This window comes from Mesorhizobium sp. WSM4884, from assembly GCF_029625675.1.
Taxonomy (GTDB): Bacteria; Pseudomonadota; Alphaproteobacteria; order Rhizobiales; family Rhizobiaceae; genus Mesorhizobium.
On the sequence record NZ_JARTVO010000014.1, the window covers coordinates 55,408 to 162,890 of the forward strand.

Here is a 107,483-nt window from a genome sequence, read left to right on the forward strand (position 1 = left end):
GCATGTCCCCGAGAATCGGCCCATTTTCGAAGCTATGCGCTCCAAATCAAGCTCTGCAGCCCTTACGCGCGCCAAAATCGACGCTCTGCCGCGATGCTCGCCTGCCTTCGCTTACTGGATAGTGTCGACGGCGCTGGTCGACGTGCCGAAATCGCCGAGCGTGCGGAAAGACAGGTTGAAGCCGATATTCTGCGACACTTCCTTGGTGACCGAATCGCGTGTTTGCGAGAACGTCATCACATAGGTGAAGCAGGAATCGTTGTAGGCGAAGCCGACGCCGTCCTTGACCAGAACACTCTGCTCGAGATCGTAGGTGCCTGTGCCGAAGACCCGCCAGTTCTCGGCCAGATGCGTCGAGGCGCCGAGCGTGACTTCGTGCCGGTCTGTGGTGAAGCCGTAGAGCGGCTGCTTCTCGATGAAGGCATATTTGGCGCTCAGCGAAACCGGCAGCCCGGAATAGGCGGCTTTCACTTCGGCGCGCCTGACCTCGAAACTCTGCTCGTCGAAACGGCCGCTGAGCGAGCCTGAGAATCCGCTCGGGCTGTTGAAGCCGACAAGGCCGACATAGTCGGAGGACCGTTTGTCTAGGCCAGAATCGGCCCCGACATTGACAAGATCGGGTGCGGCGAATGAGTTCTCGCCTGCGAGCTGGTAGGACTGGCCGAAAATGGCGTTGGTGCCCCAGCCATTTTCATAGGCGCCCGAATAGCGGAAGCCGACATTGGCTCGCGTGCCGCCCTCAATGCGGTCGTAACCTGAGAACTTGTCGCGCTCGAACAGCGTCGTGGCGTCGAAGACGAAGCTCTGTGCGTCCTCGTTTGGAACGGCGAGGCCACCGACATATTGCTCGTTCGGGCGCACGAAGACCTGCGCCGTCGGCTCGAGGACGTGGCTGGAGTTCGGCATCGAGAACAGGAGCGGCCAGCGCGCCTCCAGGCCGAGCGTAGCCATGTAGCGTGCGAGCGAAGAGCGCATGTCGACGTCCTCGCCGAGATTCGACGCCATCTGGTTGACTACTTGCAGCGATTCGGATGTGGCCGACACATAGCCGGCGTCGCCACGGAAGGCTAGCAACGGCGTCAACTGCAAACCACCATCGGTGGTGAAGGTCCGCTTCCATTCGGCTTCGGCCGTCAGCCGGCTGGACTGGCCTTCGAGGCCGCGCACATTGTTGAAGGAAGTGTCGACCTTGGGATCCGCCAGCACTGCGTCCAGCCGGTCGCGGCTGATGACGCGCGCATTGACGTTGAGCGACAACTGGCCGCCTGCCACCGACATGTCGGGGATATAAGCATAGTCAAACGACGGCAGCACCCAGGGCTGCTTGGCGGCGCGCGCCGTCGGATCGATGGACAGCGTGTCTTCCTGCACTTGGAAGCGCATGGCCCTGACGTCGAAATAATTGCGGTCGCTCAGGCCCGTCAGATAGATCGACGACTGGTGGACGAGATCGTTGTAGCCGTCGATGTTGTAGGTGCGTGAAAAATTCTTGTCGGTCTGGAGCAGCACGTCCCAGCCGAAGTTCCAGCGCTCGTTGATGGCGAACTGGCCCTTGGTGCCCATCATGCCGCGGAACTTGTTGGGATCGCCAGTCGGGCCGGAATTGACGTTATGGCCGTTGTCGAAGGGGTTCGTGTCGATAAATGCGTCCGGATCCTGCTGATTGATGCCGGCGATCTTCAGGCTGTATTGGCCATCGTTGAAGCGCTGGCGCCATTCGGCCTCGCCGAGGAAGCCCTGCTTTGTGTAGCCGGTTCCGGTAACGGTAAGGTCGTAGGTCGGCGAGAGCGCGAAATAATAGGGGACTTTGACGCCGACGCCGAGGTCTGTGTTATAGACGATGCCCGGGATCAGGAAGCCGCTCTTGCGCTTGACCGTCGGGTCGGCGATCTCGAAGGCCGGCAGATAGGCGAGCGGATAGCCGAAGAACTCGAAATTCGCGTTCTCGAAGCGAACCGTCTTCTTCTCGCCGTTCCAGATGATCTTTCTCGCCTTGACGCGCCATGTCGGCGCCGAATCGGGCTTGTCCTCGCAGGGCTCGCAGGCGGTGTAGATGCCGTTGTGGAACGTCGTCAGCACGCCGCCCATGCGCTCGCCGCTCTCGGCGGCGAAATAAGCCTTCTCGACCGTCTCGACGCGCAGCGCGTTGACGAAGCCGTCGGCGAAATCGTCGGTGATGTCGATATGGTCGGAATTGATCTTGGTGCCGTCGCTGTTGATCAGCTCGACGGCGCCGCTGGCGACGAGGCGCTTGGTATCGCGGTTGTACACCACGCGCTGGGCGACGAGCTTGTTGCCGCCATAGTCGATCTGCACGCCGCCGACGGCGGTCACCGTGTGCTTGTCGTTGTCATAGACGAGCGTATCGGCGGCCAGCAGCATCTGCGTGCCGGTGGGAACAGGCTTTGCCGTGATAGTCTGCGCCAGCACCGGTACCGACGGTACCACGCAAGCGAACAGACATGCCAAGGCGGTCGCCCCATAAAGGCGTGCCAAACCGGCCTGCCTACTATGGCTGCGCAAACCAGCCTCCCTCACTAGCCGTCTTCCTTGTATAGCAGAAAAGTCACCCCGAAGAACATAGCCACGACAACCGGAACCCATGCAGCCACCATTGTAGGCACGAATCCGGCGACCCCGAATGCCTTGACCAGTACCGAAACGACATAAAGCAGAAAGCCGGCCAGGACGCCACCCAGAATCATCGTCGCCGACTGCCCCATTCGCGCAAATCGCATTGAAACTGTTGCCGCAATCAGCGTCATGGCGACGAGGAGGAACGGCAGCGCCACCAGCGAATCAAACTGCATGGCGAAGGCATTTGCCTTGAGGCCGAAGGAGCGGGCAACCTCGATCTTGGCCGGCAGCTCGTAGAACGGGATGGTTTCCGGGCGCGCCAGCCGCTCCTGCACGAATTCCGGCTTGAGGTTGGTGGGGACGCGGTCGGAAGCCTCGGGACGGATGTTGCCGTCCTTGAACAGCTTGACGTCCTGCAGTTCCCAGTAGCCGTCGCGCAAGAAGGCGTGCGCGGCATCCTTGCGCTCGACGATGTTGCCCTTCTGGTCGAGGACGAAGAACACCGCGTCAGCCATCTCCAGCCCCTGGTTGAGGATGGCGCGAGCGCCGATGATGGTGTCGCCGGAGCTGGTCTTTTGCCTCAGCCACGGCGTCGTATCCTCCGGGACGGCGTTCGACTTGCCGGCCCTGAGCTGGTTTTCCATCTGCTCGGACCAGGAAAACCCGTGCGCGGCGATCGGATTGAGCACGCCGACGGAAATCACGCCGAACATCAGCGCGCCGATGCAGCACGGGAACAGGAACTGCCAGGCCGAAACGCCTGCCGAGCGTGCGATGACCAGCTCGTAGCGGCGGTTGAGCGACACCAGCGTCGCCATCGCCGAGAACAACCCGACGAACGGCACCGTCTGCAGCATGATCATCGGCATCCTCAGCGCCGAAATGGCGAAGGCGGTGCCGTAGGTGAAGCCCGGCAGCCCGGTCGTGCGGCCCGAAAGCTCGGTGAAGTCGATCAGGAACACCAGCGCCAGCAGGCCGAGAAAGAACCAGATGGTGATCGTCACATAGCGAAAGAAGAAATAGCGGCCCAGCGTCCAGCCCATCGTCAGGCCCCCTGGCCGGAGGTGCCGCGGCGGGCGAGCCACAGCTTGAGCGCGGTCCAGCCCTCGCTCACCCGGCCGGCGAGATTCGTCATCCAGTCGGCCCAGGCGGTGGGCAGTTCCATACTGCGCGAGGAGACGATGAACCAGACGGAAATCGCCGACGCCGCGATCGGCACGCCATAGACCAGATAGGCGTAGTACCAGACCTTATCGGCCTTGCCCGCGGCGAAGAAACCGAGCCAGCGCACGAAAAGGGCGACGGCGATCGCCGTGATCAGCGGATGGATGCGCGCCTCGCGATGCGAGCGCGCGTCGCCCGCGACGGCAAGCGCGATCAGCGCGAACACCAGCGAATAGGACCATTCGGAGAAACGCTGGTTAACCTCGGCCGTGTAGCTGCCGGGCTGGCGCTGATACATCCTGTCGTTGGGATCCGGGTTGAGCAGGTATGGCGTCGTTCGGTCCTTGGGCAGCAGCGTGATCTCGTTCGCGGCCGACATGAAGGCCGACAGGTCGAAGGCGTAGGAGGTGAAGCGGATGACGGAGAGGTCGCCGGTCACCGATTTGCGGTTGATGACGCCGTCATTCATCATCAGCACCTTCTCGTCGCCCTTTTCGACGATGCTGCCGGTCTTGGCGTAATAGGTGAGGTTGGCGCCTTCCTCGCGCGAATCGGCGACGAAGATGCCGCCGAGCTTGTTGTCGGGCAGCCGTTCGCCGATCTGCAGGAACAGGCCTTCGTCGATCTTTCGGAAAGTGCCTTCCTGGATGATCAGCGACAGAAGGTCGGCGCGCGAGGCCGCCACCAGCTGCCGGTTCTTCTGCCTGGCATAGGGATCGACGCCATTGTCGACGGCGAAGGAAAAGACACTGGCCGCCAGCGCGAGCAAAAGGATCGGTCGCGCGATCGTCCAGCGCGAGGCGCCCGCGGCATTGATCACCGCCAGTTCCGAATCCGTGTTCATGGCGCTCAGCGTCTGTGCCACCGCGACCACCAGCGCGAACGGCACCACGATCGGAACGATCGAGGGGATGATCAGGGCCGCGACTTCGAAGAAGGTCAGCGCCGACTGGCCGCTGTCGGTGACGAGGTCGATCTTGGCGAGCACCTGCGTCGTCCACACGATCGCCAGCGTCCAGACCAGCGCCGCCAGGAACATCGCGGCGGTGCGACGCATGATGTAGCGTTCAACGACCTTCATGAAGGCTTTTCTCGATTGTGCCGAACGGCATCATGCCCGCCGACAAGGTAGTCATCCGCCGGCGCCTGTACAACCGGGTCCACAAGCGGCTCATCTGGTTCGTCGCCCCCATGCCACGCGGCCCGGCGCGGCGGAGTCTCCGCGTCAATCGATAAGAAATGCAAAACATTGATGGTTAACAATAGGTTGCGGCAGAAAGCTTAGGTCGTGCCGCGACGAATCCTTCGTTGATTTCGGCGCCGATATAGACAGCGATTTCGGCCAAAGTCTTGCCAAATGCCCGAAAACGACCAAATGTCGCGCACGCTTGAAAGCCGGTTCGCGGCGCCTCACCCCGAAAGCAGGACCTGATGACTTCGAGACCTTCGATTGCCTTCGCCAAATTCGCCGCGCCCAAAAAAGGCAGCGTCTTCGTGCTAGCGGCCGACGGCGGCGGCCTTGGCGATGCCGCGAAGGCCTGCGACCCGGCCGGCGCATTGGCGCGCGCGTTTCCGGTCGCCGATTTCTCCGGCAAGTTCGCCAGTTCGGCCGAGGTGCTGGCGCCCGAAGGGACGTCGGTCGACCGGCTGGTGGCGATCGGCGCCGGCAAGGTTGCGAACCTCGATGACTATGCCTGGCTGAAGCTCGGCGGCGCCGTTGCCGCCGCGCTGCGCAAGGCTGCGGAAGTCGCCGTCATTCTCGACTTGCCCGAGCTTCAGCCGGAGGGCAGGCAGGCGGCGAACCTTGCCGCCGGCATTCTTCTGCGCAGCTACGGCTTCGACAAATACAAGACCCGCAAGGATAAGGACGAGGGCCAATCTGACGCCAAAGGGGCCGAACCAAAGGGAGGGGGGGCCAAGAAGGCTGAAGCGGCGAAGCCCGCCAAGATAACCATCCACTGCGCCGACCCGTCGGCCGCTAAAAAAGCTTTCGCCGAGGAAGAGGCGGTGATCGACGGCGTGCTTCTCGCGCGGGATCTTGTGAATGAACCCGCTAATGCGCTTGGCCCGGTGGAGTTCGCGGCTCGCACGAAGGAACTGGAAGCGCTTGGCGTCGAGGTCGAGATCCTCACCGAGAAGGAGATGAAGAAGCTCGGCATGGGTTCGCTGCTCGGCGTCGCGCAAGGCTCGCCGCGCGGCGCCCGCATGGCCGTCATGCAATGGAAGGGCGGCAAGGCCAAGGACGCGCCGGTCGCCTTCATCGGCAAGGGGGTCACCTTCGACACCGGCGGCAACTCGATGAAGCCGGCCTCCGGCATGGAGGACATGAAGGGCGACATGGGAGGTGCGGCCGCCGTGACCGGGCTGATCCGTGCGCTGGCCGCACGCAAGGCCAAGGCCAACATCGTCGGCGTCATCGGTCTGGTCGAGAACGCGGTCGACGGCAATGCCCAGCGTCCGGGCGACATCGTCACCTCGATGTCGGGCCAGACAATCGAGGTGCTCAACACCGACGCCGAAGGCCGCCTGGTGCTCGCCGATGTGCTCTGGTACGCCAACGACCGCTTCAAGCCGAAATTCATGGTCAACCTGGCGACGCTGACCGGCGCCATCATGGTCGCGCTCGGTCAGCATTATGCCGGCCTGTTCTCCAACAATGACGAGTTGGCGGGCCGCCTGACCGACGCTGGCCAGGCGACGCAGGAGCGGCTGTGGCGCATGCCGCTCGGCGCCGAGTACGACAAGCTGATCGATTCCAAGAACGCCGACATGAAGAACATCGGCGGCCGCTACGGCGGCGCCATCATCGCCGCGCAGTTCCTGCAGCGTTTCGTCAAGGACACGCCCTGGGCCCATCTCGACATCGCCGGTACGGCGATGGGCGCGCCGGCGAACGAGATCAACCAGTCCTGGGGCTCGGGCTTCGGTGTGCGGCTGCTCGACAGGCTGGTGCGCGACCACTATGAAGGATAGGCTTTCGAGGTGGCCGACATCCTCTTCTACCATCTGACGGAATCGACGCTCGAGGAGGCGCTGCCTGGCCTGCTCGAGCGCAGCGTCGAGCGCGGCTGGCGCGCCGTCGTGCAGACCGGAACCGAGGAGCGGCGCGACGCGCTCGACCAGCATCTGTGGACTTGTCGCGACGATTCCTTCTTGGCGCATGCCACCGACCGCGAGGCATACCCGGCCGAGCAGCCGATCCTGCTGACCACGGGGGACGGCAACCCGAACGCCGCCCAGATCCGCTTCCTCGTCGATGGCGCGACCCCGCCGGACCTCTCCGGCTACGAGCGGGCGGTCTTCCTGTTCGACGGCCACGACGCGGTACAGCTCGAAGGCGCGCGCGGCCACTGGAAGACGATGAAGGAAGCCGGTCACGCCGTCACTTACTGGCAGCAGACGCCTGACCGGCGCTGGGAGCGCAAGGCTTAAGGAACGCTGCTCCGATTCTGTAGGGTTTGGTCGCGTCCTGCTCCTGCAAATAAAGCCACAGCGCCTCGGCCACCGGCCCGTGCGGCCGGTCGCGGCGCCGCACTGCGGCAACGGTTTCGGTGCGGCCGGGGATATGCCTGCCGGCGATGGAGATCAGCCTCCCGTCTCGAAGCTCGTCCTCGATCAGCCATTCGGGCAAATGGCCCCAGGCAAGACCGTGAAGGATCAGCTCCTTCTTCATCATATGGTCCGGCGTCGAGCAGGAATGCGCGCCGTCGATGACGAAGAAATTCTCTGGCGAGGCGCGCCGCGCGGTATCGCGTATCACGCATTGGGTGAAGGGCCGCATCGCTTCCGGGGTGATGTCATGCTCTCTGTCGAAGGGCAGGAAGCCCGGTGCCGCCACCGGCACGAAGTTCACCCGGCAAAGATCGATCCGCTCGAGCTGCGGATCGGACGGATTGGCGCGATGGAAGACGAGATCGGCCTCGGCGTCCGTCAGTCGTTCGATCGGCCCGCTGATCGCCTCATACTCTAGATGCAGGCGCGTGCGGGTCCGCTCGGCGAAGAAGTGGCTGAGCAGGCCGAGTATTCTGGGCCTCGGGCAGACGTCGCCCATCACCACGCGCAGGACGGTTTCCTCGCCGCTCGCCAACTGGCCGGCATAGCTCTGGAGATGTTCGAGCTCGCGCAGCGCCAGCCGGGCGCGGGCATGGAACTGCCGGCCTGCATCCGTCAGGCTCACCCGATAGCCGCTGCGGTCGAGCAGGGTGAGGCCGAGCTGCTCTTCCAGTCGTGCGACCGCGGCGAAGACGGAAGGATGCGTCCGACTCAGGACAAGCGCGGCGGCCTGAAAACTGCCCTCGCTCGCCACGGCGTCGAAGCACCTCAGATCGTGGAGCTTCAAATCGTGCATGTCGTAGCATCCTACAGAGATTGTCGAATCATAGTAATTTTCTTCGATAGTAACCAGACCTAACGTCCTCATCGAAACGACGCGGGACGACCTCCCGCCTGATCAAGATGAGGACGAAATGACCGAAACGCTTCATTTCACGGCGGGCGACGGCACCCGCATCGCCTACAGGTTCGACGGGCCGGAAAACCGGCCGGTGCTTGTGCTGTCGAATTCCATCGCCACGACCTTCCACATGTGGGACGGCCAGGTTGCTGAACTCGCCAAATCCTTCCGGGTCTTGCGCTACGATTTTCGCGGCCATGGCGGTTCCGATGCGCCGGCCGGCGCCTATTCGCTCGACCGGCTGGGCCGCGACGTGCTCGAACTGCTCGATTCCCTCGGGTTCCCCCGCGTGCATTTCCTCGGCCTATCGCTCGGCGGCTTCGTCGGCCAGTGGCTGGGCATCCACGCGCCGGAGCGGATCGAGCGCTTGGTTCTCTCCAACACCTCGCCGCATCTGGGACCCGCGGCCTATTTCGACGAGCAGATACGCAACGTGCTTGCGGCAAGCGACCTGTCGGCGACCGCCGACATGTTCATGCGCAACTGGTTCCCGCCCTCGATGCTCGCCGGCGAGAACGAGACGGTCGAGGAATTCCAGGCCGCGATCCTGGCAATGTCGCCGCAAGGACTTGCCGGATGCTTCGCCGCTGTGCGCGACGCCGACCTGCGCCGCCCGATTTCACTGATCACCGCGCCGACGCTGGTGATCGGCGGTGTTGACGACAAGGTGACGCTCGCCAGCCACAGCGAGGCGATCGCGGCGACGGTTCCCGGCGCCGAGCTTGTACTGCTCCCGGGCGTTCATCTGCTGAACGTCGAACGCCCCACCGAATTCATGGAGGCGATAACGCGCTTCCTCGCCGTGGAGCACGGCAGCTCCGCAGCTCGAGCCTTACGGGCGGCCGGTTGATTACCACTGATGAACGCGAGTGGCATTTCCGGACGCCGGCCATGCGTCCGGAATGCAGGTCGTCGGCTTGTCAGCCGCGAGCCAGCGCGGCCAACTGCTCCAGGGTGATTTTATGGACAAGCGGATCGGCGTGCCTGTGCAGCAGCAGCCAGTCGGGTCCCTCGCGGCGATACACCAGCGTGACCCGGAGCGGCCATTCCTGATCCGGCAGGCCGCCGACCTTACCATGCCCCCATTCGATCACGGCCAGAACGACCATATCGCCCGATACATAGGACTGCACCAGCTCCATCTTGACCTCGCCGTCTTGGAAGTAGCTGGCAATTTGCGCGAGATGCTCGCTGCTGGTGTCGAACCCCCTTGTGAACGGGCCTCCGAACGGCTGCATCAGGGTAAAGTCGGGCGCAATCTTGATGAGCTCGAGGTAGGCTTTCATATCCCCTCTAACGAAGGCCGAACTGGCAGCCTCGGCCCTTACCAGAAGCTCGGCCAGCGTGGCGTCGTCCATGGCGGCTTGGGGCGCAGCATCGCTTATGGGCGCCTGGATCGCCAACGGCAGGGTGAGCGGCATCGCCATCGCCAACCGCCTCGAAACGGCTTTGCTCCGGGATTTTCGGTCGAGCGGCGCGGCGACCTTGCCGGCTTTTTTCGTGGATTTGAACATCGCGTTTCTCCTCATTGGGTCGGACGGATCCGGTTATCGCCCGTTCCGATCGGCAGAGGGATCTCACTTCAATCGACATGAATCTAGTGATATGATTTCAGTAATATGCTGCACGAAATTGATCTATCTAGGGTCGATCTCAACCTGCTGGTCCTGTTCGAGACCGTGATCGAAGAGCGTCATGTCGGCCGCTCGGCGATGCGGCTGAATCTGTCGCCATCGGCGGTCAGTCATGGTCTCGGCCGCCTACGCGGCCTGCTCGGCGATCCGCTGTTTCTGAGGACGCCGAGGGGCGTTGTGCCGACCGACCGTGCGCTGGAACTCGCCACGCCGGTGGCCGAGATCCTGGCTCAGGTGAGAGGCGTCATTGCCAGCGTCGAGCCCTTCGATCCCGCCCGCTCCAGGCGCCGCTTTGCGATCGGCGCGCCTGACGAGGCCTCGTCCGTCTTCCTGCCGCCGCTGCTCAAAGCGTTGCGGCGAAGCGCGCCGGGCATCGACATCAGCGTTCGCCAGTTGCTGCCGAGGCAAGGCGAGCCGTCGCCGGCTCTTGCCTGGAGCGATGTCATCGCCGATCTCGAGGCAAGGGCGATGGATGTCGCGGTGCTTCCGGTGGGGGACATGCCGGAGCGCTTCCTTGTGCGCACCCTCTATGAAGAGGACTTCGTCATCGCCATGCGCACTGGGCATCCGTTCGCTGGCGATTCCGGTATCGGGGCCTATTGTGCCATGCGGCACCTCGTCGTGTCGCAGGCGGGCGACACGACAGGATTCGTCGACACCGCGCTGGCCGAGCATCGCCTGTCGCGGCGCATCGCACTCACCGTCCCCAATTTCATGTTCGCGCTCGCCGTGCTCGCCGAGACCGATCTGATCTCGGCATTGCCGCGCCGGTTCGTCGCCATGCATGCGCCGCGATTCGACGTGGTCGCCGTCGAGGCGCCCATGGAACTGCCGCGTTTCCGGATCAGCGCCATAGTGCCGAAGGTCGCCATGATGGACGCAGGCATTGCCTGGCTCATCGGCCAGCTGGAGCAGGCGGGGCAAGCAGTCTAATACTTTTGATCCTGCCGGCTGCCGGCTCGAAAAAAGCCTTCATCGCGCCCGATCCGCCTATAGAATAGGCTGACGTAAGTTCACGCCGCGGGGGGAGGATGCGGATCAGGATCGTCGGAACCGGCAGCGCGGTGCCGGCAGAATACATCAGCACGCGCGCGCTGGAGGAGAGGCTGGGCCTCCGCCGGGGCACGCTCGAGGCCGCCACCGGTGTCGTTCAACGCTATGTCTGCGCGGCCGAATCGCAGGTTGATCTTGCTTGCGCCGCCGCGCGTCTTGCGCTCGACGACGCTGGGCTCGGTCCAAGCGATGTCGATCTGATCATTGGCGGCTGCGGCGTGCCCTACCAGCCGCTGCCGGCGACGGCGCCTTTGGTCATGCAGCGCCTCGGCCTTGCCGACGGCTCGGCCGCCGCCTTCGATGTCAACAGCACCTGCCTTGGCTTCCTCACCGGTTTCGAGACGGCCGGCCGGATGATCGAAGCCGGCCAATGCGAGACGGCGCTGGTGTTTTCCTCGGAGGTCGCCTCGCGTGCTTTGCCTTGGCGGGACGCGCCGGAGGTCGCGGCACTCTTCGGCGACGGCGCGGCGGCGGCCGTGCTGCGCAGGGCCGAGCCCGGCGAGGGCAGGCTGGCGGCCAGCCTGATGCGCACCTATCCGTCCGCCTGGGAGGCCTGCGGTATCGGTTCCGGCGGCACGCGCTTCGATTTCCGCAAGCAGCCGGAGGAATTCGCCCGCCACAGCCTGTTCCATATGGATGGCAAGGAGCTGTTCCGCCTGACGTCCCGCCATTTCAACGGTTTCGTCTCGGCACTGCTTGAGCGTGCCGGCTGGCGGCATGACGACGTCGATCTCGTCGTGCCGCATCAGGCGAGCCCGTTCGCGCTCGCGCATATGGCGCGCCAGACAGGCTTCGCGCCGGAAAAGCTCGTCGACATCGCGGCTCGCTTCGGCAACCAGATCGCCGCCTCCATCCCCTTCGCGCTCGATGTCGCGCGCCGCGAGGGCCGTGCGGCGCCGGGCACGAAGCTGCTCTTCCTCGGCACGTCGGCCGGCGTGTCGTTCGGCGGCATGGCGCTGGAAGCCTGACCATGGTCGTCCTCGTCACCGGCGCCAGCGGTTTCTTGGGCTCTCATGTGCTCCGGCGGCTGGCAGCATCCGGTACGCTGGCGCTCGGGCTCGGCCGCGATGCGGAACGCTGCGCCGCGCTCGAAGCCGCCGGCCATCGCATCATCCGCCACGATCTCGCACGGCCGCTCGACGGCGTGTTCGATCCGAGGCTTAGCAAGGTCGAACGGATCATCCATTGCGCCGCGCTCTCGGCGCCCTTCGGCCGGTTGCAGGATTTCGTGGCGGCGAACGTTACGGCGACGCGGAACCTCCTCGACTTCGCGACGCGGCAAGGCGTCAGCCGTTTCGTGCACATTTCCAGCCCGTCCGTCTGCTTTGCCTTTCGCGACCAGCTCGATCTTGTTGAGGACGCGGCTTTGCCGGAGCCCGTCAACCACTACGCACGCACCAAGCGCGAGGCGGAGAAGCTCGTGCTTGCCGCGCCGGCCATCCATCCGGTGGTGCTGCGGCCGCGCGGCATCTATGGCGCCGGCGACCGCGCGCTGCTGCCGCGTCTCACCAAGGCGGCGAAGCGCCGGCCGCTGCCGCTGTTTCGCGGCGGCCGGGCCGCGATCGATCTCACCCATGTCGACGATGTCGTCGATGCGGTCATGGCGGCGCTCTCGGCCCCTGGGGAGGCCGAGAGCCAGATATTCCACATCTCCGGCGGCGAGGTGCTGCCGGTGCGCTGCATCGCCGACGAGGCCTGCGCCCGCGCCGGCATTGGGGCGCGCTGGCGGCCGATGCCGCTGCTGCCGGCCATGTTGGCGGCCGGCGTGATGGAAGCGGTGGCGCCTCGGCTGCCCGGCTGGCCCGAGCCGCCGGTCACCCGCTACGGACTCGGCCTCTTCGCTTATGCCCAGAGCCTCGACCTCTCCAAGGCGAAGCGCGTGCTCGGTTGGGCGCCAAAGGTTTCCTTCGAGCAAGGGCTCGATCGCACCTTCGCCGGCAGGGCCACGCTATGAAGATCGTCTTCGCCAACAGTGCCTGGGTCAGCGCCGCCGAGCAGCTGATCCTGCGCGGTGGGTCGTGGCGGAGCGTGCGGCTGCGCGTCCGCTACGGGCTGATCTTTCATCCCGTCGCCGGTCCGGCGCTGGTCGACACGGGCTACACGCCGGAGGCGCTCACCGGCGGGCGGCGCGGCCGGATGCTGCGGCTCTACGGCGCGCTGCTGAAGCCTCAGCTCAATCCCGCCGAACAGGTCTTGCCGGTGCTGCAGCAATTCGGCTTGTCGCCCGGTGACATCCGCACCGTCATCGTCAGCCATTTCCATGCCGATCACATTTCCGGCCTGTCGCTGTTTCCCAAGGCGCGCTTCATCGCCAGCGGCGCGGCCTGGGCGCGGGTCAAGGCACGCACGTCGCGAGAGAACTTGCGCCACGGTGTCTTCACCGAGCTCTTTCCGCCGGATTTCGAAACGCGGTTGGACGGCCTGTCCTCCAAGCCGGGCGTCTACGCGCGCGACGGCTTCCCCGGCGGCACGGACCTTTTCGGCGACGGCAGCGTGATCGCGGTCGATCTTCCTGGACATGCCGATGGCCAGTTCGGCCTGCTGTTTGCCGGCCTCGAGCGGCCGCTGCTCTATGCCGTCGACGTGCAATGGCTGCTCGCCGCCTTGACGGAAAACCGCACGCCCGGCTTCCCGGCAACGCTGATTGCCGAGGATGCCGCGGCGATCGAGCCGACCAGCGCCATGCTCTGCCGCTTCCTCGCCACTGGCGGCGAGGTGATGCTCTGCCATGACCCTGCGCCGACATCCTACGATCTCTCATTGAGCGATCCGGAGGCGGCATGAACGCTCTCGCGGAAGCGGTCGGTTCCTTTGCACTGACGTGCCGGGTCTCGCGCAAGAGCCGCGCCGACTTCGAACGCTGGCAGGCGGCGGCTTTGCGCCGCTTCCTCGACCGCGACCTGCCGCGCGCGCCATTTTACGGCAAGGCGCCGGCCCGTCTCGCCGATCTGCCGGTCACCGACAAGGCGCTGCTGATGGTGCGCTTCGACGAATTCAACATCCATGGCCTTGCCGCCGCCGAGGCCTGGGCGGCGCTGGCGCGCGACGGCCGCGCCGGTTCGCTTACGGTCGGCGCCAGCACAGGCACGTCTGGCAATCGCGGCCTGTTCGTGATCTCCGAGGCGGAAAAATACCGCTGGCTGGGCACGATCCTCGCCAAGACGGCACCCGATCTTCTCTGGCGCGGCATGCGCGTCGCTGTGATCCTGCCGCAGAACAACGGGCTCTATGACAGCGCCCGCAAGTCGCGGCTGATCAAGCTCGCCTTCTTCGACTTGACGCTCGGGCCGGAGCACTGGCGTGCGGCGCTGGAAACCTTCGATCCGACAGTGATCATCGCGCCGCCGAAGATCTTGCGGCACCTCGCGATCGAAGGCTTCCGGCTCCAGCCGAAGCGTATCTTCTCCGCCGCCGAGACGCTCGATCCGGTCGACCGTCCTGTCATAGAAGCTTTCTTCCGGTTGCCGCTCGACCAGATCTACATGGCGACCGAAGGTCTGTTCGCCGTGACCTGCCGGCAGGGCGGCCTGCACCTTGCCGAGGACTCCGTCTTCTTCGAATTCGAGCCGGCAGGCGAGGGGCTGGTGACGCCGCTGGTCACGGCTTTCCGCCGCCGCATGCAGATCATGGCGCGCTACCGCATGAACGACCTGCTGCGGCTTTCCGGTCAGCCTTGCCGCTGCGGCTCACCGCTGCGTTGCGTGGACGAGATCGTCGGCCGCATGGACGATGTCTTCCGCCTGCCCTCGAATGGCGGTCCGATCCTGATCACGCCGGACGTGCTGCGCAACGCCGTGCTCAAAGCCGACCGCCGCATCGACGATTTTCGGCTCGTCCAGATTGCGCCGGACTGGATCGAGCTCAGGCTTCCGCCGGCACTCGCCGACGAGGCGGCAGCCGCCGCTCATCAGGCGGTGCGCGTGCTGCTGGAAGCGCGAAAGGCCGATGCGACGGTCGATCTCGTCCGCACTTCGTTGTCGCTGGAAACAAGCCGAAAGCTGCGTCGCGTCGAATGCCGGCTGGAGCGCGCGTCATGAGCCGGACGGCCGTCGCGGAAAAGCCGGTCCAGCAGGCTGACCGGGTCGAAAACAATCCGGCCAAGGTCGAAGCTTTCGTGCACTTGTTCGACGAGATACCGGTCGGCGACCTCGTCGCCAACCTGACGACCAGGGTCGAGACCTTCGAGGTCGCGGGCCGGACGTTCCCGCTGACGCTCAACGATGCCAGTGAAGCGCCGAACTGCTATATCTGCTGTCCGTCCAGCGCCTATATCGACTACGCGATAGACGAGACACGCAACTTCGCCACCCACCCGCTGCTGCGCCGCGCGCTCGCGGCCCTGATCGGCGCCTGCGCGCCGCTGGTCAGGGCAAGCGGCCTCGACCATCAGGTGCAGGCCAACAACTGGCTCTATTCCACCAATCCGGTGCCGCTGCTTGATCGGCAAACGGTTGCCGCACTCAGATCGGCGCTGGTCGCGCGTTTCCCGGACCGCGCCATCGTCATCCGATCGCTGAACGAGATCGCCGATACGGCGAGCATCGCCGTCCTGAAGGCGGAGGGCTTTCGCATGCTGGCGGCGCGGCAGATCTACATCTTCGCCGATCGCGGCGCCGCGCCCGCCATGACGAAGAACCTGAAACGCGACCGCAAGCAGCTCGGTACCACGCCCTTCGAGCGGATCGGCGATGCCGATTTCACCGAGGCCGACTATGCGCGCGCCGAGCAGCTCTACAACATGCTCTATCTGGAAAAATACACGCCGCTCAATCCGCACTACACGGCCCGCTACATCGCCGAGATGCATCGGCGCGGCATCATCAGCCTTGCCGGCCTGCGCCGCCCGGGCGGCGAACTGGTCGCGGTCACCGGTCTGTTCGAAAATGGCGGCACTCTCACCCAGCCCATCGTCGGCTACGACACCGGCCTGCCGCTCGGCGAGGGGCTTTATCGCATGGTGATGGCGATGGGCCAGGACCATGCCAGCGCGCGCGACCTGTTCTTCAACATGAGCGCCGGCGCCGCAAGCTTCAAGCGCCTGCGCGGCGCCATTGCCGCGATCGAGTACAACGCGGTCTACGCCGCGCACCTTCCGTTTCGCAAGCGTGTCGCGATCCGCATCATGGAAGCGGTGCTGGCGGGAATTGGCATTCCCCTGCTGAGGAGGTTCGAGCTGTGAGCGAGCGCCGGGATCATGCGAAGGATCACTGGCAGGCGGTGGCGCTGTCGGCCGACATCGGCAAGCGGCCGAAGCGCATCCTGCTCGATGGCGCGCCGCTGGTGCTATTCCGCTCGGCGCGAGGCGTTGCAGCACTTTTCGACCGCTGCCCGCATCGGCTGGTCGAGCTGTCGGCCGGCAAGGTGGTCGGCGGCGAGATCGAATGCCCCTACCATGGCTGGCGCTATGACGGCGAAGGCCGCTGCACCGCCATTCCCGGCCATGTCGGCACCATGCCGCATTACCGGGTGCGCCGCTACGCAGCGATCGAGCGCGACGCTGTCGTCTTTGTCTCGTCCGGCGTGCCGCGGGGCGAACCCTACCTCCATTGCATGCAGGGCAAGGGCGTCAACGTGCGGCGGGTGCGATCATCGACGCAGTCGACCGTCATCGATGTCGCCGAAAACATCCTCGACGCCACTCACACCCATTTCACCCACAAGCGCCTGCTGCGCGGCCTGACCTCGAAGCGCCATCTGGTGCGGGTCGAGGTGACGGGCGGCGAGGGCTGGGTCGAGGCCTGCTACACCGGCGAGGATCGTCAGCAGGGACTGATCAGCCGGCTGCTGGAAGGCGAGCGGGTGAAAACCATCGGCCGCTTCCGCCATCCCGGCATCGCCGAGCTCGAATATTGGGGCAGGGACGGGCTGGTGCTCGCCACGACCTTCCATCTGCGCCAGGCCGACGAGCGTACCGTCGAGGGCGTCGGCTGGCTGATCGGCCGGCGCCAGGGTCTGCTCGGCGAGCTGAAGGCACTCGCCTTCAAGCCGCTCTTCACCATCGCGCTGCATCAGGACCGTCGCGTGCTGAAATCGGCAAGCGACAACGCCCGCTTCGCGCCGCAGGCGCTACCGGTGATCGGCCCGCTCGATTTCCTGCGCCGCGACATTGCGGCGATCATGGGACGGAAAATGCCGCCTGCGGCGAGTGAGCCGAGGGTGCATCAGATCGAGTTGTGAATTATAGTTTACACAGCTTGATTTGCTCAGATCTGTGAATTATAGGTTACGTATGATCGAGGTCCGGCAGACCGACGAATTCAGGAAATGGCTGCGGAACCTCACGGATATCCGCGCTGCCAGAAAGATCGCTCAGCGACTCATCCGCGTTGAGGCGGGCCTATTGGGAGACGCCAAGTTTCTTTGAAGGCATCGGTGAACTTCGGATCGACTATGGCCCAGGCTACCGGGTCTACTTCGTCCGGCGCGGCAACACGGTCATCATCCTGCTTTGCGGAGGCGACAAATCCTCTCAGGACAGGGACATCAAAAAAGCCAAGCAGATGGCAAGCGAGGTTTGACATGGCTCTCAAAACCACACCATTCGATGCCGCTGAATATTTCGACGACGCGGAGTCCCAGGCTGAACTTCTCGTTGATGCGTTCGAGACCGGCGACGCAACCTATATCGCGCACGCGCTCGGCATCATCGCGCGTGCTCGCGGCATGACAGCCGTAGCGAAGGAAGCCGGCGTTACTCGCGAGGCGCTTTACAAGGCGCTGAGCGAAAAGGGCGATCCGCGCCTCAGCACGCTGCTGGGAGTCACCAAAGCGCTGGGTCTGCAACTTTATGCAAAACCAACCAGTCCCAATTCGCTCGGGGCATGACGGATTGAGGAGACCTTGGGTCAGTCAAGCTAACCCGGCCCATTCCACTCGACGTCCCGCGTCGAAGCCGCTTGCAGGCTGATCCATTGGCGCCAGGCCACGCCGGCGATCTCGGCCAGCGCCAGCCACTGCGCCTTCACAGGCGCGGAGTCGCCGGGCCAGTCGAGCAGTTCCTGGCCTTCGCACATGGCCTTCCGAAAGCCGCCGAGGCCGCCTGAACGCAAAGCGGCTCGGAGTCCATAAACCCACATCGCAAGCCGCACCGTTTGCGGCGCGATGACGTCGGGGATCACTTCCGGCCCGTCTTCCAGCATCGCGTCGGCAAAGCGCGCCGGATCGCGAAAAAAATGCAGGCCGCTGACGGCGCGCGGATTGCATTCCAGCGGTAACACCCTTCCGTTCGCCTCGCGTATCAGGTCGAAGGAAATCTGCCCGGTCCATGACGTGCCGGCGATGACGCGCTCGACCAGTTCGCGCGCTGCCTGATCCCCGACCCGTTCGAAGAAGATACCGGCGCCCTTGCCGGCGCGATAAGGCGAACGGTAGAGCGCCAGCGCCTTGAGCTTGCCCTCACGCGCCACCGCATAGGCGCTGATCTCGTCGCCGTCGACGAAATGCTGCGCCACCCAGGGCATGGCGGGCGAGGGGGCGACGGCGTCGAGGAAATCCGGCGTCGGACGCAACAGCACGTGGCTGGCGAAGCGCGACCAGACCGGCTTGAACACCAGCTCGCGCGAGCGGCCGCGTACCGCTTCCAGATCGTCGCGTGAGCTGAGGAGCGTTGTCTCCGGCACCGCCAGGCCGAGGCCTTCGGCCAACCGGATAAAGGCGTGCTTGTTGTGCACCTTCGCCAGCTGTTCGATATCCGGCGCGAGCAACTGGGCCGGGATCGCCCGGCTGCGCCAGGCCAGCGCGAGATAGAACACCTCCTCGCAAGTCGGGATGACGAGATCTGTACCTTCAGCCCGCGCCAACGCCTCGACCGCCTCGGCGTAGGCCTCAGGCTCGAAACGCGGCGGCGGCAGCCGATGGTAACGCGCGCAGGCCTTGCTTGCCGCAGCGATCGGCCGGGCAGGGCTGTCGGCCAGGATGACGCGGCGGCCGGCGCCGTCGAGCAGGCGCGCCAGATGCAGCGCCACCGGCGCACGCGCCCCGGTGATCAGCACGGTTTGGTCGGGCGCTGCCACCCTGTCAACCGCCTTTCAGCTGTCGAAGTATGTCTCGATTGGCCCGTAGAAGGTTCAGATAGCGCGCCTTCGCTTCGGGCTCCGCATCGCAGTAGAAACGAAATAGCTCAGTGCCACCGTTTTCGAAGCTGTGAAATGCCGGAGCTTCCCTCGTTGTCTCGCTTGTGGCTCGATCAAGCGCGAATAGTTCTTTGAAGGCTGCGCCGTCATCTGAGTGCGCGACTACGACCCTTTCCACCCGACCATTGGTGTAGAATAACGAAATTCGAGTTTGATTGCCTTCGGGGTTCTCGTTGATCGTTTCCAAGACGCCGTTGCCAGGGTGATCCGGGCATTTGATTGAAACTCTGAGAAAGTCGCTATCGGCCAGGGATGCCGAACTGCAGCACACCCCAAAAAACAATGCGATCAAGCTCGAAACCGCACCGAAAATCTTGTTCATGGTAGGAAACTCACCGGCAATCACTTCGGGGCGGCTAGTGGGTGTTGGCGATTGACAATCTTGCCATTGCCTCGCGAAGTCAAACAGCGTCTAAAACAGATGGCTGGAAACCGAAAGCTCGCTTTCTTGCTTAGCAATCGCGCTACTTCCCGCCGACAGGCAGCGCGCGCTGGACGATGTTGAGGAAGAAGCGGATGCCGATCGGCACGATGGCGTCGTTGAAGACGAAGCGGTCGCCATGCAGCCCGGCGCCTGGGCCGACATCGCCGGCGCCGATCCAGACATAGGCACCGTCGCCGACGCCCTGCAGCAGAAAGGCAAAATCCTCGCAACCCATGCTCGGCAGGAACTCGGTTGCGACACGCTCGGCGCCGACTGTATCCGCGCCGGCTTGCGCCGCGAGCGCCGCGCCATGCGCCGGATTCACTACCGGCGGATAGCCGCGCCTGTAAGTGAGTTCGGCGCTGGCGCCGTGCATCGTGGCGCAAGCCTGCGCCACGCGCTCGATCTCGGCGGCGCAATGGTCGGAAAGCGCGCGGTCATAGAAGCGGCAGGTGCCTTCGACCTTGACCTCGCCCGGCACGAAATTGTTGAAGCGGCCGCCATGGATCTGCGTCACCGACAGCACGGCCGGCGACAGCGGATCGACGCTGCGCGAGACCAGCCGCTGGATCGCGGTGACAAAACTTGCCGCGGCGAGCAGCGGATCGTCGCCCAGATGCGGCATCGCGGCGTGGCAGCCGCTGCCGCGAAAGACGATCTCGAAATCGTCGACCGCCGCCATCTGCGGTCCGGCGCGCACGCCGATATGGCCTTCCGGGAAACCCGGCCAGTTGTGCACGGCGAACACTTGGTCGACCGGAAAGCGGCGCAGCAGGCCATCCTCGATCATCTTCTTGCCACCGCCCAGCACCTCCTCAGCCGGCTGGAAGACGAACACCACCTTGCCGTCGAAACTCTCGCTCTCGGCGAGCAGCTTGGCCGCCCCAAGCAGCATGGCGGCATGGCCGTCATGGCCGCAGGCATGCATGACGCCGCCGTTGCGCGAGGCGTAGGCGACATTGGCGGCTTCCTCGATCGGCAGTGCGTCGAGCTCGGCGCGCAGCGCGATCGCTCTGCCGCGCGTGCCTTTCGTCAGCGTCCCGACCACGGCCGTCGCGCTGACATCGGTGTGGACGGTGAGGCCGAATTCCCTCAGCTTCGCCGCGACGAAAGCCGCCGTCTCATATTCGGTGAAGCCGAGTTCCGGATTGGCGTGGATCGCCTGCCGCCAGCCGATCACGTCTGGCACGATCGCCGCTATCCTGTCGTTTTCCCGCATCGTCTTATCTCCGCTTCGTTTGCGGCGATGTTGCCGATGTTCCCCGCTTGCGTCTTGAACGGGATTGACGGGCAGGGCGGTTTCGACAAGGCTTCCGGCATGAGCGACGCCGGCGAGCAAAGAGAATGCGAGGCAGCAAAGCTGACGCGGCATGAGGGCCTCGGTGGCCTCGAAATGCTGGCCGCCCATTATCGCGACCATGCCTATGCGCTGCACACGCACCCGACCTGGGTGTTCGGCGTCGTGGTGGCCGGCATCGAGAAGCTACGCATCGGCCGCCGCCGGCATCTGGCGCCGGCGGGCTCGATCATCATCGTCAATCCGGAAGAGCCGCATGACGGCGAGAAAGGCGCGTCCGCCGGCTGGGCATACCGCACCTGCTATCCCGACGCCACGCTGATGGCCGAAATCGCCGACGACCTGGAGCTGCCGGGATTGCCGATATTCGGCGAAGGGATCGTGCATGCACCGGAACTGGCACGAGCCTTCGTCCAGGCGCATCGACTGGCGGGACAGGCGCTCGACCAGGAAACGGCGATGCTGATGGTGCTCGGCGAGCTCGTCGGCCGCTTCGGTGACGGCAAGCGTTGCGACCGCGCTTCAGACGGCGGCGAAACCACACGGCGCTTCCGCCTCTATCGCGAGCTGATCGCGGCCGATCTTTCGGCCGGTTTCGATCTCGCTCGGTTGGCTGCTGCGACAGGCGTCACCCGTTTCCAGGTCATCCGCGATTTCCACCGCGCCGCCGGCATGACGCCCGGACAATATCTGCGCGACCGCCGCATCCGTGCGGCGTCGGCGCTGATCAGGACCGACATGCCGCTCGCCGAGATCGCCGCCGCGACCGGCTTCGCCGATCAGAGCCATCTCACCAGGGTGTTCAAGACGATCAAGGGCCTCTCGCCCGGCGCCTGGCGCGCCGCCGCTTGAGACCGCCCGTGCCGCGCGCTGAACCGAAATAGCCGTCGCCGCCCGGGGCGTGGTGAGCCGGTGTCGAGAGGATCAGCGCGGCCGCGCGCGCTGCCTCTTGCCCTCTGGCCGCCATTCCTGCCGATACCAGTCGACGAATTTCGCCAGTCCCTCCTCGATCGGCACTTTCGGCTTGAAGCCGAAATCGTGCTCCAGCGCACCGGTGTCGGCATAGGTCTTCTCGACCTCACCGGGCTGCATGGGCAGGTTTTCGCGGATCGCCTTGACGCCGAGCAGGCTTTCCAGCGTCTCGATGAAGCGGCCGAGATGCACCGGCTGGCTGTTGCCGATGTTGTAGATGAGATGCCTGGATCCGTTTGCTGGCGGTGGCCGGTCGAGCACCGCAAGCACGCCGTCGACGATGTCGTCGATATAGGTGAAGTCGCGCCACATCTCGCCATGGTTGAAGACGCGGATCGGCTTGCCGGCGAGCATCGCCTCGGTGAAGATCCAGGCCGCCATGTCCGGGCGCCCCCAGGGGCCGTAGACGGTGAAGAAGCGCAGCCCGGTCTGTGGCAGGCCGTAGAGATGCGAGTAGGTCGAGCTGATCAGCTCGTCCGCCTTCTTGGTCGCCGCATAGATCGACACCGGATCGTCGACGCGGTCGCCCTCCGCGAACGGCACCTTTGTGTTGCCGCCATAGACCGAGCTCGACGAGGCATAGACCAGATGCTTGATTCCGGGCAGCGCCCGGCAGAACTCCAGCACCTCGAGGTGGCCGACTATGTTGGCGTGGATATAGGCGCGTGGATTTTCGAGCGAGTAGCGCACCCCGGCCTGGGCGCCGAGATGAACGATGCCGCTCACCCTTTCGCCCTTCAGTTTCGCCGCCAGCGCGCTCGGCTCGGCGATGTCGAGCTGGTGGAACGAGAACGCTTCGTGATCCGAGAGCAGCGCGAGCCGCGCCGCCTTCAGCGCCGGATCGTAATAGGCGTTCATGTTGTCGACGCCGACAACGGTGTCGCCGCGTGCGAGAAGGCGCCGGCAGACATGGCTGCCGATGAAGCCGGCGGCTCCGGTCACCAGGATGGTCATGCGCGGACCTCCGATGAGGGCAGGGGCGGGATCATTTCCGGCGCGTGCTTTTCTTGGCGCCGGCCGGCGGGCTCGGCCGGTGCCAGCCGTCGCCTTCGCCATGCGCGGGCTGCGGGCGCGCCACATAGGCGAGCGCGCCGTTGGCTTCGAGATAGACGCGCGACAGCATTTCGGCGAGCACGCCCGACGTCACCATCTGCAGGCCGGCGATCACCAGGAAGAAGCCGGTGAACAGCATCGGCCTCGTTCCGATGTCCTGTCCGAAGAACACCTTCAGGCCGAACAGATACGCCAGCACCAGCGAACCCAGCACGCCGAGCACGATGCCGATGCCGCCGAAGAAATGGCCGGGCCTGGTGCGGTAACGCATGAAGAAAAACATGAAGACGAGGTCGAGCACCACGCGGAAAGTGCGCGAGATGCCGTATTTGGACTGGCCGTGGATGCGGGCGTGATGCGTCACCACTTCCTGCGCGATGCGGCGCGGCGTCGTCACCGTCGCGAGCCATGCCGGGATGAAGCGGTGCATTTCGCCATAGAGCCGCACGCTGCGGATGACGCTGCCGCGGAAGACCTTCAGGCTGCAGCCATAGTCCTTCAGCCGCACGCCGGTGACGCGCGCGATCAGCGAGTTGGCGATGCGCGACGGCAGCCGGCGCATCCAGAAACCTTCCTGGCGGTTCTTGCGCCAGCCGGCGACCAGGTCGAGGTCCTCGGTCAGCAGGCGATAGACCATGCGCGGTATGTCGAATGGGTCGTTCTGCAGGTCGCCGTCCAGCGTCGCGATGACGTCGCCGCGGGCGGCGTCGAGGCCTGCCTGCATGGCGGCGGTCTGCTTGAAGTTGCGCACCAGCTCCACGGCGTGCACGTGCGGGCCGTATTCGGCCGCGAGCCTGCGGATTTCGTTCGGCGTGGCGTCGGTGCTGCCGTCGTCCACCAGCACGACTTCCCATGGCTGGCCGTAATTCTCCATCGCCTGGTGAATGCGCACCAGCAGCGGCTCGACATTGTCGGCCTCGTTGTACATCGGAATGACGATGGACAGCTTGTGCTCGGGCATGACGGCGCCCTCGGGCAGTCCCGTGACAGGAATGGGAAGCACGTTCATGGCGGTCATTTCCTTGCGGGCCCCGTGGCCGGGCTCTCCGGCAGCGTCGATTTCGAGGGAAACAGCCAGGCGATGGCGCCGGTGGCGACCGCCGAGCAGAGGATGAAGAGATGCAGCGCAAGCGCGGCCTGCAGGCCGTCCTTCATGGCGATGCCGGAATAGAGCAGTGCCGCCGCGGCGCCCGCCTCGTAAGTGCCGAAACCGGCGACGCCCTGCACCGGCAGGATGGCGGCGGCCTCGGCCCCGACGGCGCCGGGGAAGGCGGTCTGGAAGGAGGTGCCGAGCAGCATGGCAAGCAGCCATCCCTGCACGGCAAGCTTCAGTGTCCAGTTGGCGACTGTCCACCACCAGCCGTAGCGGGAGCGTCCGGTGGCCTCGGTGAAGATGTCGCGCAGCTTGCCGAGCTTCGAGACGATGCTGCCGCGCCCTGCCCAGTCATGCGGCGCGCGCGCCCAGCGCGGCAGGTACCAGGCGACGGCGATCAGCGCAGCGATGCCCGCGGCCCTGAGCGCCGGATGCAGGCTCGGCCACACCAGGCAGGCAAGCACGCCGACGACGAACGCATCCTGCAGCCTGAACCACAAAAGCGAAGCGCCGGCGCGCACGATCGAAATGCCGAACACCTGCCGCAACAGGATCGGGAAGGCGGTCTCGCCGCCGCGGAACGGCACCACGTTGATCATCGCGTTGTGGATCAGGATGACGCGCAGGCAGGCACCGAAGCGGCCGTTCACTTCGTCGCGGAACTCGTCGCAGACGCGCAGCGCGCGCAGCACATAAGTGACGAACAGCGCGGCCGTCACCGCCACGAAGGCGCCGGGCGTGATGCTGGCGAAGGCATCGCCCACCATCTTCCAGCGCGAGTCGCCGGCAAGCCATGCCAGCAGCGCCAGGGTGACGACTATCGAGAATGCTCGCTTCAATCAGTTCTCCAAGTGGCGTCGACCATCGCTTTCCGGGCAATCGCTTTGACTTCGAAATCCGCCGCGCGGCCGGTGATCGGACTGCATCGCCGCTTGTCTTGCCCGTTTCCGACGGCGTGGCGGGGTCGCCAAAATTCCGAGCCTTCGCCGATCTTCGGCCCGTTCAACGTCTCTGCTCCATCATAAGCGGCTGATCCTATAGACCAGCGGCTTGCTCAAATCCACATACTTGGTTTGGCCTGCTGGGCGGGCGGGACCGTCGGTCCGGTTCGGCAGGTCGAGTTGGGCTGAAATCCGACCTGACGGCTCTATCAACCGCAAATCCGGCGGCGACGAAGCAGATTTCATCGCCCGTAAATGGAGTTTCTTCGACAGCCTGCCAAAGCGATTCCCGGAACAGCGCTTCCGCACTTTTCCTGGGACTGCTCGCGGGTCAAGCAGGAGGCTCGCTGAGACAAGTCTTCGACCGGCTCAGCGAGCCCCGCGCCCCGACACACTACTAACGGGGACGACTGCCAGCCCTTGCGGGCTGGCGTTTTTTCGTGGCGTCGCCGGCACGCGGCGCGCTCCGTGCGCGCGAACGGCTGCGGACGCGTTGAATGCCTTCGGCTTCAGGATCGGCCCCAGCCCGAAGAAGGGCGCGGCCGTCCTGATGATGGTGTCGATGTCGGACGATTTCGCCACGAAGCCGAGCTTCTCCCGTGCCAGGCTCGGATCGGCGTAAAGCTCGGCTGGATCGCCCGGACGCCGCGCCTTGTAGACCACCGGTACCGGGCGACATGTAATACGCCCGACGGCTTCGAGGATCTCCCTGACCGAAAGGCCCTGGCCGGTGCCGAGATTGACCGCCAGGCTCCTGCCGCCGGCTTCCAGATGCACCAGCGCTTTGAGATGCGCACGAGCGAGGTCGTTGACATGGATGTAGTCACGCACGCAGGTGCCGTCCGCCGTCGCGTAGTCGGTGCCGAAGACCTCGATCGCACCGATCATGCCGGACGCTGCCATCAGCACCCTGGGAATGAGATGGGTTTCGGGCGTGTGCCACTCGCCAAGCTCGCCTTCGGGGTCGGCGCCGCAAGCGTTGAAGTAGCGAAGGATCGCGTATTTCAGGTGATAGGCCGAGGCGTAGTCCCTGATGATCTCTTCGCCCATCAGCTTGCTGCGGCCATAGGGACTGATCGGCTTCTGCGGCGAGGTCTCGTCGACCGGCAGCGCCTGCGGCACGCCATAGGTCGCGCAGCTCGAGGAAAATATCACCTTGTCGATGCCGTTTGCCCGTGCCGCGTCCAGCACCGCGATCGTGCCGCCGACATTGGTCGAATAATAGTCCGCCGGCTCGCGGGCCGACTCGCCGACATAGGCAAGAGCGGCGAAATGAATGATCGCCTCCGGTCGGTGCGTAACGATTGCCCGCTGCAATGCGTTGCGATCGCGGATGTCGCCGACCACCAACGGACCCCAGGCGACCGCCTTCTCGTTGCCGCGGCTTAAGTTGTCGTAGACCACGGGCAGGTAGTCGGCCGCCGAGAGCAGCTTGCAAGTGTGGCTGCCGATGAAGCCGGCGCCACCCGTGACCAGAACGGGGCGCGAGGTCATGGCGCCGTAGTCTCCCTGAGGGACGGGCGGCTGCTCCGCTTTGCAGCGAGCGGGCGACCGCTGCCCAGCAATGTTTCAAAATAGGCTGTCGTACGGGCAAGTCCTTCGCTGAGCGTGACTTTGGGCTCCCAGCCGAGATACTGCCTGGCAAAGGCGATATCGGGCTTGCGCTGCCTTGGGTCGTCAACCGGCAGAGGCCGGTGCACGATGCGTGAGCGGGAATTCGTATAGTCGACCACCAGCTCGGCCAATTCCATGATGGTGAACTCGACGGGATTGCCGAGATTGACCGGATGCTGCAGCCCCAGAGGCACGTTCATCAGGCGCACGAACCCCTCGATCAGGTCGTCGACGAAGCAGAAGGAGCGCGTCTGGGTACCGCTGCCATAGACGGTGATGTCTTTGCCGCGCAGCGCCTGGACAATGAAATTCGACACCACGCGGCCACCGTCGGGCCGCATGCGCGGGCCGTAGGTGTTGAAGATGCGCGCGATACGGACATCGATGCCGTATGTCCGCGAATAATCGAAGAACAGCGTTTCGGCCGAGCGTTTGCCCTCATCGTAGCACGAGCGGGGACCATGCGTGTTGACGTTGCCGAAATTGCCTTCCGGCTGCGGATGCACCAGCGGATCGCCATAGACCTCGGAAGTCGAGGCCTGGAAGATCTTGGCGTTGCATCGCCTGGCGAGCTCCAAAAGATTGATTGAGCCCAGTACGCTGGTCTTGAACGTGTGGATCGGATCGGGCTGGTAGTGCGGTGGGGAGGCGGGGCAGGCGAGGTTGTAGATTTCGTCTACGGCGAAATCCGCCGGCAGCTCGTCGACGATGTCGTGCTTGATGCAGGTAAAGGAGGAATCGCGGCCTATGCCGGCAAGATTGCATCTTTTGCCGGTGTGGAAATTGTCCAGCGCGATGACCTCATATCCATCGGCCAGCAGCCTTTGGCACAGATGAGAACCCAAAAAACCCGCTCCGCCGGCAACCAGCGCGCGAGCGCGATCCGCATGCCTGCGTCCCGACCTGCTATCGAGCTTCAGAATCCTGACGACCCTACCCATGGCGTCCTCATATTCGCAACACACTAGCCTTCCGGGCCGGGGCAACAGCGTCGCCCGACCAGGTCAAATCACGGCGGTTCCTTCGCACGCGCGGAACCGCTACGACCGATGTGTTTTTTCTGAGTTCGCGGGGCCGTTGCCGTACGGCTTATCTACGCCGCTCCAGCGTCCCTTCGCCCCTGAGTCGCGATCCACGAATAATGGCTGCCACCATCGCGGACTGCTCGCCCAAATTGCACACCCAACGCATATAAAGATATACCTGCGCGCGGCACAGTCAACTGAATTAGCGTTTCGTTAAGCCCGCCGGTTTGCCAGCGGTTAATCATAATCGGCGCGATCGGACGTGTCGGTGGTTGAAACTATTGCCGGCGTGTCGTCCGTGCAAACGCAGTGAAACAACGCGCATGCTGCGGCGCATCATGAAGAGAGTCGGTTTGCCTCATGACGTTGTATAGCAGAGCGCAAAAAAGAGACTTCATTACGGTGCTCTGCGCATTCAATATTATTTCACTGCCAGGTCGGATGTCAGCTATTTTGTACTGAAAGCGGTCCGGTGACTCTCGGAAAGCAATGCGCTTGCTTTCCGACGCCGCTCGGACTGCAAATATACGCGGCATTTCCGAAATGCGGGTTGTCGCTCACTGCGGCGGCAGGGGGCTGCGCTGTTGTTGTAGGTGCAGTCCGATCTGGTTTCAAATCGATCAAGGCGGCCTTACCGCTCCCGGATGCGTTGAAAGCAGTAGATTGATCTGGTCCAAAGTATTGGCAGCCGAAGATTGCTAGGGGCTGTTCCGAGAACAAGAAATCTATTTAAAAATTACCACTGAAGGGCAGATGTTTGGTTGCCCCCGCGGCCGAATCATTGGCCGGCAACCCACCCTCGGTGGCACTATGCAACATGGTTAATTTTAGCGAGCTGTTTGAGCGTATTTTCGATGCAAGGCGCAAGGTCGCCTGAGCGGCGCTCGCGGGCCGCTCACACCCACCAGTTGTTAGGCCCGTGGCAGGCAATCACCGTGCGTGGGACAAGAAACATGGCCCACAGTTCACGGGGCCATGTTTATGGACGATCACGTTGCTGGGAGGCCGATTTCACTCCCCGCCCATGTCCTTCTTGAATTGGGCGAGATCGACCTGCATGCCGTTGAAGATGGTGCTCCAGTGGCGCGTCAAGGCGGCCATGGTGACGGCCTCCTGGATCTCCTCGTCGGTGGCGCCTGCGCGCTTGGCGTTCTCGGTGTCCGACCAGATGCAGTAGCTGCAGGGGATTTGCGCCGCGACCGCCAGCGAGATCAGCGACTTCACCTTCGGCGACAATGCCGTCTTGTCGCTGAGCTCGATGGCCTTGACCTCGGCCCAGGCGCCGGGCAAACCGGCTTTCGGGAACTGTTTCACGAAACCGGGCACGCCGCCCATCGTCGACTGGATGTCCTTGATGGCGGCGTCGTAGTCGTCGGCGCTGGCCGGCGCCGAGGTCAGCATGGTGGCAAGCACGCCCGCGGCAGCGAGCAGCGAGGCGGAACGAAGGCAGGAATGCACGGTCGAGACGATGCGAATGACGGACATGATATTCTCCTCTGGTTTTTGTTAGCCTTACGGTGTAAGGTGTTTCGGAACATGAGCCTTACAGTGTAAGTTGTCAAGCAGCGCCATGGACTCATCGATCAAAAAAAAGCGAACCCGCGGCAGGCTGTCCCGCGAGATGATCGAGGACGCCGCCTTCGAGGTGATCGAAAGGGAAGGGCTCTCCGGCTTTTCGATGCGCAAGCTTGCCGCCGCGCTCGGTTGCGAGGCGATGAGCATCTACCATCACTTCCCCTCGCAGGCGCATCTCTACGAGGCGCTGGTCGACCGCCAGATGAGCGGGCTCGTGATCCCGGACAACAGCCTGCCCTGGCGCGAGCGGGCTCGCATCGGCATGCAGGAATTTCGCCGCGTCGCGACCGAGCACCCGGCCTTCGCGCCGTTCATCGTCGTCTACCGCATGAACTCGCCGCCCTGCCTAGCCAAGCTGAATGCGATCATCGGCCTGTTCGAGGATGGCGGCTTCGGGCCGGAACTCAGCGCCCGCCTGTTCCGCGCCGCCGGCTATTATGTGATGGGCGCGATCCTCGACGAGACCGCGGGCTACGCCAAGGGACCTTCGGCGGTCACCACGGTCAGCGGCGAAGAATTGACGCGCGATTACCCGAGTGTCGTGGCGGCCGGCGCCTATTTCGGCACGAGCGGTTTCGACAAGACTTTCGAGCTTGGCCTGGAGATGTTTCTGGACGAGATGGAGCGGATTCGCGACGCTGCCCGGGGCGAGGCCGCCAAAAAAGGCGATCACGCCCGAAAGAAATCGTAACCAGGGCTTTCGATGCGCTTCCTCTCGGTTCTTGTTCTCATCGTCGGCGCCGCAATCGGCGTCTTCTATCCCTGGGCGATGAGCAATTTCTCCGGCCATGCGATCGGCACTTACAGAGTCTATGAGGGCGGACGCTTCCGCCCGGCGACCGTACGGCTCGCGGCAAACGATGCGCCCGTCAGGGTGCTGGTCGACCTCACCGCGCGGGCCGAACGCGTCGCCTCGCAGCAGCGCACCGTGCTGACGCTGACCGCGGCAAGCGGCGGCCGCACGGCGCTCGCCTCGACGCTCTCCTTCAACCACACCGACAATCCGCGCCAAGTGAGCCCGCAACTGCCCGACAAGATCTTTCGCGACGAGGCCGGCGTCATCGAGAGGGTCACACCCGGACCTTACCTCTTCACCGTCGGTCCGGGCGATGCCGACGGCATCGACATGCGCGCCGTCGATGTGATCCTGCGCGCCGGCACCGGCTCGATCGACGAAAGGGCGCGGCCGGCAGGCTATGCGCTTATGGGTATCGGGCTGGCAGGGCTGGTGCTGTCGCTGGTCTTTGGCCGTGGCAACGAGCCGCCGCAGAACCCGAACTCGCAGCCGCCACCGCCGCGCTGGGGCCGCGGCGGTTCGCAAAGGTAAGCGCACATGAACTACCGCCACGCCTATCACGCCGGCAATTTCGCCGACGTCGTCAAGCATGCCGTGCTCAGCCGGCTGGTCGAGTACCTCAAGCAGAAGGACAAGGCTTTTCGCGTTGTCGACACGCATGCCGGCATCGGCCGCTACGACCTCGCCTCGGTGGAGGCCGGCAAGACCGGCGAATGGCAGGGCGGTATCGGCCGGTTGTTCGGGCATGCCCTCGATCCTCGGGCGGCGGCGCTCCTCCAGCCTTATCTGGATGCGGTGCGCGCGGAAAATCCCGGCGGCGGCCTCCGCCGCTATCCCGGCTCGCCGCTGGTCGTCAGGCACCTCCTGCGCAGCCAGGATCGGCTGACGGCGATCGAATTGCACCCCGAGGACGCCGCGCGGCTCAAAGCCGTCTTTGCCGGCGATTTCCAGACAAGGGTGATCGTGCTCGACGGCTGGCTGGCGCTCGGCGCGCATCTGCCGCCGAAGGAGAAGCGCGGCCTGGTCCTCGTCGACCCGCCTTTCGAGGAGGAGGGCGAGTTCCCCCGTCTCGTCGAGAACCTGCGCCGGGCGCATCGCCGCTGGCCGGGCGGCATCTACGCGCTCTGGTATCCGATCAAGGACCGCAAGGCGGTCGCCGCCTTCCGCGCGGCGCTGCAGGAAACCGGCATTCCGAAACTGCTCGATATCGGCTTCGAGATCCGGCCTGCCTCGAACGAACCCAGCCTTGACGGCAGTGGCATGGTGGTGGTCAACCCGCCCTTCACGCTGGAGGGGGAATTGCGGCTGCTGCTGCCGGCCTTGCATGGAGCGCTTGCCGTCGAACAGCCCGCGCGCTGGACGATCGAATGGCTGGCCGGTGAGTAAGATCGCGGCCGGACGAAGATTGAGCTATGCCAGCGCCCCCGGCGTGATGCCGGTCAGCCGCCGGCTCTCGCGGATCAGATGCGCCTGGTCGGCATAGCCGGCCTCGATCGCCAGCACCGCTGTCGAGGCGTCGCCGGCCTTCTCGCGCAAGCGCCGGAAGCGATGGAAGCGCAGGATGCGATCGAGCGTTTTCGGACCATAGCCGAAAGCATCCTCGAAGCGTCGGCGCAGCGTCCGCTCGCTCATATGCAAGTGGCGCTGCAGGAAGGGAACCAGCGGCGTCTCGGGCGGCAGGCCTTCATCGATGACCTCGAAGGTTCTGCCCATCAGCGGATCGAGCGCATCGCGCCCCTCGGTATGCGCGCCGACGATATTTTCCAGCTGCCGCACCATGCCGGCGAGGTCGGGCGCGGCCTTGATGCGGTCGGACAGTTCTCTGGAGCGCGTGCCCCAGATCTCACCGAGATCGAGCCGGCCGCCGACGATCTCGCCGGCCGGCACGCCGAGCCAGCCGGCGGCGGCTCCTGGCCGGAAGCGGAAGCCGACGATCACCGAGCCGGCCGGCGATCTCTCGATCTGCGGCTCCTTGTCCGGCCCGGCGATGCGAAAGCGGCCGTCGATCCATTGCAGGTCGATGGTGGCGTCCGGCGTGATGACGATCGGCGGAACGTCCTGCTCCGCCATGCGATGGACCCAGACCGCGCAAAAGGCGCTGGCCAGGCCCGCGGCAGCGGGCCTTTGCTGAAAGAAGCCGGTGGACTGGGCCAGTACCGCTTCCATGTCTTCTCCGATCTGCTCCGGCATCCCCCGGCGGATCGACGTCGGTCATTTTGGCCGAAATCTTCAATGCCGGCCGCCTCATCCGTGGCAAAACGAATGCAAGGTCACGGCGCTTCAGGCGCTTCCATGAGGCCGCATTCGGACCCGGACGTGGTCACGAATATAGAAAGGAGTGAGAGAAATGAAAGCTCGCATCACCGTCATCACGCTCGGCGTCGATGATCTGGAAGCATCGCTCAAATTCTACCGCGACGGCTTGGGCCTGCCGACCGAAGGCATCATCGGCCGCGAGTTCGAGCATGGCGCCGTCGCCTTCTTCGAGCTCGCCGGCGGCTTGAAGTTCGCCATCTTCGAGCGCTCGAGCATCGCCCACGACGCCACGGTGCCGCAGAGCGGCCGCAGCCCGACCGAGCTCACCATCGGCCACAACGTGGCGAGCGAAGCCGAGGTCGACGCTGTGATGGCTGAGGCCGTCAAGGCCGGCGCGCGTGTGGTCAAGCCGGCGCAGAAGACCTTCTGGGGCGGCTATGCCGGCTACTTCCAGGACCCCGACGATCATCTCTGGGAAGTCGTCTACAACCCCGCTTTCATCCCGAAGGGCTGAGCGGGAAAGCCCGCAGGAGGCCGATATGCCCATTGCAACCATCCAGGCGATAGGCGCACTTCTTATCGGTGGCGTGTTCGTCGTCGCCGGCATCGAGCATTTTGTGAAATTCAGGGCGATGTGCAATTATCTGGCGAGCCGGAAATTCCCGGCTCCGGCTCTCATGCTGGCCGCCGGCTCGGCGCTCGAGATCGTCGCCGGCATCATGCTTGTTCTCGGCCTTGCCGTGCCTTTCGCCGCCGCCGCGCTCATCCTGTTCACGCTGGCGGCGAACTTCATGCTGCTGCGCTTCTGGGTCTCCGAGGAGCCGGAGCGGCAGGCGCTGCGCAACGCCTTTCTGATCAACGTCGCAGTCATCGGCGGGCTGCTGCTGGCCGGCGCGGGTTAGCGAGCGCGCCCTGCGACTGTTGCTTTCCGGAAACCATTGTCTTCGCAACCGCTTGACCGCCGCCGAGCGAATCCGCACAGTGCGCGCAATCGACCTTGAGAGGCTGTCATGACTCGCTTCGCTCATTCCGCCCTTGCCGCGCTGATTTCGCTTTTGACGCCGCTTGGCACGTCGCTTGGCTTCACCCAGGCCGCGCATGCCGCCGATCTTTCCGTCTACACCGAGAATGACGGCAGCGTCTGCGGTGAGGCCTGGGTGCTGAACAAGATCACCGATCGCTTCGCCTATCAGGTCAAGCACGTACCGCATCTGCCCAATGTTGCGATCGCCGACTTCCATCGCATCCACCAGCACCGCTATTTGCCGGCCAGCGACGAATGGCCGATCGGTCGTCACTATTGCGGCGCCACAGTCAGCCTGTCGGATGGCCGCGACCGCACCATCTGGTATCTGATCGAGGAGGGGCAGGGCTTTGCCTCGATCGGCGACAATGTCGAGTTCTGCGTCGCGGGCTTCGACCGCTGGATGGTCTATAACGGCCGCTGCCGCGTGCTGCGGTAGTTGCTGGTAGGCCAGAGGGGGGGGCGCTGTCCCTCCGGGCCTGTAAGGGCATTGTTGCCGGACTGGGCTGCTCGTTTGCATGATATGCCGGCGCAGCATGCATCGGTACGGGTAAGCAGCAGGCGAGCTCACTGTATTCTCTGTCAGTTCGTCGGCGCAGCGGAATCGGCACCGGCCTTTTGCGATTGGCAATTTCGCAAAGATCTGCCTCGGCTATCCGCCAAGACGGCGTCGCCCAAAGGACGTCGTCGCTATCGTCAGGCCCGCGCGCCCTGGCCTGACAGATAGGCGCAGATCATCTCGCCGAGCTGCTTCTGCAGCTCCGGCGCGTCGAGCATGTTGCGCCTCGCCGCATTGTGGATCACGCCCTCGATCGCCGAGGATAGCACGCGCGCCATGGTCTCGGTGTCCTTCCGGCGCCGGCGGTATTGCGCCACGGCCGCCGCATAGTGCTCGAGATAGCGCGCCTGGAACGAGGCATGCGCGGCGCGCGAGCCGCGGTCGCCCGGCGCCTCGTCGAGCAGCACCTGATGCAGCGTCGGGTGGATGCTGTGCGCGGCGATCATGCCGCGCACCAGCTCGCGCGCGAACTGCCTGAGCGGCTTCTCCTCGGCCGCGGCTTCGCGGATGACCGACAGCACATGATCGAAGTGGCGGCGACGGATGGCGTCGACCAGGGCGAGCTTGTCGGGGAAATATTGATAGAGCGAGCCGATGCTCACACCGGCGGCCTCGGCCACCTTGTTGGTGCTGAAACCCGCCCAGCCGACCTCGCTCAGAACGCGAGCACCTGCTTCAATAATCGCCTCGACAGTGGCGACGGAGCGCGCCTGGCGCGGCTCCTTGCGCATGCGTGCGGCCGGCTTTGCAATGCGAGTCGACATCCTGGCCGGTCTCCCGAGAATATAAACAAGATACTCACATTTAACTCCGACGCAAATGGAGCCCGACAGATGCTGAAGAGCCTGCTTGTCCATCATGCCTGGGCGAATGACGAACTGCTGGGGAAGCTTGTCCGGAATGGATCCGTCTCGCAACGCCAATGAACGTCACGCCGCGCTGAGGCTGATGACCACATCCATTTCGTGTCGCGGATTTTTGCCGCGCACCTTACGGGTATCGCGTATGGCTATGCGAGCGACAACACCGAGGAGACGCCGGAGCCGGCCGAGCTGCGCGCCGCCATGGCGGAAAGCGACCGCTGGTATTTCGACTATGCCGAAACCGTTTCGGAGCAATGGCTTGCGGAGCCGGTCGCCTTTACTTTCACCGACGGTGACAGGGGCCGTATGACCCGCCAGGAGATGTTGACCACGTCGTCCTGCACGGCGGCTATCATCGTGGCGAGGTCGGCCGCATGCTTGCCGCCATCGCGGTCTCGCCGCCCTGGGAAACCTATGCGGTGCATCCGCATCGGGCCGAGCCGTACCGTCGACTGCACGGCCAGCCGGAGCCGCCCGACGCCTGATACTACAATTGTTGTAATGTGAGCAGTAAGCTCGCTTTCCAGGCGGCAAGCTTTGTCGCGCCCGGGCCCGGTACTGCTTCACCCTGACCTGTAGATCTTTCGGCTGGACAAGATGAAACCGCCGCCGCGCTGCTCATTTTCCATTATGAGCAGTGTGCTCACATTCCGCTCTTTGTGCGGTGACAAGATGTCTGGATGATCGTGCGATAGACAGCGTTGGGAATTCTCGGAAGGGCAATTTCACTTCGGCCGACAAAGATTCGCTGTCGTTTTTTGCGTCGTTACCCTTGTCGGCGCGGCCAGTGTAACCAAAATTCAATATCTGAAAATCATTGTGTTGCTTCGCTGGCTAGATAGCCACGAGTCAGATATGCATGAGCACGCCGGGTCACTCATGACCTTGGGCAAAACGCAAGGGGCATCGCATGGCAAAGACGACAACCAAGGCGCCGGCGGCGAAAGCGCCGGCAAAGAAAGCGGCACCGAAGGCTGCCGCGAAACCTGCAGTGAAGAAGGCAGCAGCACCCAAGGCAGCCGCCAAGGCTCCGGCCAAGGCAGCGGCCAAGCCCGCCGCCAAGGCTGCGGCGAAACCGGCCGCCAAGGCCGCGGCAAAGCCCGCCGCCAAGGCAGCAGCCAAGGCTCCGGCAAAGAAGCCGGCCGCCAAGCCCGCCGCGAAGGCAGCGGCCAAGCCGGCCGCCAAGGCGCCGATGAAGGCCGCCGCCGCCAAGTCGACGGCAGCGGTGAAGAAGGCAGCGCCGGCAAAGAAGGCGCCAGCCAAGAAGTAATCGCGCAGTTTCGCGCGCGAACCGCAACAGGTGAGGGCGGGTGCCGTCGGCGTCCCTCTCGCCAGTTCGGCGTGACGGCGAGCGAAGCCGGAGCGTACGCTCCCTCTGAAGCTTCCGGAAGTTTGCCACCCGGCAAATTTCCGGGAGCTTTTTTGTTGCGGCGGCAAGAGCAGATCGACACGATCGTTTCGATTGTCGGGCTGAGCCCGAATTCGCGGCAGCCGAATGAAGGGACGATTGCTTCGTGGTTTTGGAGCTTACAGTTCGTCGGGCAAGCGACGACGATGCGGAGGCGGTGAGCGGCCTGATCTTCATGGCGACGAACGCACTATCATCATGGAGCGGTCGCTGAAGTAGCGCAGCAGTACGAGGTCGATTCAGCTGGCGGCAGGATTTGCCATCGCTGGCCGTTGCCCTCGGGAGCCCATTCGGTCAACAGTGCGCGCAAACAATTGGGGAACCCGATTATGCCGAAGCTGCTCTACGCCTCCACGTCACCTTACAGCTCGAAGGTCCGCATGGCCGCCGCCTATGCCGGCATCGCCATCGACCTCGTCCCGGTCAAGACGGAGGACAAGCCGGCGGAGCTGATATCGGCCAATCCGTTGGGCAAGATCCCGGTGCTGGTGCTGGAGGATGGCCGAACGGTGCATGACAGCCGCGCCATCACCCAGCATTTCAACCGGCTGTCGAAGAATGCGCTGTTCCCGCGCAATCCCGACAAGCGGCTCGAGGCCGAGGTGCTGGAGGCGCTGGCCGACGGCATTTGCGACTGCGCGCTGTCGATGGTCTATGAGCGGCGCACGCGCCCTGACACCATGGTCTATCAGCCCTGGCTCGACCGCCAGTGGGCGAAGATCACCACCGCGCTCGATCTCCTCAACGCCAACCCGCCGAAACTGCCGAAGAAGATCACCGCCGGCCAGATGGCGCTGCGCGCCACCCTGGGCTATCTGGCGCTCCGCTTCGGCGGCCAGTGGGAAAAGGGCCGCGGCCGGCTTACCCGCTGGGCCGCGCGCTTCGACGAGAAGTTTCCGGAGCTAAAGGGCTGTGTGCCGGGGTGAAAGCGCTTCTCCTTCTCCCCCTTGTGGGAGAAGGTGGCCGCGAAGCGGCCGGATGAGGGGTGCTGGAAGAAATGAGGCATGTTAAAAGTGGAGAGATTTTGATCGCTACCTCGTCAAGGGAGCGATCCGTCCAACACCCCACATCCGACCGAGCTTCGCTCGGCCACCTTCTCCCACAAAGGGGAGAAGGGAGGGGCAAATCGCGGAGGGCTGAGCATGGCAAAGTCAGTCACCAGTACGGCACCCGACCCCATGGTCGAGCGCCTGCGAGCAGCCCTCGGCCTGCGCGCCTTCACCGAACAGAAAATGTTCGGCGGCACCTGTTTCATGATCAACGGCAACATGCTGATCGGCACGTCCAAGCGCGGCCTGTTGGTCCGCGTCGGCAAGGAGGCGCATGGCGAGGCCGCCGCGCAGCCTTATGCGAGCCCGATGGAAATGGGCGGGCGATCGATGGAAGGCTATGTCCATGTCGCGCCGGAGGGCACGGCGAGCGAAGCCGAGCTCGGCGGCTGGCTCGATCTCGCGCTGGCCCTCGTTGAGACTTTGCCGCCGAAGATCAAATCCACCAAGGTCGCAAAGAAGCGCGCATAAGCCGCTGGCCCGCCACCTTCCGGACTGTGATGTGCCAGTATTTGTCGAGCTGCCTTGAGAAACGCAGGGGCCAGGGGAGGAAGCAATGGCGCTCGATGGACATTGCATGTGCGGGGCGGTGACCTGGGCCTATTCGGGCGACGTCACACGCAACCTGGTCTGTCACTGCGCCGACTGTCAGCGGGCGACATCCGCTCCCTTCACCGCCTTCGTGGGCATGAGGCCGGAGCAACTGAGATGGACGGGCGACATCAGCCACTATGAAAGCAGCCCGAACACGTTTCGCGGATTCTGCCCATCCTGCGGCACGAGGCTCTATTTCCGTTCCGACAGATGGCCTCACGAGATCCACGTTCACGCCGCCACCATGACGAATCCGCAGGACTACCTGCCGGACGCGCAGGTCTTCATGCCCTCGCGCGCGAAATCGCTCGATCGGCTGCCGTCGATTCCGGCCCATGACGGCTTTCAGCAACAGCCGGCGGATCAGTCAGGCGCCTGATCCTCCGGCGTCGAACACAAAAAAAGCCGGGCGCGAGGCCCGGCTTTCCGTGTCGTGGCTTGGACGACTTAGAACTTCATACCGACGCCGAAGGTGACGCGGTTGTCCTTCGACTTGACGTTGCCGGTTGCGCCGAAGTCCTTGTCGCCGTAGTCGGTGTAGCGATACTCGACGCGGCCGAACACGTTGTCCGTGATCTTGATGTCGGAGCCGACGCCAGCCGTCCAGCCGACCATTGCCTTGCTTTCGTTGGTGAGGAGGGCGTCATCCGTGATCTTCTGGTTCTTGGCGGCGAGACCGCCGGTGCCGTAGAGCAGGATTTCCGGGGTCACCGCATAGCCGAGGCGAGCGCGCAGCGAGCCTTCGAGACCGCCCTTGGCATGGATGCCGGTGCTGTCGCCCTTGACGCCGTTGTAGCCGAGATCGGCTTCAGCGCCGTAGACGAAGTTCTCCTGCTGCCACTGATAGCCGCCGAAGACGCCGCCGATGAAACCCTTGGTCTTCACGTTGACGCCCTGGTCCCTGGCATCGGCATGGCCGCTGAAGCCGTAGCCGAGGCTGATACCGGCATAGGGGCCGGCCCAGGAGGCGACGGGGAGTTCGGCGACCGGGGCGGGGGCCGGCGGCTCTTCCTGGACCACGTCCGCGGCATAAGCGGTACCGCCGAGGGCGAAGAGCCCGAGCGCAACCGCCAGCGGCCGCGCAAACTTGAGATTGGCTTGCATTGTTGTTTACTCCTTAAGCCACAAGACACTAGGCTTTTTATGTTCATGAATGCCCCGGCCCGTCCGGGGGGAAAAACGGGCCTGGCGCTCAACGGTTCCAAATGTCGTGTTGAAATACGGCTGAAGCGAACCTGAACTTGGGTCATTCCCTGGCGCGAATGAGGCTGAAAGGTGACGTTGCAACTTCGCAACAGCGAATGTCAGCAGGCTAACTATGTTGCGCTGCACACCGCTTGGTTCAAGGGGTCCGGCGACATATATTGCGCTATGAGAACCCCCGAATCCGGGCCGGCAAGCGTGCATACGGGCCGCTTCGCCACATTCCTGCCCCAGGTGGAAATGGCATTTAACGCTTGGCCCGTCATATTGTGCCGGCTTCCCGGAATCGTGAAGCCGATTGAGGATTGACAACATGAATGAAGCCGCTGGCGTGGCGCTGGTGACGGGGGGAGCGAGAAGGATCGGCAAGGCGATTGTCGAGGATCTGGCCGCGCATGGCTTTGCCGTCGCCATCCACGCCAACCGTTCCGGAGCCGAGGCCGAGGCCCTGGCAAGCCGCATCGGGGACAAGGGCGGCCGCGCCGCCGTGGTTGTCGCCGATCTCACCGACATGGACGCGGTCGGCGATGTCGTCGGCCGCTCCGAAGCCGCCCTTGGCCCGGTGACGCTGCTCGTCAACAACGCCTCTTTGTTCGTCGACGACCGGGTCGAGGATTTCGACTGGCAGGCCTGGGACCGCCACTTCGCCATCCATGTGAAGGCGCCGGCGCTGCTGGCGCAGAATTTTGCCAGCGCCTTGCCGGAAGGCGCGGAGGGGCTGATCGTCAATGTCGTCGATCAGCGTGTCTGGCGGCCGACGCCCCGCTATTTTTCCTATGCGCTGTCGAAATCGGCCTTGTGGACGCAGACCCAGATGCTGGCGCAGGCGCTGGGGCCGCGCATTCGCGTCAACGCCATCGGTCCTGGCCCGACGCTGAAGAACAAGCGCCAGGACGACGAGGATTTCGGCAGGCAGGTCGAAGGCCTGATCCTGAAGCGCGGCCCGCAATTGCCGGAATTCGGCGCCACCATCCGCTATCTCTGGGAGGCGCGCTCGGTGACCGGCCAGATGATCGCGCTCGACGGCGGCCAGCATCTTGCATGGCAGACGCCGGATGTGACAGGCATGGTGGAATGAGTCCCGCAGATCACAAGCATGGACGAGACGGCGCCGCCGATCTGCCGCCCGATGTCGACCCCGAAATCGACATCGAGGACGAGGCGGCGGAGGAGATCGTCGAGCCCGAGGCAGTTCTCGCCGGTCCCGACGTCGCCTTCACCGCGATAGACTGGACGCCGCATGCCGGCGACGCCGACGGCATGGTCGGCGCCGAGGTGATCCAGACCTTCGTCAAGCGGCTGCCCAATCAGCCCGGCGTCTACCGCATGATGAACGCCGCCGGCGACGTGCTCTATGTCGGCAAGGCGCGCAGCCTGAAGAAGCGCGTCACCAACTACGCGCAGGGGCGTTTCCACACGGCGCGCATCGGCCGCATGGTGCGCGAGACGGCGACGATGGAGTTCGTCGTCACCCGCACCGAGATCGAGGCGCTGCTGCTCGAGGCGAACCTCATCAAGCGGCTAAGGCCCCGCTTCAACGTCTTGATGCGGGACGACAAGTCGTTTCCCTACATTCTGCTCACCGGCGACCATGTCTCGCCCGGCATCTACAAGCATCGCGGCGCGCGCTCGCGCAAGGGCGATTATTTCGGCCCCTTCGCGTCGGCCGGCGCGGTCGGGCGCACCATCAATTCGCTGCAGCGCGCCTTCCTGCTGCGGAGCTGCACGGACTCCTTCTACGAGAACCGCACGCGGCCCTGTCTGCTCTACCAGATCAAGCGCTGTGCCGGCCCCTGCACCGGCGAAATCTCGCATCAGGGTTATGCCGAGCTGGTCGCCGAGGCGAAGGATTTTCTCTCCGGCCGCAGCCAGAAGGTGAAGACCGAGATTTCGGCCGCCATGCAGCAGGCCTCGGCAGAGCTCGATTTCGAGCGCGCCGCCATCTATCGCGACCGCCTCGCGGCGCTTTCGCATGTGCAGGCGCATCAGGGCATCAACCCGCAGACGGTCGAGGAGGCTGACGTCTTCGCTATCCACCAGGAAGGCGGCCAGACCTGCATCCAGGTGTTCTTCTTCCGCACCGGCCAGAACTGGGGCAACCGCGCTTACTTCCCCAAGGCCGATCCGGCGCTGGAGCCCGCCGAGGTGCTGGGCTCGTTCCTGGCGCAGTTCTATGACGACAAGCTGCCGGCGCGTGCGCTGCTTCTCTCCCAGGCCGTGCAGGAGCAGGAGTTGCTCGCCGAAGCGCTCTCCACCCGCGCCGGACGCAAGATAGCGATCTCGGTGCCGCAGCGCGGCGAGAAGAAGGATCTGACCGACCACGCGCTGCAGAACGCCCGCGAGGCGCTCGGTCGGCGGCTGGCGGAAACCTCGACCCAGGCGCGGCTGCTCACGGGTTTCGCCGAGACCTTCGGCCTGCAAAAGCCGCCCGCGCGCATCGAGGTCTACGACAACTCGCACATCATGGGCACGAACGCGGTCGGCGCCATGGTCGTCGCCGGGCCGGAAGGCTTCGTGAAGAACCAGTACCGGAAATTCAACATCCGCTCGACCGAGATCACGCCGGGCGACGATTTCGGCATGATGCGCGAGGTGATGGAGCGGCGTTTCTCGCGGCTGCTCAGGGAACACGGCGACACCAAATCTTCAGGCGCGACGGGCGCCGAGGCCGAGGACGATACGGCCGAGGACCTTGTCGAAGGCAACGGCGGCTTCCCGGCCTGGCCGGATGTCATCCTGATCGACGGCGGCCAGGGTCAGATGACGGCGGTGCGCAAGATCCTGTCCGATCTCGGCATCGAGGACCGCGTCGTCGCCATCGGTATCGCCAAGGGGCCCGACCGCGACGCCGGGCGCGAGCGCTTCTTCGTCAAGGGCAGAGACTCTTTCATGCTGCCGGTGCGCGACCCGGTGCTCTATTTCGTCCAGCGCCTGCGCGACGAGGTGCACCGCTTCGCCATCGGCTCGCACCGCGCCCGCCGCAAGAAGGAGATGGTCAAGAGCCCGCTCGACGAGATCGCCGGCATCGGTCCCGGCCGCAAGCGGGCGCTGCTCCACCATTTCGGCACCGCCAAGGCGGTCAGCCGCGCCGCGGTCGAGGACCTGGTCAAGGTCGACGGCATTTCCGAGCATGTGGCGAAGCTGGTCTACAACCATTTTCATGACAGCTGACCATTCTTGCGCCTATTTTGCGCTGACCAATCGAATCTCGCCTGTTGACCCCCCACATCGGCTTCTGATTTGAGTAGGCAGGCGGAGAAGAGTTCCCGATCACATATGGCCCAGCGCGCGTTCAACCTGCCGAACATCCTCACCTACGCCCGCATCATCGCGGTGCCGCTGGTGGTGCTGTGCTTTTTCCTCGAGGGGCATCTGAAATCCTCCGACTTCGCCCGCTGGTCGGCGCTGGTCATCTTCCTGCTCGCCTCCATTACCGACTATTTCGACGGCTACTTCGCGCGCGCTTGGCAGCAGACCTCCAACATAGGCAAGATGCTCGACCCGATCGCCGACAAGCTTCTGGTCGCCACCTGCCTGCTGCTTTTGGCCGCGGACACCGACCGCCATGGCGGCATCGCCGGCTGGTCGCTCTGGGCGGCGATCATCATCCTGTGCCGCGAAATCCTGGTCTCGGGCTTGCGTGAGTACCTCGCCGCGCTGAAGGTCTCGGTGCCGGTGACGCAGCTCGCCAAATGGAAGACGACCATCCAGATGGTCGCCATCGCCTTCCTGCTCGTCGGCCCGGCTGGCGACAAGATCTTCCCGCTGACCACCCAGATCGGCCTGGTGCTGCTGTGGATCGCAGCGCTCGTCACGCTCTATACTGGCTACGACTATTTCCGCGCCGGCCTGAAGCACATCATGGACGAGTGAAATGTCGACGAAACTCATCTATTTCGCCTGGGTGCGCGAACGGATCGGCAAGCCGGAGGAGCATGTCGAGCTGCCGGCCGGCATCGAGACCGTTGCCGACCTTTTGCGCTGGCTGAAGTCGCGCGGCGAGGAATATGAAAACGCCCTGCAATATCCGGACGTCATCCGCGTCGCCATCAACCAGGAACATGTCGGCCACCGCGACAAGATCGCGGGCGCGCGAGAGATCGCGCTGTTTCCGCCGATGACCGGAGGCTGAGGTGGCGAGCACGATCGTGCCGGCCATTCGCGTCCAGCGCGAGGATTTCGACGTCGCCGCCGAGATCGCCGCCCTGACGAAGGGCCGCGCCGACATCGGCGCCGTGGTCACGTTCTCGGGCCTCTGCCGCGACGAAGAGGGCACGCTCGCGGCGCTCGAGCTCGAGCACTATCCGGGCATGGCCGAGGCCGAGATCGGCCGCATCGCCGCCGAGGCGGTTCTGCGCTGGCCGCTGCAGGGGCTTACCGTCGTCCACCGCCACGGAAAGATCTCGCCCGGCGAGAACATCGTGCTCGTGGTCGCGGCCTCCGCGCACCGGCAAGCGGCCTTCGAGGCGGCGAATTTCTTGATGGACTATCTGAAGTCGCGCGCGCCCTTCTGGAAGAAGGAGCACCGCGCCGACGGCTCCGAAGGCGGCTGGGTCGAGGCCAAGGAAGCCGACGACGAAGCGGCCGGCCGCTGGAAGAAGTCGGGTGAATAAATCCGGCCCCCGCCATTGAACGACCGCAATCCTTACCGACCCTGCAAATCGGTTTGATTTGCTGGGCGGAGCAATCTCATGCTGGACAGGATCGCGGAATTCTTCATCTTCGGCCTGGTGCCGCTGGTGGTCGGCGTGCTTGCCGTGCCGGAACTCTCGGGCGCCGCCGAAAAGACGCTGACAGGCGAAGTTACCTATCGCGAGCGCATCGCGCTGCCGCCTGATGCCGTGCTTTCGGTCGAGCTCGCCGACGTCTCGCTGGCCGACGCGCCGGCGACGATCATCGGCCAACGCAAGATCGTGCCGGCCGGCCAGGTGCCGATCAAGTTCGAGATCGGCTTCGATCCGAAGGCGGTTCTGCCCGGCAGGACCTATGCGCTGCAGGCTCGCATCATCGTCGATGACCGGCTGCTGTTCGTGGCCGACACCCGCCACCAGGTCGATCCGCTGGAAGGCAAGCCGCAGACCATCGTGTTGAAGATGGCGGCGTCCTGACGCCCGCAGGGCGAATGGCGCGGAATGCCGGAATTTCCCGCGGCCGCAATTGTTAGGAATAATCCGGGCACGCGAAACGTTCACTTCCCATATGGCGGGCAGGCAAAAGGGATGTTTCCGAAAACGTCCTTCACTGAAACCGCCAGACCGAATGCGCGGCTCGATCTGGCCCTCAAAGGAGACCAGAAATGAAAAAGCACGCGCTCATTCTCGCCACCGCAGTTGTATCGCTGATGGCCTTCGCCGGCTTCGCCAGGGCGGACGACCATCTGTTCAACGCCGAGCAGCATGGGCTAAGCACCGACAGCCAGCCCTTCCAGACCAACAAGGCCGGCCATAGCGGCGACCTCGCACCCGGGCAGGGCAGCCCGTTTACCGGCGAGGAGACGAAGACGCCGGCCACCGATACGGACGCGGCGAACGATCATGCGAATGTGAAAGACCGCCAAGCGAAGTAACGCATCTTCTGATGCCGGCGAGGCAGCGCCCCCCTCTGTCCTGCCAATCTCCCCCCACATGGGGTGAGATTGGCAGCTTCGTCGGCAGCCCAAATTCTGCAACGTTGGCGATTGGCGAAAGCGGCGGCGACTTCCGATCTCCCCCTTGTGGGGAAGATGGCCGGCAGGCCAGAGGGGGGCGCGAAGGAATGCGACGCCCGATTGACCGCGCCGCCGCAACCACCTAGTTTCCCCCGAAAATGGGGATGGGGTTCCCCCGAAACCGCCCTTTGGGCTGATGACTCCTGCCAGGCGTGCTTTGCGCGGCAGGATTTGTTTTTTCCCGCTCGCATCGTGCCTGCTTTGCTAACGTGATTCCCTGAGTGGAATCGCATTTGGAAAGGCATGAAGCGATGACCCTTGCGGCCTGCGCCCTGGTCCTGATCGGCGGGTTCTTCGGCGGTATTTCCCGCTTCTTCCTGTCGGGGCTTGTCGGCCGCAGCGTCGGCGAGACCTTTCCCTGGGGCACGCTGGCGGTCAACGTCTCCGGCGCGCTCGCCATCGGCGCCTTCGCCGGTGCGGCCCGCGCAGTCGGCGGCGTCTTTTCCGCCGAGCTGGTGCGCGACCTGATCGTGGTCGGCCTGTTCGGCGGCTACACCACGGTTTCGTCCTTCTGCCTGCAGACGCTGAACCTGGCGCTCGACGGCGAACGGCGGCTCGCCGTCTTCAACACCGTCGCTTCGGCGGCGCTCTGCGTGCTTGCCGTAGCGCTCGGCTTTTGGGCCGTCGCGCGGATGGCGGGGTAGGGCGCCATGTCCGGAAACGACGGACGGACGGCCCTGCAGCTTTATCTGGCGGTCGGCTGCGGCGCAGCCATGGGCTCCCTGGTGCGCTTCCTGTCCGGCTACGTCATCGTCTCGCTGATGGGCCTGAGCGCGCTTCTCGCAACGGCTTTCGTCAATGTCGTCGGCTCGTGGGTCATCATGTTCTTCGCCACGCTGACCCGGCCGGACGGGCGCCTGATGATCGGCCCGGCCGGCCGCCAGTTCGTCACCGGCGGCTTCTGCGGCGGCCTCACCACCTTTTCGGCGATGAGCCTCGACACCTTCATCCTGCTTTTCGAGGGCGACCTTAGCCTTGCCACGACCTATCTTGTCGGTGTCGTGGTGCTGTCGCTCGCTTCTGCCTGGCTCGGCTATCTCATGGCGGCCAGGTTCAACCGCTTGCCGATCACCAGGTGATCAGGGAGGAGAACATGGAACTTCCCAGCCAATGCGTGCTGCTCAGGATCTTCTTCGGCGAGGACGACAAGGCGGCCGACGGCAAGCCGCTGCACGAGGCGATCGTCATCAAGGCACGCGAGACCGGCATGGCCGGCGCGACCGTGCTCAGGGGGCCGCTCGGCTTCGGCCGCTCGAGCGTGCTCCACACCGCCAAGATCCTGCGCCTGTCGCAGGACCTGCCCATCGTCGTGGAGATCGTCGATGCGCCGGAGAAGGTCGATGCGCTGATCCCTCAGATCAAGGCGCTGACCAACAGCTGCCTGATCACCAGGGAGAAGGTCGAGGTTATCCGCTACGGCGACGGGGATTGAACCCGACCGACCGTTCGATCAGCCATGGCGAAGATGGCGGCCGATCGCGTCTTCGTCGAAAATGCCCGCGGAAAAGAGCTTCATGGCTTCGATCGCCAGCTCGGAGGCTTCGGGGCTGCCGCGGGTAATGCCCCGCTCTTCGCAGACCTGGTCATAGATACGCTTCAACAGGACGAGATCGTCCGGATATGCAACGCCGCTTTTGGAAACATGGGGTTTGATCATGCTTCCCTCCCTACTCGTGGGCGGAAGCGCGATGGTCGCTCACAGTCGGCGACGCCCTTGTCATCTGTCGCCGATCAGTTTGATCTAGGGCGCGCGGTTCGGTCGCCCACCCCGCCGCACGAAAAAGGCGGCCCGAGGCCGCCTTCACTACAAAGCCGAAGCTTGCCGTTCAGCCGACGATTTCGGTGTCGGAGAACCAGTAGCGGATCTCCTGCGCGGCGGTTTCCGGCGCGTCCGAGCCGTGCACCGAATTCTCGCCGATCGACAGCGCATGCACCTTGCGGATGGTGCCCTCGACGGCGTTGGCCGGGTTGGTGGCGCCCATCACTTCGCGGTTCTTGGCAATGGCGTTTTCGCCTTCCAGCACCTGCACGACGGTCGGGCCCGACGACATGAACTCGACCAGCTCGCCGAAGAACGGGCGGTCCTTGTGGACGGCGTAAAAGCCTTCGGCCTCGCGGCGGCTCATCCACACGCGGCGCGACGCGATGACGCGCAGGCCCGCGTCTTCCAACATCTTGGTAATGGCGCCGGTCAGGTTGCGCTTGGTCGCATCCGGCTTGATCATGGAGAAGGTGCGTTCGATCGCCATTGGCTCGTCCTTGTTCTGGGAATGGAGATTGGAGTGGCGGGCTCTATACAGGCCGCTTCGCACCTTGCCAAGGGGAGGCGGCTTCTGGTCAAGGCAGGCTGTTTTGGGATAATTAGACGGCTGCGGGCGCGCTTCGCGTGCAGCTCGGAGTGTCGCCGCAGCGGAGCCGGAGGCGATGAACTGGCCATACCTGAGACGCGGCGATGTCGCCGGCATCCTGCTGGCGGCCGTGGTTCTTGCCGCGATCGTCTTCGTCCTGCTGTTCTTTCCGCAAACCGGACAGCAGAATTTCGGCTTTGGCCCGGAATGGCAATGCGCGCGCATGGAAAAAGGCGATCCGATCTGCGTCAGGCTGGTCGACAAGAGCGCGCCGAACTAGACCCTACAGCTCGACCTCGATGGTCAGGGTCGGGGTGTCGCCACCCTTGAGCCCTTCGCGCTGCCGCACAGAGGCTTTGACCGGCAAGAGCAGGCTGCCGGAAGCCTTGTCGGGGAAGAGCGATGTGCTCCATCTTGTCTTGCCGATGACGGCCATCACGCCGAGCGAGCCCCAGGGCCGCGCCAGCCCCGCCATCGCCGCCTTGATCCGCGCCGCGAACTCGGCCGGCAGCGTCACGAAATGCCAGCCGCCCTTGCCGGGATAGACCCAGATCTCGGCTTGCATCTCATAGCGCAGCATGACGATCCTGCCCCTCGCGGCCTGTCCGGTCACGCCGCCGCCGCAACCTGCCGGCCGGTCCCGCCATGCAGGTCGAGGCAGCGTTCGAACCACTGCGCGACGCTGTCGTCGGCCTCGAGCAGCCGGTAGGGCGAGGCGATGCGCGCCCATTGCAGCGCCCCGAACACGATGTAGTCGGCAAACAGTGGTGCCTCGCCGCCGATGAAGGGTTGGTAGCTGAACATCGAGCGCAGCGGCTTCAGCGAGGCGCGGAAGCCGGCGAGCCCAGCATCACGGCCGGCCACCACATCTTCCAGCCGCTTGCCGTAGCTCTGCTCGCGGCTCTCGCGGAAGTAGCGGGCATTCGTTTCGTCCTGCATGGCGTTGAGGTCGGTGAGCGCCACTGTGGCGACGTAAGGATGGATGGTGAGCTGCGACCAGCGCTCGATGAAGCGCGCCATCGCCTTGCCGCCTTCGCCGGAAAACAGCGTCGGTCGCTCCGGATAGGCCTCGTCGAGATAGAGCGCGATGGCGAAGGAATCGGCCACCACGCGGTCGCCGTCGCGGATCACCGGTACCGTCTTCGACACGCCACCCTCCACCTTGGGCACTTCCAGGAAGCGCGTCGGCACCTTGGTGGCGTCGAGCCCCTTGTGAGCCAGCGCCATTTTCGTCTTCCAGCAATGCGGACTGAACGGGCGTTGCGTGTCGTGGCCGACGAGGTCATAGAACAGAATGGTCATTGCGGTTCCTGCGGGTTACGAAGAGCCGGGATTCGTGGCGAGCCGGATGGAAGAATGAAACAGCATTTCATGATGTTTGCGGCCTACAATCAATGGGCCAACGCGCGCATCTACGATGCCGCTGCCGATCTCCACGAGGAAGAACTCGGCCACGACGTCGGCGCTTTCTTCGGCTCGATGCTGGGCACGCTCAACCATCTGCTCGTCACCGACCGCGTCTGGATGAAGCGCTTTACGGGCGAGGGGGACGCGCCCTCAAACCTTGCGACGATCCTCTATAGCGCCTTCCCAGGCTTGCGCCTGGCACGCGAGGCCGAGGACAGGAGGATCGTCGACTGGGTGAGCGGCATGACCGACAAGGCGCTCACCGGACGTTTTTCCTATATAACGACGGACATGCGCACCGTCTCGCAGCGGCTGGCGCCGGCGCTCAGCCATCTTTTCAACCACCAGACCCACCATCGCGGCCAGGCGCATATGTGCCTCACCGCGCTCGGCAGACCATCCGTGCCGCTGGACCTGATGCTGTTTCAGCGCTCCGAGGAAGGCCGCGCCTACGCCTGAGGCGCTCGCCCTGGAGGAACTCCCGCGTTCGAGCAGCGTTGCCACGGCGGCGCATCCCCGAACAGTCCCCTGCGGCCCGGCCCGGCCATATCCCGGACACCAGAATTTAGGTTCGAGATTATGCCGATTAAAGTCAAACAAAGTAAATATTAAACAAATTATAATATATTTCGATACATTGCGTCAATAAATGAAAAACCAAAGCCAATTCTTGCAAATGAGCTGGCGAAACTGAGCGAAAGTCTGCGCGTAACTATTCGTGCGCTCCGCTCGTGCAGGCAATCACTACTTGCATGAGCAATGCAAGAGGAGCTTATTTAGAGGAGAGTGTCATGCCTAGCATCGCTCAGAAAGTCGCTCGAACTCTGGCCTGCGGCACAATTGTTGCTGTTTTGGCCGCCCCGGCCCACGCGGATGGGATAGGCGTCGGTGTCGGCGCGTCTGTCGGCGGCAGGGGAGGCATCAATGCCGGCCTCGGCTCCTCGGTCGGTGGGACGAGCGGCGTGAATGCCGGCGCCGTCGCATCGGTCGGTGGCTCGAACGGCATCGACGCCGACGCCACGGCATCCATCGGCGGCGCTAACGGCGTCGAGGCCGCCGTGGACGCAAATGTTGGCGACGGCGCCGCCACAACTCTTGGTCTCGGGGCCGGCGACGACACCGGCGTTGGCGTCGGGACCGCTCCGCTGAGCGTGCCAACTGCGCCTGAGGCATCGGTCGTGACGTCCCGAGCGAGGACGGCCGTGGCCCAGCTGTCCAGCACGCAACTGACCAGGATGAAGAAGCGCTGCGCCGAGGTGCTGTCCAGCGCAGGAACTTATGACAGCGATCTGAGGGCGCTCTGCCTCATGATCTCGCGTCGTTGATGCGTGGCGTTCGTCCATAGACGTTGCTTTGGGCGATGCATCACCGGTGGCTCGGTTCCAGGTCGCGGTTCGGCAGCGATCATGCGTCGGACAGGCGCTCCCATACCGTGGCCCCGCGTTTCGTCGGAAAAGGCGCGGGGCATCGCCGCCTGCAAGACCAATGCGATGCTGCTTGTCGCGCCTTGCCTCGGCGGATCCCGATCGTTGATGAGATTCAAACATTAAGGAAAACTCGTATATCGTTTTGAAACGACGAATTTTTCCCTGAAAAATGGAACCCTGACGGATTCCGTTCGTATTCCCCTCGTTCCCTTTCGCACAGGCATAGGCACGGACGCAGTGCTCCGACGATGCGGTGTGGAAAAAATTGTGGCAACGAAGGAGAATGCCATGATGGTATCGCAGAGAAAATCGCCGGCGTGTTGGTCGGCGGCATCGCCATTCTCGTTGTGCCGGCACATGCTGATGGTCTGGACATCGGCTTTGGCATCGATAACAGCGGCACCGGTAGCCCGGGCGGCTTGACTATCGGCACGGGGGGCTCGACCGGTCTCGGCACGGGCTTTGGCAGCAACATCGGCGGCGTCGGCGTGGGTAGCATCGGCGGCCTCAACATCGGTACGGGCACCTCGATCGGCGGCACTGCGGGCACCACGTTCGGCGCCACGGGCGGCGTCAGCGGCACCGGCACCGTGGGCGGCTCCGGCAGCCTCAATACCGGCGCCGGCACCTCGGTTGGCGGCTCCATGGGCACCACCACTGGTTCCGGCATGTTCGGTGGAACCGGTGGCCTCAGCGGTAGCGGTACCTTGGGCGGTTCGGGCGGCACGACCTCGCCCTAAAGCAATCGGGAAAGCGTCCGGCTGCTTTCAGTCCGGCAACTGCTTGAAAACCGCGCGGTTCGCAACAGGAAAGCCCGCCGCTACGGTGGCGGGCTTTCTGGAACCGCGCCGCGTCTTGCCGAGCTTGGCTGCCGGTTAACCAAACCTGCATTGAAGCTAATGTATTAGGACTTCGTTTGCGCTCGCGCTGCACAATAGGGCAGTTGCAGTGGGAGCAAATGCCATGCGCATCGATTTGTCCCCCACCAGTTGGGGCAGGGTCGTGGCCGTCACCATCACGGGCACGGCCTTCTTCATTGCTGCGGCCTTCTTTGTCGATTCCTTCAATTTTCCCTCGCTGTCGCCTGACGCGCTGCTCTGGGCTGAGCTCACCGACCTGTTCCTGCCGCTTGTCCTTGGCGGTTCCTTCCTTTTCTTCCTGATGTGGAAGATGCGCCAGCTGGCGATCGCCCAGAAAAAGCTCAGCATCGTCGCCGCGACCGACAGCCTGACGGCGGTCTTCAATCGCGGCGCCTTCTCGATGCTGGTCGAGGCTTATCTCGAGCAGGCGCGCAGTCATGACGTCGCCGATGCCGGCGCGCTGCTGATCGTCGACGCCGACCATTTCAAGTCGATCAACGACCGTCTCGGCCATGACTGCGGCGACCAGGCGCTGAAGCTGATCGCCAGGACGATCCAGGGCCAGCTCCGCGGCGCCGACATCGTCGGGCGCATCGGCGGCGAGGAATTCGCGGTCTTCCTTCCGGGCGCCGACGCGACGCGCTCTTTCCTGGTCGCGGAATCGATCAGGCTGCGCATCCGCGAGGCCGAGTTCGCGCCCGGCGGCCAGCCATGTCCGCTCTCGGTCAGCATCGGCGGCATCGCCTTCAGCGGGCCTACCACCTATCACGCCATGTTCCAGGTCGCCGACAGGCATCTCTATAGGGCGAAGTCGAACGGACGCGACCAGGTGAGCTTCGAAAACCCGCGCAACGTGCTTCGGGACGAAGTCGCCGGAACGTTTCATTGATCGGCTCTGCTCTGCAGAGACCGGAGAGCTGTCACTGGTGGCTGCGGTTAGCAGCGGCCTGTGTTGACGGATCAGCTGGCGCTCGACGTCGAGATAGGGCCGGATAAGGCCCGCCGCCGTCAATGCCGGCTCCGGCTGGTGCACGACTGCAGCATGCCATGCGCCGTGAGCAGGCCAAGCCACTTCAGCGCTTCCCATTTCGGCGTCGCGCCGCCATGTCCGGCCAGGCTCCGGTTGATGTACCCGGGATAGGAGAGCAGGCGTTTGCCGACCGGCGCGCGCGAAGCGCCGATCGTGACCGGCTTGCCGTCGGCGGTTATCCAGGCATAGACGGCCTCGCCGAGCTCGCACGCCGCCGGGTCGGTTATCGCAACCCGGATCGACGACTTGTCCCGGCCGAGCCTCATTTCCGCCGCCGGCTTGAACTGGTCGCGATCGAGCAACATCCGCCCCCTTGCTGGATGTGCGCAAACCTGCATGGGGGAGGCGAACGTTCTGTGCGGTGTTTCACGCAGCCGCCTGTTCTATGCGGTGTTTCACGCAACGGACCGTTCCATGCGACGTTTCACGCAGCGGCGGGATAATTTGCGGAATCTGTCATGCCGCCCGAGAACCATCTCGGGCAGGTTGTGGGGATCCGTGCCGGGTGGAGCCGATCTCAGGCGGCGAAGCCACTCTGGCCGCGCGCGACCGGCTTCACCGAGACGGTCGGCTGGTCCGACGGCCACAGGATCCCGGCGGTTACCGCGAAGGTGATCAGGGCCTCGCGCGCCGACTCGGCGGAGATTTCGCCGGCCCGCGCGGCCGCGCAAGCCTTCACCGCGGCGCCGTAGCTCAGCCTCCGGCGCGACGGCGGGAATTCGGTCAGGAACTCGTGCATGCCTGACAGCGAGGCGATCATGCGCTTGTGGCCCGCGCCGACACTGACCGCGACTGGGGTGAAGAACATCCTGTCGTGCATTTAGACCTCTCGAATGGGCGGAGGTGGCGGGGCTGCCAACCTCGGTCTTGGGGTAGGACGCCACCCAACGCGCCTTGCGGCAGGAGGTTCCTCGGGCCAGGGATCTTTTCGCGCCTGCCAAAAAGAGCGGCCATCACGGGCCGGAGCCGGCGGTGATTGCCACTTCTGCTGGGGGTTGCGGCACGTGGTAATGCGCCGACAGCACCAGCAGAAGGATCGCAACTCCGGCGAACAACATCGCGACAATGTTGACGAAAAGCTGGCCGGCCAGCTCACCCAGCCGTTGCCGCCAGTTCGTCGCCGATGGAATTAAGCGCATTTCTCATCCGTCCTCGGCGGTGCCGCTTCGAGGCCCGCGTCACACGTCGGCGGCAGATCCGGCCTTACCGGTACCAGCCTCGGTGGAGGCCGCAGCTAGAGACTCGCTTCACGACCCAATGGCCGTGATGCCAGCGCTTGTGCACCCTGACCATGCAGTCGTGACGGTCGCCGTAGCGATATCCGCCGCGCATCTCGTACCGGCCTCTGTAGCGCCAGTCGTCGCTGCGCATATGGTGGCGCCGCCAGTAATAGTCGTCATTGTACCTGCCCATGCCGTCATCGGTTGTGATGGTCAGGCTTGCCGCCTGGGTCGGAACCGTTATCGGCGCCATGGCGGCCATGCCAAGCATGGCGGCTAGAATGAGGTTCTTCATTGCTGCCTCCTTGCATTAGATTTTCCTAACGGAAACCCTTTCCCGGGTGAAAAGTTCCACGACGAAAGCGCAGGCCGGCCGCCCGTCTTGGCGTTCTGGTGCGGAGCGGCGTCCGCGATATTTTCTGGGCGGATGGCCTAAAGCGCGTCGCGATCTTTCGGATTCGCTCCTTACGCTTTAGGTTTTGATTTTGCGGATATCTTTGTCCCGAAACCGATTCCCAGACATGTTTTATTTCCACATGCCGCGCATGCGCGCGCCGAGGTCGACCTTGACGCCCGGCCTTTGGCGCGGGTCGTCCTTGATCGCAGCACTTACCCACGACGTCTGCTCGAAGGCGGAAAGCATCGAGGCGGGGATGAAGCGGGTGCGCGAGGCATAGACATGGCGGTCGCCGCGCGCCGGCTGGTTGTGCGGATAGAAGCGCTGCGGCACCACCAGGTGCAGGCTGTCCTTGGCCCGCGTCATCGCCACATAGAGCAGCCGGCGTTCCTCCTCAATGTCCTCCTTGGTGCCGACGCCGAGATCGGCCGGGATGCAGCCGTCGACGGTGTTGAGCACGAAGACGTTCTTCCATTCCTGCCCCTTGGCCGAATGGATAGTGGACAGGATGAGGTAGTCCTCGTCGCGATGCGGCGGGCCGGCCTGGTCACTGGTGGCGTCGGGCGGGTCGAGTGTCAGCTCGGTCAGGAAGCGCTCGCGCGAGGATAGCCCGATGCGATCTGCTCGAGCTGCAAAAGGTCTGCCCGGCGCGTGATCGCATCCTCGTGGATGCGCTCCATATGCGGCTCGTACCAGAGCCTGACCCGCTCGAGATCGGCCGGCCATTTCGGCCCGGTGCGCAGGCCGCTATAGATATCGAGGAACACCGGCCAGTCTTCAGCCGCGCGCTGCGGCGGCCGGAAGCGGGCAAGGCCCAGCGTCTCGTCCAGCGAGGTCGCCATTGCCTCGACGATCTGCGAGGCGGCCGAAGGCCCGATGCCCGGCATAAGCTGCAGCACGCGGAAGCCGGCGACGCGGTCGCGCGGGTTCTCCGCGAAGCGCAGCATCGCCAGCATGTCCTTGACGTGTGCGGCATCGAGGAATTTCAGCCCGCCGAACTTCACGAAGGGGATGTTGCGGCGCGTGAGCTCGACCTCAAGCGGGCCGCTGTGATGCGAGGCGCGGAAGAGCACCGCCTGCGCCTTCAGCGCCGTGCCGGCTTCGCGCTCGGCCAGGATCGCCTGGCAGACATAGTTGGCCTGCTCGGCCTCGTCGCGCACGCTCACCAGTTGCGGCTTGTGGGAGGATCGGCGCTCGGTCCAGAGGTTCTTGGTAAAGCGCTCGCTCGCCTCGCCGATCACCTTGTTGGCGGCGGCAAGGATCGTCTCGGTCGAGCGGTAATTGCGCTCCAGCATGACAACGGCGGCTGCTTGCGCGAACTGCTTTGGAAAGTCGAGGATGTTGCGCACCTCCGCCGCGCGGAAGGAATAGATCGACTGCGCATCGTCGCCCACCACGGTCAGCCCGGCTCCGTCGGGTTTCAGCGCCAGCAGGATCGAGGCCTGCAGCCGGTTGGTGTCCTGGTATTCGTCGACCAGCACATGGTCGAAGCGGGAGCCAAGATGGCCGGCAATTTCCGGCTCGGCCCCCATCTGCGCCCAGTAGAGCAGAAGGTCGTCGTAATCGAGCACGTTCTGCGCCTGCTTGGCCTCGACATAACGGGCGAACAACTCCTTCAGTTGTTCTGCCCACCCCGCGCACCAGGGGAAGGCGGAGCCCAGCACCTCGCCGAGCGGCGCCTGCGCGTTCACCGCCCGAGAATAGATCTGCAGGCAGGTGCCTTTCGTCGGAAAGCGGCTTTCGGTCTTGGAAAGCCCGAGCTCATGTCGAGCAAGGTTCATTAGGTCGGCCGAATCCTCGCGATCATGGATGGTGAAGGCGGGATCGAGGCCGATCTGCTCGGCATAGTCGCGGAGCAGCCTGGCGCCGATGCCATGAAACGTGCCGGCCCAGGCGAGCGCATCGGCGACGATCGCGGCATCGCGCCCCAGCACCTCGCCGGCAATGCGCTCGACGCGTTTGGCCATCTCGGCCGCGGCGCGGCGGGAGAAGGTCATCAGTAGGATGCGGCGTGGATCGGCGCCCTTGACGATGAGATGCGCCACGCGATGCGCCAACGTGTTGGTCTTGCCCGATCCGGCGCCGGCAATCACCAGCAGGGGGGCCGCCACCTTGCCGTCGCCATGCACCACCGCCAGCCGCTGCTCGTCGTTCAGTCGGGCAAGATAGGTGGGTGTCTCGAAGGACGAATCACGGGCGGCGATGTTCATCGCCCATCAAGCATCGTTTCCGCTTTGTTCGCAAGAAGCTGATCTCCCCCTCGAGGGGAGATGTCGCCGAAGGCGACAGAGGGGTCGCCTCGCGTAGAGCGCTAGCGCCTTTTCGCGACGAGAGACAACGCCGGCGATTTACCCCTTCTGGCCGCCTCGCGGCCATCTCTCCGGAAGATTAGCTGTAACTACCTTTTCGGCTCCACCCCCATCGCCGCCGACTGGCGCCGCAGCTTCCGCCGTTCGTCCAACGGCGCGGCATCGCCGGACATCTCCTCGATGATCCTCATCGTAACGCGGTAAGTGGTGTAGGCGAACAGGCCGACGAGCAGCAGACGGATCATGACCATCTCCTCGCTAAAGCATGTCTCCCGAAAGTGGGAACCGGTTTTCGGGACAAAGACATGCATAAAATCAAAAACCTAAGGCGCAGGGAGCGAATCTGAAAGATCGCGACGCGCTTTAGTTTGTCGAAGCTCAACCGGAGACCGGCGGGTTGGTTCCCGCTGGCCTACGCAACCAAACCGCCACCGCCCCGTTTGCCTCAAGAAAGGGGCGAACGAGAGGAGGTCGTCATGATGAAGCTTCCTGTGCTGCTGGCTCTTGCGGCAGGGCTCGCGCTCGCCGCCTGCGACAACAGCGTGCCGCCCACCAAGGCGCCTGTCGACCAGAACCCGCAAATCGACAAGAATCCGGTGCCGAAATCGACCACCGGCGGCGATCAGCCCGGCACGCCGCCGAAGCAGTGATGGCGCCGAAGCGCGCAGGAATACTCGGACGGAAACAGGCGGGCGGTAGTCGGGAAATGATGCTGCCGCCACAGAAGAAGGCCGGCGCTGCTTGGGAGGAAGCTGGAAAGCGCCGGCCAAGCGGGAAATCAGGCCCGCCGCAAGAAAAACCATAGCTGAGTCTTGCCGCTGGGTCAGGAGTACGGCTTTCCAGGCTTGGGGAAATCCGTCTGGAATTCTTGTGATTGTGTGGAATCTACAACAGCTGAGGTCACCAACAACAATGGCCAGGCTATGCCTTAATATGGCCCATCATAGTTTCATCTGTGTCTGATCGGCTGGAGGGCTTGAAGACAGGGTAGCCCGCTCACGCCATCGCCGCCCGCCGCTCCGGCATGCCGGCGATCTCGAGGTCCAACTGGCGCTGCGTCAGCGCCGCCTCGGCCATGATCCACTGCTTGAATGCCTCCACCTTGCGCGCGCCGAGCGCCTTGATCGGGCTGACGAAATACCAGCCGGCGCTGTTGGGATGGTGGACCGCGAAAGGCGCCACCAGCCGCTCGGCGCGGATGTCGCTCGCCATATAGGCCCGATTGGCCACGGCAAAGCCCATGCCGGCATTGGCCGCCTCGTAGGACATCATGCAGGAATCGAAATAGATGCTCCTGGTCTCGCCGAGCACGAAGCTCGCGCCGGCAAAGCCGAGCCACGACTGCCAGTTCTGGGTGCAGGTGTCGGAGTGGAGCAGGGTGAAGTGCCTGAGGTCCTCGGGCGTCACCCTGGACAGCGGCTTGTCGCCCAGCACCTCGTGGAACAGCTTGCGGCTGCACACCGGCGTCAGGTCCTCCTTGAATAGCAGCTCGGATTTGAGGCCGGGGAAATTGCCGTCGCCATAGCGGATCTCGAGGTCGTATTCGGAGGTCGCGAATTCATGTGTCGCGTAGGAGGTCGAGACCCGCATCTCGATATCCGGATATCTCTGCTGAAAGACGGAAAGCCGCGGAAACAGCCAGCGCGCGGCGAAAGTCGGCAAAACGCAGATCTTCAGCACATGCGCCTGCGATTGTCCGGTCGCTTCCATGCTGGCCGCCACGATCCGCTCCAGCGCCTCGCGCACCCGCGCCACATAGGTCTCGCCTTCCGGCGTCAGCGACACCGCATTGCCGCCGCGCTGGAAGATCTTGAAGCGCAACTGGTCCTCCAGGCTTTTGACCCGCTGGCTGACGGCGGAGGCAGTGATGAACTGCTCTTCGCCGGCGCGCGTGAAGTTGCGGTGCCTGGCTGCGCTCTCCACGATTTTCAGCGAGTTTAAGTTGACCTGACTGAGCAGACGCACGGGGTTCGACCTTTAGCTGGGCTTAAAGTAGCACCAGCATTCCTAAATTTACAGGGGCGGGCGGCTTAATCGACTGTTTACCAAGTGTTGCCCCCACCTTGGAGAAGTAGAATGAACGCCCATACAATCCCCGAACTGCGCTACGCGATGAGCCGTGAAGCCATCATCGGCCATGATACGGCGTGGAAAGTGTCTAGCTTCGGCGTCGCTCAGTATCTTCACGGCTACGACCCCCAACTGCTCGCCGCGATCGAGGAGGCGGCGCTCAAGCTCAAGGCCAGCCATGCCGTGCACAAGCATCTCGACCTCACCTTCATCACCGGCGCCGACCGCTACATTCCGGAGATCAAGGAGCTGCTCAACGACAAGCTGCGCCTGGAACGGCTTTCCGACATGATGGGCACCAAGCTCGAACCCTATCCGCTGTCGATCGTCGGCTCGACTGTCACCTTCATGAACCCCAAGGACGGCGCCGTCGAATGGCACTGCGATGGCGTTCCGGTGACGGAGCTCGTTCCGCTCTCGATCAGCGACCCTCTGATCGGCGGCCATCTTGAGATCTATTGCGACGATTCCGAGACTGGCCGCGCCATTCTCGAATCCGGCCGCGACCTGCCGCGCAACAAGGTCATGCGCATCGACCACAAGATGAACTACGCCACGCTTGGCCAGTTCCTCGGCGTGCTCCATCGCACCGCGCCGATCCAGCTCGGCTCGCGCGTCACCCTGGTGCTCAATCAGCGCTCCGTGGCCAAGCCCTATGTCGACGACAACCGCATGTTCTACCTCGCCGCCGACAATGATCACGACCGGGCCTGGGTGAACGAGCTGGCCGACGACGTCTGGACCAACCAGCTGCCGGCCTATCGCCGCCATGCCGAAGAGCATCCCATGCCGAAGCCGGCCGTGGAGTCGGTATCGGGCGGAGCCAGGGAGTCGTGGTAGCGAGTGATGACCCGGCTCGGCTGCCCTCGGCGTCGCCGAGCCTCGCCCCGGTCATGGCTGAAAGCCGGCAATCCCGGCCCGGCGCCGCCTCGACGGCGGCGCTGGCCTTTGCCTTCGGCGCCGTGGCGCTCTGGGCGACCAATGCCCTGGTCGGCAAGACGTTGCTTGCCAACCACCCGGTATCGCATGTGCAGTTCCTGCAGTTTTGCGGCGCCGCGCTGGTCTTTGCGCTGATCAGGCTCTTCCCTTCCCCCTTTGTGGGCGAAGGTGGCCTCGCGAAGCGAGGTCGGATGAAGGGTGCTGGACGGATCGCCGACACTGGAGTTTCTTCCAGCACCCCTCATCCGTCTCGGCGCTGCGCGCCGATCCACCTTCTCCCACAAGGGGAGAAGGGGAATGCCGCGCTCGCCTACGCCGTCGGCTTCATCGGCCTGGTCGGCACCATGATGCTGCAATATATCGCCTTTGCTTCGATGCCGGTCATCGAGGCGAATCTGGTCGCCTACACCTGGCCGCTGATGGTCGCTGCCGCCGTCATCGTGCTTGGCCGTCCGCAACGGCCTCTGCTGCTCGGGCTCACCGCCGCGCTCGGCTTCGCCGGCGTGGCATTGGTGATCTCCGGCGGGCGCGCGCAGGCCTGGTTCGAAGGCAGCCTCGTCGGTTATTGCGCCGCCTTCGGCTCGGCGCTTTGCATGGCCTTTTACTCGATAGCCGTCGGTCGCCTTGCCGTGCCGGCGGATCGGCTTCTGCTGCCCTCGGCGCTGATCGGCGTGGCGCTGACCTTCGCCTGGTGCCTGCATGACGGCGTCGCCGGCCTGAGCGGCACGCCGCTTCTGCTTGGCCTCTATCTCGGCGCCGGGCCGATGGGGCTCGGCTATTATTTCTGGTCGCGTGCGCTGAGCCTCGACCAGAGCGGACGGCTCGCGGTCGTCGCTTATCTGACGCCGATCGCTTCAACGCTCTTACTGGCGCTGTCGGGCGAAAGCCTGTCGACGACGGCCGTTGCCGGCGCCGTCCTCGTCATCGGCAGTTGCATTGCCGTCGGCATCGAACGCTCGGAGGTCTGAAGACCATGCCAGGAAGCATGCCAAGGATCATAGTTGACGACGACGAACGCCGCGCCCGGCAAGAGGCGCACTGGCTGGTGAAGGAATTCGGCGCCGAGGCGCCGCTCTATGCCGCCATGAAGGCCGAGAAGGCCATCGAGCAGAAGGATTTCGGCCGCTGCGCGCGCTGGAAGCGTGTGCTGGAAATACTGGCCGACGACAGGCGGGCGGAACGTCGAGCCGCGGCGAAATGAGGGACTCTCCGTGGCGAATCGGGCATGATCAGCAACCCGGACGCCATGCTATCCGACAGTATCGGCTTTCGTCCTGAATTTCGATTTTTGCAGGAATTACTCGCAAAAATTGAAGTGCTTTTGCGTCATACGCACCCCGTGTAGGCCTCCAACGCTGTAAAGTGTTTGTTATAGGTATTAGAATTCCTAACTTGCGCGGTCGCGGCTCATAGTGAAAACATACCTTCGGTATTGAGTCTCGTGCCTTTACTGACTCTGGACGGTCCGTTGGGGGACAGGTCCAATATGATACCTGGACTAAAGTCTTAAAAACAGCTGGCCATTTGAGAGCCAGCAGAAGGTGAAAAAATTGTCCAATATCGATGACAAGACCGCAATCGAGCTGACCGCCGACATTGTTTCGGCCTATGTAGGCAACAATCCGCTTCCGGCTTCCGGCCTGCCTGATCTGATCGCCAGCGTCAGCGCGTCGGTGCGCAAGCTCGCCGGCGGCGCCGCCGTCAAGGAGAGCGCACCGCTGACGCCGGCCGTCAATCCGAAGCGTTCGGTATTCCCCGATCACATCGTCTGCCTCGAGGACGGAAAGAAGTTCAAGTCGCTGAAGCGGCACCTGTCGACCGACCACGGGCTGACGCCGGACGAATACCGCGCCAAATGGGGCCTGCCGGCGGACTATCCGATGGTGGCGCCGAGCTATTCGGCGACACGCTCGGCGTTGGCCAAGTCTTCCGGCCTGGGCCGCAAGCCGGCCGCGGATTCCGGCAAGGGCAAGCGCAAGGCCAAGGCCTGAGGCCGACGGCCATGCTGCCTGCAACGGCCGACGCGGTGCCGTCGGCCGATTGTTCGGCTACGCTCGATGGATTGCATCGCAGGATGGCCAGCCAGTCTTCCCGCCAGGCCGCCTTCAGTTGCCGGGCTGCTTGCGCGCCGCCGCGCGGCGGTCCTGCTCGGCCGCAAGGCTGTCCGCCTCGACAGCCGTCATCTCCAGAAAATAGACCAGCATCTGGTAGCGCGTGCGCGAAAGCATCTTCGCCAGCCTGCGCGTGATCTCCGCGACATATCTCAGCATGCGCAGATCGTTGGCCGCCTCGCCCATCGTGAGCTCCTGACACAGTCAAGTTATGTTGTTATTGTTGGTTTTTATTGGCGCCTACGCGCGAATCACGACGCTTTCATAAGTTCGCAGGATTGCGGCAAAAACCGAAATCGATTTTTCGCCAAGCATAGCGGCCGGATCAAAAGATTTGGCGCTCTTTTTGGTCGTTTCGGCATCCATCGCGCTAATATAAGCCGAGGCGCGACTTCGGGGTTGGCTTGGCCGTCTTTCCGCGGGGGGGTCCGTGCCGGTATTTGGGTGGCAGGCGGGTCTGGCCAATAGGGCCTGCCCGCCCTTGCCGCTCAGTTCTTGTAGGCGGAGCAGAAGGCCGGCGGATTGTCGTTGCCGATCATGGCGCAGCCCCGCTTGATCTCGTCGATCATCATGCTGCACGCGTTCTGACCGTTGCAAGGCGGATGTGTCGACGGCGACACCTGAACGCATTGCGAGACATATTGGTCCGATTTCGCCTTGCCGGCGGATTGCACGCATGGCCTGGTGTCGTTCCGGCCTGATTGGGCTGGGGCCGCGGGCGCGGCACCGGAAGCTGCCGGCGCTGGCTTGGTGCCGCCGGCGGTTTGCGGCACGCAGGAAAGATCGCCTTCCGGGCATTGCAACTGGTGCTGCAACTGCGTCAGCCGCGCCTTGGTCAATTCCGCCTTGCAGGTTTCGACCAGGCTCGAATACGCCGAGCCGTCGGCATAGGGTTGGGTGCGGAAGGCGCATTCCTTGTCGCGGAACGGGATCCAGGCGCGCTGCGCGTCGCGAAGGCGCTCAAGGTCGGCGGGAGAGAGGCGTCCCGCCAGCGCCTTGTAAACGGCGTTGAGCGCGACGTCGGACGAGGCCGCATCCTTGGCTGTGCAGGTGGCGAGGTCGGCCTGCGTCTTCGCCGCCGCGCAATCCGCGGCCCGGGCAGGGATCGCCAGCATGGCGGCAGCCGCAATTGCCAGCGCGGCCGAAAGAAGGATGGTCTTGCACGTCATCGGATATGTCCTTTGCGTGGATAGGCCCCAGCCGCTCGCGCCAGCATAGGTTGAGACGATAGCTGCCATCAACGTCAAACCGGTGACGTGGCAAGCAAAGTGTAAGCGGGTCGTGGTCGGCGAAGCGCAGGAGCGGGCAATCTCGCGCCAAGGCAGCGTCCAACTCCGCAGCCTCTGCGGAGGACCGGCAGGCCAGCGGACAGCGCTGTCCGGATCGGCCGCTCAGTCGTTCATAGGCGACGCCTGAGATTGTTTTGCCGGATCGATTTGGATCAGCAGGTGCTCTATCTGGCGTCCCTCCGGCCTGCCTGCCGTCTCCCTCGCGGGAGGCAAGACTGGCGGTGTGAGCGCCGCGCTTGTCAAGGGGGTATCGTTCGCAAACAGAACCACCTGCGTCGCCAGCGCGGCTGTCGTGGCGACCTGGAAGAAGATGAAGGCGAGCGCAAGATAGCGAACCACGGGCCTGCAAACGCGTTGGGCCGCAACTGGTTCCAGTCGCGGCCAGGTTTTTTGTCGAACGGTCCGCAGTCGCGCGCGAGGAGCCTCTTCCGGGCTGGCTCTTGCGAAGCGCCGACGTCCCGTGCAAAAGCGCGGCCCATGCTTATCATCAACGACCTCTCGCTGCGCATGGCGGGGCGCCTGCTTCTCGACCATGCCTCCCTGACCCTGCCGGCCGGCACCAAGGCCGGTCTCGTCGGCCGCAACGGCACCGGCAAGACGACGCTGTTCAAGGCGATCACCGGCGATTTCCCCTCCGAGACCGGCTCGATCAGCCTACCGAAGAACACACGCATCGGCCAGGTGGCGCAGGAAGCTCCCGGCACCGAGGAGCCGCTGATCGAGATCGTGCTCAAGGCCGATGTCGAGCGTGCGGCGCTGCTGGTGGAGGAAAAGACCGCCACCGATCCGCACCGCATCGCCGAGATCCACACGCGGCTTGCCGATATCGACGCCCATTCGGCCGAGTCCCGCGCCGCCACCATCCTGGCCGGCCTCGGCTTCGACGATGCCGCGCAGAAGCGGCCGGCCTCGTCCTTCTCCGGCGGCTGGCGCATGCGCGTGGCGCTCGCCGCCGTGCTCTTCTCCGAGCCCGACCTTCTGCTCCTCGACGAGCCGACCAACTATCTCGACCTCGAAGGCACGCTGTGGCTGGAGAACTACGTCTCCAAATATCCGCACACCGTGCTCTTGATCTCGCACGACCGCGACCTGCTCAACCGCGCCGTCAACTCGATCGTCCATCTCGACCAGAAGAAGCTTACCTTCTGGCGCGGCGGCTACGACCAGTTCGAGCGCCAGCTGACCGAGCAGCGCGAGCTGCAGGAAAAGAGCCGCGCCAAGCAGGAGGCGCAGCGCAAGCATATGGAGTCCTTCGTCGAGCGTTTTCGCGCCAAGGCTTCCAAGGCCAGGCAGGCGCAGTCGCGCCTGAAGGCGCTGGAGAAGCTGAAGCCGATCGCCGCGGTGGTGAACGACACGGTGCGCCCGTTCTCCTTCCCCGAGCCGGTGAAGACGGTGGCCTCGCCCATCGTGGCGCTCAACGGCGTCAATGTCGGCTATACCGAAAACAATCCGGTGCTGAAGAAGATGACGCTGCGCATCGATGCCGACGATCGCATTGCGCTGCTCGGCGCCAACGGCAACGGCAAGTCGACCTTCGCCAAGCTGCTCGCCGGCCGCCTCAAGGCCGAGACCGGCACGATGACGGTCGCGCCGGGGCTGAAGGTGGCGATTTTCGCCCAGCACCAGCTCGATGACCTGCGCCCCGAGGAAAGCGCCTACGAGCATGTGCGCCGGCTGATGCCGGATGCGCCCGAAGCCAAGGTGCGCGCCCGCGTCGCGCAGTTCGGCCTGTCGACCGAAAAGATGAACACTGCCGCGAAGGACCTCTCCGGCGGCGAGAAGGCGCGCCTTCTGATGGGGCTGTCGGCCTTCGAGGGGCCGAACCTGTTCATCCTCGACGAGCCGACCAACCACCTCGACATCGACAGCCGTGAATCGCTGATCCATGCGCTCAACGATTTTCCGGGCGCCGTGATCCTGATCTCGCACGACCGGCATCTGCTGGAGGCGACGGCCGACCGGCTGTGGCTGGTCAAGGACGGCGCGGTCAATCCCTATGACGGCGACCTGGAAGACTATAAGACGCTGGTCACCGGCATCTCGTCCAACCGCCGCGAACAGAAGGAAGCGGACAAGGCGTCCAAGGCCGACCGCCGCCGCGAGGCGGCCGCCCGGCGCTCGGCGCTCGAGCCTTTAGCCAAGGAGATCCGCGCCACCGAAGCGCTGATGGATCGCATCCGCAAACGCATCGATCTGATCGAGGACGAGCTCGCCAACCCGGCCATCTACGAAAAGGACCCCTCGACCGCGACGCGGCTGGCCAAGGAGCGCTCGCAGCTTGCCCACACACTTGCCGTGAACGAGGACAAGTGGCTGACCATGTCGGCGGAGTATGAAGAGGGGATCGCGGAGTAGGGAGCTCCCCTTCTCCCCTTGTGGGAGAAGGTGGATCGGCGCGCAGCGCCGAGACGGATGAGGGGTGTTGGAAGAAACGAGGGGCTGAAGAATGGGATGCTTCAAGCGCCAATTTTCTTCATCGTAGTGATCCTTCCAACACCCCTCATCCGACCGAGCTTCGCTCGGCCACCTTCTCCCACAAGGGGAGAAGGGGGAGCTCCATCTGGCCCTACACCTCTCCCCGAAAACCCGCTACACACCCGCGCATGAACCAGCACGCCAAGCTCAGGATCGGCCATTCGGCCTGTCCGCATGACTGTCCCTCCACCTGCGCGCTCGAAGTCGAGCTGCTCGACGAGAACCGCATCGGCCGCGTGCATGGCGCCAAGGCCAATAGCTATACGGCCGGTGTCGTCTGCGCCAAGGTCGCCCGCTATGCAGACCGCGTCCATCATCCCGAGCGGCTCTTGAAGCCGCTGGTGCGCGCGGGCGCCAAGGGCGAGGGCGCCTGGAAGGAAGCGAGCTGGGAAGCCGCGCTCGATCTCGTCGCCGAGAAATTCATCGCGGCCGAAGAGAAGTTCGGCTCCGAAACCGTCTGGCCCTATTACTATGCCGGCACCATGGGACTGGTGCAGCGCGACGGCATCGAGCGGCTGCGGCACGCGAAAAAATATTCGGGCTTCTTCAGCTCGATCTGCACCAATCTCGCCTGGACCGGCTGGATGATGGGTGCGGGCGCCTTGCGCGGTCCCGATCCGCGCGAAATGGCGAAGTCGGATTGCGTGGTGATCTGGGGCACCAACGCCGTGGTCACGCAAGTCAATGTCATGACCCACGCGACCAGGGCGCGAAAAGAGCGCGGCGCCAAGATCGTCGTCATCGATATCTATGAGAACGCGACGATGAAGCAGGCCGATCTCGGCCTGGTGCTGAAGCCCGGCACCGACGGCGCGCTCGCCTGCGCGGCCATGCACGTGCTGTTTCGCGATGGGCTTGCCGACCGCGCCTATCTCGAAAAATACACCGACGATCCGCGCGGGCTGGAAGAGCATCTGAGGTCGCGCACGCCGGAGTGGGCGGCGGCGATCACCGGGCTCTCCGTCGCCGAGATCGAAGCCTTCACCCGTCTCGTCGGCACTACGAAGAAGACCTACTTCCGCCTCGGTTATGGTTTTGCCCGTCAGCGCAACGGCTCGGTCAACATGCATGCCGCTGCCTGCATCGCCGCCGTCACCGGCGCCTGGCAATATGAGGGCGGTGGCGCTTTCCATTCCAATTCCGGCATCTTCAAGCTGAACCAGAATGTGCTCGAAGGCACCGCGATGCGCGACCCCAACATTCGCTATCTCGACCATTCGCGCATCGGTCCGGTGCTGACCGGCGCCGAGGATGCGCTTTATGGCGGCCCGCCGGTGACGGCGATGCTGATCCAGAACACCAATCCGGCCAATGTCGCGCCCGAGCAGCGGCTGGTGAGGCGAGGTTTCCTGCGCGAGGACCTGTTTACCTGCGTTCACGAGCAGTTCATGACCGATACGGCCAAGCTCGCCGACGTCGTGCTGCCGGCAACGATGTTCTTGGAGCATGACGACATCTACAAGGGCGGCGGCAATCAGCACATCACGCTCGGTCCCAAGCTGATCGAGCCGCCGGAAGGGCCGCGCACCAACCACTATGTCAATGAGGAGCTCGGCAAGCGGCTGGGCGTCGGCGACCGGCCGGGCTTCGGCCTGACCGAACGGGAGCATATCGACATCATCCTCGGCAAGCGCGGGCTGGGCAGCTTCGACAGCCTCGAGCAACAGAAGTGGGTCGACCTGCAGCCGGATTTCGACGACGCGCATTTCATCAACGGCTTCGGCCATGCTGACAAGAAATTCCACTTCCGGCCCAACTGGACCGGGCAGTCGGCGCCCAACCGGCCGCCGAGGAGCATGGGCCTGTTCGGGCCGGTCGAACAGCTGCCGGAATTTCCCGACCATGTCGACCTTATCGAGGTGGCGGATGAAGAGCATCCGTTCCGGCTGACGACCTCGCCGGCGCGCAATTTCCTCAACTCGACCTTTGCCGAGACGCCGGTGTCGAAGGCCAAGGAAGGCCGACCGGAACTGCTGCTCCACCCCGACGATGCGGCCGCGCTCGGCATCGAGGATGGCGGCCGCGTCGAGGTCGGCAATCGCCGCGGTGATATCGTGCTGCACGCCAAACTCTTCGACGGGGTGAAGCGCGGCGTTGTGGTGGCCGAAGGCATCTGGCCGAACGGCGCGCATGAGCGCGGCGAAGGCATCAACGTGCTGACCGGCGCCGACGCGCCGGCGCCCTATGGCGGTGCCGCCTTCCACGACAACAAGGTCTGGCTGCGCGCCCTCAATTGAATCGTCTTGCCAGAGACCGGCACGATGTCGTTGTTCGGACTCGCTTTTCAGCCGGAGCCAGCCATGCCACAGCCGCTCAGGATAGCCGTCGCCGGCGCGCTCGGCCGCATGGGCCGGCAGATGACTGAGACAATCGAAGCCGACCCTCGGCTCGATCTCGCCGCCCGCTTCCACCGGTCGGGCAGCGCAGGTGAGGGGCTGGTCGAGCGGGACGAGGCGCTGGCGCTGGCCGACGTCGTCGTCGACTTCACTACGCCGGCAGCGTCCGCCCAACTGGCAAGAGCCTGCGCGGAGCGCGGCGGCCCGGCACTGGTCGTCGGCTCGACGGGCTTCGACGCCGCCGAACTGAAGACGATCGCCGACGCTGCCAGGAAAATCGCCGTCGTGCGCTCCGGCAGCTATTCGCTGGGGCTCAACCTTCTGACCGGCCTGGTCGAGCAGGCGGCGCGGGCACTCGGCGAAGACGACTGCGACATCGAGATTTTCGAAGCGCATCACCGCTTCAAGGTCGACGCGCCATCCGGAACGGCGCTGATGCTGGGGGAGGCGACGGCGCGGGGACGTGGCGTCAGGCTGGACGATGTGGCGAAGCGCGCCCGCGACGGCGTCACCGGCCCGCTCGCTGCCGGCGAGATCGGCTTTGCCGTGCTGCGCGGCGGCAGCATCGTCGGCGAGCACAGCGTCAGCTTCCTCAGCGAAGGCGAGAGGCTCACGCTCTCGCATATGGCAGACGACCGCTCGATGTTCGCCCGATGCGCCATCGCGGCGGCACTTTGGGTCGCCGGACAGCCGCCGGGCGAATACGATATGCGCGACGTGCTGGGGCTCGGCGCTTCGTGATTGGAATACCGCCGGATTCCATTTCAAACATCTCTAATGGCTGAAAGCCAGCTGAAAGCTTGGGCATGCCATGACAGTTTTGTGGCGTTCGCCACGGTCCGGTCGGGGAGCGGCCGGCAAGGAGGAAATGCGGCGCAGCCCGTATGGCGCGTCGCCCAGGTGGAGGAAGTTACGTGACCGGTTTCATCTCTAAATGCGCCCTGCGTTCGGCGGTGCTGACGCTTGCCATGGCTGCCGCGGGCGCAACGACGGCATCGGCTGCCGACAAGATTTCGATCATGGTGGGCGGCTACGAAAAACAGATCTACCTGCCTGCCAAGCTCGCCGAAGCGCTCGGCTATTTCAAGGATGAGGGGCTCGACGTCGAACTGCTCAACGAACCAGCCGGCGTCGACGCCGAGAACGAGATGCTGGCCGGCGCCGTCCAGGGCGTGGTCGGCTTCTACGACCACAGTATCGACCTGCAGGCCAAGGGCAAGTTCGTCGAATCCGTCGTGCAGTTCAGTCAGGCGCCGGGCGAGGTCGAGCTGGTCTCGGCCAAGCATCCGGAGATCAAGTCGCCGGCCGATTTCAAGGGCATGAGCCTCGGCGTCACTGGCCTGGGCTCCTCGACCAACTTCCTGACTGAGTATCTCGCCGTGAAAAATGGGCTCAAGCTCGGCGAGTTCACCTCGGTGCCGGTCGGTGCCGGCAACACCTTCATCGCCGCCATGCAGCAGGACAAGATCCAGGCCGGCATGACCACCGAGCCGACCATCACCCGGCTGCTCAAGACCGGCGAGGCGAAGGTTCTCGTCGACATGCGCACGGTTGAGGGCACCAAGGCAGCGCTTGGCGGCACCTATCCGGCAGCCTCGCTCTACATGCAGACCGAATGGGTCGAGGCCCATAAGGATACCGTGCAGAAGCTCGCCAATGCCTTCGTCAAGACACTGAAGTTCATCAGCACCCACAGCGGCGCCGAGATCGCCGAAAAGATGCCGAAGGATTACTATGTCGGCGACAAGGAAGGCTATGTGAAGGCGCTTGATGCCGGCAAGGCGATGTTCACCCCGGATGGCGTGATGCCGCAGGGCGGACCGGAAACGGTTCTGACGGTGCTTTCGGCCTTCAAGAAGGAACTGCAGGGCAAGCAGATCGATCTTTCGAAGACCTACACCACGGAATTCGTGAAGAACGTGAAGTAGCGGATCAGGCGGCGCGAAGGTTCCGAACTCGCGCCGCCGCCCTATTCTGTTTCTATGTCCGGCGATCCCCCTCGCGCGGCGGTCGCCCGCTATTGGAGTTGCTCACCATGGCTGTCCAAAAGACCGCTCCGGCGATCGAGCTGATCAACGTCAGCCGCCGCTTCCTTTCCCCCACCGGCAAATCGCTGACCGCGATCCGTGATTTCACGATGACCGTGGAACGCGGCGAGTTCGTCGCCGTCGTCGGTCCGACCGGCTGCGGCAAATCGACGACGCTCAACCTCGTCACCGGGCTCGCCAGCCCGAGCGCCGGCGAGGTCCGCGTCATGGGCGCGCCGGTCAAGGGCATCGACCCGCGCATCGGTTTCGTGTTCCAGACCGACGCGCTGTTCCCCTGGCGCACAGTGATCGAGAACGTCATGGCCGGCCCGCTGTTTCGCGGCAAGCCGAAGGCCGAGGCGCAAGCCTCGGCGCGAGATTGGCTGGCGCGCGTCGGCCTCGCACGCTTCGAGCAGCATTATCCGCACCAGCTGTCCGGAGGCATGCGCAAGCGTGTGGCGCTGGCGCAGACCTTCATCAACGGTCCCGAGATCCTGTTGATGGACGAGCCGTTCTCGGCGCTCGACGTGCAGACCCGCGTCCTCATGCACGAGGAGCTGCTGCGCCTATGGTCCGAGGCGAAGGCGTCCGTGGTCTTCGTCACCCACGATCTCGAGGAAGCGATCGCGCTGGCCGACAAAGTCTATGTGCTCACCGCGGGGCCGGCGACGGTGAAGTCCGTCTACACGATCGAGCTGCCGCGCCCGCGCGTCGTCGCCGACATTCGCTACGATCAGAGCTTCATCGACTATTCACGCACCATCTGGGCCGATCTCAAGGAAGAGGTCGAGACCAGCTACGCCCGCGCGGCGGCGTAAGGGAGGCTGACATGACAGACGCCACCATCAACATCTCTACCGCCACCTTCAAGCCGGGAACTTCGGACGCCGAGATCGAAGCGGCCGCCGCCAAGGCCGCCGTGAATCGCCGCCGCACCGTCCTCCTCTGGCGGCTTGGTATCCTGATCGCCTTCCTTGGCTCTTGGGAACTCGCCGGCCGCATGGGCTGGATCGATCCCTTCTTCTACGCGATGCCGAGCACGATCGCCGGAAGACTGTACGAGTGGATGACGGAAGGAACCTCGGAAGGTCCGCTCTGGTACCACCTCTACGTCACCATGGAGGAATCTGTGCTGGGCTTTGTCTCCGGTTCGGTAGCCGGTATCATCATCGGCGTCGCGCTCGGCCGCAATCGCATGGCCGCCGACATCTTTTCCATCTACATCAAGTTGATCAATTCGATCCCGCGCGTGGTGCTGGCGCCGATCTTCATCATGATTCTCGGCCTGGGGCTCGCCTCCAAGGTGGCGCTGGCCTTCGTCATGGTGTTCTTCGTCGTCTTCCACAACGCCTTCCAGGGCGTGCGCGAGGCCGACCGCGCGATGATCGCCAATGCCCGCATCCTCGGCGCCTCCGACTGGCAGCTGACGCGCTCGGTGATCGTGCCGTCGGCGATGAGCTGGATCTTCGCCAGCCTGCATGTCAGCTTCGGCTTCGCCATCATCGGCGCCATCGTCGGCGAGTTCGTCGGCTCGCGCTTCGGTATCGGCCTATTGATCAACATCGCCAAAGGTTCGTTCGACGCGGCCGGCATGTATGCGGCGATCGTCATCGTCATGGTCGTGGCGCTGGGCGCCGAATATCTGATGACGCTGGTCGAGAACCGCCTGGCGAAATGGCGGCCGCAGCCGCTGCACGAGACGCAGTGACCATCACTGCGATGGCCGCTCCTTAACCGCACTCAGCGGCAGCCGCACCTCGACCTTGAGCCCGCCGCCGGCGGCGTCGCCAAGCGTGACGCTGCCGCCTGCATTCTCGACCACCTCGCGCACGATCGCCAGACCGAGCCCGCTGCCTTCCTCGGCGGCACCGGCTATGCGGTAGAAGCGCTCGAAGACATGCTCGCGCTCCTCCACCGGAATTCCAGGCCCGGTATCGGTGACCGTGAGCTGCGCCTCGCCATTCGAAGCGGCGAGCCTCACGGTGACGCTGCCGCCTGGCTTGGAGTAGCGCAGCGCATTGTCGACGAGATTGACGATCATCTCGCGCAGCATGGTGCCATCGCCGATGACCGCAACAGGCCCTGCCTCCTCGAGGCCGAGATCGGTGTTGCGCTCGACTGCCGTCGGCGCCTGGCTTTCCAGCACCTGGCGGGCGGCTTCCGTGAGATCGATGCGGTCGGCGCGTGGCCGCCGGCTGCCGGGCTCGGCGCGCGACAGGGTCAAAAGCTGTTCGGCCAGACGAGCCAGTCGGCCGGAACTTGCCTGCAGGGCGACCAACGCTTCCCGGCGCTGGTCGGCCGCACTTTCGCGCAGTGCATAGCTCGCCTGCGTCGACATCAGCGCCAGCGGCGTGCGCAGCTGGTGCGCGGCATTGGCGATAAAGCGGCGCTGCGCCGCCATCTGCGCCCGCACACGCGCCATATAGACGTTGAGGGCGTCGATCAGCGGCCTGATCTCGCTTTGCGCGCCTGGCACCTCGACCGGGTCGAGATCGCTGCGGTCCGGCGAGCGCACCGCATCGCGCAGCCGGATCAGTGGCGCCAGCCCGCGGCGCAGACCGAGCAGCACGAACACGCCGGCAATCGCCACCAGCGCCAGCTGTTGGGCAAAGGCGCTGAACCACAGCCGCTTCACCATCGCGTCGTGCCCGGCAAGCGTGACGCCCACCGTGACCTTGATCGGTGAATCCGCGCCGGCGCCGATCACTGCTTGGCTGAGGGTCAGAAGGCGGAGCCGTCGGTCGCGATAGGAAGCTTCGATGCTGCCGCGTTCCGGCGCTCGGGGCAGGTCGGGATAGCCGGTCAGCAGCCGCCCGCCAGCGGTCTCGACGCGGTAGTAGACGCTGTCGCGGTCGCCGGTGTCGAACATCTCGATCGCGGCCGGTGGGATGATTGCGCTGAGCACGCCGTCGGTCACCGCGACCTGTTCCGCGATCGCCCGCGCCGATCCGATCAGCATACGGTCGGTGACCAGGTCGGCGGTCGCCAACGCGTTGCCGTGGCTGGTCCACAGGTTGACAGTCAGCAGCGCCGCCAGCGGCAGCACCACCCAGGCCAGCAATTGCAGGCGGAGGCTGCTAATGCCCATGGCGCCTAATCTTCATGGCGCAGCAGATAGCCGAGGCCGCGCAAGGTGGCGATCTGGACGCGCGAGCCTTCCAGCTTCTTGCGCAGGCGATGCACATAGATCTCGATGGCGCTGGGGTCGGCGTCGGTTTCGAAATCGTAGATCGCCGCCGACAGTGCGGCCTTGCTCACGGTACGCCCGGCCTTGACCACCAGCTGCTCCAGCACCGCATGTTCGCGCGGCGTCAGCGAGAGCGTCTCGCCGCCGAGCGAGAACAGTCTGGTGTTGGTGTCGAAGACGAGATCGCCACAGGAGATGACGGGAGCGGTCCGGTCGTTGGCGCGGCGCAACTGCACGCGGATGCGCGCTTCCAGTTCCTCGATCTGGAAAGGCTTGGCCAGATAGTCGTCGGCGCCTTCGTTGAGGCCCTTGACCCGGCCGTCCAGGCTGGCATTGGCGGTGAGCACGATCACCGGCACTGCATTGCCGCGCGCCCTCAGCCGCTTCAACACCTCCATCCCGCCCATGCGGGGCAGGGCGAGATCGAGGATGATGAGGGCATGGTCGCCGGCGGCGAGCGCATGCTCGACATCCTCGCCGTCATGGACGACGTCGACGACGTAGCTCGCCTGGCGCAGCGTCTTGCTCAGCCAATCGGCCAGTTCGCGATTGTCTTCGACAAGCAGCAGTCGCATGCGGCAGCAGCGTCCGAATTGGTCCTTTTGGTCAACCGATAATATCGATCCGCCCGCAAGGCAAACGCCGGCCCGAGGGCGACCACGGCGGCCGTTGAGCCGCTCGATCGGTCACGCAGGTCATAAAACCGAACGGTTCGGTTCAATTTATGTTGACGGATCGTGTAGCTCAGGTGAACGCTGGCTTGCCGTATCGGCACCTCAAACCGTCCCAGCTTTGCGATAACGCATTGATATTCAATAATAACATTATGGTCGTTTGCGTCGTTCGCGCAGTTTCAAGGTCGAACCGAACGGTTCGGTTCACAAATTTTCGTGATTGGAAACGGCAGCAGGTCCGACCCATCTCGGGGCTGTCCGAGCGACGCGAATTTCCATCACGGCACGCCACTTGACGGACAGGATTTTGAAAATCTGGAGTACCTAGAATGAACAAGATTGTTCTTACCGCCGCGGCCCTTCTCGTTGCCACGGGCAGCGCCTTCGCCGGCAGCGACCATTACGGGTCGAACAACGTCAATCAGCCGACCGCCAACCAGTCGGCCGTGATCCAGTCCGGCGACAACATCGACCGCGGCGTCACGGCTTCAATCCGCAGGCCGGACGACGACCGTGCCGAGCATCGCGCGTTCAAGCTGACGCCGGACTCGGTCCAGCCGGAATCCGGCCAGGGCATCTGGGGCCGCTAAGACGGTCCGCCCCGAGCCAACTCAAAAACATCAACCCTGGAGTAACCAAAATGACCAAGATCGCTGTTACCGCCGCCGCCCTTCTCGTTGCCACCGGGACTGCTTTCGCCGGCTCCGACAACTACGGTTCGGCCAACGCCAACCGGCCGGCCGCGTCGGTCGACACCTCGTACACTGCCTCGGTCAAGAAGTCGGATGCGAATGTCCAGAAGCCGGTCACCCAGGGCGCCGACCGCGACCTGTTCGGTAACCGCTGAACGGTTCAGGCCTTATAGACCTCAAAGCGGCGGGCTTGTCCCGCCGCTTGCTTTTATCGAGCCGGCTATGCGTTGCCCTGAATCAATCGACCAGCGCTTCCTTCCAACCCATTGTTAAAGATGAACTTTCCGGGTGATCCCTCGACGCGGGCGACGAAGCGATCAGCGAAGAAGAGATTGCGCCCCCGGAATAAATCCGGGCCGTTCCAGGTCTTGTCGGCAGCGGGGCCATCCTCCCAAGGCGCCGCCGATGAAACGACAGGACAAGGAACATTGAGATGACCAGGATCGCATTCGTTGCGGCCGCCATGCTCGTCGCTGCCATGGGCAGCGCCTTTGCCGGCAGCGACCACTACGGCGCCGACAGCTCCAACCAGCCGACCGCCGGCGCCGATCATATGATGACCAGCTCGATCCGCGTGCGGGACATGGCGCGCCACCAGACTTCGGTGCCGGCCGCAACCGGCCAGACCGTCGCCGACATCATTGCCCGGCATAACGACGACGGCCTTTGGGGCAAGTGACGGCACCTTCCTCCAAAACTCCCATCCCACACCCAACGACAGGAACTTCCGAAATGACCAAGATCGCTCTCACCACCGCAGCCATGCTTTTCGCCATCGGTTCTGCCTTCGCCGGCAGTGACCATTACGGCGTCGACAATGCCAATCAGCCCACCGCCGGCGTCGACCGCGGCCTCACCGCCTCGGTGCGCAAGCATGAGGCCGCCAAGCCGGCCAATGTCGACACCTCGATGACGACCGGAGCGGCGCCGTCGCAGGCCTGGCCGGACCCGGGCCAGGGCATCTGGGGCAATTGATATTTCGCCTCAGGGATTTTGCGGAGCGATGAAGCCGCTGATCTCCCCCTTTGGGGGAGATGTCCGGTCAACCCTCCGCAGCTGCTGCGGAGGACGGGCAGGACAGAGGGGGGGCGCGAAGGAACGCTGCCCGAGCAATTTCGTCTGACGGCCTGAGAGGCAGAACATCGGAGCGTCGGTGGGACAGCCCCCTTCTGCCTTACCAGGCAAATCCACCACAAAGGGAGATCAGCGGCCTCGGCGTCTATCCCAAATCCTTCGGCCGCACGAAATGAGTCAGCCGGGCGCTACCGAAATCAAGATTTGCCCAATCACCCTTCACCGTGAACCGCGCAAGCGCCATCGTCGGGAATTTCGCTTCGATTTTCTTGAATACGCTTTCATCCGATCCGGCGCCGGCGAGCCGCAGCGCAAAATTCTGCAGGCCGGGATTGTGGCCGATCACGATCAGGCTGGTGGCCTTTGCCTGTCGCACACGCGCCAGGATGGCGCCGGGCGCCGCCTCGTAGAGCTCCTCCACGAATTCCGCCCGCACATGCTTCGGCAGTTCCTGAGAGACCAGTCGCCAGCTGTCGCGGGTGCGCAGCGCCGGCGACACCAGCGCCAGGTCCGGCAGCCAACCGCGCCGCGAAAGCTCGCGCCCCATCAGCGGCGCCGTCTTCAACCCCCGCGGAGCGAGCGGCCGGTCGAAATCCTCAAGCTTGGGATCGTCCCAACTCGACTTGCCGTGGCGAAGGATAAGCAGTTGTCTCATCGGCTTGTTCAGGACCAGGGAATCTCGGCGTTGAAATCCTTGCTATATCCGCCACCATATTTTGCGCCCGTGGTGGCATCAAAGGCCGCCACCAGCGCACCGAAGACAAATAGGCCCACGCGGTGTTCACCACTATCCCACCTCACGGCAACATCTGCTTCGGTGATCGCCCATTGGCCCGATCTGACATGGATTGCACCGAGAACCGAACCAGCCTGGTCGCCTTCCGTCTGATGCAGGTAGAAATACGCCGTAGCCTCCTGCGTCGCGGTATCCTCATATTGGAAGACACCTGCGAGATCACCTTTCGTCCGGACCGCGCTGTCGAAAATATCCAAGCGGTGCGTCCTTAAAGCAGAGTTGAAACATCGCGCGCGCCATGCACGATACGCACGATCTCGATCCGTTCCTCGGCGAGCCGGTAGAGAATGACGTAGTTACTGATGGTCAGCGCGCGTGTATCGGCCCCGATATCGGGTCTTCTCGGTCCGGATTCAGGGAAGACGGCAAGCTGCAGGATGCGTTCTGCAATCGCATCCAAGAAATGATCGGCCGCACGCGGGCTGTCCTTGGCAATAGAAAGCCAGATGTCGGTCAGGTCATTCTCAACGGCCGGGCTACGGATGATCGGCAGGTCTGCCATGGACTACTTTTTGGCAGTATCGATGAGACGGCCTCGGACCTTTCGCTTGATATCCTCGATATCAAAAGGAACAAATGGGCCGCTCTCCAGTCCCTCTGTCCAGGCCCTGCGCAACCGCTCCACTTCGGCTTCGCGGAGCGGTTGACGCAAGCGCCACTCGCGCAGCGCTTCGCGAATGACCTCGCTCGCCGAGCCATAGCGGCCGCTTTCGACGGCGTCCCTGACCATCTCCAGAAGCTCCGGCGAAAGCGCCACGCTTACTTTTTCAACTGCAGCCATAGAACTATCTCCTTAGAAAGATGGTAGCAATTATTGCTACCATTCTCAAGGACTCTACGGCGTGATCCGCGCCAGCTGTTCGAGGTCTCTCTCTTCGCGCAGCGGGTCCGGCGCCATCACCACCGAGGTGGCGTTGTCGGCGTCGTCGGCGAAATGGGCAAGCACGGTGTGGCCCTTTTCCATCTGCGCCTTGCCCTCGGCGACCAGACCCAGCGCCAGCGGGTAGAGCCGGTGTTCCACCTTCAGCACCCGCGCGGCCAAAGTGTCCTCATTGTCCCCGACCATCACCGGCACGGCGGCCTGGGCGATGATCGGGCCGTCATCCATCTCGGGCGTGACGAAATGCACCGAGCAGCCATGGATGCGCACACCGGCGCGGATGGCGCGCGCATGCGTGTCCAGCCCTTTGAACGCTGGCAGCAAGGCAGGGTGGATGTTGATCATGCGCCCCTGCCATTTCTCGACCAGGCTGCGGCCCAGAATACGCATATAGCCGGCCAAAGCCACGATCTCGGCACCGAAGCCGTCGAGCGCGGCGTCGAGCGCGGCGTCATGCGCGTCCTTGCTCGGATGGTCGGCGCGCTGGATGACCTTGGTGGCGATACCGCGCGACTGCGCGATGCCGAGGCCGGCTGCATTCGCGCGGTCCGAGATGACGCCGACGATCTCGGCCGGGTAGGCGGGATCGGCGGCGGCCGCGATCAGCGCCGTCATGTTGGAGCCGCGCCCCGAGATCAGGACGACCGTGCGCTTCCTGCTCATAGGCCGATCGAGCCCCGATAGATGACGCCGGCGTCGCGGCGCGGCACGATGCGGCCGATCGGCGTCACAGTCTCGCCGGCCTCCTGCAGCACCGCCGCCACCTGCGCCGCCTGGCCGGAAGCGACAGCGAGGATCATGCCGATGCCGCAGTTGAAGGTGCGCATCATCTCTTCCGGCGCGACGCCGCCGGTCTTGGCCAGCCACGAGAACACCGGCGGCACGTCGATCGCCTCGAGGTCGAGCTCGGCGGAGAAATCCTTGGGCAGCACGCGCGGGATGTTTTCCGGAAAACCGCCGCCGGTGATGTGGGCGAGCGCCTTGATGCCATGCGTGTTGCGGATCGCCTTCAGGATCGACTTCACATAGATGCGCGTCGGCTCGAGCAGCGCCTCGGCAAGGCTGAGTTCCTCGTTGAACGGCGCCGGGTCGTCCCAGCCAAGGCCGCTCGCGGCAACGATCCGGCGCACCAGCGAAAAGCCGTTGGAGTGGAGGCCCGAGGAAGCGAGGCCGAGCAGCACGTCGCCCTCGACGATGTCGTCGGTCGGCAACAACTGGCCGCGCTCGGCCGCGCCCACGGCGAAGCCGGCCAGGTCGTAGTCCTTGTCGTGATACATGCCGGGCATCTCGGCGGTCTCGCCGCCGATCAGCGCGCAGCCGGCCTGCCGGCAGCCCTGCGCGATGCCGCCGACGATCGAAGCACCCTGGTCGGGGTCGAGCTTGCCGGTAGCGAAATAGTCGAGGAAGAACAAAGGCTCCGCGCCCTGCACGACGATGTCGTTGACGCACATGGCGACCAGGTCGATTCCGATCGTGTCGTGCTTGCCGGAATCGATGGCGATCTTGAGCTTGGTGCCGACGCCGTCATTGGCCGCGACCAGGACCGGATCGGTAAAGCCGGCAGCCTTCAAATCGAACACGCCGCCAAAGCCGCCGATCTCGCCGTCGGCGCCCGGCCGGCGCGTCGCGCGCACCAGCGGCTTGATCTTCTCGACCATCAGGTTGCCGGCATCGATATCGACGCCCGCCTCGGCATAGGTGAGCCCGTTCTTGCGCTTGGCCTTGTCGCCCTTGCTCATCGTCGGCTCGTCCCTGTTTCCATTGCGGGCTCTTCGCATGAATGGTTTCGGGGAGCAAGGATGACGCGCAGGTGAGGGAGTTTGTTCCCCCGGAAGTGCGGTGATTGGCGAAGTCCGAGGCGACAGCTGATCTCCCCCCTGGTGGGGAAGATCAGCAGCTCCTCCCTTGCGTCCACCCCCCATCTCCCTCATCTATTTCCCAACAAAGGCCACGACGGGACATCACGTGACCATCCCCAACATGATCACGATCATGCGTCTGCTGCTGGTGCCCGCCGTGGTGCTGGCGATGCTGAACGCGCGTTGGGACTGGGCCTTTGCCGGCTTCCTTGTCGCCGGTATCTCCGATGGCATCGACGGCCTCATCGCCCGCCGCTATCGGTCGTCCTCGCGGCTCGGCGCCTATCTCGATCCGATGGCCGACAAGCTTTTGCTGGTCTCGGTTTTCGTCGTCATGGGCTTTGCCGGCGAGCTGCCGCTGTGGCTGGTGGTGACCATGGTGTCGCGCGACGGGCTGATCATCTGCGCCGTGCTTTTGTCCAGCGTGATGAGCCATCCGGTCGAGATGAAGCCGCTCTTCGTGTCCAAGGTGAACACCGCCGTGCAGATCGCGCTGGCGGCGCTGGTGCTGGGCGAGCTTGCCCTTTCCGTCCATCTCGATCCGGTTCGGCCGGCGCTCATATTGCTGTCCGGGGTCTTGACCGTGGCTTCGGCCGCGGCCTATCTCGTGGCCTGGCTAAGGCATATGAGCGGCTATGGCGAAGGCTCCGACAAGGGCACCTGACAGCGAAGCCTGGACGGCCGCGGCATCGACCGCGTTGCGCCGGCAGATCGCGTTCTGGCTGATCGTCGCCGTGCTTCTGGCGTTGTTCCTCTACATCTTCTCGGGCATCCTGTTGCCCTTCGTCGCCGGCATGGTGCTCGCCTATTTCCTCGATCCCGTCGCCGATCGGCTGGAGCGGCTGGGGCTTTCCCGGCTGATGGCGACGGTGGTGATCCTGATTGCCTTCATCGTCGTCGTCGTGCTGGCCTTCGTCATCCTGGTGCCGGTGCTGGCCACCCAGATGGCCGATTTCGCCCGCAAGCTGCCGGAATATCTCACCCGGCTGCAATCGCTGATCACCAGCTTCGATCCGAAATGGCTGGAGCAGCGCTTCGGCGTCAACGCTGCCGGCCTGCGCGACGGATTGAACTCGCTGCTCACCTCCGGCTTCAGTCTTTTGACCACGGTCTTCACCTCGATCTGGAGCTCGGGCGTGGCGCTGGTGTCGGTGGTCAGCCTCTTCGTCGTCACACCGGTCGTCGCCTTCTACATGCTGCTCGACTGGGACCGCATGGTGGCGGTGGTCGACAGCTGGGTGCCGCGCGACTATGTCGAGACGGTCAGGGCGCTCGCTCGTGACATCAACACCGCCACCGCCGGCTTCGTGCGCGGGCAGGGCACGCTCTGTCTGGTGCTCGGCGCCATGTACGCCACCGGCCTGACGCTGACGGGCTTGAATTTCGCCATCCTGATCGGCTTCTTCGCCGGGCTGATCTCCTTCATCCCCTATGTCGGCTCGCTGACCGGCCTTGTGCTCGCCGTCGGCGTCGCCTTCGTCCAGTTCTGGCCGGACTGGACCATGGTGGTTGCCGTGGCCTGCGTGTTCTTCGTCGGCCAGTTCATCGAGGGCAACATCCTGCAGCCACGGCTGGTGGGCAAAAGCGTCGGCTTGCATCCGGTCTGGCTGATGTTCGCGCTGTTCGCTTTTGGCGCGCTGTTCGGCTTCGTCGGGCTGCTGATCGCGGTGCCGGCTTCGGCGGCGATCGCGGTTCTGGTGCGCTTTGCGATTTCGCGCTATCTCGAATCTCCGCTCTACAAGGGCCATGCCGCCGAGCCGGCGCCGCCGCTGCCGGCGGATCGCGGCGGCGGGCATCGTTCGGCGCGCAACTGAAATGGCCGATCAACGAACCGATCCGCCGCGCCAGCTGCCGCTCGATCTCGGCCATGGCACCGGCTATTCGCGCGACGAGCTCGTCGTCTCCGGTACCAACGCAGAGGCGGCGGCACTTGTCGACCGCTGGCCGGATTGGCCCTCGCCGGTGGTGGTGCTCGCCGGCCCTCGGGGGTCCGGCAAGACGCATCTCGCCCAGATATGGCTGTCCCATGCGAACGCGGTTGCCATCGACGCCGGCCGGATCGGCGAGCACATAGGCGGGCTCGGCGCCAGCCCGGCGCTCATCGACGATATCGACAAAAGCCCGATCGACGAGCAAGGCCTGTTCCACCTGATCAACACGGTGCGCGGCGCCGGTTCCACGCTGCTTCTGACGGCACGGCGCTTTCCCTCCGCCTGGCGCGTCACGCTGCCCGACCTCATCTCGCGGCTGAAGGCGGCGGCGGCGATCGAGATCCACGAGCCGGACGACCTTTTGCTTGCCGGCGTCATCACAAAGCTCTTCGCCGACCGCCAGATCGAGGTCGAGCCGCATGTCGTGCAATATCTGGTGCGGCGCATCGAGCGCTCCCTGGCGACCGCGATGCGCGTCGTCGAACGCCTCGACCGCGCCGCGCTCGAGCGCAAGACGCCGATCACCCGCGCCCTTGCCGCCGAGACCGTCAGCGCCATGGACGAAGGGCAGGGCGAGTTCGATATTTAGTGCAGGCGAGCCAGGCTCCCGAAATCCTCCGGATTGGAATACAAGCGCAAAATCGCTAACGAGAGCGATGGAGCCAGATGCCAGCCATTATCATCCCAGCCTTACCGGACGAAATTCACTGTGCTCTGCGCGCTCGGGCGATGATGCGTGGCCGCAGCATCGAGGCGGAAATCCGGGTTATCCTCGAAGAGACTGTTAGGTCCGAAGGACGGATCAAGCTGGGCTCTCTGCTGTTCGACATCGCGCGCCGCGCCTGTGTGACCAACGAAGACATCGAGATTCTGGAACAGAAGCTGGCCGATTCTCGAACTGCGCCTTGAGATGCTGAGGCCTACAGACAGGATTTGTCCCATTCCGAGACGATCTCGCTGGCACTCATCTTGCACCGTCAGACATGCCGGTTGACCCCGGCCCCGGTCGCGTTCCAGATCGGGTTGTAGGCTCGCCGGGCTCGAGGTTGTTGGGGACTCGCCCGGCGGGTTTACGGTCGTTCTCGCTCTTCAATTGAAGTGGACCAGAAACGGTCTATTTGAAATGGACCAGATAATGGTCCAGTAGGGACGATCATGCGAATATCCGTGACAGACGCCAAGGGCCAACTGACCGAGCTGGTGCGCCGTGCCGAAGCGGGAGACGAAATCATCCTGACCCGTCACGGCCACGCGGCCGTGCGCCTGGTTCCAGTACGAGCCGCACCGGACCGCAAGGGGCGGCGGGCGTTGCTGGAGGCCGCCCGCACGGCAGGCGCGGCCAAGGCCAGTGCCGGCCCTTCTGCCGCGCGTAGTCAGGATTTCCTCTATGGCGACGACGGCCTGCCGGAATGATCGCGGTCGATACGTCCGCGTTGATGGCCATTGTCCTCGACGAGCCGGAGGCTGGTGCCTGCGCGGCGGCGCTCGAGGCGGAAGACGAGCTTCTGATATCGGCGGGAACCGTGGCCGAACTGCTGATCACCGCCGTCACGGCTGAAGCCAATCTGAGCTGGACTGCGTTGTTGTGGCCACCCGACGCAGCACGGGCCGCCGGGCAGCCGGGCCAGGAAACTGGTCGGAGTGGCGTGATTCGAACACGCGACCCCCTGATCCCAAATCAGGTGCGCTACCAGGCTGCGCTACACTCCGACGTTCGCGGCGTATAGGGTTCCGAAGCCCGGAAGGCAACCCAAAAACGGAAGCCACGCGTCGAGAACAGCGCCTCAGCGCTTTTGCCTCGCAATCCTGGCCGCGATCGCCGCGCCCTGGATGCGGGCATTGGCGAAGCAGCCGCGAATGCTTGGCCGCATGCCGGTGAACCAGAGGCCCGGCAGCTTCGGGTCGCTGGCCGCGCCGTTGAACAGCGGCACACCCTTGGCATCGAGCACGCCGAGTCTGCCGACCATCGTCTCCAGCCCGGTGCGATAGCCGGTGGCGGCAATGACGATATCCGGCGCGATTGTCTGGCCGTTCTCGAGAACGACGCCGTCAAGCCTGAATTCCTTGACTTGCGGTACGACGATGATGCGGCCGGACTTGATCGCATCGACCGCTCCGTCGTCGGCGGCGATCGCCGTATAGTCCGAGCCGAGCCGGCTCGCGCCGCCCGACGGGGCAGGGGGCAGGCCGAATTTCCTGAGGTCGCCGAAGACCAGTCGCTGCGTCGCCGCCATCACCGCATCCGCCAGTCGGGCCGGCAGGCGCGCCATGACGGGCGAGAAGCGATGCACGGCAACCTTGCCGATGCGCTTGGGCAAGAGCGACGGCCCGTTGCGCGCCGAGAGCCACATCTGCCCCGTCTCGACGCCGGAAAGATGGTTGAGCGCATCGAAGCCGGAATTGCCGGCGCCGACGACCAGCACTTTTTTCCCGGCATAGTCTGTCGCCCGGCCAAAACGCGCCGAATGGACGATCTTGCCCGAAAAATTCTTCATACCTTTCCAGGCCGGGATGAAGGGCTGCCGGTCTCGCCCGGTGGCGATCACCACGTGGCGGGCCGCACGCGGTCCCGTGCTGGTCTTCACCAGCCAATGGTTGCCGCGGAATTCGATTTCATCGACGATGACGCCGAAGGTGATCGGCAGCCGGTGCGTCTGGGCGAAGTCGTTGAAGAGGCGGATCACCGCGCTGCGGTGCGGAAAGGCAGGAGTGCCTTTCGGAAAGGAAACGCCGGGCAGGGTCGAGAGGTCGCGGTGCGTGTTGAGATGCAGGTTCTCATGGCGATGGTGCCAGGGCTCGGCCAGCCGTCCCTCGCGCTCGAGGATTTCGGTGGCGATCCCGGCCTCGATCAACGCATGCGCCACCGCCAATCCCGCCGCGCCGGCGCCGATCACGATCGCGCCTTCGAGGATCGCCGGCTCGCCTGTCCAATCCGACGAGATTTCCGCTTCCATGCCCATTCTTGTCTTTGTCGTCGTCATGGCCTTCAGGTGCCACGGCCATGTATCCGACATATGCCGCCGACAAGGCAATGGAAATAGACCGTGGTTGCAAAGAGCCCCGGCATTGTGTCGCGGATAGGGAAGGTTAAAAGCATGTCTCCCGCAAGTGGGAACCGGTTTCGGGATAAAGACATGCGTAAAATCAAGAACCTAAAGCGCAGGGAGCGTATCTGAAAGATCGCGACGCGCTTTTAGCCGTTTCGGCCGTTCGCCGGATCGGCGTGGCGATGCACCAGCTTGAAGGCGCCGTCCTCAAGCCGAAAGACTTCCGTCACCCGTAACGTCATCTCGGCGGGCTGGCCGTTCTTGCCCATGCGCGCCTTCGCGTGCTGCAGTCCGGTCCAGAACGCCAGCTCGCCGCTCGCGGAGGCCTGCAGCACCTCGAGGTCGGTGCTGCCGCCTTCGTGGAAGCTGGCGGCGTCGCGCTCGTAGCGCCCGGCGACGGCGTCGGCGCCTTCGAGATGGTCGCCGCGCGGCGAAAAGAAGGTGGCCGGCTCGCTATGGGTGACGATCGCCTTCAGCGACGTGGCGTTGCCGTTGACATAATCCTCGGCGATCTTCTCGCGCTGCTTCATGAAGGTGTCGAAGGACGAGCCGCCCGGCCGCACGGTTCGGATCCATGTCTCCAGCGCGCCCATGAAATTTTCCAGGAAGGCGGCGGTGTCGCCGTTCTTCACCGAGCCGCTGTCGTCGAGCAGCTCCGCGACATTGCCGATATAGGCTTCCGGCTGCTGCATCACCGGCATGTCGAGGAAGACGAAGGTCTGTCTGAGCGCCTGGTTGGAACCGAGGGCGCCGATCTTGCTCGGGCTGACGCTGACGACGCCGGCGGGCAGGCCCTTGAAGACGTTCTTGCCATAGGGACGCGAGCCGACATCGAGCGCGTTCTTCAGGCCGCCGGGGATCGAACGGTTGTATTCGGGCGTCACGAACAGCACCGCGTCGCACTCCCTGATGGCGGTGCGGAACGCCGACCATGCGGCGGGCGGCGTGTCGCCGTCCAGATCTTCATTGTAGAGGGGCAATTCGCCGATCTCGATGAAGCGGCAACGCAGCGAGTCCGGCGCGCGCACCGCCAGCGCCTTGGCGATCTTGCGGCTGAAGGATTGGGCGCGCAGGCTGCCGACAAGCACGGCCAGCTGCAGGACGGGATGTTCGGTTGTCATGGTCATGGCGCTGTCCCGGACTTGTTGACGAGGATGGCGACGCTTCGCGGCGCTCGGCCCGCACCGCGGGGCGAGACCGATGGCCGGAGCGGCCGGTCTGGTCACCTGACTTTCCGTTAATGTCCGGGCCCGCGCCTGGTTCCCCTTATCGGCCATGATGGCTTGCCGGCCGTGACCGCTCGGCAAGCCATGGCCGCTTGCGGGCGGCGCCGTTGCACAGTATTGACGGGTTGGCGCGCGGCCCGGAGGTTCCGATCCGGCCTCTCGGACGCGCGCCGAAAAAGGGTGCCCGGTCGTCGGGCGGCAAAGAGGTGGTCATGTCCGCGCGCATTTTCAGCCCAGCCAAAACCGCGATGCAGTCCGGCAAGGCCAAGACCGGCCATTGGGTGCTGGAGTTCGATCCCGCCCAGCGCAAGAAGATCGACCCGCTGATGGGCTACACGACCTCAGGCGACATGCTGAGCCAGGTGCGGCTCACCTTCGACACCAAGGAAGAGGCGGTGGCCTACGCCGAGAAGCAGGGCATCGCCTTCCGTGTCGAGGAGCCGAAGGAAACGAAGCGCCGGCAGATTTCCTATTCGGACAATTTCCGCTATGACCGCAGGACGCCCTGGACGCACTGACCCAGTGGTCGAGCGTCCCTCGGCATGAGTGGCATCAGCCGGCCCCGGCCGGCCAGCGGTCCCGTAGCTCAGCTGGATAGAGCACCGGCCTTCTAAGCCGATGGTCGCAGGTTCGAATCCTGCCGGGATCGCCAATTCGAGCTTAGGCTTTGCTTGCACCGGGAATCCCGTCACAGTTCGATGGGTAGCGCCCACATCCGTGCGCTGTTCGGGGGGCAATTGAATGAATTTTGAGGAAGTCTGGCGGATTCGCGAGCAAGATGTTTACCCAACCATCTTTGGCGGTGAACAACGGGGCATCTTTGTGCTGCCACGCGAGCTGTTTGAACAGAGGTTCGGCATAACCGAGGTCGACCCACGATGGCTCTTCTACGGTGTGTTCGAGCACGGACCGACGCCGGAAAGGCCGTATTGGCTTTATGTCACGTCTGGCCATTCAAATCCTTGGGAGCAGGAAGAGGAAGCTTACGATCCTGATGGCGAATCCGGAGCAGGGATCGAGTTCATTCTCGCCTCCACGGAGCGTGGCGATTGGGCGATCCGTTGCCTGCAGAACCTGCTGGCGTTCGATCTGCTCCTCGGCGCCGGCCATTTTGGCGGTCGCGGGCCTTTGGCCGAGGGCGATAGGATTCCGCTGCGCTCGCCTATCAACGGCGTGGAAAGCTGTCTGGTCCGAAACGTGGTCGTCAGCCGCGCCAGCTCTCTTCCGCTTGGCTTTACCTTGCCGTCCGGAAGAGTCGAATTTTTGGCCTTCGTGGGTACGACCGATAGCGAATTGGATTTTGCCAAGGCAAAGGGGAACGACGCGCTCGTCACACGGCTTCGGTCATCCGGCTTCTTCCCTGTGATAAATCCGCATAGGCAGTCCGCCGTCTAGCACCGTCAGCCGGCGCTCGCCGGGTTGTCATGAACACTTTTTGCTTACAGAATCTTGACATGTGTATGCTCTCTGCTTACAGATCGACATGATCAAGTCGTTCAAGAGCAAGGCGCTGGCGGAACTGTTCTCAACCGGGAAAACCGGGAAGATCGACGCCAAGATGCATAAGCGTATCCTTGTCAGGCTTGACCGTCTCGAAATTTCCGAACGGCCTGAAGACATGAACCTGCCAGGTTTTGATTTTCATGCTTTGAAAGGCTTCGACCCGACCCGCTACACGGTCCATGTGAATGGCCCGTGGTGCATCACATTCGAATTCGACGGCAAGGATGTCGCCCGCGTCGACTTCGAGCAATATCATTGAGGCGAACAGATTGGAGAAGTCGGTTTATGAGCGAGCACAAGCCGAAGCGTCCGATTGAGCGCTGCCCGTCCCACCCGGGAGCGCTGCTTGAGGACATCATCCCGGCAACCGGAAAGACCAAGGTGGAGATTGCCAAGCTGCTCGGGATCTCGCGGCAACAGCTCTACGACATCACCCGTGAGCGGAAGCCGGTTTCGCCGGCCGTCGCGGCGCGGCTCGGAAAGATGTTCGGCGACGGCGCCGCCATCTGGCTTCGCATGCAGGCCGCTTATGACGCTTGGCATGCGGAGCGGGAAGTGGACGTAAGCGCCATTCCGACCCTGCACGCTGCGTGAGTCCGTAACTGGATTCGCCATTTGTCGGCTGCCTTGGCGCGAATTGCGCCGCAGGCGAGCCTAAGCGCCTGACATGCTTGCCGTGGTCGAGAGGCTCAGGCCTTGGCCCACCGATCATTGGCTGGCGACATGCGAGAGGTTCTGGAGGCCACGCCAGTCCAAGGCGTATCCGGTTCCGGTTTCTGCTCGACGCGCCCTTTGTCGCCGATCTCTCTGGCCAGCGCCAATGCTTCGGCCCAGTCCTTCGTGGCAAGGATGGATTGCCAATACCACGTCTCGAATACGCTGACGACGTAGGTCATTCCCAAGAGCCTCCCGGCTTCAGCGACACAGGTCTGCCGGATTGGAGGTCACCGTCGATACGGAGGTCCGCCAACCGCTGCCCTGTCAAACTTGGTGGTCAACGCATCCCGATACTTTCGCCCGCTGAATAATACTTGGCTTGCACGGCGCTTGGAAATGGACCTGCAGTCCTGCGACATGTGCGACCCAAGTCTGAATTGAACAGTCCGACCTGCTCGCGACGAGCGAAGGAGTTCCTGTGCGATCGGCAGGCGATGCTTTGTACCTGGGCCAAAGGCCGAGGCCGCTGACGCGCGCCCTTCAATTGACACCCTCGGCCAACCTCGGCTCGACCGGAATGTCACCGCGTGGCGCTCGGCGAGGAATTCCATGCTTGAAGACGCGCGCGGTGGTCAGTATATCCGCGCCAAGGAAGCGGGGGCTTCGGGGTGTTACAGGAAAGTTATCTCGAATTTATATTGCGCTGGCATCTGTACCGCAGATGGCATCGTCCGCCGCGCCCGAAGAGGCAGGCCGAGTTCGATTTTCATCGGCTGATGAAATCCCTTCCGCGTCGTGGCCTTTTCATCGACCTCGGAGCCAATGTAGGCGATGTGACCCGGCATGCTCTCAGCTACGGCATGAGGGTAATCGCCTTTGAGCCGGACCCCACGGCCCTCGAGATTTTGAGGGACCGGTTCGGCAGTGACGAGCGGGTGACGATCATTCCAAAAGCCGTGGGAGGCTCAGCCAGGACGGCGATCCTTCATCAGAGGCCGGACACGCAAAATGTTCGGATGACGGAGTGGTCGTCTCTGTTCGAGGTGCCCGAGCACGCGAACGGCCGCGCCGTTGAAGTCGAGGTGATCGATCTGGTGCCGTTTCTGAAAGGGCTCGAAGAGCCGATCAGCGTTATCAAGATGGACATCGAGGGTGCCGAGGCCGAATGCATCGAGGCTATGCTCGATGACGGCATCTACCGGTCGATTGGGCATGTTCTGGTGGAGACGCACGAAAGGCTGTCGCAGGATTTGGCCGACAGGATCGCCGCGCTTCGCGACCGCATCGGCAGAGGGGGCATCAAGAACATCGATTTGGGCTGGGGCTGATTCGGGCTGCGCCCGAAAGGATTGTGGTGGCTCATCTGTGGCTATGTCGCAGAAGGCTGCGGGTGAGGTGCAAAATGTCCATGTTTTCCAATTGGCTGAGGGATGTCCGCGGCAAATTGCCGGAGAATGTGGCCATCGGCCGCCACACCTACGGTGTGACGTGGCGAAAGATCCTGTTCCCGTCCAAGGAAGCGCCGTTAACGGTCGGGGCCTTCTGCTCGGTCGCGGGCGACGTGCTTTTCATGTGCTCCGGTCAGCATCCGACCGACAGCGCCACCTCGTTTCCGATCTACAGCCGAATGCTGAAGCAGCCCGAGCCGATCGGCAATGGCGGCAGACCTGGCGGCATCACGATCGGCAATGACGTCTGGATCGGCCACGGCGCCATAATATTGCCAGGGGTGAAGGTCGGTGACGGTGCGGTGGTCGGCGCCGGAGCCGTGGTCACCAGGGATGTGCCGTCCTACGCGATCGTAGGCGGGTCTCCGGCGCGGCTGATCAGATACCGCTTTTCTCAAGACGTCATCTCGAACCTGCTGGCGATCCGGTGGTGGGAGTGGGACGACGGCAAGATCAAAAAGGAAGCCGGAACCCTCACCGGCTCCATCGAGAAGCATTCCGTGGCAGGCGCCGCGACCAAATAGGTTCAACAAACGGTTCGAATGGCCAACTCGTGTTTCTTTCTGGCGGCGGACGCCAAATACTTTCCCTACGCCTGCCTGGCGGCTCGCAGAATTCTGGACGTCTCGCGCAAAATGACGCCCGGCTTCATCATGCATGTCGGGGCAAGCAAGGACGATATCGACATTGCCGATCGCTTGCTGAAAGACCGCATCCGGATCGTGGACGTGGCGAACTTCATGGCTGACTCCGGCTACTGTTTTCGGCCGGGGAGCGTCGCCACCTTCATCCGGCTGTTCGCCGACCGGTTCCCCGAATTCGCGGCATACGATCGCATCGCCCATATCGACTGCGACGTCCTGTTCAACCGCGACATTGCCGATCTGGTGGACCAGCCAATCCATGCGCACCTGCTGGCGGCCCACGACGACTACATGTATTTCCGCCCGGGTTACCGGAAAGAGATGTCGATGCAGCCGGGCGCGCCTTATTTCAATGCCGGCATCATCGTCTTCAACATGCCGCCGGTGCGCGAGCAGGACCTGTTGAGCGAGGCCCGCAGGCTCGCCGTCGAAGGGCAGATGAACGACCAGAATGCGCTCAACATCGTCTTCGAGGGCAAGTGGCAGACGATGCACCCGAACTGGAATCTGATGTCGAACGGCACGAACGATTTTCGGTTCTCCCAGGCCTATGCCCGGCATTTCGCGGGCGGCAAGCCATGGGGCAACCAGGTTGGGGTGGAACTCGACGCGCTCGGGATCTGGCGCGATCTGGCAAAGGACACACCATGGGGCAAGCCCTTCGAGCAGCGCGTGCCGTTCGAACGCGGCGTGATCAAGCGTTTTCTCCGGCGTTTTGACGTCGTCGCGGGCCTCTTCGGCAAGGACGTCCAGCGCCGCCGCGCCAGATACGACGGCAGGAAGATGCATGAAATCTACGCCAGGCAAGCGGACGAGGGAGCCATGGCGGTTCAGTTTCCGGAAGCGCTCGGCGGGTTCGACTGATCGACGCGCCGGAACCGTCCGCTCGGTCGCGTCCTGTGGATAGTAACCTCCCGTTCACCACGACCTTGTCTTTGCGTTGAGGTCCGAGGTCCGACTCGCCGAAATGAAAAGGCCTGAACAACAGGCGCCCTGAAGCCCAGCGGCCGGCGTTTTCATGTACCCAGCGGGATGCGTGCTCAACGCTCTCGAGTATACGTCGGCCGCGCTGCTGTCTTCCGTCCGGATTGCCGGCGTAAAAATCAAGCCCGCCCCGGCGATGGGAAGCCGGAACGGGCTCGGCTTGGGTCTGGACCCTGTAGTCAGGAGACTACAGGGAAAAAACAGGTCGGCGGCTGCAATGTTCCGAAATTTCTCGGCCAGCAGGCCGCCGACGGCAATGCCTGGGACAAAGTTGAGACGATCCGGACGGTTTTCCCACCCGGGATCGCGCGCATCAGGCCAGCAGGCCGGCGGCCTTCGCCGCCTTGCGCAGGGTTTTGCGGGCCTCGACGGGACTTCTCAAACCGTCGAGCGCGTCGCGGCAGACGCGGCTTGCCGACCGCCAGGCGCCGTCGCGCGCCCGTCTTGGCCAGCGCTGGTCGAGGCATTCGACGGCCTCGAAGCAGCTTGAGACCTTGTGTTGTCTGCTTGGCTCGAAATCAATCACGACCGGCTCGGAAAACCAGACGTCGTTCATCACATCCTCCGTTCGTATGGTGGTCTTTTGACAAGCAACGGCGCCGGCTGGCGCCTGTTGGAATGCGGGTCCGGGATGATTGGCGGACCCGCGCGTTAACCAACCACCGCCTATAATGTTCCGAAGAATTTTCGGGATCGGAGATCAGCCGTCCGGGCCGGCTTGACGGCCGGAATCATGCGTTGCGACCCGGCGCGGCGCACCGCTCAAAAACACATGCCCAAAGTCACTGGTTGGGCCGCGCAATCCTCCGCGGCGATGCGGGCAGTCAGCATTCTATCGAGTGCCTATTCGACCAGCACATGCGCTTCGCGCGCGGCGCTGACGAAGGCTTCCCTGGCATTGTCGGCCGGAACGTCGCCAGTCATTGCCCGGCGGCAGGCGCGCAGCGCCGCGCCATGCTGCGCGCTGCCGGCGTCGCGCCACTGGCCCGTCAGCAATTCGACGGCCTGCTGCGCATTGGAAATGTGTCGGATCGACCCCGCCACGCCGACGGCCACTTCGACCGGCCTGGAAAACCATCCCTGGATCATCGCGAAACCCTGATGCGTTGTGAGCGGATCAGAAACGCGCAACTGCCCGGAGGGTTTCATCCCGATATTTCAACAGGATGTGAGCAGCGCGCGCCGGCGGCGGACATCGTTCCGTGCTATCGTCCGAGCGGCTTGCGGGACAGTTCGACGAGTTCCGCCTCGTCGGTGATGCCCGCCATGTAGTTCGCGATGATGCGCGAGGCGCGCGCTTCCTTTTGCTCTTCCGTCTCGCCGGCGACGCGGCCGCTCTCGAAGACGCGCCCAAACAGAGCCGTCTCTAACGGTGTGAACATGTTTCGTGACATATTGGACATGGCTTCCTCCTCCGCCCATGTCCCCCTTTTCCTTCCCCGGCTAATATTATCACGGGTTCGGAAACGAGGTGAGTCCTCGAAGAATGGTGACGATGTGCGTTCCCCACAGACCGCGGCCTGCAGGCTTTTCCTCTCATGATCTGGCCGCGAGCACGCCGGATGCTGGGCCAGCCTCGCTATATCCTTGCTGAAACAACGAAGCACTGATATTCATTAGCGGCGCGGAATTATTCCGAGTCTGCGCCAACTTGCGTCACGCAACAACGTGGCGCATGCTGTCCGAGGCCAATATCCCGACGTGGTGGCAACCGGGTTACGGCGGGATTTGGTCGAACAAAGAAGCAGGGCAGGTTCCGATTCCATGTCGGAGCAGGTCCACGAATGCTCTGGAACTCTGAAGCCATCGCCCCCATGGCCTCGGAAGAGCATGAATATGGGGAAATCGATGGTGACGAAGAAACTTACCGCCAACGCAGAAAGCGCGGCAGCCTTTCTTGCGGTGATGGGCAACGAGAAGCGTCTGCTCATCATGAACTATCTGGCCGAAGGCGAATTGTCGGTCGGCGCGCTCGCCGACAAGGTCGAACTCAGCCAGTCAGCACTGTCCCAGCATCTGGCCAAACTGCGCAGGTTTGGCCTGGTCGATACCCGCCGCGACCGCCAGATGGTCTACTACTCCTGCAAGTCGTCCGCGGCGCGAGAACTCCTCGCTCTGCTCGACGGTTTGCTGACCATGGATAGGCCGCTTGCCGGCCCGGCCCGGCAGGCTCTCGTCGAGAGAATGCGGCGGCCGCAGGCCGCCTGATCGGCTGCGACGCAGGCGAGGCCGGGGGGCCTTCGCCTTGCGCGGCGCCGCTCGCCCGGCGTGGTGAAAACGGCACTGCCTACGACGCGGGACGCCTGCTCGCGCCAACCTGTCAATTGGTCGAAGCCTTACCAATTCTTAATTTGGCTGTCACAAGTCTGCCAGGAACAGGCCCGAAACACGGGTGTATGTCCAGCGGAGCCTCGTGATGGCCGTCATAAGCACCTATACGTCCAGCCAGAAATTCTTGCATTGGGCGCTCTTTGCCCTGGTTATTCTGCTTTATGGTCTAACCTTCGGCGAAGAGTTCTATCCCCGTGGCGATCCGGCGGTCGACGCCATTTGGCGATTGCACATTTCCTTCGGCCTCCTGCTCGCCGCGCTTGTCTTTTGGCGGGTGGCCCTGCGCGGCATGAAAGGGGCGCCGAGCCTGCCGGCGGAGATGACTGCCGCGGAGCAGGCCGCCGCGAAGGTCGGTCATTTCGTCCTTTACGCGCTGCTGGTCGCGATTCCCGTCCTCGGCATCCTGTTGACCTGGTTCAGGGGCGACGCGTTGAGCTTCTTCGGCCTGTTCACCGTGCCGGCGCCGTTTGCTCCGGACCGAGCGACCGCCCGGACCATCCGCGAGCTGCATTCGCTATGCGCGAACGGCATACTGATCGTGGCCGGCATACACGCCCTTGCCGCGCTCTATCATCATTTCGTTCGCCGGGACGAGATCCTGACCAGAATGCTTCCCGGGAATCGCTAACACGCCGGGTCTCGTTCACTGCGGCTGGTCGTTTTTTGCGCCATCACTTTTGATTGAAGGGCGCTGTGCGGGCGAAGCGGCATTTGCCCGCAAGGCTATGATAATCAGCCGCTTTTCGCCGAAGCCGTTCGCTCTCGCCTTTCCAGAGTTTACGGATTTGTAAATCGTCCGCCCGCCCTCCGCCGGCTAAGCTTTTGGCGATCCACACCCCCGGATCGCGTGACGGGTCGAACTTCCACTTCGGCGCCTCACGAGGCCCGTCGCTCCCGGCGGGCCTCTTTCGTTTGAGGCACGGGGCAAGCAAAGTTCACGCCGCTGGGCGCCGCCGTGTGATGACACTGCGCATGGCGAGCACCAGCACGGTGATGATGATCAGGATCACCGAGAGCGCCGCGATCGCCGGATCGATGTTGTCGCGCAGGCCCATCCACATCAGGCGCGGCAGGGTGATGGCGTTCACCGAAGTGATGAACAGCGTGACGCCGATCTCCTCCCAGGAGAGCACGAAGGATAAAAGTGCTGCCGTGATGATGCCGAACTTGATGTTGGGCATAATGACACGCGTCGCGCGCTCCCACACGCTGGCGCCCAAGCCTCGCGCGGCAAGGTCGATGCGGCGATCGAGCTGGCTGAGCGACACCAGGATCAGAACGGTGGCGAAAGGCACCGTCATCACCGAATGCGCCATCGCGACACCCAGCCAGGTGTCGTAGCCGAAGAAGGACGAGATGCCGGAGACCGAGGTGAGCAGGAAATAGAGCGTCACCGCCGAGACCACCGGGGGCACCACCATCGGCAGCAGCACGAAGCCGACGAGCGTGGCGGTGAAGCGCGGCTGGAACATCCACACGCCCAGGCTGAAGGCGAGCGCCAGCACGGTGGAGAGCGCGCTGCTGACGGCGCCGATCCGGAGCGAGAGCAGGATCGAATCCAGCCACCGCGGATCCTCGATCAGCGAGCGGTAGTGGCGCAGCGACAATTCGCCCGTCGGCATGGTCAGCATGCGGCTCGGCGTCAGCGACACGGGGATGACGGCGAGCAACGGCATAAGCAGGAACAGCGCCACGAGCACTGCGAGGATGAGCGAGACGGGGCCGGGGCGGTAGGTCGGCATCGCGCTACACCAGTTGCTTCGGTTTGACATAGCGGAACAAGAGCGCCATCAGCGCGCCGACGAACACCACCAGCACGACGCTGATCGCCGCGCCCAGCCCCCAGTCCGGGCTCTGGAAGATGCGCAGGTAGATAAGCTCCGCGATCATCACGCTGCGGCCGCCGCCGAGAATCGCCGGCGTGACGAAGAAGCCGAGCGAGAAGACGAAGGTGATCATCGCCGAGCCGATGATGCCGGAGCGCGTCATCGGCACGAACACCGCCCAGAAGGTGCGCATGCGGCTGGAGCCCAGGCCTCGCGCCGCGAGCAGCACGCGCTCGTCCAGGCTGCGCATGGCGGATGCCAGCGGAAACACCGCGAAAGGGATGAGGAAATGCGACATGCCGACGATAACGCCGAACTCGTTGCGCACCAGGGTCAGCGGCTCGGAGATGAAGCCGATCGATTGCAGCCAGGTGTTGATCAGGCCGCGGTTGGAGAGCAGCGCCACCCAGCCGAAGGCGCGCGTCAGCACCGAAATCCAGAACGGCACCAGGATGCAGAACTCTGCAAGCACGCGCTGCACCGGGCTGCCGCGCACCCACACCACCGTGATCGCGTAGGCCGCGGTGACGGAAACCATCGTGACGATCGCCGCGATGCGCAGCGTGCGGATGAACACCGACTGCACCAGGTCATCGGTGAGCAGGGCGTGGTACTGGCCGAGGCCAGGGGAGGGGAGTGTAAAACTCCACTTCACCACGCCGAGGAAAGGCCAGGCATAGGCAAGGACAAGGAACAGGAGCAGCGGCGCCATCAGCAGCGCCGCGCCCATCCTGTCGGAGAGGGTGCCTCTCATGTCAGCTCGGCATCTCCGTCCGATCAGGCGGAGATGATCTTGGTATACTCGTCGAGTGCTGCGCCGTAGTTCTTGGCGTACCACTCCATGTCGAGCGGGATCTGCTTCTTCATGTTGTCCGGATCGACGGGATTGATGCGTTTCTTGTCGGCCGGGATCAGCGCGTCGGCGGCCGGGTTCGCCGGACCCTGACCGAGCTTGTCGAACATCACCAGTTCCTTCTGCGGGTCCTGCGTGCTGGCGATGAACTTCATCGCCGCCTCCTTGCCGCCGGGATTGTTCTTCAGCACTGCCAGCGCGCCGGGCGAGATCAGGCCCTGGTCCCAGATGAACTTGATCTGGCCGCCGGAGTCCTGCTCGATCAGCGAAGCGCGCGTCGACCACACGATCGCCATCGAGGCCTCGCCGTTGAGCAGCACGCTCTGGCTCTCGGCGCCACCGCCCCAATAGGAGACGACGTTTTCCTTGAAGGCGGCGATCTTGTCATGCGCGCGCTTGAGGTCGAGCGGATAGAGCGAGGCGGGCGCCACGCCGTCGGCAAGGAGCGCCGCTTCCCAGCTCGACACGCCCCATTTGTAGAGCGAGCGCTTGCCTGGGAATTTCTTGACGTCGAAGAAATCGGCCATGCCGGTCGGCGCGTTGGAACCGAATTTCTGCGAGTCGTAGGCGATCACATAGGAGAAGAAGTAGGTCGAGGCGGCATATTCCCAGCCGAAGCCCGGCCGCATCTTGCTCTTGTCGACGATCTTGTAGTCGATCGGCTCGAGCATGCCCTGGCCGCCGAGCGTGATCGCCGAGAATGGATCGACGTCGACGAGGTCCCAGGTCGGTGCGCCGCTCTTGAACTGCGCCGCGATCGCGCCTTCGGTCGGGCCTGAGCCGTCCATCTTGACCGGGATGCCGGTGTCCTTGGTGAAGGCCTGGCCGTAGGCCGCGTCGTAGGCCGTGATGGCGTCGCCGCCCCAGTTCACCAGCACCAGTCCTTTGGTCTCGGCGAAAGAGCTGGTCGAGCGCAGCAGCATCGGTGTACCGGCAAGCACCAGGCCCGCGAGCTGCGCGAATCGGCGGCGAGAGATTTCGCCGCGTTTTGCCCTCTCGGCGAGGGATTCGATGGTTTGCTTCTTGGTATCGTTCATTTCAGTTCCCCTTGTTTTCGTTGATCTGGTCCGGAAGCCGGTGCGGCGATTTCAGGCCGCGTCGGCGCTCATTGTCCTCCGTCCGGCAGGAGGAAACCCTTTTCCGCCGGCCAGGTCAGCCAGACGGAATTGCCTTTGCTGAGGGCGGAGGCCGCAACTTCGTTCGGCACCGACACGGTGACCTTCGCGCCCTGGCGGGTGGTGAGGTCGAGCTTGGTCGCGGCACCCAGATAGGTCGAGGCGACGGCGGTCGCGGCGATGCCGTTCTCGCCGACAGAAGCTTCGGGCGCGATCGACATGTGCTCCGGGCGGATGGCCAGGATGGCATCGCCCTTGATCGCTTCGGCCTTGCAGCGCATGTTGACCGCGCGGTCCTCGCAGACACCGGTGGCGCCATTGTCGGCGGGCTTGACGCCCTTCACCGGCAGCATGTTGATCTCGCCCAGGAACTCGGCGACGAAGCGGTTGGCCGGTCGGTCGTAGACCTCGTCCGGCCTGCCGACCTGCAGGAGCTTGCCGTGATTGAAGATGGCGACGCGCGACGACAGCGCCAGCGCCTCGCTCTGGTCGTGGGTGACGAAGACGAAGGTGGTGCCGGTCTCCTGGTGCAGCCGCTTCATCTCAGCCTGCATCTGGCCGCGCAGGCTCTTGTCCAGCGCCGAGAACGGCTCGTCAAGGAGCAGCACGCCCGGCTCGAACACCAGCGCGCGGGCGAGCGCCACACGCTGCTGCTGGCCGCCGGAAAGCTGCGCCGGCAATTTCTTCTCGTGGCCCTTCAGCCCGACGCGCTCGATCATCTCGCCAACGCGATGCCTGATCTCGGCGGCCGTTTTCTTGCGCACCTTGAGCGGGAAGGCGATGTTCTGCTCCACGCTCATATGCGGGAACAGCGCGTAGCCCTGGAACACCATACCGGCGGCGCGTTGTTCGGCCGGGCGGTCGGTGATGTCGGTGCCGTCGCTGAACAGGCGGCCTTCGCTCGGCTGAACGAAGCCGGCCAAAATCATCAGGAAAGTGGTCTTGCCGGAACCGGATGGCCCAAGCAGCGTCAGGAACTCGCCGCGGCCGATATCGAGCGTCAGATTGTCCAGCGCCCGGAACGAGCCGAAGCTCTTGCCGATCCCGTTCGCCTTGATCTCTGCGGCCCGGCCGGGTTGCTGCATCCTGCCTCTATCCTCAGTGTCGGCTGAAATCGTAGGCACGCTGGCGGCTCACCGCAACCGAATAGTTTTCGCCTGATCGGCAAATTTGATTCACATGTTGCGGCAGGGAGGCGACGCTGCAGCTGCCAATCTCCTCCCTTGCGGGGGAGATGCCCAGCAGGGCAGAGGGGGGTGCTGTCCCGCCAGCGTAGAAACTGAAAAGCGAAGAATTTTCAGAAGACGGCAATTGCCACCTCGAGATTCCGGAAATGTCGGCGTTCCGTCACACCCCCCTCTGGCCTGCCGGCCATCTCCCCCGCAAGGGGGGAGATTGGCTCTCCATCGGCCCGCTCAATTCCTCTAAAGCCTGTTTTCCGACAGCTTCGCCCTTAGCCATTCGCTGAAGGCATTGAGCACGGGGTGGCCCGCCTTGGCATGCTCGAAGACCAGGAAATAGGCGCGCGGCGAAGGGACAGTCGCTTCGAACGGCTTGACCAGCCGCCCCTCGCTCAGCGCCCGGCGGCCGGTCAACTCGTCGCCCAGGGCGATCCCCTGGCCGGCGATCGCCGCCGAGAAGACGAGGTTCATGTCGGAAAAGAAGATGCCGCCCTCGGTATCGGGATTTTCCACCTTGGACAGCGCCAGCCAGCGCGCCCAGTCCTCGGTGTCGCTGAGATGGAGCAGATTGGCGCGCAGCACGTCGGCGGGTTTGGAAAATCCGCCGATCTTGTTGAGCAGCGTCGGGCTGCAGAGCGGCGTGAAGGAGACTTCGCACAGCAGTTCCACCGCCCGGTTCGGCCAGTTGCCGACGCCGAACGCGATGAAGGCATCGGCTTCCGGATTGCTGACGTCGTCGAGTCGCCGCGGCGTCAGCACGGAGAGCGCGACGTCCGGATACATCTGCTGGAATTCGCCTATGTGGGTGCACAGGAACATCGAGGCAAAGCCCGGCGGACAGGAGATGGCGAAGGAGCCGCCGACGCCGGTGCCGCCGCCCTGTGTCATCGCGTCGCCGAGCACGGTCAGCGCCTTGCGCACATCCGCCGCGTAACGCTGGCCGCGCGGCGTGAGCGCCACGCCCTTGCCGATGCGCTGCAGCAGATCGAAGCCGAGGTCTCGTTCGAGCAGCCGCAACTGATGCGAGACGGCGCTGCGGGTGAGGTGGAGTTCGTCGGCGGCGCGCCACACGCTGCCGTGACGGGCGAAGCTGTCGAGGGCGCGCAGCGCCTGCGTGGAAGGTATTCGCAAGATGCCTCAGGTGAACCGAATTTGCACGAGCCGGGAAAACATATCACTTTTTGATGAGCCGCTTCACTGCTTTCTTTACGGCATGGAGGAACCGGTGACGACCTCAGCGCAGGAAACCGCGCTCGCCTGCATCGACGGCATCCAGCCGCTGCTGTCGGCCTGGACGCGCACCATTTTCGACTTCGGCGAAACCGCTTGGCGCGAGTACCAGTCGGCCGCCTGGTATGTTGACCGGCTGAAGCGCGAGGGCTTCTCGGTCGAGGAAGGCTCGGGCGGCATGCCGACCGCCTTCTGCGCCCATTGGACGAACGGGGACGGCCCTACAGTCGGCATGTATGCCGAATACGACGCCGTGCCCGGCAATTGCCAGGACGCCGCGACCGTGAAGCAGCCGAGGCCCGGCTTGGGCTTCGAGGCCGGCGGTCACACCGACCCGCATTCGGGCCTCGGCATCGGTAGCCTCGGCGGCCTGCTCGCCGCCAAGGCGGCGATGCTTGAGCATGGCATAAAGGGCACGCTGCGCTTCACCGGCGAGCCGGCCGAGAAGGTGAGGGGCTCGAAGCCGATCCATGCCGCGAAAGGCTATTATGACGGCCTTGCCGGCATGATCTCCTTCCATCCCTTCTACATGCTGCCACTCTGCAACACCGCGCGCTGGGACACACATTGCGGCGCGGCTTACGCGATGATCTACCGCTTCATTTGCGACGAACCCGAAAATTGGGTTCGCGCAAGCGACGGCGCACCGATCCCGCAGGCGCATTCGGCAGTGCGCGCGCCCGGCGCCAACGACGCGCTGATGATGATGTACATGGCTTCCAAGGCGCTGCGCGATTCCATGCTGACGCACCAGGGCGGCTGGTCGATCAGCGAGGCGATCCTCACCGCTGGCCAGGCGACCGCCGACAACCTGCCGGCGGGACTGGCGGAGATCCAGTACATGATCCGCGTGCCGACCGTTGCCATGGCCGAGCAGGTGACCGCCGTGCTCGACCGCAACGCGGAAGCGGCAGCCAGGATGAGCGGCTGCCGCTACGAGTGTCATTGGGTGTCGAAGTCGCGGCCGGGGCTGGCCAACCACGCCATGGCCGAAATCACCTACGCGGCTCTCTCCACCGTGGGAGCGCCGCAGTGGAGCGAAGAAGCGAAAGCGATCGCCCGCGAGGTCCAGGTCAATGCAGGCGGCGGGGCGACCGAAAATCCGTTCATCGACGAATTGGAGCGGCTGATTGCGCCGCAGGAAGCAGAGGCGATTCTGCGCCGCGACCTGCCGCCCTCGCAGGTGAACTCGACCTCCGACGACTATACCGACATGAGCTGGCATGCGCCGACGGCGCGCTTTTACATCGCCCGTCCGGCGCTGCGCTCGGCCAACGGCCACGCCTATGCCGCCTGGGTGATGAATGCGCTTGGCGGCATTCCGGCCACCATCGACCCGATGGTGACATGCGCCTCCAAGACGGTCGCGCTGACCGCGCTGCGTCTGCTGGAGGACAAGGCCGCGCGCGATGCCGCGATGGAGGAATTCGTCGCCCGCACCGGCGGCGGCGTCGGCGGCTCGAACTGGATCGCGCCGCTCTGCGATTACGAACCGCCGATAAACTTCCGCTGGCCGGAATATGTCACCACGCCGCGCGGGCGCGACTGGTGGATCCCGGCTGCGACCGCATGACAAAATTCAATCGAGGAGAACCCCATGACCGTCCATGACCGCATCGTCGCCGAACCCTTCTCGCTGCAGCGCCGCAACCCCGCCGGCGGCACCAAGCCGCTGACCGCCTGGGGCTTCGCCAACGAGACCGATGTGCTGACCGACGTCCTGCTTGGCTCGCCCAATTTCCTGCGGCATCTCTCCACCAGCTCGCTGTCGCGGAAACATCTGCGTGAGGCGCCCTGCAACATCCAGATCGCGCAGGCGCAGCACAAGGACCTCGTCGCCGCCTACGAGCATTTCGGCGTCAACATCCACTGGCACGAGCCAACGCCGGAACTGCCGATGCAGGTCTATTCGCGCGACTCCAGCGTCATGACGCCCTATGGCGCCTTCATCACCGCCATGGCCAACTGGTGGCGGCGCGGCGAGAACTACGCCGCCATCCGCACCTATGAAAAGCTCGGCATCCCGATCTACGACATGGTGACGGCCGGCACCTTCGAGGGCGGCGACTTCAACGTCATCGAGGAAGGCGTGGTGCTGATCGGCTGCGGCGGCGCCCGCACGCAGGAGGAAGGTGCGCGCCAGGTGCAGGCCTGGTTCGACAAGGAAGGCTGGGAAACTCGCATCGCCTTCATCGACGAGTATTACGTCCATATCGACCTGATGGTGGTGCCGATCGCCGAAAAGCTCACCGCCGTCTGCCTCGCCTGCACCGAGCCCGGCATCGTCGACTGGCTGAAGGGCAAGGGTCACGAGATCATCGACGTGCCCTTCCAGGACACGATGGCGCTCGGCTGCAACTTCATGTCGCTCGGCAAGGACAGGGTGATCGCGCCGACGTCGAGCAAGACGCTGATCGGAAAGCTGAAGGCGCAGGGCTTCGAGGTCGCGGCCGTCGACATGAGCGAGATCTCCAAGACCGGCGGCGGCATCCACTGCATGGCGCAAGCGTTGAAGCGCGTGAAAGCTTAAGGCGGTTTCAAGGATCGCCAATCGCCGAGGCCGCGCTCCTTCGCGCCCCCCCTCTGGCCTGCCGGCCATCTCCCCCACGAAGGGGGAGATCGGATGTCGCGTTGGCTTTCGCCAATCACCGACGTTGCAGGATTGAGCGGGGCGTTGAAGCTGCCAATCTCCCCCCAAGTGGGGGAGATGTCCGGCAGGACAGAGGGGGGCGCCGTAGAGCGCTAACCCTATGGGAAATTCGCCCGGCCTTGTCTTTGTCAGCGCCCGCGCCCGCTGCGTCGCCTTGTCTCGACCGGCTCCTCGGCCGGCGGCTCGCCGGGCAGGCCCAGCCGGTGGCGTTCCTCCTCGGCGAAGGCTTCGGCTTCCGCGTGGATGTCGAACAACTGATGGGTCAGCCTGCCGCCTTCGACGACGCGCACCAGCCATTGGGCGTTGATGAATTTCACGCGGACACTATCTGGTTCGCCTGCCACCATGTGCAGCTCCAGCCCGTTGCCCCAAGAATTCAACCCTCGAGAGCAATACGATTTAACGCCCGAAGGGTTGCCGCAAGGTTTCGGTTCCTTGGCCTTTAGTACGACAAGAGTCGCGGGAGACGAGCACACTTGTTGTCGAAAATATAGATTTTTGCAAAGGCTGCCAAAATGGATAAAAGTCTGGCTGCGACTCAGCAGAATTCGACTTCGATATGGCGTTCGGTCTGCGAGGCGATGCGGCAGCAGCTATCGAAGGCGTCAGAGCGGATCTGCAGGTTGAACGTCCCTGGCACGCCGATCGAACTGGTCACGTCGAGGCCGGCGCCGTCCCCGCCCAGCGTGCGCACCGTGCAGTCGATCGACGACATGCGGTTGTTGAACAGGATGCGGCCGGCTTTGAGCACGCGGCGGCGAGGGCTGCCTGGCGCATCGTTGGGCGACCGCCAGGCGACGCAGCGATTGCGGCCGGCGGCCTTCGCTTCATAGAGGGCGGCGTCGGCATTGGCGAGCAGCGCTTCAATGTCGGCCGTGCGGGCATCGAGCGCCGCCATTCCGAAGCTGGAGGTGACGGGAACCGGCGTCTCGCCATTCCTGACGGCGACGCGTTCGATCGCCTCGCGCACCTTCTCGGCGACCCCGCCCATTTGCGCGCGATCGGTGTGCGGCAGGACAAGGGCGAACTCCTCGCCGCCGAGACGGCCGAAAATGTCGGTACCGCGCAACTGGCCCCGGCAGGCCGCGGCGACGGCGGCAAGCACCTTGTCGCCCGTGGCGTGGCCGTGGCCGTCGTTGATCGACTTGAAATGATCAAGGTCGAAGGCGATGCAGGCGAGGCCGTGTTCGTGGCGCTGCGCCAGCGCGATGGCGTTCGCGGCCCGCTCCTTGAAGGCGCGGCGCGACAACGCGCCTGTCAGGGGATCGACGGAAGCGAGCTGTCGCAGTTCCAGCTCGTCCATGGCAAGGGCCGCCAGGTCGCACAGGATGGCGGTCTCGCGCGGCGTGAAAGCGCGCGGCTCGAAGCCGATCGCGCAGACGGTGCCGATATTATGCCCTTTGTTGGTGCGCAGCGGCACGCCGGCATAGAAGCGGACCTGGGGTCCGGCGGTCACCATCGGGTTCTGCGCGAAGCGGATGTCGTCGCGGGCATCCGGCACCACCAGCGGCGTCATGTCCTGCAGCGTGTACTTGCAAAAGGTCTCGTCGCGGCTGACCTCGCGGTTTTCCAGTCCCTCATAGGACTTGTACCACTGCCTGTGGCCGTCGATCATAGAAACGATTGCGACCGGCACGTCGAAAATGTTGCGGATGAGCCGCGTTATGCGGTCGAACGCTTCCTCGCGCGGCGTGTCGATCACGTCGAAGCAGTTGAGCGCTTCGAGCCGTTCGGCCTCGGCGACGTCTTCCATCGCCAGCGGCGGCGATTCCCTAAGCATCCGATGCATGGCACTGCCTCACTGCCACACCGCCCGGTGGCGCAGAGTGCAGGACAGGGCTGAACATTCGGTAAAAGGGAGAGGTCGGCCGGAGCTTTACTCACGCCGGCGGCCCGGCAGCCTGGGGGGGTGTATTGGGTTCGGCGGCCGGGCCTGACCGGAGTTTGCGAGCCTGCCGGCTATCTCGAACATGCGCTTGCGCTCATGCAAGGGCAAGAACGACCTAGGCCCTAGGACCAAAGCAGCACGGGGAGGGCAAACGGCCGAAGCGGCGGCCTCCTGTTTCGCTCACCGGCATTGACCTGCCGCGCTCAGGCTCGCTCAGGCTGGAGCGTAGCGCAGCAGCGTCACGCCTTGGGAGAGGCGCTGCATGCAGAGCGGCGTCAGCGTGAACGACTGGCCATGCCGAAAATATGGCTTGCCGCCGCCGAGCACGACCGGATGCATGTAGAGCCGATACTCGTCGATCAGGTCTGCGCGGGCCAGATCTCCGGCCAACTCGGCGCCGCCGACGCCGATTTGGCCATCCGTCTCCGCCTTGAGTGACCTTGCCACCGCCACGGCATCGCCATCCGCCAGGCGCGCATTGGCGCCAACCTCGCGGAGCGTCGTCGAAAACACGACCTTCGGCGTTTTGCGCCAGGCCAGGGCAAAATCGCGCTCGACCTCGCCGCCTTTCTCCCGCTCCGGATCGTCCCAGAAGCGCATTATCTCGTACAGGCGGCGCCCGCAGAGCATGATCGCGGTCCGCCGCATGTCCTCGTTGAAATGCCGGTGCAGTTCTTCCTCGGGCACCGGCAGGTCGATGCTCCCGTCCGGCCCGGCAATATAGCCGTCCAGCGACATCAGCATGGAATAGATGATCCGGGCCATCCGCGCCTCCTTCGTGCCCTGTTCGAGGTCAAGGATGCACATCTGATTGCATTTTGCAATCGGTTTGGCCGGGGATGACGCGAGCCTCGGATCAGAAGCCGAAGAACTGCTTGCCGACGACATAGCCCAGCGCCACGACCACCAGCGGGAACAGCGCCGGTGCGATCCTGCCGAGCGGTGAGGATTTCATCTCTCTCGCTGGAGCGTTGGGCTTGGCATTGCCGAGGTTCTTTGTCATGGGGTCCGTCGCCGGGTTTGTTGCCGGATGACCTGTAATATTAGAAACGGCTTATTAATTTTTTCACAATTCGATCGGTGCAATTTGCAGCCATCCTCGGTGGTCGCTATTCCGCCTGCTGGGTGCGCTCGGCGAGCGCGAAGGCCTGCAGGTTCCTCGATTTGCCGAGATCCTGGTCGGCATTGGCGATGATGGCGTGGAAGGCGGCGCGGGCGATGTCCTTCTTCTTGGTGCCGGGATGCACCTTGCGGACGGCCTTGACCAGCTCCTTCGGTGTCATGTCGGGTGTGACGAGGCGCATCAGCGTGTCGCCTATGGCCTGCAGTTCGCTGGCATCCATGACCAGAACCCTGTGTTGGCTGTATGAGCCTAGCATATAGCTCCGTCAGAACGTCACTTTTGTGATGCGCGCCCATCGACCCGGAGCGGAGCCTCTACAGAATCTTCGTTGCGAAGGCACCGAGCCGTGAATTCTCGCGATAGGCAAGCCGCACCGCCAGGGCGGCTGCGACTCCGGTGGCGGCGCCGCCCACGACGTCGCCCGCATAGTGGATGCCGATGTGGAGCCGCGACCAGCAGATCAGCAGCGCAGCGGCAAGCAAGGCAAGCGTGCGGCGCGGCAGCGCCTGCATCGCGAAGGCGGCGACGATGGCCATGCTGGCCGTCGCATGGTCTGACGGAAACGACCAGTCGGCGCTGGGCGCTATCAACAGATGCGTGACGCCGGCATCGTAAGGCCTGATCCGGTGGACGAACAGCAGGATGATCTGGTTGATGCCAAGACCCAGCAGGAAGGAGAGGCCGGCGGAAAGGCAGGCATGGCGCACATGGGTACGATCGGTCCTCGACCACCATTGCAGTGCGACCGCGATCACCATCAGCGGCACGCCGATTTGTGAGATCGCTATCATTGTCCTATCAAGGAGCGGGCTGACGCCGGCAGCCGAGTTGATCCAGTGCGTGAGCGAAGCGTCCATTCCTGTCTGTTTCCCTGGTCCATCGTGAGGTCGATCGTTGAAGCCTGCCGACGAGCATCGCATTCACCAGCTCTTTGAGGTCAGCGTATGGCTGAAAGGTGCTCATGCGTTGATCGAGTGCATTGGCGGCATCATGCTTTACGCCGTCACCACCGAGACCATCGCCTCCTGGGTCAACATGTTCACCCAGGAAGAGTTGATCGAGGATCCCAACGACTTCATAGCCGGCTATTTGTCGCGGATGGCCAGCCAGTTTTCGGTGGACAGCAAGGAGTTCTACGCCTTCTACCTGCTGAGCCACGGGCTGATTAAGCTTTTGCTGGTTATCGGCCTGCTGCGCGGTAAGTTGTGGTCCTACCCGGCCTCGCTCGCGGCGCTCGGCGCCTTCATGGTCTACCAGGTCTATCGTTATTCCTACACGCACTCGCCCGGCTTGCTTGTGCTGACCGTCTTCGACGCGATCGTCATGTGGCTGATCTGGCAGGAGTGGAAAGCGGTGCGCCACCATATGGCCGGCTGAGCGCGCTAGGCCTCACTCGACTTTCCGTCGGAATTTCGAATGACAGCTCGAGCAATCCTGCAGGATGAGATGCAGGAGATGCTCGGCCGGCAGCTTTGCCGGATCGGTCTCGGCAGCGCCTGGGCGCCTGCCGAGCAGGCTGCCGCCATCCATCGGCAGCATGGCGCCCATGCGCATATCGCTGGTGATCGCGGCCGGTCCCTGATCTGCCTTGGCGGCGAGCGCGTCGGCGAGCCGGCCGACATGGCGGGCGAGCGCCTCGAACTCCGGTCGGGCCTGGTCGATCTCCGGCCTGGCGGCTGACGGCACGCCGAGCGAGCCGGCGGGGAACTCGGCGATGAGGGCAGGGCCGGTGCGCGCGCTGAGCGTTTCCGCCGCCGCCTTGAAGGCCGCCGGCTCATAGGCGCGCTTGCCGTCGAACATCTCGGCGATCGCCTTCGCGGCGGCCGCCATCTCCTTCATCGAGGCCTGGCGCGCCGCCACGATGGGATTGCCCGGAGCGGCCGCCAGGGACGGAGCAAAGGTCGGCGGGCCGGCGAGCGCTAGTGTTGCCACCCCAAGAACGGCGCGGAGCCTCATGCCTGCACGTCGACGATGCCCATCATGCCGAGCTGCTCATGCTCCAGGATGTGGCAGTGATACATGCGCGGCCCCGGCCGTTCCTGGCGCGTCACGAGCCGCACCGTCTCGCCGCGCGCCACGTTGACCGTGTCCTTCCACGCCAGATAAGACGGTTTGGAGACCTTGCCGTCGCGCTCGCGCTCGACCACCTGGAACTGCGTGCCGTGGAGATGGAACGGGTGGTCCATGTCGGCCCGGTTGACGATTTCCCAGAGCTCGGTGTCGCCGGCCTTGGCGACGATGTCGACGCGCCCCATGTCGAACGCCTTGCCGTTGATCAAAAAACCCATCTCCATGCCGGTGGCGTTCATCGCCATGGTCTCGGTGAAGACGAGGCGCCGGCTGATCGTGGGAGCCCCAAGCGGCGCGATCGGCCTCAGCCGCTCGGGCAGCGGCGGCATCGCCTCGGCCGGCGCGTCCGAGACATCCACCGTCAGCAGCGTCAGCCCGGCATCCTCGGGCCGGCCGGGACCCATCCAGCCACGATCATAGGAAAGCGTGGTGAGCGAAGCGGTTCCCGGCTTGTCGAAGGCGACGACCAGCTCGACGCGCTCGGCCGGGCCGAGCAGGATCTCGTCGGCCGCCACCGGCTCCTCCAGCAGGCCGCCATCGCTGCCGATCACCGTCATCGCGGCGTTGGCGAAGACGAGCCTGAGGAAGCGCGCATTGGTGGTGTTGTAGAGCCGCAGGCGCCGTTTCGCGCCCATCGCCACCGCGAGCCGCGGGTTCTTCTGGCCGTTGACCAGCACATGGTCGCCGACGCGGCCGTTCATCAGGTCGCTCATGGTGTTGTCGGGCATCGAGCCGTCGGCGGCAAGGCGAAGGTCGGTGAACATGAGCACGGTGTCGCCATAGGCGGCGGGCACCGGATCGGCCTTGGCCTTGACGACAAAGGCGCCGGCGAGGCCGCGATAGACCTGTTCGGCCGTTCGGCCGTGCGGATGCGGGTGGTACCAGTAGGAGCCGGCGCTGCCTTCCGGCAGCTCGAAGGCGTAGACGCGGTCGGCGCCTGCCGCCACCGGATCCATCGGATTGCCGTCCTGGTCGGCGGGCACCGGCATGCCGTGCCAGTGGATGGTGCTCGGCTCGCCCTCGATCCGGTTTGCGAAAGTGATCTCGACGCGGTCGCCCTCATAGGCCTCGATCAGCGGCCCGGGGCTGGTGCCGTTATAGGCGAGGATCGGCGTGTCCCGGTCGGCGACAAAGCGCGCTGTCGCCGGCTCCGCCGTCAGCCTCGCCTTGAACAGGCCAGCCTGTCCGGCGTCGTTGGCAAGCGGCGGCAATTCACGCAGCGCCTCGCCCTCCGGCAGAGCAGCGGGCGTCTGCGCCATGGCGCCCATGTCATGGCCCGCATGGCTGCCCATATCCATGTCCGACATGCTGTCCATCTTCATCTGCGCCAGCGCGCGAGAGCCCGCCAGAGCCGTTATCAGGCCCGCCACCAGAAAGCCGCGTCGATGCACCGTTTTTCTCCTCGATCGTGATTGGGGAGGACGCCGCCATGGCGACCGCTTGCGCAGACTAGGGGTTCCAGTTGCTGGAAGGTCAAGCGGGTCCGGCAGCTGAAGCCGGAAATTTCGGCGGATGGATCGTAATGGCCTTGGCGGCGTTCACCCGCAGGTACAACCAGCCGTTTCATTAACCAGCCCGAGAAGCCGGGTCATGCTTATCCAACCGATCGACTATTTCCTCGTTGCATGGTTCGTGCTGGCGCTGGCCTCGACGCTCTATGTCGGCTTCGACCAGTACCGCAACAATCCCGAGCCGACGGTGATGAAATGGGGCTTCATCCTGGTGACGCTCTACATGGGTCCGCTCGGCCTGCTGCTTTACGTGCTCGCCGACAAGGAACCTCGCCCCGGCGAGCACGAGGCCTTCACCAGCCCGTTCTGGAAGCAGGGCGTCGGCTCGACCATCCATTGCGTGGCCGGCGATGCCACCGGCATCATCCTTGCCGCGGTCGTCACCGCCACGC

At 64.2% G+C, this 107,483-nt stretch carries 126 protein-coding genes, 2 tRNA genes, 3 pseudogenes and 1 riboswitch (1 of these 132 running past the window's edge); of the genes and pseudogenes, 72 read left to right on the forward strand and 59 right to left on the reverse strand.

Translation table 11 applies throughout. The features are described 5' to 3' along the window. Positions 1 to 111: 111 nt before the first annotated feature. From P9236_RS21100 to lptF, 3 genes are read right to left on the reverse strand one after another with little or no spacing between them, the layout of a single operon-like run. Positions 112 to 2,538, reverse strand: coding sequence for an LPS-assembly protein LptD (locus P9236_RS21100; protein WP_278076456.1), 2,427 nt, complete (start codon positions 2,536 to 2,538; stop codon positions 112 to 114). Beyond that, complete coding sequence (gene lptG, locus P9236_RS21105) at positions 2,538 to 3,620, reverse strand: LPS export ABC transporter permease LptG (protein ID WP_278076457.1); 1,083 nt, start codon at positions 3,618 to 3,620, stop codon at positions 2,538 to 2,540. Before lptG ends, P9236_RS21100 begins: the two co-directional genes overlap by 1 nt. Positions 3,621 to 3,622: 2 nt before the next feature. Then, positions 3,623 to 4,822 (reverse strand): LPS export ABC transporter permease LptF, encoded by a 1,200-nt coding sequence (gene lptF / locus P9236_RS21110; protein WP_278076458.1) that lies wholly within the window; start codon positions 4,820 to 4,822, stop codon positions 3,623 to 3,625. Positions 4,823 to 5,172: 350 nt separating this feature from the next. On the opposite strand from lptF, the gene P9236_RS21115 reads away from it, so the two are divergent. After that, a complete protein-coding gene (locus tag P9236_RS21115) occupies positions 5,173 to 6,714 on the forward strand; it encodes a leucyl aminopeptidase (RefSeq protein ID WP_278076459.1) in 1,542 nt (513 codons plus the stop codon). 9 nt (positions 6,715 to 6,723) lie between these two features. Beyond that, positions 6,724 to 7,173 (forward strand): DNA polymerase III subunit chi, encoded by a 450-nt coding sequence (locus tag P9236_RS21120; protein ID WP_278076460.1) that lies wholly within the window; start codon positions 6,724 to 6,726, stop codon positions 7,171 to 7,173. Here the strand turns inward: P9236_RS21120 and P9236_RS21125 are convergent. Continuing rightward, positions 7,124 to 8,089, reverse strand: a complete 966-nt coding sequence (locus P9236_RS21125) for a LysR family transcriptional regulator (RefSeq protein ID WP_278076462.1) — start codon at positions 8,087 to 8,089, stop codon at positions 7,124 to 7,126. The two genes, P9236_RS21120 and P9236_RS21125, sit on opposite strands and share 50 nt — an antisense overlap. 118 nt (positions 8,090 to 8,207) lie before the next feature. Between P9236_RS21125 and P9236_RS21130 the strand changes: the two genes are divergently transcribed. Next, on the forward strand, positions 8,208 to 9,044 hold the full coding sequence (locus P9236_RS21130; RefSeq protein WP_278076463.1) for an alpha/beta fold hydrolase: 837 nt from the start codon (positions 8,208 to 8,210) through the stop codon (positions 9,042 to 9,044). 70 nt (positions 9,045 to 9,114) lie between these two features. Here the strand turns inward: P9236_RS21130 and P9236_RS21135 are convergent, their stop codons facing one another. Beyond that, positions 9,115 to 9,708, reverse strand: a complete 594-nt coding sequence (locus P9236_RS21135; RefSeq protein ID WP_278076465.1) for a nuclear transport factor 2 family protein — start codon at positions 9,706 to 9,708, stop codon at positions 9,115 to 9,117. A 105-nt stretch (positions 9,709 to 9,813) separates the two neighbouring features. On the opposite strand from P9236_RS21135, the gene P9236_RS21140 reads away from it, so the two are divergent. The 9 genes and pseudogenes from P9236_RS21140 (at position 9,814) to P9236_RS21180 (ending at position 17,706) form a co-directional block, all read left to right on the forward strand. Next, the gene (locus P9236_RS21140) at positions 9,814 to 10,761 is read left to right on the forward strand and encodes a LysR family transcriptional regulator (RefSeq protein ID WP_278076467.1); all 948 of its coding nucleotides are present in this window, start codon (positions 9,814 to 9,816) and stop codon (positions 10,759 to 10,761) included. A 98-nt stretch (positions 10,762 to 10,859) separates the two neighbouring features. Continuing rightward, on the forward strand, positions 10,860 to 11,849 hold the full coding sequence (locus tag P9236_RS21145; protein WP_278076468.1) for a 3-oxoacyl-[acyl-carrier-protein] synthase III C-terminal domain-containing protein: 990 nt from the start codon (positions 10,860 to 10,862) through the stop codon (positions 11,847 to 11,849). Positions 11,850 to 11,851: 2 nt separating this feature from the next. Beyond that, positions 11,852 to 12,835 (forward strand): NAD(P)-dependent oxidoreductase, encoded by a 984-nt coding sequence (locus P9236_RS21150; protein WP_278076470.1) that lies wholly within the window; start codon positions 11,852 to 11,854, stop codon positions 12,833 to 12,835. Continuing rightward, on the forward strand, positions 12,832 to 13,665 hold the full coding sequence (locus P9236_RS21155) for an MBL fold metallo-hydrolase (RefSeq protein WP_278076472.1): 834 nt from the start codon (positions 12,832 to 12,834) through the stop codon (positions 13,663 to 13,665). The genes P9236_RS21150 and P9236_RS21155 overlap by 4 nt, the downstream gene beginning before the upstream one ends. Then, positions 13,662 to 14,918, forward strand: a complete 1,257-nt coding sequence (locus P9236_RS21160) for a F390 synthetase-related protein (protein WP_278076473.1) — start codon at positions 13,662 to 13,664, stop codon at positions 14,916 to 14,918. Before P9236_RS21155 ends, P9236_RS21160 begins: the two co-directional genes overlap by 4 nt. Beyond that, complete coding sequence (locus tag P9236_RS21165) at positions 14,915 to 16,060, forward strand: GNAT family N-acetyltransferase (protein ID WP_278076474.1); 1,146 nt, start codon at positions 14,915 to 14,917, stop codon at positions 16,058 to 16,060. Before P9236_RS21160 ends, P9236_RS21165 begins: the two co-directional genes overlap by 4 nt. Continuing rightward, on the forward strand, positions 16,057 to 17,058 hold the full coding sequence (locus P9236_RS21170) for a Rieske 2Fe-2S domain-containing protein (RefSeq protein ID WP_278076475.1): 1,002 nt from the start codon (positions 16,057 to 16,059) through the stop codon (positions 17,056 to 17,058). Before P9236_RS21165 ends, P9236_RS21170 begins: the two co-directional genes overlap by 4 nt. 52 nt (positions 17,059 to 17,110) lie before the next feature. Then, a pseudogene (locus P9236_RS21175) lies at positions 17,111 to 17,399 on the forward strand (type II toxin-antitoxin system RelE/ParE family toxin). A 1-nt stretch (position 17,400) separates the two neighbouring features. After that, entirely contained in the window at positions 17,401 to 17,706 is a 306-nt protein-coding gene (locus tag P9236_RS21180; protein WP_278076476.1) for an addiction module antidote protein, read from the forward strand. 29 nt (positions 17,707 to 17,735) lie between these two features. Here P9236_RS21180 and P9236_RS21185 read toward each other — a convergent pair whose 3' ends face one another. From P9236_RS21185 to P9236_RS21195, 3 genes are all read right to left on the reverse strand, one after another. Further along, positions 17,736 to 18,893 carry a hypothetical protein gene (locus P9236_RS21185; protein ID WP_278076477.1) on the reverse strand — a complete coding sequence of 386 codons (1,158 nt, stop codon included), beginning with the start codon at positions 18,891 to 18,893 and terminating at the stop codon, positions 17,736 to 17,738. A gap of 4 nt (positions 18,894 to 18,897) precedes the next feature. Further along, positions 18,898 to 19,335 carry a hypothetical protein gene (locus P9236_RS21190; protein WP_278076478.1) on the reverse strand — a complete coding sequence of 146 codons (438 nt, stop codon included), beginning with the start codon at positions 19,333 to 19,335 and terminating at the stop codon, positions 18,898 to 18,900. A 142-nt stretch (positions 19,336 to 19,477) separates the two neighbouring features. Next, positions 19,478 to 20,656: an amidohydrolase gene (locus P9236_RS21195; protein WP_278076480.1), complete on the reverse strand. Its 1,179-nt coding sequence runs from the start codon at positions 20,654 to 20,656 to the stop codon at positions 19,478 to 19,480. Between the two features lie 54 nt (positions 20,657 to 20,710). Here P9236_RS21195 and P9236_RS21200 point away from each other — a divergent pair, with 54 nt between their 5' ends. Then, the gene (locus tag P9236_RS21200) at positions 20,711 to 21,586 is read left to right on the forward strand and encodes an AraC family transcriptional regulator (RefSeq protein ID WP_278076481.1); all 876 of its coding nucleotides are present in this window, start codon (positions 20,711 to 20,713) and stop codon (positions 21,584 to 21,586) included. Between the two features lie 72 nt (positions 21,587 to 21,658). Here the strand turns inward: P9236_RS21200 and P9236_RS21205 are convergent, their stop codons facing one another. The 6 genes from P9236_RS21205 to P9236_RS21230 form a co-directional block, all read right to left on the reverse strand. Further along, entirely contained in the window at positions 21,659 to 22,660 is a 1,002-nt protein-coding gene (locus P9236_RS21205) for an NAD-dependent epimerase/dehydratase family protein (protein WP_278076482.1), read from the reverse strand. A 31-nt stretch (positions 22,661 to 22,691) separates the two neighbouring features. Beyond that, positions 22,692 to 23,768, reverse strand: coding sequence for a glycosyltransferase family 2 protein (locus P9236_RS21210; protein ID WP_278076483.1), 1,077 nt, complete (start codon positions 23,766 to 23,768; stop codon positions 22,692 to 22,694). A 5-nt stretch (positions 23,769 to 23,773) separates the two neighbouring features. Beyond that, positions 23,774 to 24,691, reverse strand: a complete 918-nt coding sequence (locus P9236_RS21215) for a lysylphosphatidylglycerol synthase domain-containing protein (RefSeq protein ID WP_278076484.1) — start codon at positions 24,689 to 24,691, stop codon at positions 23,774 to 23,776. Positions 24,692 to 25,162: 471 nt separating this feature from the next. Continuing rightward, positions 25,163 to 26,287: a UDP-glucose 4-epimerase GalE gene (gene galE / locus P9236_RS21220; protein WP_278076485.1), complete on the reverse strand. Its 1,125-nt coding sequence runs from the start codon at positions 26,285 to 26,287 to the stop codon at positions 25,163 to 25,165. After that, a complete protein-coding gene (locus P9236_RS21225; protein WP_278076486.1) occupies positions 26,284 to 27,348 on the reverse strand; it encodes a UDP-glucuronic acid decarboxylase family protein in 1,065 nt (354 codons plus the stop codon). Before P9236_RS21225 ends, galE begins: the two co-directional genes overlap by 4 nt. Positions 27,349 to 28,443: 1,095 nt before the next feature. Further along, positions 28,444 to 28,917, reverse strand: a complete 474-nt coding sequence (locus P9236_RS21230; protein WP_278076488.1) for a carboxymuconolactone decarboxylase family protein — start codon at positions 28,915 to 28,917, stop codon at positions 28,444 to 28,446. A 136-nt stretch (positions 28,918 to 29,053) separates the two neighbouring features. Between P9236_RS21230 and P9236_RS21235 the strand changes: the two genes are divergently transcribed. Genes P9236_RS21235 through P9236_RS21245 form a run of 3 tightly spaced genes read left to right on the forward strand, consistent with a single transcriptional unit; the run spans position 29,054 to position 31,189 of the window. Continuing rightward, positions 29,054 to 29,698: a TetR/AcrR family transcriptional regulator gene (locus tag P9236_RS21235; RefSeq protein ID WP_278076489.1), complete on the forward strand. Its 645-nt coding sequence runs from the start codon at positions 29,054 to 29,056 to the stop codon at positions 29,696 to 29,698. 12 nt (positions 29,699 to 29,710) lie between these two features. Next, the gene (locus P9236_RS21240; RefSeq protein WP_278076491.1) at positions 29,711 to 30,334 is read left to right on the forward strand and encodes a hypothetical protein; all 624 of its coding nucleotides are present in this window, start codon (positions 29,711 to 29,713) and stop codon (positions 30,332 to 30,334) included. Positions 30,335 to 30,340: 6 nt separating this feature from the next. Further along, complete coding sequence (locus tag P9236_RS21245; RefSeq protein WP_278076492.1) at positions 30,341 to 31,189, forward strand: 23S rRNA (adenine(2030)-N(6))-methyltransferase RlmJ; 849 nt, start codon at positions 30,341 to 30,343, stop codon at positions 31,187 to 31,189. A gap of 24 nt (positions 31,190 to 31,213) precedes the next feature. Here the strand turns inward: P9236_RS21245 and P9236_RS21250 are convergent, their stop codons facing one another. Then, positions 31,214 to 31,969: a helix-turn-helix domain-containing protein gene (locus P9236_RS21250; protein ID WP_278076493.1), complete on the reverse strand. Its 756-nt coding sequence runs from the start codon at positions 31,967 to 31,969 to the stop codon at positions 31,214 to 31,216. Between the two features lie 181 nt (positions 31,970 to 32,150). On the opposite strand from P9236_RS21250, the gene P9236_RS21255 reads away from it, so the two are divergent. The 3 genes from P9236_RS21255 (at position 32,151) to P9236_RS21265 (ending at position 33,522) form a co-directional block, all read left to right on the forward strand. Further along, on the forward strand, positions 32,151 to 32,573 hold the full coding sequence (locus P9236_RS21255; protein WP_278076494.1) for a VOC family protein: 423 nt from the start codon (positions 32,151 to 32,153) through the stop codon (positions 32,571 to 32,573). Between the two features lie 25 nt (positions 32,574 to 32,598). Next, entirely contained in the window at positions 32,599 to 32,961 is a 363-nt protein-coding gene (locus tag P9236_RS21260; protein ID WP_278076495.1) for a DoxX family protein, read from the forward strand. A 108-nt stretch (positions 32,962 to 33,069) separates the two neighbouring features. Further along, positions 33,070 to 33,522 (forward strand): hypothetical protein, encoded by a 453-nt coding sequence (locus P9236_RS21265; protein ID WP_278076496.1) that lies wholly within the window; start codon positions 33,070 to 33,072, stop codon positions 33,520 to 33,522. Between the two features lie 257 nt (positions 33,523 to 33,779). Here P9236_RS21265 and P9236_RS21270 read toward each other — a convergent pair whose 3' ends face one another. Next, a complete protein-coding gene (locus P9236_RS21270; RefSeq protein WP_278076606.1) occupies positions 33,780 to 34,373 on the reverse strand; it encodes a TetR/AcrR family transcriptional regulator in 594 nt (197 codons plus the stop codon). A 1,042-nt stretch (positions 34,374 to 35,415) separates the two neighbouring features. On the opposite strand from P9236_RS21270, the gene P9236_RS21275 reads away from it, so the two are divergent. The 4 genes from P9236_RS21275 (at position 35,416) to P9236_RS21290 (ending at position 37,935) form a co-directional block, all read left to right on the forward strand. Then, complete coding sequence (locus P9236_RS21275; protein ID WP_278076497.1) at positions 35,416 to 35,775, forward strand: hypothetical protein; 360 nt, start codon at positions 35,416 to 35,418, stop codon at positions 35,773 to 35,775. Positions 35,776 to 36,242: 467 nt separating this feature from the next. Further along, on the forward strand, positions 36,243 to 36,839 hold the full coding sequence (locus tag P9236_RS21280; RefSeq protein WP_278076499.1) for a glutathione S-transferase family protein: 597 nt from the start codon (positions 36,243 to 36,245) through the stop codon (positions 36,837 to 36,839). A 216-nt stretch (positions 36,840 to 37,055) separates the two neighbouring features. Then, on the forward strand, positions 37,056 to 37,433 hold the full coding sequence (locus P9236_RS21285; protein ID WP_278076500.1) for a TfoX/Sxy family protein: 378 nt from the start codon (positions 37,056 to 37,058) through the stop codon (positions 37,431 to 37,433). Between the two features lie 85 nt (positions 37,434 to 37,518). Continuing rightward, positions 37,519 to 37,935, forward strand: coding sequence for a GFA family protein (locus P9236_RS21290; RefSeq protein ID WP_278076501.1), 417 nt, complete (start codon positions 37,519 to 37,521; stop codon positions 37,933 to 37,935). A gap of 68 nt (positions 37,936 to 38,003) precedes the next feature. Here the strand turns inward: P9236_RS21290 and P9236_RS21295 are convergent, their stop codons facing one another. Next, a complete protein-coding gene (locus P9236_RS21295; RefSeq protein WP_278076503.1) occupies positions 38,004 to 38,660 on the reverse strand; it encodes an outer membrane protein in 657 nt (218 codons plus the stop codon). 412 nt (positions 38,661 to 39,072) lie between these two features. On the opposite strand from P9236_RS21295, the gene P9236_RS21300 reads away from it, so the two are divergent. The 10 genes from P9236_RS21300 to P9236_RS21345 all read left to right on the forward strand — a co-directional run bounded on the left by P9236_RS21300 (position 39,073) and on the right by P9236_RS21345 (position 45,898). After that, positions 39,073 to 39,837, forward strand: a complete 765-nt coding sequence (locus tag P9236_RS21300) for an SDR family oxidoreductase (protein ID WP_278076504.1) — start codon at positions 39,073 to 39,075, stop codon at positions 39,835 to 39,837. Next, a complete protein-coding gene (uvrC, locus tag P9236_RS21305; RefSeq protein WP_278076505.1) occupies positions 39,834 to 41,930 on the forward strand; it encodes an excinuclease ABC subunit UvrC in 2,097 nt (698 codons plus the stop codon). The genes P9236_RS21300 and uvrC overlap by 4 nt, the downstream gene beginning before the upstream one ends. Before the next feature lie 105 nt (positions 41,931 to 42,035). After that, complete coding sequence (pgsA, locus tag P9236_RS21310) at positions 42,036 to 42,632, forward strand: CDP-diacylglycerol--glycerol-3-phosphate 3-phosphatidyltransferase (RefSeq protein ID WP_128257719.1); 597 nt, start codon at positions 42,036 to 42,038, stop codon at positions 42,630 to 42,632. A gap of 1 nt (position 42,633) precedes the next feature. Continuing rightward, positions 42,634 to 42,891 carry a molybdopterin converting factor subunit 1 gene (gene moaD / locus P9236_RS21315; RefSeq protein ID WP_278076507.1) on the forward strand — a complete coding sequence of 86 codons (258 nt, stop codon included), beginning with the start codon at positions 42,634 to 42,636 and terminating at the stop codon, positions 42,889 to 42,891. Between the two features lies 1 nt (position 42,892). After that, entirely contained in the window at positions 42,893 to 43,372 is a 480-nt protein-coding gene (locus P9236_RS21320) for a molybdenum cofactor biosynthesis protein MoaE (RefSeq protein ID WP_278076508.1), read from the forward strand. A 78-nt stretch (positions 43,373 to 43,450) separates the two neighbouring features. Beyond that, a complete protein-coding gene (locus tag P9236_RS21325) occupies positions 43,451 to 43,867 on the forward strand; it encodes a YbaY family lipoprotein (RefSeq protein WP_278076510.1) in 417 nt (138 codons plus the stop codon). Positions 43,868 to 44,055: 188 nt separating this feature from the next. Continuing rightward, positions 44,056 to 44,325, forward strand: coding sequence for a hypothetical protein (locus tag P9236_RS21330; RefSeq protein WP_278076512.1), 270 nt, complete (start codon positions 44,056 to 44,058; stop codon positions 44,323 to 44,325). A 232-nt stretch (positions 44,326 to 44,557) separates the two neighbouring features. After that, positions 44,558 to 44,619: riboswitch (Fluoride riboswitch) on the forward strand. Positions 44,620 to 44,717: 98 nt separating this feature from the next. Then, entirely contained in the window at positions 44,718 to 45,110 is a 393-nt protein-coding gene (gene crcB, locus P9236_RS21335; protein ID WP_278076513.1) for a fluoride efflux transporter CrcB, read from the forward strand. A 6-nt stretch (positions 45,111 to 45,116) separates the two neighbouring features. Beyond that, complete coding sequence (crcB, locus tag P9236_RS21340; RefSeq protein ID WP_278076514.1) at positions 45,117 to 45,545, forward strand: fluoride efflux transporter CrcB; 429 nt, start codon at positions 45,117 to 45,119, stop codon at positions 45,543 to 45,545. A gap of 14 nt (positions 45,546 to 45,559) precedes the next feature. Then, entirely contained in the window at positions 45,560 to 45,898 is a 339-nt protein-coding gene (locus P9236_RS21345) for a DUF190 domain-containing protein (protein ID WP_278076515.1), read from the forward strand. Between the two features lie 18 nt (positions 45,899 to 45,916). Here P9236_RS21345 and P9236_RS21350 read toward each other — a convergent pair whose 3' ends face one another. Next, the gene (locus P9236_RS21350) at positions 45,917 to 46,123 is read right to left on the reverse strand and encodes a hypothetical protein (RefSeq protein WP_278076517.1); all 207 of its coding nucleotides are present in this window, start codon (positions 46,121 to 46,123) and stop codon (positions 45,917 to 45,919) included. Between the two features lie 169 nt (positions 46,124 to 46,292). Continuing rightward, positions 46,293 to 46,715: a nucleoside-diphosphate kinase gene (gene ndk / locus P9236_RS21355; protein WP_278076518.1), complete on the reverse strand. Its 423-nt coding sequence runs from the start codon at positions 46,713 to 46,715 to the stop codon at positions 46,293 to 46,295. A gap of 175 nt (positions 46,716 to 46,890) precedes the next feature. Here ndk and P9236_RS21360 point away from each other — a divergent pair, with 175 nt between their 5' ends. After that, on the forward strand, positions 46,891 to 47,094 hold the full coding sequence (locus P9236_RS21360; RefSeq protein ID WP_278076520.1) for a hypothetical protein: 204 nt from the start codon (positions 46,891 to 46,893) through the stop codon (positions 47,092 to 47,094). A gap of 3 nt (positions 47,095 to 47,097) precedes the next feature. On the opposite strand, the gene P9236_RS21365 is transcribed toward P9236_RS21360, so the two are convergent. Beyond that, the gene (locus P9236_RS21365; RefSeq protein WP_278076521.1) at positions 47,098 to 47,427 is read right to left on the reverse strand and encodes a DUF1905 domain-containing protein; all 330 of its coding nucleotides are present in this window, start codon (positions 47,425 to 47,427) and stop codon (positions 47,098 to 47,100) included. Then, the gene (locus P9236_RS21370; protein WP_278076522.1) at positions 47,424 to 48,116 is read right to left on the reverse strand and encodes a glutathione S-transferase family protein; all 693 of its coding nucleotides are present in this window, start codon (positions 48,114 to 48,116) and stop codon (positions 47,424 to 47,426) included. Before P9236_RS21370 ends, P9236_RS21365 begins: the two co-directional genes overlap by 4 nt. Positions 48,117 to 48,170: 54 nt before the next feature. On the opposite strand from P9236_RS21370, the gene P9236_RS21375 reads away from it, so the two are divergent. From P9236_RS21375 to P9236_RS21390, 4 genes are all read left to right on the forward strand, one after another. Beyond that, on the forward strand, positions 48,171 to 48,680 hold the full coding sequence (locus tag P9236_RS21375) for a DinB family protein (RefSeq protein ID WP_278076524.1): 510 nt from the start codon (positions 48,171 to 48,173) through the stop codon (positions 48,678 to 48,680). A 332-nt stretch (positions 48,681 to 49,012) separates the two neighbouring features. Next, positions 49,013 to 49,546, forward strand: a complete 534-nt coding sequence (locus tag P9236_RS21380; RefSeq protein WP_278076525.1) for a hypothetical protein — start codon at positions 49,013 to 49,015, stop codon at positions 49,544 to 49,546. Positions 49,547 to 49,965: 419 nt separating this feature from the next. Next, positions 49,966 to 50,388, forward strand: a complete 423-nt coding sequence (locus tag P9236_RS21385) for a hypothetical protein (RefSeq protein ID WP_278076526.1) — start codon at positions 49,966 to 49,968, stop codon at positions 50,386 to 50,388. A 223-nt stretch (positions 50,389 to 50,611) separates the two neighbouring features. Continuing rightward, positions 50,612 to 51,397 carry a GGDEF domain-containing protein gene (locus P9236_RS21390; protein ID WP_278076527.1) on the forward strand — a complete coding sequence of 262 codons (786 nt, stop codon included), beginning with the start codon at positions 50,612 to 50,614 and terminating at the stop codon, positions 51,395 to 51,397. Between the two features lie 119 nt (positions 51,398 to 51,516). Here the strand turns inward: P9236_RS21390 and P9236_RS21395 are convergent, their stop codons facing one another. From P9236_RS21395 to P9236_RS21420, 6 genes and pseudogenes are all read right to left on the reverse strand, one after another. Then, entirely contained in the window at positions 51,517 to 51,843 is a 327-nt protein-coding gene (locus tag P9236_RS21395; protein ID WP_278076528.1) for a hypothetical protein, read from the reverse strand. Positions 51,844 to 52,055: 212 nt separating this feature from the next. Further along, positions 52,056 to 52,358 (reverse strand): DUF982 domain-containing protein, encoded by a 303-nt coding sequence (locus tag P9236_RS21400; RefSeq protein WP_278076529.1) that lies wholly within the window; start codon positions 52,356 to 52,358, stop codon positions 52,056 to 52,058. Between the two features lie 133 nt (positions 52,359 to 52,491). Beyond that, on the reverse strand, positions 52,492 to 52,677 hold the full coding sequence (locus P9236_RS21405) for a hypothetical protein (protein WP_278076530.1): 186 nt from the start codon (positions 52,675 to 52,677) through the stop codon (positions 52,492 to 52,494). A 64-nt stretch (positions 52,678 to 52,741) separates the two neighbouring features. Continuing rightward, the gene (locus P9236_RS21410; RefSeq protein ID WP_278076531.1) at positions 52,742 to 53,053 is read right to left on the reverse strand and encodes a hypothetical protein; all 312 of its coding nucleotides are present in this window, start codon (positions 53,051 to 53,053) and stop codon (positions 52,742 to 52,744) included. Positions 53,054 to 53,284: 231 nt separating this feature from the next. Next, positions 53,285 to 55,365, reverse strand: a pseudogene (locus tag P9236_RS21415) (ATP-dependent helicase). 188 nt (positions 55,366 to 55,553) lie between these two features. Next, positions 55,554 to 55,709 carry a hypothetical protein gene (locus P9236_RS21420; protein WP_278076532.1) on the reverse strand — a complete coding sequence of 52 codons (156 nt, stop codon included), beginning with the start codon at positions 55,707 to 55,709 and terminating at the stop codon, positions 55,554 to 55,556. 231 nt (positions 55,710 to 55,940) lie between these two features. Between P9236_RS21420 and P9236_RS21425 the strand changes: the two genes are divergently transcribed. Further along, entirely contained in the window at positions 55,941 to 56,114 is a 174-nt protein-coding gene (locus P9236_RS21425; RefSeq protein ID WP_278076533.1) for a hypothetical protein, read from the forward strand. Positions 56,115 to 56,460: 346 nt separating this feature from the next. Here the strand turns inward: P9236_RS21425 and P9236_RS21430 are convergent, their stop codons facing one another. Beyond that, the gene (locus P9236_RS21430; protein ID WP_278076534.1) at positions 56,461 to 57,429 is read right to left on the reverse strand and encodes a LysR substrate-binding domain-containing protein; all 969 of its coding nucleotides are present in this window, start codon (positions 57,427 to 57,429) and stop codon (positions 56,461 to 56,463) included. 111 nt (positions 57,430 to 57,540) lie between these two features. Between P9236_RS21430 and P9236_RS21435 the strand changes: the two genes are divergently transcribed. From P9236_RS21435 to P9236_RS21450, 4 genes are all read left to right on the forward strand, one after another. Then, positions 57,541 to 58,374 carry a hypothetical protein gene (locus P9236_RS21435; protein ID WP_278076535.1) on the forward strand — a complete coding sequence of 278 codons (834 nt, stop codon included), beginning with the start codon at positions 57,541 to 57,543 and terminating at the stop codon, positions 58,372 to 58,374. 53 nt (positions 58,375 to 58,427) lie between these two features. Further along, positions 58,428 to 59,441: a DMT family transporter gene (locus P9236_RS21440; protein WP_278076607.1), complete on the forward strand. Its 1,014-nt coding sequence runs from the start codon at positions 58,428 to 58,430 to the stop codon at positions 59,439 to 59,441. A gap of 29 nt (positions 59,442 to 59,470) precedes the next feature. Beyond that, positions 59,471 to 59,674, forward strand: coding sequence for a hypothetical protein (locus P9236_RS21445; RefSeq protein ID WP_347405199.1), 204 nt, complete (start codon positions 59,471 to 59,473; stop codon positions 59,672 to 59,674). Between the two features lie 349 nt (positions 59,675 to 60,023). Then, the gene (locus P9236_RS21450) at positions 60,024 to 60,464 is read left to right on the forward strand and encodes a MucR family transcriptional regulator (protein WP_278076537.1); all 441 of its coding nucleotides are present in this window, start codon (positions 60,024 to 60,026) and stop codon (positions 60,462 to 60,464) included. 114 nt (positions 60,465 to 60,578) lie between these two features. On the opposite strand, the gene P9236_RS21455 is transcribed toward P9236_RS21450, so the two are convergent. From P9236_RS21455 to P9236_RS21465, 3 genes are all read right to left on the reverse strand, one after another. Then, positions 60,579 to 60,770 (reverse strand): hypothetical protein, encoded by a 192-nt coding sequence (locus P9236_RS21455; protein ID WP_278076538.1) that lies wholly within the window; start codon positions 60,768 to 60,770, stop codon positions 60,579 to 60,581. A 302-nt stretch (positions 60,771 to 61,072) separates the two neighbouring features. Further along, a complete protein-coding gene (locus P9236_RS21460) occupies positions 61,073 to 61,753 on the reverse strand; it encodes a lysozyme inhibitor LprI family protein (protein ID WP_278076539.1) in 681 nt (226 codons plus the stop codon). A 222-nt stretch (positions 61,754 to 61,975) separates the two neighbouring features. Continuing rightward, complete coding sequence (locus P9236_RS21465; protein WP_278076540.1) at positions 61,976 to 62,212, reverse strand: hypothetical protein; 237 nt, start codon at positions 62,210 to 62,212, stop codon at positions 61,976 to 61,978. A 138-nt stretch (positions 62,213 to 62,350) separates the two neighbouring features. Between P9236_RS21465 and P9236_RS21470 the strand changes: the two genes are divergently transcribed. From P9236_RS21470 to P9236_RS21495, 6 genes are all read left to right on the forward strand, one after another. Next, complete coding sequence (locus tag P9236_RS21470; protein WP_278076541.1) at positions 62,351 to 64,228, forward strand: ABC-F family ATP-binding cassette domain-containing protein; 1,878 nt, start codon at positions 62,351 to 62,353, stop codon at positions 64,226 to 64,228. Positions 64,229 to 64,476: 248 nt separating this feature from the next. After that, the gene (locus P9236_RS21475) at positions 64,477 to 66,585 is read left to right on the forward strand and encodes a molybdopterin oxidoreductase family protein (RefSeq protein ID WP_278076542.1); all 2,109 of its coding nucleotides are present in this window, start codon (positions 64,477 to 64,479) and stop codon (positions 66,583 to 66,585) included. Between the two features lie 63 nt (positions 66,586 to 66,648). Further along, entirely contained in the window at positions 66,649 to 67,425 is a 777-nt protein-coding gene (dapB, locus tag P9236_RS21480) for a 4-hydroxy-tetrahydrodipicolinate reductase (RefSeq protein WP_278076543.1), read from the forward strand. A 227-nt stretch (positions 67,426 to 67,652) separates the two neighbouring features. Continuing rightward, positions 67,653 to 68,612, forward strand: coding sequence for an ABC transporter substrate-binding protein (locus tag P9236_RS21485; protein WP_278076608.1), 960 nt, complete (start codon positions 67,653 to 67,655; stop codon positions 68,610 to 68,612). Between the two features lie 107 nt (positions 68,613 to 68,719). After that, positions 68,720 to 69,529 carry an ABC transporter ATP-binding protein gene (locus P9236_RS21490; RefSeq protein WP_278076544.1) on the forward strand — a complete coding sequence of 270 codons (810 nt, stop codon included), beginning with the start codon at positions 68,720 to 68,722 and terminating at the stop codon, positions 69,527 to 69,529. Positions 69,530 to 69,540: 11 nt separating this feature from the next. Next, the gene (locus tag P9236_RS21495; protein ID WP_278076545.1) at positions 69,541 to 70,419 is read left to right on the forward strand and encodes an ABC transporter permease; all 879 of its coding nucleotides are present in this window, start codon (positions 69,541 to 69,543) and stop codon (positions 70,417 to 70,419) included. Between the two features lie 3 nt (positions 70,420 to 70,422). Here the strand turns inward: P9236_RS21495 and P9236_RS21500 are convergent, their stop codons facing one another. Both P9236_RS21500 and P9236_RS21505 read right to left on the reverse strand, forming a co-directional pair. Then, positions 70,423 to 71,799, reverse strand: coding sequence for a sensor histidine kinase (locus P9236_RS21500; RefSeq protein ID WP_278076546.1), 1,377 nt, complete (start codon positions 71,797 to 71,799; stop codon positions 70,423 to 70,425). Positions 71,800 to 71,804: 5 nt separating this feature from the next. Beyond that, positions 71,805 to 72,473, reverse strand: a complete 669-nt coding sequence (locus P9236_RS21505) for a response regulator (RefSeq protein ID WP_278076547.1) — start codon at positions 72,471 to 72,473, stop codon at positions 71,805 to 71,807. Positions 72,474 to 72,901: 428 nt separating this feature from the next. On the opposite strand from P9236_RS21505, the gene P9236_RS21510 reads away from it, so the two are divergent. The 4 genes from P9236_RS21510 (at position 72,902) to P9236_RS21525 (ending at position 74,239) form a co-directional block, all read left to right on the forward strand. Next, positions 72,902 to 73,162, forward strand: coding sequence for a DUF680 domain-containing protein (locus P9236_RS21510; RefSeq protein ID WP_278076548.1), 261 nt, complete (start codon positions 72,902 to 72,904; stop codon positions 73,160 to 73,162). Between the two features lie 50 nt (positions 73,163 to 73,212). Beyond that, positions 73,213 to 73,419, forward strand: a complete 207-nt coding sequence (locus P9236_RS21515; protein ID WP_278076549.1) for a DUF680 domain-containing protein — start codon at positions 73,213 to 73,215, stop codon at positions 73,417 to 73,419. A 278-nt stretch (positions 73,420 to 73,697) separates the two neighbouring features. Next, entirely contained in the window at positions 73,698 to 73,943 is a 246-nt protein-coding gene (locus P9236_RS21520; protein ID WP_278076550.1) for a DUF680 domain-containing protein, read from the forward strand. Between the two features lie 53 nt (positions 73,944 to 73,996). Next, the gene (locus P9236_RS21525) at positions 73,997 to 74,239 is read left to right on the forward strand and encodes a DUF680 domain-containing protein (protein WP_278076551.1); all 243 of its coding nucleotides are present in this window, start codon (positions 73,997 to 73,999) and stop codon (positions 74,237 to 74,239) included. Positions 74,240 to 74,483: 244 nt separating this feature from the next. On the opposite strand, the gene P9236_RS21530 is transcribed toward P9236_RS21525, so the two are convergent. The 6 genes from P9236_RS21530 to purM are packed head-to-tail and all read right to left on the reverse strand — an operon-like array spanning position 74,484 to position 77,753. After that, positions 74,484 to 74,993: a histidine phosphatase family protein gene (locus tag P9236_RS21530; protein ID WP_278076552.1), complete on the reverse strand. Its 510-nt coding sequence runs from the start codon at positions 74,991 to 74,993 to the stop codon at positions 74,484 to 74,486. Between the two features lie 8 nt (positions 74,994 to 75,001). Continuing rightward, on the reverse strand, positions 75,002 to 75,331 hold the full coding sequence (locus P9236_RS21535; protein WP_278076553.1) for a hypothetical protein: 330 nt from the start codon (positions 75,329 to 75,331) through the stop codon (positions 75,002 to 75,004). Positions 75,332 to 75,342: 11 nt separating this feature from the next. Beyond that, complete coding sequence (locus P9236_RS21540) at positions 75,343 to 75,636, reverse strand: type II toxin-antitoxin system RelE/ParE family toxin (protein WP_278076554.1); 294 nt, start codon at positions 75,634 to 75,636, stop codon at positions 75,343 to 75,345. Between the two features lie 3 nt (positions 75,637 to 75,639). Then, positions 75,640 to 75,915, reverse strand: a complete 276-nt coding sequence (locus tag P9236_RS21545) for a type II toxin-antitoxin system ParD family antitoxin (RefSeq protein WP_278076556.1) — start codon at positions 75,913 to 75,915, stop codon at positions 75,640 to 75,642. Positions 75,916 to 75,969: 54 nt separating this feature from the next. Further along, positions 75,970 to 76,677 carry a phosphoribosylglycinamide formyltransferase gene (gene purN, locus P9236_RS21550; RefSeq protein ID WP_278076557.1) on the reverse strand — a complete coding sequence of 236 codons (708 nt, stop codon included), beginning with the start codon at positions 76,675 to 76,677 and terminating at the stop codon, positions 75,970 to 75,972. Next, a complete protein-coding gene (purM, locus tag P9236_RS21555; RefSeq protein WP_278076559.1) occupies positions 76,674 to 77,753 on the reverse strand; it encodes a phosphoribosylformylglycinamidine cyclo-ligase in 1,080 nt (359 codons plus the stop codon). Before purM ends, purN begins: the two co-directional genes overlap by 4 nt. 226 nt (positions 77,754 to 77,979) lie before the next feature. Between purM and P9236_RS21560 the strand changes: the two genes are divergently transcribed. The 5 genes from P9236_RS21560 (at position 77,980) to P9236_RS21580 (ending at position 81,217) form a co-directional block, all read left to right on the forward strand. Beyond that, entirely contained in the window at positions 77,980 to 78,537 is a 558-nt protein-coding gene (locus P9236_RS21560; RefSeq protein ID WP_278076560.1) for a CDP-alcohol phosphatidyltransferase family protein, read from the forward strand. Then, positions 78,509 to 79,687, forward strand: a complete 1,179-nt coding sequence (locus P9236_RS21565) for an AI-2E family transporter (RefSeq protein ID WP_278076561.1) — start codon at positions 78,509 to 78,511, stop codon at positions 79,685 to 79,687. Before P9236_RS21560 ends, P9236_RS21565 begins: the two co-directional genes overlap by 29 nt. Position 79,688: 1 nt before the next feature. Next, positions 79,689 to 80,393, forward strand: a complete 705-nt coding sequence (gene hdaA / locus P9236_RS21570; protein WP_278076562.1) for a DnaA regulatory inactivator HdaA — start codon at positions 79,689 to 79,691, stop codon at positions 80,391 to 80,393. Between the two features lie 77 nt (positions 80,394 to 80,470). After that, the gene (locus P9236_RS21575; protein WP_278076563.1) at positions 80,471 to 80,713 is read left to right on the forward strand and encodes an Arc family DNA-binding protein; all 243 of its coding nucleotides are present in this window, start codon (positions 80,471 to 80,473) and stop codon (positions 80,711 to 80,713) included. A gap of 246 nt (positions 80,714 to 80,959) precedes the next feature. Beyond that, positions 80,960 to 81,217, forward strand: coding sequence for a type II toxin-antitoxin system prevent-host-death family antitoxin (locus P9236_RS21580; protein WP_278076564.1), 258 nt, complete (start codon positions 80,960 to 80,962; stop codon positions 81,215 to 81,217). 220 nt (positions 81,218 to 81,437) lie between these two features. Here P9236_RS21580 and P9236_RS21585 read toward each other — a convergent pair. The 3 genes from P9236_RS21585 to P9236_RS21595 all read right to left on the reverse strand — a co-directional run bounded on the left by P9236_RS21585 (position 81,438) and on the right by P9236_RS21595 (position 83,978). Next, positions 81,438 to 81,514, reverse strand: a tRNA-Pro gene (locus P9236_RS21585). 74 nt (positions 81,515 to 81,588) lie between these two features. Further along, positions 81,589 to 82,785: an NAD(P)/FAD-dependent oxidoreductase gene (locus P9236_RS21590; protein WP_278076565.1), complete on the reverse strand. Its 1,197-nt coding sequence runs from the start codon at positions 82,783 to 82,785 to the stop codon at positions 81,589 to 81,591. 212 nt (positions 82,786 to 82,997) lie between these two features. Further along, positions 82,998 to 83,978, reverse strand: coding sequence for an NAD(P)H-dependent oxidoreductase (locus P9236_RS21595; RefSeq protein WP_278076566.1), 981 nt, complete (start codon positions 83,976 to 83,978; stop codon positions 82,998 to 83,000). A gap of 311 nt (positions 83,979 to 84,289) precedes the next feature. Here P9236_RS21595 and P9236_RS21600 point away from each other — a divergent pair, with 311 nt between their 5' ends. The 5 genes from P9236_RS21600 to P9236_RS21620 all read left to right on the forward strand — a co-directional run bounded on the left by P9236_RS21600 (position 84,290) and on the right by P9236_RS21620 (position 86,174). Next, complete coding sequence (locus tag P9236_RS21600; protein ID WP_126084876.1) at positions 84,290 to 84,595, forward strand: ETC complex I subunit; 306 nt, start codon at positions 84,290 to 84,292, stop codon at positions 84,593 to 84,595. A gap of 57 nt (positions 84,596 to 84,652) precedes the next feature. Further along, positions 84,653 to 84,729: transfer RNA gene (locus P9236_RS21605), tRNA-Arg, on the forward strand. Between the two features lie 89 nt (positions 84,730 to 84,818). Next, positions 84,819 to 85,472, forward strand: coding sequence for a suppressor of fused domain protein (locus tag P9236_RS21610; RefSeq protein WP_278076569.1), 654 nt, complete (start codon positions 84,819 to 84,821; stop codon positions 85,470 to 85,472). Between the two features lie 88 nt (positions 85,473 to 85,560). Then, positions 85,561 to 85,839: a type II toxin-antitoxin system RelE/ParE family toxin gene (locus P9236_RS21615; protein WP_278076570.1), complete on the forward strand. Its 279-nt coding sequence runs from the start codon at positions 85,561 to 85,563 to the stop codon at positions 85,837 to 85,839. Positions 85,840 to 85,865: 26 nt separating this feature from the next. Next, positions 85,866 to 86,174 (forward strand): HigA family addiction module antitoxin, encoded by a 309-nt coding sequence (locus P9236_RS21620; protein WP_278076571.1) that lies wholly within the window; start codon positions 85,866 to 85,868, stop codon positions 86,172 to 86,174. A 95-nt stretch (positions 86,175 to 86,269) separates the two neighbouring features. On the opposite strand, the gene P9236_RS21625 is transcribed toward P9236_RS21620, so the two are convergent. Further along, positions 86,270 to 86,476, reverse strand: a complete 207-nt coding sequence (locus P9236_RS21625) for a hypothetical protein (RefSeq protein WP_278076572.1) — start codon at positions 86,474 to 86,476, stop codon at positions 86,270 to 86,272. 429 nt (positions 86,477 to 86,905) lie between these two features. On the opposite strand from P9236_RS21625, the gene P9236_RS21630 reads away from it, so the two are divergent. The 3 genes and pseudogenes from P9236_RS21630 (at position 86,906) to P9236_RS21640 (ending at position 89,193) form a co-directional block, all read left to right on the forward strand. After that, positions 86,906 to 87,565, forward strand: a complete 660-nt coding sequence (locus P9236_RS21630; protein ID WP_278076573.1) for an FkbM family methyltransferase — start codon at positions 86,906 to 86,908, stop codon at positions 87,563 to 87,565. A 326-nt stretch (positions 87,566 to 87,891) separates the two neighbouring features. Beyond that, positions 87,892 to 88,143 (forward strand): annotated as a pseudogene (locus tag P9236_RS30875) (DapH/DapD/GlmU-related protein); the annotation flags it as partial. Between the two features lie 84 nt (positions 88,144 to 88,227). Further along, positions 88,228 to 89,193 (forward strand): glycosyltransferase, encoded by a 966-nt coding sequence (locus P9236_RS21640; RefSeq protein WP_278076575.1) that lies wholly within the window; start codon positions 88,228 to 88,230, stop codon positions 89,191 to 89,193. A 433-nt stretch (positions 89,194 to 89,626) separates the two neighbouring features. On the opposite strand, the gene P9236_RS21645 is transcribed toward P9236_RS21640, so the two are convergent. The 3 genes from P9236_RS21645 to P9236_RS21655 all read right to left on the reverse strand — a co-directional run bounded on the left by P9236_RS21645 (position 89,627) and on the right by P9236_RS21655 (position 90,716). Then, positions 89,627 to 89,869, reverse strand: a complete 243-nt coding sequence (locus P9236_RS21645) for a DUF982 domain-containing protein (RefSeq protein WP_278076576.1) — start codon at positions 89,867 to 89,869, stop codon at positions 89,627 to 89,629. Positions 89,870 to 90,156: 287 nt separating this feature from the next. After that, on the reverse strand, positions 90,157 to 90,402 hold the full coding sequence (locus P9236_RS21650; protein WP_278076577.1) for a DUF982 domain-containing protein: 246 nt from the start codon (positions 90,400 to 90,402) through the stop codon (positions 90,157 to 90,159). A gap of 116 nt (positions 90,403 to 90,518) precedes the next feature. Then, positions 90,519 to 90,716: a hypothetical protein gene (locus tag P9236_RS21655; RefSeq protein WP_347405198.1), complete on the reverse strand. Its 198-nt coding sequence runs from the start codon at positions 90,714 to 90,716 to the stop codon at positions 90,519 to 90,521. A 445-nt stretch (positions 90,717 to 91,161) separates the two neighbouring features. On the opposite strand from P9236_RS21655, the gene P9236_RS21660 reads away from it, so the two are divergent. Both P9236_RS21660 and P9236_RS21665 read left to right on the forward strand, forming a co-directional pair. Beyond that, the gene (locus tag P9236_RS21660) at positions 91,162 to 91,521 is read left to right on the forward strand and encodes a metalloregulator ArsR/SmtB family transcription factor (RefSeq protein ID WP_278076578.1); all 360 of its coding nucleotides are present in this window, start codon (positions 91,162 to 91,164) and stop codon (positions 91,519 to 91,521) included. Between the two features lie 208 nt (positions 91,522 to 91,729). Further along, the gene (locus P9236_RS21665) at positions 91,730 to 92,272 is read left to right on the forward strand and encodes a cytochrome b (RefSeq protein WP_278076579.1); all 543 of its coding nucleotides are present in this window, start codon (positions 91,730 to 91,732) and stop codon (positions 92,270 to 92,272) included. A gap of 307 nt (positions 92,273 to 92,579) precedes the next feature. Here the strand turns inward: P9236_RS21665 and P9236_RS21670 are convergent, their stop codons facing one another. The 5 genes from P9236_RS21670 to P9236_RS21690 form a co-directional block, all read right to left on the reverse strand. After that, positions 92,580 to 93,386: an ABC transporter permease gene (locus tag P9236_RS21670; RefSeq protein WP_278076580.1), complete on the reverse strand. Its 807-nt coding sequence runs from the start codon at positions 93,384 to 93,386 to the stop codon at positions 92,580 to 92,582. A gap of 4 nt (positions 93,387 to 93,390) precedes the next feature. Then, on the reverse strand, positions 93,391 to 94,224 hold the full coding sequence (locus P9236_RS21675) for an ABC transporter permease (protein ID WP_278076582.1): 834 nt from the start codon (positions 94,222 to 94,224) through the stop codon (positions 93,391 to 93,393). Positions 94,225 to 94,247: 23 nt separating this feature from the next. Continuing rightward, complete coding sequence (locus tag P9236_RS21680) at positions 94,248 to 95,360, reverse strand: ABC transporter substrate-binding protein (protein ID WP_278076583.1); 1,113 nt, start codon at positions 95,358 to 95,360, stop codon at positions 94,248 to 94,250. A gap of 68 nt (positions 95,361 to 95,428) precedes the next feature. Beyond that, positions 95,429 to 96,523, reverse strand: coding sequence for an ABC transporter ATP-binding protein (locus P9236_RS21685; protein ID WP_278076584.1), 1,095 nt, complete (start codon positions 96,521 to 96,523; stop codon positions 95,429 to 95,431). A gap of 339 nt (positions 96,524 to 96,862) precedes the next feature. Continuing rightward, positions 96,863 to 97,750, reverse strand: a complete 888-nt coding sequence (locus tag P9236_RS21690; protein ID WP_278076585.1) for a LysR substrate-binding domain-containing protein — start codon at positions 97,748 to 97,750, stop codon at positions 96,863 to 96,865. An 82-nt stretch (positions 97,751 to 97,832) separates the two neighbouring features. On the opposite strand from P9236_RS21690, the gene P9236_RS21695 reads away from it, so the two are divergent. Then, on the forward strand, positions 97,833 to 99,422 hold the full coding sequence (locus tag P9236_RS21695; RefSeq protein WP_278076586.1) for an amidohydrolase: 1,590 nt from the start codon (positions 97,833 to 97,835) through the stop codon (positions 99,420 to 99,422). A gap of 24 nt (positions 99,423 to 99,446) precedes the next feature. Further along, positions 99,447 to 100,379, forward strand: coding sequence for a dimethylarginine dimethylaminohydrolase family protein (locus tag P9236_RS21700; protein ID WP_278076587.1), 933 nt, complete (start codon positions 99,447 to 99,449; stop codon positions 100,377 to 100,379). A gap of 248 nt (positions 100,380 to 100,627) precedes the next feature. Here P9236_RS21700 and P9236_RS21705 read toward each other — a convergent pair whose 3' ends face one another. The 6 genes from P9236_RS21705 to P9236_RS21730 all read right to left on the reverse strand — a co-directional run bounded on the left by P9236_RS21705 (position 100,628) and on the right by P9236_RS21730 (position 104,367). Further along, positions 100,628 to 100,846: a hypothetical protein gene (locus P9236_RS21705; protein WP_278076588.1), complete on the reverse strand. Its 219-nt coding sequence runs from the start codon at positions 100,844 to 100,846 to the stop codon at positions 100,628 to 100,630. Between the two features lie 191 nt (positions 100,847 to 101,037). After that, complete coding sequence (locus P9236_RS21710; protein ID WP_278076589.1) at positions 101,038 to 102,288, reverse strand: sensor domain-containing diguanylate cyclase; 1,251 nt, start codon at positions 102,286 to 102,288, stop codon at positions 101,038 to 101,040. A gap of 312 nt (positions 102,289 to 102,600) precedes the next feature. Further along, positions 102,601 to 103,275, reverse strand: coding sequence for a dihydrofolate reductase family protein (locus tag P9236_RS21715; protein WP_278076591.1), 675 nt, complete (start codon positions 103,273 to 103,275; stop codon positions 102,601 to 102,603). Beyond that, a complete protein-coding gene (locus tag P9236_RS21720) occupies positions 103,244 to 103,390 on the reverse strand; it encodes a hypothetical protein (RefSeq protein ID WP_278076593.1) in 147 nt (48 codons plus the stop codon). Before P9236_RS21720 ends, P9236_RS21715 begins: the two co-directional genes overlap by 32 nt. Before the next feature lie 106 nt (positions 103,391 to 103,496). Then, entirely contained in the window at positions 103,497 to 103,730 is a 234-nt protein-coding gene (locus P9236_RS21725) for a hypothetical protein (RefSeq protein ID WP_127427482.1), read from the reverse strand. A gap of 94 nt (positions 103,731 to 103,824) precedes the next feature. Continuing rightward, positions 103,825 to 104,367 (reverse strand): phosphatase PAP2 family protein, encoded by a 543-nt coding sequence (locus tag P9236_RS21730; protein ID WP_278076594.1) that lies wholly within the window; start codon positions 104,365 to 104,367, stop codon positions 103,825 to 103,827. Positions 104,368 to 104,404: 37 nt separating this feature from the next. On the opposite strand from P9236_RS21730, the gene P9236_RS21735 reads away from it, so the two are divergent. Continuing rightward, a complete protein-coding gene (locus P9236_RS21735) occupies positions 104,405 to 104,887 on the forward strand; it encodes a DUF2127 domain-containing protein (RefSeq protein ID WP_278076595.1) in 483 nt (160 codons plus the stop codon). A 12-nt stretch (positions 104,888 to 104,899) separates the two neighbouring features. Here P9236_RS21735 and P9236_RS21740 read toward each other — a convergent pair whose 3' ends face one another. Together P9236_RS21740 and P9236_RS21745 are read right to left on the reverse strand one after the other, a co-directional pair. Continuing rightward, positions 104,900 to 105,466 carry a cytochrome c gene (locus P9236_RS21740; protein WP_278076596.1) on the reverse strand — a complete coding sequence of 189 codons (567 nt, stop codon included), beginning with the start codon at positions 105,464 to 105,466 and terminating at the stop codon, positions 104,900 to 104,902. Beyond that, positions 105,463 to 106,971: a multicopper oxidase family protein gene (locus P9236_RS21745; RefSeq protein ID WP_278076597.1), complete on the reverse strand. Its 1,509-nt coding sequence runs from the start codon at positions 106,969 to 106,971 to the stop codon at positions 105,463 to 105,465. The genes P9236_RS21740 and P9236_RS21745 overlap by 4 nt, the downstream gene beginning before the upstream one ends. A gap of 199 nt (positions 106,972 to 107,170) precedes the next feature. Between P9236_RS21745 and P9236_RS21750 the strand changes: the two genes are divergently transcribed. Then, on the forward strand, positions 107,171 to 107,483 hold the 5' end (the start) of the coding sequence (locus P9236_RS21750; RefSeq protein WP_278076598.1) for a DUF4396 domain-containing protein. It continues 1,613 nt past the right edge of the window; the window shows 313 of its 1,926 coding nt (coding positions 1–313); it begins with the start codon at positions 107,171 to 107,173; the stop codon falls past the right edge of the window.

Bases quoted from the DNA above. Each gene is read 5' to 3' on its own strand.
- lptG (WP_278076457.1), bottom strand. From the start codon at position 3,620: ATGGGCTGGACGCTGGGCCGCTATTTCTTCTTTCGCTATGTGACGATC.
- lptF (WP_278076458.1), bottom strand. From the start codon at position 4,822: ATGAAGGTCGTTGAACGCTACATCATGCGTCGCACCGCCGCGATGTTC.
- P9236_RS21115 (WP_278076459.1), top strand. From the start codon at position 5,173: ATGACTTCGAGACCTTCGATTGCCTTCGCCAAATTCGCCGCGCCCAAA.
- P9236_RS21125 (WP_278076462.1), bottom strand. From the start codon at position 8,089: ATGCACGATTTGAAGCTCCACGATCTGAGGTGCTTCGACGCCGTGGCG.
- P9236_RS21130 (WP_278076463.1), top strand. From the start codon at position 8,208: ATGACCGAAACGCTTCATTTCACGGCGGGCGACGGCACCCGCATCGCC.
- P9236_RS21135 (WP_278076465.1), bottom strand. From the start codon at position 9,708: ATGTTCAAATCCACGAAAAAAGCCGGCAAGGTCGCCGCGCCGCTCGAC.
- P9236_RS21140 (WP_278076467.1), top strand. From the start codon at position 9,814: ATGCTGCACGAAATTGATCTATCTAGGGTCGATCTCAACCTGCTGGTC.
- P9236_RS21145 (WP_278076468.1), top strand. From the start codon at position 10,860: ATGCGGATCAGGATCGTCGGAACCGGCAGCGCGGTGCCGGCAGAATAC.
- P9236_RS21150 (WP_278076470.1), top strand. From the start codon at position 11,852: ATGGTCGTCCTCGTCACCGGCGCCAGCGGTTTCTTGGGCTCTCATGTG.
- P9236_RS21155 (WP_278076472.1), top strand. From the start codon at position 12,832: ATGAAGATCGTCTTCGCCAACAGTGCCTGGGTCAGCGCCGCCGAGCAG.
- P9236_RS21160 (WP_278076473.1), top strand. From the start codon at position 13,662: ATGAACGCTCTCGCGGAAGCGGTCGGTTCCTTTGCACTGACGTGCCGG.
- P9236_RS21165 (WP_278076474.1), top strand. From the start codon at position 14,915: ATGAGCCGGACGGCCGTCGCGGAAAAGCCGGTCCAGCAGGCTGACCGG.
- P9236_RS21180 (WP_278076476.1), top strand. From the start codon at position 17,401: ATGGCTCTCAAAACCACACCATTCGATGCCGCTGAATATTTCGACGAC.
- P9236_RS21190 (WP_278076478.1), bottom strand. From the start codon at position 19,335: ATGAACAAGATTTTCGGTGCGGTTTCGAGCTTGATCGCATTGTTTTTT.
- P9236_RS21195 (WP_278076480.1), bottom strand. From the start codon at position 20,656: ATGCGGGAAAACGACAGGATAGCGGCGATCGTGCCAGACGTGATCGGC.
- P9236_RS21205 (WP_278076482.1), bottom strand. From the start codon at position 22,660: ATGACCATCCTGGTGACCGGAGCCGCCGGCTTCATCGGCAGCCATGTC.
- P9236_RS21210 (WP_278076483.1), bottom strand. From the start codon at position 23,768: ATGAACGTGCTTCCCATTCCTGTCACGGGACTGCCCGAGGGCGCCGTC.
- galE (WP_278076485.1), bottom strand. From the start codon at position 26,287: ATGACCTCGCGCCCCGTTCTGGTCACGGGTGGCGCCGGCTTCATCGGC.
- P9236_RS21225 (WP_278076486.1), bottom strand. From the start codon at position 27,348: ATGGGTAGGGTCGTCAGGATTCTGAAGCTCGATAGCAGGTCGGGACGC.
- P9236_RS21230 (WP_278076488.1), bottom strand. From the start codon at position 28,917: ATGTCCGTCATTCGCATCGTCTCGACCGTGCATTCCTGCCTTCGTTCC.
- P9236_RS21235 (WP_278076489.1), top strand. From the start codon at position 29,054: ATGATCGAGGACGCCGCCTTCGAGGTGATCGAAAGGGAAGGGCTCTCC.
- P9236_RS21240 (WP_278076491.1), top strand. From the start codon at position 29,711: ATGCGCTTCCTCTCGGTTCTTGTTCTCATCGTCGGCGCCGCAATCGGC.
- P9236_RS21245 (WP_278076492.1), top strand. From the start codon at position 30,341: ATGAACTACCGCCACGCCTATCACGCCGGCAATTTCGCCGACGTCGTC.
- P9236_RS21250 (WP_278076493.1), bottom strand. From the start codon at position 31,969: ATGGAAGCGGTACTGGCCCAGTCCACCGGCTTCTTTCAGCAAAGGCCC.
- P9236_RS21255 (WP_278076494.1), top strand. From the start codon at position 32,151: ATGAAAGCTCGCATCACCGTCATCACGCTCGGCGTCGATGATCTGGAA.
- P9236_RS21260 (WP_278076495.1), top strand. From the start codon at position 32,599: ATGCCCATTGCAACCATCCAGGCGATAGGCGCACTTCTTATCGGTGGC.
- P9236_RS21265 (WP_278076496.1), top strand. From the start codon at position 33,070: ATGACTCGCTTCGCTCATTCCGCCCTTGCCGCGCTGATTTCGCTTTTG.
- P9236_RS21270 (WP_278076606.1), bottom strand. From the start codon at position 34,373: ATGCGCAAGGAGCCGCGCCAGGCGCGCTCCGTCGCCACTGTCGAGGCG.
- P9236_RS21275 (WP_278076497.1), top strand. From the start codon at position 35,416: ATGGCAAAGACGACAACCAAGGCGCCGGCGGCGAAAGCGCCGGCAAAG.
- P9236_RS21280 (WP_278076499.1), top strand. From the start codon at position 36,243: ATGCCGAAGCTGCTCTACGCCTCCACGTCACCTTACAGCTCGAAGGTC.
- P9236_RS21285 (WP_278076500.1), top strand. From the start codon at position 37,056: ATGGCAAAGTCAGTCACCAGTACGGCACCCGACCCCATGGTCGAGCGC.
- P9236_RS21290 (WP_278076501.1), top strand. From the start codon at position 37,519: ATGGCGCTCGATGGACATTGCATGTGCGGGGCGGTGACCTGGGCCTAT.
- P9236_RS21295 (WP_278076503.1), bottom strand. From the start codon at position 38,660: ATGCAAGCCAATCTCAAGTTTGCGCGGCCGCTGGCGGTTGCGCTCGGG.
- P9236_RS21300 (WP_278076504.1), top strand. From the start codon at position 39,073: ATGAATGAAGCCGCTGGCGTGGCGCTGGTGACGGGGGGAGCGAGAAGG.
- uvrC (WP_278076505.1), top strand. From the start codon at position 39,834: ATGAGTCCCGCAGATCACAAGCATGGACGAGACGGCGCCGCCGATCTG.
- pgsA (WP_128257719.1), top strand. From the start codon at position 42,036: ATGGCCCAGCGCGCGTTCAACCTGCCGAACATCCTCACCTACGCCCGC.
- moaD (WP_278076507.1), top strand. From the start codon at position 42,634: ATGTCGACGAAACTCATCTATTTCGCCTGGGTGCGCGAACGGATCGGC.
- P9236_RS21325 (WP_278076510.1), top strand. From the start codon at position 43,451: ATGCTGGACAGGATCGCGGAATTCTTCATCTTCGGCCTGGTGCCGCTG.
- P9236_RS21330 (WP_278076512.1), top strand. From the start codon at position 44,056: ATGAAAAAGCACGCGCTCATTCTCGCCACCGCAGTTGTATCGCTGATG.
- crcB (WP_278076513.1), top strand. From the start codon at position 44,718: ATGACCCTTGCGGCCTGCGCCCTGGTCCTGATCGGCGGGTTCTTCGGC.
- crcB (WP_278076514.1), top strand. From the start codon at position 45,117: ATGTCCGGAAACGACGGACGGACGGCCCTGCAGCTTTATCTGGCGGTC.
- P9236_RS21345 (WP_278076515.1), top strand. From the start codon at position 45,560: ATGGAACTTCCCAGCCAATGCGTGCTGCTCAGGATCTTCTTCGGCGAG.
- P9236_RS21350 (WP_278076517.1), bottom strand. From the start codon at position 46,123: ATGATCAAACCCCATGTTTCCAAAAGCGGCGTTGCATATCCGGACGAT.
- ndk (WP_278076518.1), bottom strand. From the start codon at position 46,715: ATGGCGATCGAACGCACCTTCTCCATGATCAAGCCGGATGCGACCAAG.
- P9236_RS21360 (WP_278076520.1), top strand. From the start codon at position 46,891: ATGAACTGGCCATACCTGAGACGCGGCGATGTCGCCGGCATCCTGCTG.
- P9236_RS21370 (WP_278076522.1), bottom strand. From the start codon at position 48,116: ATGACCATTCTGTTCTATGACCTCGTCGGCCACGACACGCAACGCCCG.
- P9236_RS21375 (WP_278076524.1), top strand. From the start codon at position 48,171: ATGAAACAGCATTTCATGATGTTTGCGGCCTACAATCAATGGGCCAAC.
- P9236_RS21380 (WP_278076525.1), top strand. From the start codon at position 49,013: ATGCCTAGCATCGCTCAGAAAGTCGCTCGAACTCTGGCCTGCGGCACA.
- P9236_RS21390 (WP_278076527.1), top strand. From the start codon at position 50,612: ATGCGCATCGATTTGTCCCCCACCAGTTGGGGCAGGGTCGTGGCCGTC.
- P9236_RS21395 (WP_278076528.1), bottom strand. From the start codon at position 51,843: ATGTTGCTCGATCGCGACCAGTTCAAGCCGGCGGCGGAAATGAGGCTC.
- P9236_RS21400 (WP_278076529.1), bottom strand. From the start codon at position 52,358: ATGCACGACAGGATGTTCTTCACCCCAGTCGCGGTCAGTGTCGGCGCG.
- P9236_RS21405 (WP_278076530.1), bottom strand. From the start codon at position 52,677: ATGCGCTTAATTCCATCGGCGACGAACTGGCGGCAACGGCTGGGTGAG.
- P9236_RS21410 (WP_278076531.1), bottom strand. From the start codon at position 53,053: ATGAAGAACCTCATTCTAGCCGCCATGCTTGGCATGGCCGCCATGGCG.
- P9236_RS21420 (WP_278076532.1), bottom strand. From the start codon at position 55,709: ATGATCCGTCTGCTGCTCGTCGGCCTGTTCGCCTACACCACTTACCGC.
- P9236_RS21425 (WP_278076533.1), top strand. From the start codon at position 55,941: ATGATGAAGCTTCCTGTGCTGCTGGCTCTTGCGGCAGGGCTCGCGCTC.
- P9236_RS21435 (WP_278076535.1), top strand. From the start codon at position 57,541: ATGAACGCCCATACAATCCCCGAACTGCGCTACGCGATGAGCCGTGAA.
- P9236_RS21440 (WP_278076607.1), top strand. From the start codon at position 58,428: ATGGCTGAAAGCCGGCAATCCCGGCCCGGCGCCGCCTCGACGGCGGCG.
- P9236_RS21455 (WP_278076538.1), bottom strand. From the start codon at position 60,770: ATGGGCGAGGCGGCCAACGATCTGCGCATGCTGAGATATGTCGCGGAG.
- P9236_RS21460 (WP_278076539.1), bottom strand. From the start codon at position 61,753: ATGACGTGCAAGACCATCCTTCTTTCGGCCGCGCTGGCAATTGCGGCT.
- P9236_RS21470 (WP_278076541.1), top strand. From the start codon at position 62,351: ATGCTTATCATCAACGACCTCTCGCTGCGCATGGCGGGGCGCCTGCTT.
- P9236_RS21475 (WP_278076542.1), top strand. From the start codon at position 64,477: ATGAACCAGCACGCCAAGCTCAGGATCGGCCATTCGGCCTGTCCGCAT.
- dapB (WP_278076543.1), top strand. From the start codon at position 66,649: ATGCCACAGCCGCTCAGGATAGCCGTCGCCGGCGCGCTCGGCCGCATG.
- P9236_RS21485 (WP_278076608.1), top strand. From the start codon at position 67,653: ATGGCTGCCGCGGGCGCAACGACGGCATCGGCTGCCGACAAGATTTCG.
- P9236_RS21490 (WP_278076544.1), top strand. From the start codon at position 68,720: ATGGCTGTCCAAAAGACCGCTCCGGCGATCGAGCTGATCAACGTCAGC.
- P9236_RS21495 (WP_278076545.1), top strand. From the start codon at position 69,541: ATGACAGACGCCACCATCAACATCTCTACCGCCACCTTCAAGCCGGGA.
- P9236_RS21500 (WP_278076546.1), bottom strand. From the start codon at position 71,799: ATGGGCATTAGCAGCCTCCGCCTGCAATTGCTGGCCTGGGTGGTGCTG.
- P9236_RS21505 (WP_278076547.1), bottom strand. From the start codon at position 72,473: ATGCGACTGCTGCTTGTCGAAGACAATCGCGAACTGGCCGATTGGCTG.
- P9236_RS21510 (WP_278076548.1), top strand. From the start codon at position 72,902: ATGAACAAGATTGTTCTTACCGCCGCGGCCCTTCTCGTTGCCACGGGC.
- P9236_RS21515 (WP_278076549.1), top strand. From the start codon at position 73,213: ATGACCAAGATCGCTGTTACCGCCGCCGCCCTTCTCGTTGCCACCGGG.
- P9236_RS21520 (WP_278076550.1), top strand. From the start codon at position 73,698: ATGACCAGGATCGCATTCGTTGCGGCCGCCATGCTCGTCGCTGCCATG.
- P9236_RS21525 (WP_278076551.1), top strand. From the start codon at position 73,997: ATGACCAAGATCGCTCTCACCACCGCAGCCATGCTTTTCGCCATCGGT.
- P9236_RS21530 (WP_278076552.1), bottom strand. From the start codon at position 74,993: ATGAGACAACTGCTTATCCTTCGCCACGGCAAGTCGAGTTGGGACGAT.
- P9236_RS21540 (WP_278076554.1), bottom strand. From the start codon at position 75,636: ATGGCAGACCTGCCGATCATCCGTAGCCCGGCCGTTGAGAATGACCTG.
- P9236_RS21545 (WP_278076556.1), bottom strand. From the start codon at position 75,915: ATGGCTGCAGTTGAAAAAGTAAGCGTGGCGCTTTCGCCGGAGCTTCTG.
- purN (WP_278076557.1), bottom strand. From the start codon at position 76,677: ATGAGCAGGAAGCGCACGGTCGTCCTGATCTCGGGGCGCGGCTCCAAC.
- purM (WP_278076559.1), bottom strand. From the start codon at position 77,753: ATGAGCAAGGGCGACAAGGCCAAGCGCAAGAACGGGCTCACCTATGCC.
- P9236_RS21565 (WP_278076561.1), top strand. From the start codon at position 78,509: ATGGCGAAGGCTCCGACAAGGGCACCTGACAGCGAAGCCTGGACGGCC.
- hdaA (WP_278076562.1), top strand. From the start codon at position 79,689: ATGGCCGATCAACGAACCGATCCGCCGCGCCAGCTGCCGCTCGATCTC.
- P9236_RS21575 (WP_278076563.1), top strand. From the start codon at position 80,471: ATGCCAGCCATTATCATCCCAGCCTTACCGGACGAAATTCACTGTGCT.
- P9236_RS21580 (WP_278076564.1), top strand. From the start codon at position 80,960: ATGCGAATATCCGTGACAGACGCCAAGGGCCAACTGACCGAGCTGGTG.
- P9236_RS21590 (WP_278076565.1), bottom strand. From the start codon at position 82,785: ATGACGACGACAAAGACAAGAATGGGCATGGAAGCGGAAATCTCGTCG.
- P9236_RS21595 (WP_278076566.1), bottom strand. From the start codon at position 83,978: ATGACCATGACAACCGAACATCCCGTCCTGCAGCTGGCCGTGCTTGTC.
- P9236_RS21600 (WP_126084876.1), top strand. From the start codon at position 84,290: ATGTCCGCGCGCATTTTCAGCCCAGCCAAAACCGCGATGCAGTCCGGC.
- P9236_RS21610 (WP_278076569.1), top strand. From the start codon at position 84,819: ATGAATTTTGAGGAAGTCTGGCGGATTCGCGAGCAAGATGTTTACCCA.
- P9236_RS21615 (WP_278076570.1), top strand. From the start codon at position 85,561: ATGATCAAGTCGTTCAAGAGCAAGGCGCTGGCGGAACTGTTCTCAACC.
- P9236_RS21620 (WP_278076571.1), top strand. From the start codon at position 85,866: ATGAGCGAGCACAAGCCGAAGCGTCCGATTGAGCGCTGCCCGTCCCAC.
- P9236_RS21625 (WP_278076572.1), bottom strand. From the start codon at position 86,476: ATGACCTACGTCGTCAGCGTATTCGAGACGTGGTATTGGCAATCCATC.
- P9236_RS21640 (WP_278076575.1), top strand. From the start codon at position 88,228: ATGGCCAACTCGTGTTTCTTTCTGGCGGCGGACGCCAAATACTTTCCC.
- P9236_RS21645 (WP_278076576.1), bottom strand. From the start codon at position 89,869: ATGAACGACGTCTGGTTTTCCGAGCCGGTCGTGATTGATTTCGAGCCA.
- P9236_RS21650 (WP_278076577.1), bottom strand. From the start codon at position 90,402: ATGATCCAGGGATGGTTTTCCAGGCCGGTCGAAGTGGCCGTCGGCGTG.
- P9236_RS21655 (WP_347405198.1), bottom strand. From the start codon at position 90,716: ATGTCCAATATGTCACGAAACATGTTCACACCGTTAGAGACGGCTCTG.
- P9236_RS21660 (WP_278076578.1), top strand. From the start codon at position 91,162: ATGGTGACGAAGAAACTTACCGCCAACGCAGAAAGCGCGGCAGCCTTT.
- P9236_RS21665 (WP_278076579.1), top strand. From the start codon at position 91,730: ATGGCCGTCATAAGCACCTATACGTCCAGCCAGAAATTCTTGCATTGG.
- P9236_RS21670 (WP_278076580.1), bottom strand. From the start codon at position 93,386: ATGCCGACCTACCGCCCCGGCCCCGTCTCGCTCATCCTCGCAGTGCTC.
- P9236_RS21675 (WP_278076582.1), bottom strand. From the start codon at position 94,224: ATGAGAGGCACCCTCTCCGACAGGATGGGCGCGGCGCTGCTGATGGCG.
- P9236_RS21680 (WP_278076583.1), bottom strand. From the start codon at position 95,360: ATGAACGATACCAAGAAGCAAACCATCGAATCCCTCGCCGAGAGGGCA.
- P9236_RS21685 (WP_278076584.1), bottom strand. From the start codon at position 96,523: ATGCAGCAACCCGGCCGGGCCGCAGAGATCAAGGCGAACGGGATCGGC.
- P9236_RS21695 (WP_278076586.1), top strand. From the start codon at position 97,833: ATGGAGGAACCGGTGACGACCTCAGCGCAGGAAACCGCGCTCGCCTGC.
- P9236_RS21700 (WP_278076587.1), top strand. From the start codon at position 99,447: ATGACCGTCCATGACCGCATCGTCGCCGAACCCTTCTCGCTGCAGCGC.
- P9236_RS21705 (WP_278076588.1), bottom strand. From the start codon at position 100,846: ATGGTGGCAGGCGAACCAGATAGTGTCCGCGTGAAATTCATCAACGCC.
- P9236_RS21710 (WP_278076589.1), bottom strand. From the start codon at position 102,288: ATGCATCGGATGCTTAGGGAATCGCCGCCGCTGGCGATGGAAGACGTC.
- P9236_RS21715 (WP_278076591.1), bottom strand. From the start codon at position 103,275: ATGTCGTCGGCAAGCAGTTCTTCGGCTTCTGATCCGAGGCTCGCGTCA.
- P9236_RS21720 (WP_278076593.1), bottom strand. From the start codon at position 103,390: ATGACAAAGAACCTCGGCAATGCCAAGCCCAACGCTCCAGCGAGAGAG.
- P9236_RS21725 (WP_127427482.1), bottom strand. From the start codon at position 103,730: ATGGATGCCAGCGAACTGCAGGCCATAGGCGACACGCTGATGCGCCTC.
- P9236_RS21730 (WP_278076594.1), bottom strand. From the start codon at position 104,367: ATGGACGCTTCGCTCACGCACTGGATCAACTCGGCTGCCGGCGTCAGC.
- P9236_RS21740 (WP_278076596.1), bottom strand. From the start codon at position 105,466: ATGAGGCTCCGCGCCGTTCTTGGGGTGGCAACACTAGCGCTCGCCGGC.